A 106598-nucleotide genomic window follows, 5' to 3' on the forward strand; every position below is an offset into this window, starting at 1 on the left:
GGAGGGCCCTCACCTCCCACGCCCTCCGGGCGCGGGCCCCTCCTCTCCCGGAGGGAGAGGGGTAAGAGGCGTTGGAGTTTTTTCTGGAAAGCTCCCAAAAAACTCCAACGGCGCTCCAAGGGTAGGGGTTAGTCGAGTTCGATGAATTCGAACTGGCGTTCGTCATTATAGCGTTTGCTGTAGATGCCGTATTCGGTGATGCGGCCCTGGATGACGAGACCGTTGCTGCGGCGTTGGATGCCGGTGAGTTGGACTTTGGTGTCGAGGTCTACCTGGCGGCTGGTGTGTTCGAGGATTTCCTGCGCGCGGGCCGCGTCAACCGGCCAGAAGAAGGCGCTGGCCATATTGTCAAGTTGCAGGCTGACCTGTTCCTTGCCGCCGAAGGTCACCTGATTGCCTGGCGAAAAGGCGGTGAGATAGTAGCCGCCGCGGCCGCTGTCATACTGGCTGAGCTGGGAGCTCAGGCGGATCTGCAGGACGCCGACGCCTTCGGTGGAGGCGTAGATGTCTGCCAGGCGTGCAGTTTCGGCCTCCAGCTTGGCAGCCTTGCTGAATTCGTCCGCATATTTGACTTCGTAGACCTCGCCGGCCCAGGCGGCGAGCGGGGGCTCGCGGTCTGTCAGACGGTAGGCCAGCAGGGTCATCTGGAAATCATCGGGATAGGCGAGCGTGGCTGTGCCGAAGGGGCTGGCGGCAGGGGCGGCAGCGGCTTTCTGCTTCTCCTTGCCCTTGTCCTTGGTGTCTTCCTTAGGCGCCCAGGCGGGCTTGGTGGAGGGCGCCTCGGCTTCGGCGGCGGAAGCGGGGGAGCTGGCGGCGCCAGCCTCCCCGCCCTCCGCGCCGGAACTTCCGGCCGGGCCCCCACAGCCTGCGAGCAGGAGAACGCCGGCCAGAGCCGCCAGCGCTGCAATGCGGAAATCTCTCATCGGTGTCACGCTCCGCCTCAGAGGTCGATCTTGGTGTTCTGAGCTTTCTCAAGCTCTTCACTGCGGCGTTTGGATTCGATCTGGGAAAGCTCGTTCTGGAACTGCTCGCCATATTCATAGAGGGCGGTCTGATCGAACATGCCGACGCTGAGTTCTTCCACGACATCCGGATTGGAGCGGAAGGTGCGCACGAGCGCGGTGACCGACATGCCGCAGCCGCTGGTCCAGGACTGGCGTTCCTGACCGCGGCCGTTGACGCCATTGGCGCACTGGTCGCGCATCGGATGGGCTTCGCTGAGGATGTTGCCTTCAGAGTCAGTCACCCAGGAATAGATGTTCATATAGCCGAAATAGTTCGCGTCCCGGCCTTCATAGCGCTGGTAGGGGCCGTATTTCTCCGTGAGGGCGGCCAGGACGGCGGCCTTGGCGGGCATTTCGCCTTCCTTCCAGGTCTGCGTGCGCCAGACGCCGTGGACTTTCTGGTTGCCGGGCACGCCGGGGGTGGCGAGGGTGATCTTCTCGGCGATGAAATCCCACTGGCGATTGCCCGCGCCGCATTTCTGCATCGCGTCATAGGAGCCGTAGCTGCACTCCTTGTTCTCGCCGCTCTGGGCAATGATCATCTGCTTTTCGAGACGCAGGGTGCCGGTGTTGAGACCGCGCGTGTTGAAGAACTCGTTCTCATAGGTGACGAGGCCGTCTGGCAGCTGGCAGGCGATGGCGTTTTCAGCTTCGGCGAAGGTCATGCCGAGCTTGAAGCCGGCGATGTCCGGGCCGGTGAGATCCTTGTTGATCTTGGCCGGGCATTTGGCTTTCTTTGCCTTGCCGCTGTCAGAGGATGTGGCGGCGGGTGCGTTGATGTCGCCCTGGCCGTCATACCCGTTCTCGTCATAGCCGCCTGATGCCTCGCCGCCGCCCCCGCAAGCGGCAAGGAGAAGGGCGGAGGAAACCGCCAGAGCGAGGCCGAGCTTTCCGAATTTCATGACTGTAGTGCCTTTCAAACGACCGCCCGGCTTCTGGCCGGGAGGGGAACCTTGAGATTCGTTTGAAATCTGGGGCTCTCGCGGGCATTAATCTTCACGGCAGCATCACGGAATTCTAACGCCGTGTTGTTGCGCCTGGATTTATTAGATTTTTTAGACGGCGTGCGGGGTGGCGCGCGGGGCTGATGATGGACGAGATCAAGAGTGAAGAGGCCACCCTCTACCGCTACCGGTTTGGCGCGGCGGAGTTTGACGAGGCGAGTTTCGAGCTGCGCGTGGGCGGGCTCGTCGTGGAGTTGGAGCGGCGTCCACTTGAGGTGCTGAGCCTGCTGCTGCGCCATGCCGGCGAAGTGGTGACTAAGGAGGAATTGCTCGAGACGGTCTGGCAGGGGCGGATCACGGTCGAGAATGTGCTGGCCAATGCCATTGCCAAGCTGCGCAAGGGGCTGGGTGAGATACTTTCCGGACAAATCCGGACACAGGCGCGCATCGGCTACCGGTTTACCGGGCAGGTGGAGCGGGTGGCGGCCGGGCGGCGGCTGGTCAACCGGCTGGACCTGAAAGCCGGGCAGCCGGTGCCCGAGCGGAGCCATTTCACGCTGAAGGAACAGCTTTCGGGCACGCGGGGCAGCGAGGTGTGGCTGGCGCGGCACGAGAAGACCGGCGAGCTGCGCGTCTACAAGTTCAGCCCGGATGGGGCGCGGCTGGCTTCGCTGAAGCGGGAAGCGACGCTGGCGCGCGTGCTGCGCGAGAGCCTGGGCGAGCGGGACGATATTGCCCGCGTGATCGACTGGAATTTCGAGACGCCGCCCTTCTTCCTGGAATGCGAATATGGCGGGGAGACCCTGCTGGCCTGGGCGGAGACGGGCGGGCGCCTGGCGGCGATGCCGGCGGGGGAGCGGCTGGGGCTGGCGCTGCAGGCGATCGATGTGGTGGCCGCCGCGCATGAGGCGGGCGTGCTGCACAAGGATCTGAAGCCCGCGAACTTTCTGGTGGCGCCGCGCAAGGGCGGCGGCTGGCAGGTGCGCGTGGCCGATTTCGGCGCGGGCGGGCTGGTCGAGCAGGGGCGGCTGGAAGACCTTGGCATCACGCCGATGGGCATGACGATCGGGGAGGGTGGATCTGGAAGTTCGAGCCTGGGTACGCCGCTCTATATCGCGCCGGAGATCATTGACGGGCAGGCACCCTCGGCGCGGTGTGATGTCTATGCGCTGGGGGTGATGCTGTATCAGATCCTGGCCGGGAACATGAAGAAGCCGCTGGCGACGGGCTGGGAACAGGACATTGATGACCCGCTGCTGCGGGAGGATATTGCCGAGGCGACGCATGGCGATCCGCTGCGCCGGATTGCCTCGGCCGGGGAATTGGCAGCGCGGCTGCGGGCGCTGGACGCGCGGCGGGGCGCGCGGGCCCGGGAAGAGGCGCGGGCGGCAGAAGCCGAAGCGGCGCGCGCAGAGCTGGAGCGTGTGAAGACGCGGCGGCCCTGGGTGACGGCGACTTTTGCGGCGCTGATGGTGGGGTTTGCGGCGAGCGTCTGGCTTTACGTGCAGGCGGAGAGCGCGCGGGGGGTGGCCGAAGCCGAAGCGGCGCGGGCGGCGGCGACGGGCGGGTTCCTGCGCGACCTGCTGGTGAATGCCGACCCCTACCGGCCGGGCGGGGCAAGCGATGTGACCGTGCGCGAGGCCCTCGACAAGGCGGCGGGGGCGATCCCGGAGCGGTTTGCCAATGATCCGGCCACCGAAGCCGCCATCCAGGAAACGGCAGGGGAGATTTACACGAGCCTTGCCGCGTATGAAGCGGCCGCGGAGCGTAAGGGCCGGGCGGCGGACCTCTTCACGCAGCTTTATGGGCCGGGAGATGTGCGTACACTGATTGCGCGCTACCGGCAGGCTGAGGCGCTGGCGAATGGCTCAAAGCTGGAGGCGGCGGGCGAGATACTCGGCGCGGCCGACGGGCTGGCCGGTCCAATGCTGGCGGACAATCCGAAGCTGGCCTTTGCGGCGGCGCAGACGCGGGGGCGGTATTATCTGGTGCAGGCGGATATGGAACGCTCCGCGCCGCTGCTGGAAGAAGCTGTGCGGCTGTTGCCGGAAGCTGCGCCGGAGGACGCGGAGGCCGCTTACCGGCTGAAGATGGACCTGTCGCAGATATACAGCCGGGTGAGCCGCCATGAGGACGCGATTGCTCTGCTCTCGGAGCTTCAATCACCCAGCTATGCCGAGGCGGGCGTGAGCGCGGCAGCGCGGGCGCGGGCGACGATGTATTATGGCGCCTCGCTGTTCTATGCGGCGCAGTATGACGAGGCCGAGCCGGTGCTGATCGATGCGATCCGTCAGCTGACGGAGGTGTTCGGGGCAGAGGCATCGCAGGTGGTGGAGGCGCAGAACTCTCTGGCGAACCTTTATGCGACCTCCGGCAACTGGGAGCCGGCGCTGCCATTGGTGACCGAGGTGCGCGAGAAGATGTGCGCGCTGCATGGGGAGGGCCACCTCACCTGCCTGATGACGATGGGCAATGAGGCGGTGTTCCAGTGGTTCCTGGGAGACGCGGAAGGGGCGGCGGCGAACCTTGTGCCCGTGGTTGATACCTTCCGCGCGCAGTTGGGGGCGGGCTCTCCGGCGGTGCATGTGATGGCGTATTATCTGGCGATGGCGCGGCTGGAGCTTGGCCAGGCAAGCGAGGCGATGGCACTGGCAGAGGGGCTGGACGCGGGCAAGCTGTCGGCGGGCAGCCCTGGCGAGGGATGGGATGCCCGCGTTGAGGGCCTGAAGGGGATGGTGCTGATCCGGCAGGGCAACTGCGCGGCAGGGCGGGCGATGCTGGCCCCGGCAGTGGATGCGATGAAGGCGGGTGGGATGCAGCCGTGGATATTGGAGGACTATCAGGCGGCGCTGGACGCGGCGCCGTGTCGGGGGTGAGGCTGGGGTTGTGTCATCCCGGCCAAGGCCGCGCCGCGGCCGCAGCGCCGGGACCTTCTGCCGGATTTTCATCAGCCTCCAGATGGTCCCGGATCACCGCTGCGCGGTGTCCGGGATGACACGGAAACTAATGTCATCCGATGTCGGATATCCCGGACTTTGCGAATTTGAGGATCGCGCTGGTGAGCCGGGCAAGGTCTTCTTCGCTGATGCCGTAGGCTGGGGTGAGGTAGACGGTGCGGCCGAGGGGGCGGATGAAGGTGCCCTGATCGATGAACCATTTACGGGCAGCCTCCAGCGGGAAGGCTTCTGCCATCTCCACGGCAGCAACCGCGCCGAGGATGCGGACATCGGCCACGCTGTCGATCTCCTTTGCCGGGGCGAGGGCGGAGGTGAGCGAAGTTTCGAGTTTCTTCACGCGCTTGATGAGGCTGCCATCGGCAAAGAGGTCCAGCCCCGCATTGGCCACGGCGCAGGCGAGGGCGTGGCCGGTATAGGTGGGGCCGTGCATCAGGGCGTGATCGGGATTTTCCGAATGGAAGGCGGCGTAGACCTTTGCCGAGGCGATGGTGGCCGCGAGCGGCGTGATGCCGCCGGTGATGGCCTTGCCGAGGCACATGATGTCCGGCGTGACGCCGGCGCGGTTGGCCGCGAACATTTCGCCGGTGCGGCCGAAGCCTGTGAAAATCTCGTCAAAGATCAGCAGCACGCCGGCCTGATCACAGAGGCGGCGGAGGGTTTTCAGCACCTGGGGGCTGTGCATCCGCATGCCGCCCGCGCCCTGGATCAGCGGCTCGATCAGGATGGCGGCGATTTTCTTGTCGGTGGCCAGCAGGGTTTCGAGGGCACGGATCTGGTCGCGCGTTTCGGGCAGGGCGACGACATATTGTTCGGCCAGCGCGCCACGGAACATGTGGTGCATGCCCTCATCGGGATCGCAGACCGACATCGTGGCCAGCGTATCGCCATGATAGCCCCCGAGGAAGGAGACGAATTTCGTGCGCTGTTCGCCGGTGCGGTTACGGAAATACTGGATGGCCGTCTTCATGGCGACTTCGACGGCGACAGAGCCGGATTCGGTGAAGAAGACGCGGGAAAGATCGCCCGGTGTGAGCGCGGCAAGGCGGCTGGCGAGACGGTAGGCCGGCTCATGCGCGAGGCCGCCGAGCATGATGTGGGGCATCTTCGCCATCTGGGCGCGGGCAGCGTCCAGCAACTCGGCGCGGTTATAGCCGTGAACGCTGGTCCACCAGCTGCCGACGCCATCGACCAGCTCGCGCCCATCGGCGAGGTAAAGCCGGGCGCCTTCCGTCCGGGAAATCGCAACCGGTGCGGGCAGGGTGCGCATCTGGGCGTAGGGCAGCCAGATATGCTCCAGCCCCTCGGAGAACCAGTCTTTCGGGTCAGCCATCTTCAGCGCTCCTAAACGGTCCGTTGCTGCGGGTATTCGCCCCTTGGCAGGGCCCGCGTGCATCCCCTAGGACAGGCGCGGCAGAACGGCCAGAGGATTGTAAGCGCGATGACATCTTTTGAACGGCTGAAAGCCTATGCGGAGCAGAAGCTGGCCCAGTTGGAGGCCAGCGGACAACGCCGGAGCCTCACGGAAACAGCGCGCGAAGCGGGCGGACGGGCCGTGCGGGCCGGGAGCCATGTGATTTCTTTCTGCGACAATGATTACCTGTCCCTCTCCCACGATCCGCGCGTGATGCAGGCGGCGGCCGATGCTGCGCTGCGCCATGGCGCGGGCAGCGGCGCGTCGCGGCTGATTACCGGGAATCACCCGCTCAACAGCGCGCTGGAGGCGCGGCTGGCGGCGCTGAAAGACACCGAAGGGGCGCGCGTGTTCGGATCGGGCTTTCTGGCCAATCTGGGGACCATTCCCGCGCTGGTGGGCAAGGGGGACACCATCGTCATGGATGAGCTGGCCCATGCCTGCATGCATGGCGGGGCGCGGCTTTCGGGCGCGGAGATGCGCCTCTTCCGGCATAATGACGTGGCCGATGCGGCGCGCCTTCTGGAAGGGGCACCGGGGCAGGCGCTGCTGCTGACCGAGACGGTGTTTTCGATGGATGGGGATGTGGCGCCCTTATCTGAGCTTGGCGCCCTGGCAGAGCGCACCGGCGCCTGGCTGATGACCGATGACGCGCATGGGCTGGGCATCACGAAACAGGACAATCCGGCGCAGATCCAGATGGGCACCCTGTCAAAGGCGGTGGGCGGGTATGGCGGCTATGTCTGCGGGCCTGCCGCGCTGATGGACCTGCTGACCAGCCGGGCGCGCAGCTTTGTGTATACGACCGGCCTGCCGCCGTCGGTGCTGGCAGCGGCCATCACCTCGCTGGATATCATCCAGGCAGAACCCGAGCGGACGGCCAAGGCGATTAGACATGCGGCGCTGTTCTGCGAGCTTATGGGGCTGCCTGCGCCTTCGAGCGTGATCGTGCCGATCATCATCGGGCCGGAGGCAGAAGCGATGCGGGTGTCTGCTGCTCTCCTGGAGCGGGGATACCTTGTGACGGCCATACGCCCGCCAACCGTGCCCGCGGGGACGGCGCGGCTCAGGGTAACCTTTGCCACGGGGCATGAGGAGGCCGACGTTCGTGCGTTTGCCGGCGCGCTGAGAGACATCATGGAGCAGGCATGCGCGGTTACTTTGTAACGGCCACCGGCACGGATATCGGCAAGACATATATCAGTGCCCGCCTGATCGAGGCTTGGCGGAGGCGAGGTTTTGTCACCCAGGCGACAAAACCTCTGATGAGCGGCTTTACCGAAGACGCGCTGGAACAGTCTGATGCCGGACGATTACTGCTGGCTATGGGGCAGGCGGTGACGCCCGCATCCGTTTCCGAAATCTGCCTGCACCGGCTGGCGCCGCCGCTGGCGCCGAATGTGGCTATGCGGCAGGCGGGAATAGCGCAGAACTACAATGAAATCCGGGGCTTCGTTGAGCGCCGGCTGGCGGCGGGCGCGGATGTGCATCTGGTGGAGGGCGCTGGCGGGGTGATGTCGCCCCTGACCGATGATACGCTGCAGATCGACCTGATGGCCGACCTGCAACTGAAAGTTATTCTGGTCACGGCGCCCTATCTCGGCTCCATCAGCCATACGCTGACGGCGATTGATGCGCTGCACGCACGCGGACTGGAGATAGCCGCGCTGGTGGTTTCGCAACCCTTCGTTTCCGGAGGGGAACCCGGCGTTTTCATTGAGGAGGTGTGCCGGTTCAGAACATTGCCCATGGTGGGGGTTCCCCACGGACAAGACGCAAAATCTCTGGATCTGTTGCTGCTGCAACAGGATGCGGGACTTTAGAGTCGCTTTTCGTTTGAGCTTTTACTCTTCGTGCATATAGTATTACGTAGATTCCCTGGGTGACCAAGCTGGTTGCCCGGATCACTTGGGGCGAAATTTCACACTCATCCGGAGACAATCCGATGGCGGACCAAATGCCCGAGGGGCGCGAACGAAGGACCCAGAAAGACCGCAGCGAAAGCATGCAGCGGCGGGTTTTGGATGCAACGCTAAGATGTATAGGGGAACGGGGCTATATCGGGGTTTCCCTGCAGGACATTGCCGATGCGGCTGGGGTTTCGAGGGGGGCAATTACCCATCACTATTCCAGCAAGATCGAGCTGACTTCATCCGCCATCCAACATTTTGTGCAATGGCGGCATGAAAAGGTCTACAGCGCCTTTGAAGGCAAGGGGGATCTCGATCTGCGCGCGCGTCTCGATGTGCTGTGGGGGGAGTTTCAGGAGATTTTTCCGATCACCTTCGAGCTGATCGTGGCGCTGCGGTCGGACAAGGAATTGCTGGCGCTGTACAAACGGTCTTCGAAAACGCGGATCGAGGAGATCGTTACAGGGTATGATGATTTCTTCCCGGAGCTGTCCGGCATGAAGGTGCCCGGCGTGTTGATCGCCGTGATGGCAGCCTTCTATCGCGGCGCCTATATCGAGATGGTTTCCAGGGAACCGGGCTATATCGACGAGATGAAGCGGGTGTTCCAGGACATGCTGATGAAGTATCTGGGGCTGGACGATCCGCCGTCTGGCCCGGCAGCCTAGTCGAAGGGATTGTCCCCGTAGACGGTCTTGCCGGCGCGCCGGTACACATCGCCGGTGACACGGCCGCAGATGGACAGGGCAGTGAGGGCGTACATCAGCGTGCATTTGAAGAAATCGTCCGGAGACGGACGCCAGCGGACCGGGCCAAAGGTGATCGCGGGCACGCGGTGCATGTTGAAGACGTTATGGTCGCGCCACATGCTGGAATAGACCGGTTTGGCAATTTCGACGGGCTGGTTGAGGACAGCCTGGACAGCGCCATCGACACCGGCAATGAGCGGCGCGACTTCGGTGTCGTCGGCTTCATAACCATGGCTGACATTGACGGGCTCGATCTCGAATTCCAGGCCTGGCAGGGCGCGCATGACCGCTTCCAGCTCGTGCAGGACCTGGGCGGCTTTCTGTTTTGGCGTGAGGTCGCAGCTGACATAGATGGCGGCGACTTCGGTGCCGCCGCTATGGGGGAAGCCGGCCTGGACGCAGCTGATGGTCGCCTTGGGGATAGAGGTGCCGCCTTTGGCGCGGTAGACGTTGTTGGCTTCGTAGTCTAGCGACCAGGCGTGGAGCGCCTCGATCACCGGGCCGAGCTTGTAGATCGAGCTGGGATGATCAGCGGTGGCCTTGGGCGCCTTCAAAAGCGGACGGAATATTGATTGGCCATAGATGCGAATGCGGAACATCGCGCCGCCGCAACCGAGCCAGGTGACGCCGAAATCGGTGCCTTCGGCGGCGATGGCGAAATCAGGCGCGACGCCGCCATGATGGAACATGTAATGCGCGCCGATTTCCTTGCCCATGCGGTCGATGCCGCCATGCTCCTCGATGGGTTCGGGGCCGCATTCGCCAGGGCAGGCGGTGAGATACATGCGGCCGGCGAGTTCGTAACCGGCTTTTTTCAGCGCCTTGGCGGCCATCAGCATGCAGGACATCGGCCCGCGATCATTGGCGACGGCATAGCCATAGAACTTGCCATCTTCGAGCCAGCATTCGCGCCATTCGCGGTTTTTCGTGCTTTCGGGGCGGCGCGTCTTGGCGAGAATGACGGGATCGGCAGGCTCGCTCTCGGTATCGAGATGGGCCGTGAACAGAAGGTTTTTGCCGGGGCCATTGCCGCCATAGCTGCCGATAACATTCTGGCGGTGCGGCACGGCGCCCACGCTGAGCGGGCGGAAGCCCTCGCGTTCCATCCACTCATGGACAAAGGCGGAGGCTTCCGCTTCGCCGGTTGACGGGCTGTAGATGTTCGACAGGTCGAGGATGAGTTTCGTCAATTCCTCAATGTCGATGGCATCGGCGATGGCTTTTGCATCTTCCGGGGCGATCCCGGCGCCAAGCGCCATGTCCAGCAATCCGTCAGCCATGGGGTTTCCCTCTCCCTTGTTCTGTTATCTGATTATACGGGTTCGTGGCTTGTGGCCGGGAAACGCTGGCGCAGTTTTGGCAGGATGCCGCCGAACATTTCCAGGCCCGTCTTGTAGTCCGGGAAGATCAGCATCACACCGTCAAGATCGCAGGTCTCGATATAGTGCTCGATCTTCTCGCGGCAGGTCTCCGGAGAGCCGGCGACCGTGTGGTTCTGGCTGGCGCCCATCTTGCGGGCGGCGGCGGCGAGGCTGTCTGGTGCCAGGCCCCAGCTTTTCATCTGGGCCATGATGGCGCCGAGATCCTTGCCATCCTCGAAGCGTTGCAGCATTGCCTCGGCCTTCGCGTCGCTGTCGTCATGGATGACGGTGCACATCGAGCAGACGCGAATGGTCTTCCCCTTCTCGGCGGCGATTTCGCGGGCGCGCTTGCTGAAGCCCCGGCGTTCCTCAATGCTGCGCCCACCAATGAAGCAGGCATCGGCATGGGTGGTGGAGAAGTCAAACCCGCGATCGGACTGGCCGGCGGCGATCAGATCCGGGCGCGGCTTTGACAAGGGTTTTGGATCGGACTGGCAGTCTTCCATATCGAAGAAGCGGCCCTTGAAGGTGACGCTGGGCTCGCTCCAGAGGCGCTTGATGATGGTGATCCATTCTTCCGTAAGCTGATAACGGTCGCCATGGGTGAGGCTGTCATCCCAAGCGCCCATCTGGGAGAACTCTTCGCGGTAAGCCCCGGCGACGATGTTAAGGCCCGCGCGGCCATTGGAGATATGGTCCAGCGTGGTGACCATCTTAGCGACAACGCCGGGATTGGAAAGCAGGGCGTGCATGGTGGCCCAGACCTTCACATTCTTTGTCACCTCGGCGAGGCCCGCCATCATGGTCATCGATTCCATCGACGTGGCCCAATGGTTGGTCTCGCCGCCGAAGCCGCGGAACTTGGACATCGACATGATGAAATCCAGGCCGATACGGTCTGCAATGATCGCGGCTTCGCGGTTAGTCTGGTAGAGGCCGTCAAGCGGGGGCGCGTTCTTCGAGATGATCCAGCCGCCATTGGCGATGGGCAGAAAAACGCCGAAGAGTTTATGATTGGGCAACATGGTCTTGGGGCTCCACGTATTGGATTTCAGGCGGTTCTTTCGGCGATGGCCGGAGTATCGAGGGCAGGGCTGGCGCTGGCAGCTTCAGGTGTTTCGCCGCGCTTCGGAGCGCGCATCATCACCACGGCCACCCAGACGATGGCCGCCACGGCAGAGAGGATCAGGAACATCAGGATGAAGTTGCCCGTCAGATCACGGATGACACCGCCAATCGTCGGCCCGAGGGCGGACGCGGCGCCAACGAGGCACATGGAAGAGAAGAGTTCCAGATTATGCCGCTGGCCGAAATAGTTCATCATCAGCACGGTGCAGGAAAGGGCGGTGAGGCCAAAGCCGATGCCGGTGCCGATAGCGTAGATCAGCAGGATGGAGTGGGAGTTCGAAGTGGCGAGGACGGCGCAGCCGATGGAGGTGGCGGCGAGCGACACGATCATCAGATAACGCGGGTCAACCCGTTCGCCCAGGAAGCCGCCGCCGATGCGCGTGAGCACGGCGATGAAGGCTTCCAGGCTGAGCATGGCGCCGGCGGTTTCATTCGAGACGCCGCGCTCCACGAGATGGCCGACCGAGAGGCTGGTGACGGTGACCAGGGCCATCAGGTTTGCGAAATAGGCGGCCACGAGGATCATGTATTGCGGGGTGCGCATGGCTTCCTTCACGCCCCAGTCAACCGGGGTGATGTAGACGCGCGAAGGCTTTGCGGCAGCGGCGGTTTCGCAGGTGGTGCCAGGGGTAGGGGCTGGCTCGATCTTTGTCTCGATGGCGGGCTCTGTCAGCTCTCGCTCCGCAGGCTGAGCAAAGCGTTTGTCGAGGCCGATGATGAACGCGCCGGCGATGCCCGTGGCGAGGAGGAGGAGGGACTGGTAAACCCAATAATCGCGCCAAACCTGCCCTTCGACCGAGAGTACGGCCATCACCATCCACGGGCCAAAGACGTTACCGAAGCCGCCGATGGTGAAATAAAGGCCGAGGGCGGTGGAACGGTTCTTGAAGTGGCGGCTGATGACGAAGGTGGACGGGATGGTGCCCAGCATCTGGTAGGCGACGCCGCAGATGGCCGCGGCGATGAAATATTGCAGCAGGCTGTTGACGGAACTCATCGTGTAGAGACCGAGCGCCATGAGCAGGGCGCCGCAAATCAGCGCGAGACGGACCCCAAACTTGCGGATCAGCAGGGTGGGCAGGAGGGAGGAGCCGCCACACGCGGCGCCCAGGATGGTGAAGCCGAGGCCGGCCTGGGACCAGCTCCACTCAAGTTCTGACACCATATGGGGCAGGACGATGCCCAGGGAGGAGAAGGTGGCGGCGCTGATCAACAGGTCCAGCGTACTGAGTGTTGCCAGATGGCCCCCTGCCAGAGGAGACACGGAGCGGACGGATTTAAAGATTCCGGAAGTCAGCATCTGTCTCTCTCTTGCTCTTCAATTCTTTGTAACGGGGGCTGCGTTGCAGATCGCGGGCCAGCAGATCAAAATCTGACATTTCAGGCAAAATGTCAGAAACTGCGTCAGTTATGGTTCAGGTTGCCTATCAATTGACCATTGGGCGGGCATGGCTGGATTTCCGGGTCAGGCCGCGCCCGGCCGGGCGCCGGGGCTGCGTGTGAAGAGGAAGATGGCAGCGCCTGTGAGCAGCGCGGCAATGAGGCCGGAGAGGGCAAGCGGCAGGCGGTATCCCATCCCGTCCAGCACCGCGCCGGTGGCCAGCGCGCCGAGCGCCGGGGCGCCGCGCATCAGCGCGCCCCACAGGCTGAGCACGCGGCCGGAGACAGCTTCGTCCGTATCCAGAACCATCACGAGCTGGGAGGTCGCCGCGCTGATGCACATGAAGAAGCCGAGGATGGTGGCCGCCAGCGTGGCCGAGAGGATGCCCGGCGTGGCCGAAAAGGCGACGAGGGAGAAGCAGGCGGCGAGCGATGACCAGAAGAACATCATGGCGGGCCGGGCGGGGGCATTCAGCGTGACGATGACGGCGCCGATAACCGCCCCGGCGCCGACGCCCATGATGAGATAGGAATAATCCTGCACATTGCCGCCAAATAGCCGGTCTGCGAAGGCGGGCATCAGTTCGTAAACCGGGCGGACGAGGAAGGCGGTAGCCGCGAAGATCAGAAGAACAGGTGTGACCACGCTGTGGCTGGAGGCGGCGTTCAGGCCGGCCCAGAGCTGGCGGAGGAAGGGCTCGCGCTGGGCGGGCGCGGCGCTGGCGGCGTGCAGTTTCCGCAGGCTGAGAACAGTCGCGATCATCACGAGGGAGACGGCGGCATTGATCCAGAAGATCGAGGCGGGGCCGGGCCAGATGACCAGCGGGCCGGCGAGCGCCGGGCCGAGGAAGCGGGTGACGTTGACGGAGATGGCGGTCATCGACATGCCGGTGGGCAGGCAGTCGCGCGGGGTGGCGTCTCGCAGCAGCAAGGTGCGCGCCGATTCCTGCAGGGCAGCGGCGATGCCGCCCCCTGCCGTGAGCGCCATCAGCAGTAGCGGCGTGGAGAGGCCGAGGAAAACAACGAGGCCCGTGGCGACAGAGATGAGCAGCGCCGCCGTCTGGCAAACAAGAACGATCCGTTTGCGGTTCATCCGGTCTGCCAGTACCCCGCCGAGCGGGCCAAAGAACAGGCCGGGCAGCAGCTCTGCGCTGGCCAGCAGGCCGAGCCAGGTGGTGGAGCCTGTGAGTTCCCACATGATCCAGCCAAGCGCGATGCGTTGCATCCACTGGCTGGCCATCATGGCCGTGGAGGCGAGGAACAGGCTGCGATACGCCGTGTCGGCCATGACGCGGACGAGGGCTGCCGTGCCGGTCAGGTGGGGGCCGCCGGCTTTTTCAGGAGGGCTCATGAGCGCCCTTCGGGAACGGGTTCACGCGGATCAAGGCACCAGATGTTGCCGCGGTGATAGGCAAGTGGCGCGGCGGCCTTGTTGGAGCCGAGTTGCAACACGCGGCCGACGACGATTTCGTGATCGCCGCCCTCATGAATGGCGTGAACGCGGCAATCAAACCAGGCGACCGACTCTGTCAGCACCGGCGCGCCGGTGGTTGCGGGGGCGTGGGCGACCCCCTGGAAGCGATCTTCCGCGCTCTTGGAGGAGAAGCGGCGGACCACATCCATATGCGGTTTGGAAAGAATGTTGACGGCGAAGAAGCCAGCGCTGCGGATTGCTTCGAGCGAGCGGCTCGACCGGTCGAGGCAGACGAGCAGCAGGGGCGGGGATTGCGAGACGGCGGAGAAGGCGTTGACGGCGGTGCCGGCGATCTGATCACCGCTGAGCGTGGTGACGACGGTGACGCCGGTGAGGAAGCCGCCCATGGCTTCGCGCCAGAGGCCTGCATCAATGGGGTGGGTCATGTGCCGTCTCCTCTCAGCCGAACGGGTTGTCGCCATAGACGGGCTTGGCCCGCGTTGCTTCTGCCTCGCTGCCGGCCTTGCCGCAAAGGGCGAGGGCGGTGAGGGCGTAGATCAGTGCGCTTTTGGCCAGATCGTCCGGGGTCGGACGCCAGCGTTTGAAGCCGGTAGTGATGGCGGGCACGCGGTTCATGTTGAAGACGTTGTGGTCTCGCCACATGCTGGAATAGACGGGCGCGGCGCGCTCGACCGGTTTTCCCAGCGTAAGGCGTGTGGCGGCATCGACTGCGCTGACCAGCGGGGCAACCTTTCCGGCATCGGCCTCAAAGCCATGACGGACGACGACGGGCTCCACATCAAACTCCCCGATCCCTGCTTCGCGCAGGAATTTTTCGAGGCTGCGGTGAACTGCGCCAATTTCCTGATTGGGCGCGAGGCCGACTTCCAGATAGAGCGCGCAGACTTCCGTGCCCGCACCAAAGGCATGAGGCACGCCGCCGCGCACGGCAGAGATCTGCGCTTTGGGATAGGCAGAGCCGCCGGGCGTGTCGTAGCGGCTTCCGGCTTCGAATTTCAGGCTCCAGTCCAGGATCGGCTGGATGGCGGCGCCCATACGGTAGATGGGGTTTGGGTGCTGGGCGGCCAGTTTGGGTGAGTTGAGGAGGGGTGTGAAGACGGCCTCGCCATAGAGGCGTATACGGAAGACAGAATAGCCGCAGCCGACCCAGGTGAGGCCATAGTCGCAGCCCTCGGCAGCGATGGCGTAATCTGGCGAAACGCCGCCATGATTGAAGACATAGTGCGTGCCGATGTCCTTGCCCATGAAATCAATGCCGCGGGCCTCTTCGATGGGCTCGGGACCGATTTCGCCGGGGGAGGCGGTGAGATAGAGGCGGCCGGCAAGATCAAAGCCGCATTGCTTCAATGCCTTGGCGGCGAAGAGGAAGCAGGTCATCGGCCCCCGATCATTGGCGATGGGGAAGCCGTGGAAGGCGCCGTCTTCCAGCCAGCATTCGTTCCATTCGCGCACTTCGAGGGTTTCCGGGCGGAATTTGTAGGCGTCTTCATCCGGGTTCCAGGTGGGGCTTTCGGTGTCGAGGTGAGCCGTATAGAGAAGGCTTTTGCCATCGCCCTTGCCGCCATAGGTGGCGATGATGTTCGGTCGCTCCGGCGTGGCGCCGACCTTGCGGGGGCGGAAGCCCTCTTTGGTGAGCCACTGATAGACATATTCGGCTGCCTGGGCCTCGCCCCGCGCGGGGCTGGGGATATTGCCCAATTCGAGGGCAACCTTTGTCATTTCTTCCTTGTCGATGGCGGCGGCGAGCGCGGCGGCGTCCTCTTCCGTGACGGTATAGTTCGCCTCGGGCAAATTCTTGAACACGTTACTCATTGGGATACTTTCTTGTTTTTATTCAGCCCAGGCGGCGCAAATCTCGTCTGTGGAGACCAGCGTGGCGCAGTTGAGCGCCAGCGATTGCAACGCGCTTTCATGGATGCCGGGATCATAGGCCGCGCAGGCGTCGGTTGGCACATAAACCAGATAATCGAGATGGAAGGCATCGCGGACAGTGCAATCGACGCAGCATTCAGTGGTCAGGCCACAGACGATCAACGTGTCGATGCCGCGCGCACGCAAGGCGGCGTCAAGGCTGGTGCCGAAAAAGCCGCTATAGCGCAGCTTCCAGATGACGGTTTCGTCTGGCTGAGGCGTCGGGCCGACAAAGGCGGAGCCCGGCTCTCCGGCGCGGCAGATGGCACCGCCCCGGTCTTCGCCGTCGCGCCGGCGGCGCCATTCGCCCCAAACGGGCGAGTCGGTGGCGGGCGTGGTGGCAAGGCCCACAAAGATCACCGGGGTGCCTGCGGCGCGGGCAGCGTCAACCAGCCGCGTGGCCGTGGCCACGGCAGGGGCGGCGACGCTCATATCCAGCCCGGCCTTGCCCAGTACGCCTTCCGGCGAGGCAAAATCGACCTGGATATCGACCACGATAACCGCAGCCCGCTCGGGCGCGATCCATCCGGCGAGGGTATCAGGATAGGCGGGTTTCGGCTTCACTGGCATTCCTCATTGCAGACACTCCCTTTCATTCTCCTCTGCCGAGTACCGGTCCTGCAAGCCCAGCGGGAGGGCATGGGGAAGGCAGCAGGACCGGTCCCCGGCGGGGAGCTTTTTTCCGTTCTCAGAACTTCTTCTTAAAGGTGACGCGATATTCCGTGCCGCGGCCGGGCAGGACCGCCATATCAGAATAGGTGTCTGTCACCGGCTGGAAGTAGAGCTCATCGAACAGGTTGTCGACGTTGAAGGCGATCTCATAATCCTGGAAGGTGTAGAAAGCAGAGACGTTCACGGTTTCATAAGCGGGCAGGATCACCGGATTGGCGAGCTTGCCGGCGGTTTCCGAGACACTCGTGATACCGCCCGTTACGCCGAACTGGCCCCATTCATAGGCGTCTGACACATAGGAACCAAACAGGCTGACGACGGTTTGCGGCACAAGGCGGAACTCATAGTCGCCTGGCTGGCCGACGGGCGACGTGGCGAGATTGTAGACGGCATAGGCGGCGCCATAGCCATCAATGGGGTTCAGGCCCGTTGCCCAGACCGGGATATAGCCGAAGCTGGCATCAGGGCCTTTAACGGTTGTTTTCTGAGTGTTGCCTGCGAAGGTGAAGGAGAGGTTGTCAGTGGCAAGCCAGCGGGCCTCCAGCTCGACGCCCTTTGCCTCGGTGGCGACGACGTTATCGAACATCGAAAGGCGTGTGCGGGATTGTTCATAGCCGGCAAGGCTGCCCACCAGCGTTCCGCCGAGAAGTTCGAACTTTATACCGGCTTCGGTAAGCTCGGAGTCGGAGATCCACTGATCGCCGCTGATCAGGCCGGGGGTAATGTCGCCAGCCTGGCCGATTTCGAGGGCGGCGGTTTCGGCATAGGTGACATAGGGGAAGAGGCCAAACGGCGTATTGAAGCTGAGGCTGGCACTGTAGCTGAATTCTTCCTGTGACGCATCGAATTCGATGTTGGCCGGACAGTAGCAGAGGCCGCCAGTATCGATGGAGGTGGCATCATACCAGTCATAGCGCCCGCCCAGCAGCAGGTTCACATATTTGCCGAAGCTGATGTCTGTCAGGCCGAAGATGCTCGTGTCGGTCCAGCTCGAGTCGACGGTCATGTCCCAGCCGATCCCGATATTGCCGGGCTCCACCGAGAACGGATCATCCATGGTGTCGGCGGCTGTGGCGCCATAGATGATGTCGCGGCGATCAAGCGAGATGTAGCCGGAGTTGTAGGTTTCCTTCTTGATGGCATCCTGGCGGCGGTATCCGAAGCCGACCTTGTTGGTGGAGCGGATGAAGCTGTCTTCGGTGCCGGTGGAGAAGTCGTAGCTGACGCGGCCCTCGGTGGCCCAGGCATCGTAGTCTGCCGGAAAGCCGTAGCTGACGAAGCGCTGGTTTTCCATGTCGTCATAGAACAGCTCGACATTCAGCGCGCTCTCGCCGATTTCCTGTTTGGCCTTGAAATAGAGCGTGTTGGTGGTCGTCTTGGAGAAGTCTGCATCCGAGATGAAAACCGTACGGGGGCTGAGTTTTGCGGTGCCGACGCCTTCGGTGAGCTGGAAGCGCGGATTGACGGAAGGCGTAAAGCCGAAATAGCCGACGACGAAGCTGCCACCGGCCTCGTTGGGCGTGATGCGGCCGTTTCCATCGGTATCAACGACGGCGGTGTTGCGGCCGGTGATGTAGGTCTGGTTGTCGATCAGGTCCTGGGTGACGCGGTTCCAGCCGGGCGTCTGCACGTACCCGTCCGAGTCAAAATACTGGCCGCTCATGGTGATGGTGAGCGTGTCGGTAACATCATATTCGCCTGACAGCTGGATCATCAGGTGTTCTGGCGAAATTCCCCTGTAGTAGGAGTCTGAGTCTTCATATTCGACATAACCGTAGACCCCGCCCCGATCGCCGATGGGGATGCCGACCTGGCCGTTGGTGTTGAACTTGCCATAGGAGCCGACGGTGACTTCAGCCTGGCCGGTCACTTCATCGCTGCCGCTGGCGCGGCCGGTTTTGGGGATGACGTTGATGAGGCCGCCGACCTTGCCGGGGCCGAATGCGGGGGTTGGCGGACCACGGACGATATCGACCTGAGAGGCAGCGCCCAGAAGCGTAGGATAGGTGCCCCGGTTCTCGATCCGCTTGAAGCCGTTGAAGTAGCTTTCCGCCAGCGTGCCGCGGGCGTTCACAGCGCCTTTGACGCCGTAATAGCTGCCGGTGAAGGTGCCCGGCGCGATGGCGATCAGGTCGTCAACTTCTTCAATGCCGTAGCGTTCCAGTGTGAGATCGCTGACCAGCGTTGCTGAGCGCGGCGTTTCGAGGAGGGACTTGCCCATGCCAAAGACGCTTTCGCTGTTGGACTTTTCCAGAAGGCCCACGCGGTCGCTGACGACGACAATAGTGTCGAGTACGGCGGTTTCATCAGCCGTATCCTCCGTGGCCGGAGCAGGGCCGTCTTCAGCCCAGGCACTGTTGGCAAGGGCAATGGCTGTCAGAACGCTTGTCAGATAATACAGTGCTCGCATGTCTTGGACCCCTCATAGGCTGCGGCGGGTTGGCTATGAGGTCAGTTCAGGGCGGTGGGGCCAGAAAAACAGCGCCATCTGATATTTGAACTAACATTTCAGTTAACATGTTCAAATTATCAGCAGGTCTGCTGCGCGGCCGCCCAGCAATCGTGCGGTGCAGCAATTTGCGGGGGCTGGGTTTCCGGCAAAGCACAAGGCTGGCGGTGCCGCGCTGGCCCGCAAAAGCCCCCCTCCGGAAACATACTTATAAAGAGCCACCCTCTGCGCACGGCAAAAGCGCTTCCTTCGATTGGATAAGAATCAAATAAATGGCTGCCCGAAACCTGTGCGGTTCTGGCGGGCGGGCGCCTGACATTGCGAAAGGATCAGTCGGCGGTCTTGGAGCCCATCACCACCAGCATGGCTTTCATCGCGGCGGGGCCATCGCCCTTGGCAATCGCCTTGGCCGCGATGCGGTGGTTGGAGATGTCTTCCAGCCGGTCTTCATCGGGGCGGGTCGTCATCGAATAATACCAGTAGCGCGCCGCCTTGTTGTGAAGGTTGATGACAATCCGGGCGAGGCTGAGATTGTGGCTGGCGATGGCGACGGCGCGGTGGAATTTCTGGTCCATGGCGATGATGGCGCGGAAATCCCGGCGCTTGGCAGCGGCTTCTGCGCCATCGAAGGCGGTGAGGATTTCGTCGATTTCGGCGCGGGTGGCGTGCTGGGCGGCGAGGAGGGCGGCCTGGGGCTCCAGCAGGCAGCGAACTTCGTATGCCTGCTGCACTTCCTGCACATCGATGGAAGCGACGATGGTGCCCGACCGGGGGCGGCGCAGCACCATGCCCTCAAGCGACAGGCGGGCAAGCGCATCACGCACACCGGCGACACCGAGATTGTATTGTTTGGCGAGCCCCAACTCGTCCAGCCGTGCGCTGGGCGGGAGGACACCCAGGATGATGTCCAGCAGGATCTGCTCGTACGCCTTCGATTTCTGAAGGTCCGGCGCCCAGTCTTCCGTGTGGCGAACGTCGCTGAAACCCTGTTGGTGAAACGGAACCATATCTTCCCTGGGCCTTGTTTTTGTTTGCGTGCCCATGTCGTTTACTCCCTTATGCCTGCGCATTATTTATGTTGGCAGGCTTTGTTATCGTGCTGGTTGTGGCAAGCCCATCTTCCAATTGAGCGGATGGGGCCCGCCTTATTCTGTGGAGATGCCTAGCTGCTGCGCACAGGCGTCGCCGGATGGCAACTTGGCGCACAGGGGGCAAAAGTCAAACATATCAGCTAACATCTCAGTGTTGCATATGGCGTGTAAGGCTTGCAGCGTGCAGCCTCATACGCCACGCGCCGGAGTGATCTGATGACGAAAAGCCCATCCAAAAAATCAAATAATTCAGGGATCAGCCGGCGCGAGGCGCTGCTGGGGCTGGGCGGCAGTTTCACGCTTCTGGGCGGATGCACCACAACGCAGAAGGTGGCTGATATTGATGCAGTGTTCACCTCCGGCGTGGCGAGCGGTGACCCTACGGCGGCGTCTGCGGTGATCTGGACGCGGGCTTACAACCCGGATGTGGCGGCGATTCCGGTGGGATTTGAGGTGGCTGAAGACGCCGGATTCAGCCGGATAGTGCGCAAGGGAACGGGGCTGGCGACCACAGCGCGGGATTACACGCTGAAGGTGGACATCGAATCGCTGGCGCCCGGCAGCAGGTATTTTTACCGCTTCTGGGCGGGACAGGCGGTGTCAGACATTGGACAATTCCGGACACTGCCGGACAAATCCGGACAGAAAGTGTGCCTGGCGGTCGCTTCCTGCGCCAATTTCGGCTCGGGTTTCTACAATGCCTACCGGACCCTCGCGGAGACACCCGGCATCGACGCCGTGATCCATCTGGGCGATTACATCTATGAGTATGGCCCTGACGGGTATGACGCCGAGACCGGCCGGATGCTGGGGCGGTTTGCTGAGCCGGCGCATGACGCGGTGACGCTGGAGGATTATCGCGCGCGTTTTGCCGCCTACCGGCGCGATCCTGACCTGCAGGCAGCCCATGCGGCGGCGGCGTTCATTACCATCTGGGACGACCATGAGACGGCCAACAACAGCTGGATGGGCGGCGCGGCCAACCACAAGGAAGACACACAAGGGAGCTGGGCAGCGCGCTGCGAGGCGGCGCTGCAGGCCTATTTCGAATGGATGCCGATGCGCGACCCCAAGCGGGGGGAAGCGGCAAGGACGCTGACCCGGACTTATGAGTTTGGCGGAATTGCCTCGCTGATCCTGATCGAGTCGCGGCTGACGGGGCGCGGCGAGGCGCTGAGCCTTGGCGGGGTGACCGACCCCGAAGCCTTCGAGGCCGGGCCGCTGGCAGACCCTGCGCGCACCATGCTTGGGGCGCCGCAGGAAGCCTGGCTGGACGGGGAGTTGACGCGCTCGGCCGCGGCGGGCACCGCCTGGCAGGTGCTGGGCAACCAGACCGTGATGGCGCCGATGCGCACGCCGGATTACACCGCGCTTCTGCCGGAGGACATTCTGGACGGCGTGCGCCAGAAGGGCGGCTATTCGGCCCGCTGGGTAGAGCGCTCGAAGCTGGGCCTGCCGGTAAACCTCGATTCCTGGGACGGGTATCCGGCGGCGCGGGAGCGGCTGCTCTCCTCGGCCATCGCGGCGCAGGCCAATCTGGTGGTGCTGTCGGGTGACAGCCACATGTTCTGGGCGAGCGACCTTTACCGGCAGAGCGATGAGAGGTTTGCGGGCGTGGAATTTGCCACGGGCAGCATCACCTCGCCCGGCGGATATGAGAACATCACAAGTGATCCGCGCATCTTCGAGATAGCGGCGAGCGCCATTCCAGAGAAAAACCGGGGCGTGCGCTTTGCCAATGTGAAGGACAAGGGGTTTGTCTTGCTGACGCTGACACGGGAGGCAGCGCAGGCGGAATATATCGGGATGAGCACGGTGCGTTCGCGCGATTATGAGGCGCGCACGCTGGTGGTGGCGAAGGCTGCGCGCGGGCCGGATGGGCGCGGGCGAGAACTGACACTTTCTGCAGGCTGAAGACAGAGACGCATCCGGGCAAAAAAGAACCGGCCGCAGCGGTGTGAAGCCGCGGCCGGTTTACAGGAAGAAACCCCGTTAGAAGCGGTAGGTCAGCGCCGCGCCATAGGTGCGCGGCTTGCTGCCATAGCGCACGACGACGTTGGCGTTCGTCGTGACCTGCTGGGTGTAATACTCATCCGTGAGGTTCTGCCCCCAGATGGAGAACTCCCAGGTATCGTTCAGCGTGTAGAGGCCGATCGAACCGTTCAGGACGCCATAGGAGTCGATGTCATACAGCGGATCATCCGGATCGCCGGCAGTAGAGTCGCTCTGCCAGCGGCCGCTGAGTGAACCGCGCACGCCGTAGCGATCCGTAACCGGACGGTCGTATAGGAGGGCGAGGCTGAGGCTGGTTTCCGGGCTGTAGAGGAAGGGATCGCCCGCGCGGCTGGTGGGCAGGCCGAAGCTGTCGGAGGTGTCGAATTCCTTGATCTCAGTCTGCAGCAGCGTGACACCGCCCATGGCGGTGAGGTTTTCGTTGATCAGCCAGGTAAGCTCGGTTTCGAAACCATAAGCCTCCGATTTGGGCACGTTCTGAAGGCGCGAGAGGGCGCGGTAGATCGGGTCCGGGAAGAAGGAGGCGACCTGCTTGTCTTCATAATCATAGAAGAAGAACGAGCTGTTGGACTGAAGGCGCTGGTTGAAGAACTGGGCCTTCATGCCGACTTCATAGGCCAGCAGGCCTTCCTGGGTGGCCGGTGCGTTCTGTTCGGATTTGGAAGCGGCGTTCACCGGGGTGGAGGCCGATTTGTAGCCCTGGGTCACCGAGGCAAACAGCAGCATGTTGTCACGCGGGGTCCAGTTACCGACGATCCGCCAACTGACGTTGTCTTCCTTGGTGCTGGAGGTGACCGGGCCAAAAGTGTTGGTGGCAACGTCATAGGTGTTGCAGCCATTCTCCAGCAGGGCTGGCGGGGGCGCCGACAGGCCATAGATGCCGGTGAAGAACACGCGGTTGAAGACGTTGACGTTGGGCTGCATGGAGCCGTTCACGTCTGCCGAGCAGCCGGTATAGTTCTGCTTGTCTTCGGTGTAACGCAGACCCGTGGTGAGCGAGAATTCCGGCGAGATTTCCCAGTCGATATTGGCGAAGATGCTCTGCGTGGTCGTCTCGAAGTCACCGCTGTCGCGATAGGTCTGGAATGAGTTCAGCAGTTCGGCGGCTGTATAGGGCAGACCGGTTTCCGGATCGCGGTTCACGAAGGCAACCAGCGGGCCGACGGTGGCGGGGTCAAAGCCAAGGGCTGCAGGGTTGACGGTGAGGAGATAGGCCGCTGTCGAAATGAAATTCGAGTTGGCGTTATCGCGCAGCATCGTGCGGTTCGTATCGAGGGTTTCATCCTTGCCGTAATAGGCGCCGACGAGCCAGTTGATGCGATCGGTCTGGCCCTCCAGGCGCAGTTCCTGGCTGAACGACTTGATCTCGCCGTCAATGTCCTGATTCAGGATCTGATAGGGCGCGCCGGAGAAATCGAGGATCGCCTCACGCTCCAGCTTGTTATAGCCGGTGAGCGACACGAGCGTCAGATCGTTGTCGAAGGTGTAGTTGATGCCGGCCCGGAAGGCATGGAAGGTTGAGTCTTCCTTGTTGTCGTCCGTCATGCCCGGAACGCCGCCAATCGTCTGAGAGCGGACGTTGTAAGGCACCCAGTCAGCATCCTTCGAGCTGCTGGGGCGGTTGTTCTGGAGGAAGGCAATGAGGCCCGGGGCGTTGAAGCCGGAGGTCGAGGACGGGCCGCTCGTACCCGGAACGATGAAGGTCGGGTCGGTGCTGGGGGTGAGGCCGATGCCTTGTGCGGCAATCGTGTCGGACTTGTTAATCCAGCCGTTATAGCTGAGGTTCACGTCCAGCTTGTCCGTTGGCTGAAGGGCGAGGGCGGCACGGAAGCCGAGCTTGTCGACCGTGCCGCGGTCTTCATCCGGACGGGACATCGAGCGCTGCCAGCCCTTGTCGCTGTTCTCGCTGCGGATGGCGAAGCGGGCCTGGACCGTTTCGGAGATCGGCAGGTTGACCATGCCTTCGAGGTTCCAGGTATCGTAATTGCCGACTTCGGCCTTCGCCATGGCCTGGAATTCTTCTACCGGCTTGTTGGTGACGACGTTGATGAGGCCGGCAGTGGTGTTGCGTCCGAACAGGGTGCCTTGCGGGCCTTTGAGGACTTCGACGCGGGAGACGTCAAACACCGGGCCGGAGTTCATGAACGGGTAGGGGTAGGCAACCTCGTCGACATAGGTGCCGACGGTGGAGGTGGCCGAGAGGTTGATCGTGTTGAAGCCGATGCCGCGCAGCGTGTAGGTCGGCACGCCCTGATAGGACTGGGACACCGAGAAGCCGGGCACGACGGTGGTGAGGTCTTCTACCGAATTGATGTTGAGCTGGTTCAGCGTGTCTTCGCTGAAGGCCTGGATGGCCATCGGAACGTCCTGGGCGGACTCTTCGCGGCGGGTGGCGGTGACCGTGATGGAGCCGAGCTTCAGGTCAGAGTCAGAGTTTGCCGGCTGGGCTGCGGCTGGCGGCGTGGCCTCCGGCGTGGCTTCCTGGGCAAGGGCGGGCGCCGACAGGGTGATCGCCAGCGCCGAGGCACCGCCGAATACAATTCGACTAAAGGGTTTTTGACGTTTCATGGATTTCCTCCGCAACGTCTGCTCTGGGAGGGCGGCAGACTTCTGTAATGCTGCACGGTTCCCGTAAGGTTGGACGGGATACAAGCTATCGAAAGTGATAGTGTGGCATGGACCTCACACTCGCCTGAGGGGCGTGTGGGCCGTCCCCCCTGTTCCGGGGGGAGACGGAAAAGCGCGCATCGGCTGGTGGGGGAGCGGTTTACATCCGCAGCAGGGCAGCCTCTATGGAACAGGTGGGAAGAGGGGGGCGTCCAGGCATGAGGGTGCAGGATCTGAATACGCCGCTGGTGCGGTTTGCCGTGCCCGCACTGCTGGTGGTGGGGGTGACGGCGATGATGGCGCTGGCCGTGCTGCAGCCGGCAAGCGGGCCGACCGGCATTGTGGGGACTTGGCGCTCTCCGTTGGAGGTGGGCGCGGGCGCGTGGATTTCGCTGCTGGTGGGGTTTGGCGCGTGCCTGGTGTCGGCCTGGGTGTGGGCGCTGAAGCCGGTTGACCCGGCGGCGATCCTGTTTGCGGTGAGCGGGCTGACGACGCTGATGTTCTCAGCGGCGGCGGTTGTCTGGCTGTTTGCCATGCCGCTGAGCGAGGGGGGCTATCTGCTGGCGGGGATCATCAACTGTATCGGGGCTTCCGGCTTTGGCATCGTGATGATGTGCCTGTTCATGATCTATCCGGTGAAGCTGCCGGGCTGGCGCTGGATGATGGCGGCCACTGTGCTGGGCTTTGGCGGGGTGACGTATTGGGTGATGTTCGGGCCGTCGCCGGATTTCATGCTGGTGCATCCCATTACCTTCTGGGAGATGGTGGGCATCTTCGTGCTGGTGGGCTGGCAGATCTTTGCGACCCGGGATGACCCGGTGCAGCGTTCGATTGCCTTGTGGCTGGGCGCGGCGGTGGTGTTGGGCGCGGGCGGGTTTATCTCGACGGTGGCGTTTCCGCATACGTTCGGGTTTACGCCGTTGCTGGACGAGAATGTCGCCTTTGGCTTTTTCCTGCTGATCTATGTGGCGCTGACGGTGGGCCTGATGCGGTTCCGCGTGTTCGGGCTGGGCGGCTGGGCGTTCCAGTTGATGTTCCACTTCCTGGCGGCGCTGGCGGTGCTGGTGTTGGATATGGCGCTCATCGGCATCCTTTCCTTCGAGCCGGGGGCAGCGTTCTCCGTGGCGTTGCTAGCGGCGGCGGCGGTGTATCTGCCGATGCGCAGCCTAGCATGGCGCAAGCTGACGGGGCAGGCGCGCCCGGACGAGGCCGAACTTTTTCGCGCGGTGATCGACATTGCCCTGCGCCCGAGCGGGGAGGAGCGGGCCGGGCGGTGGCGCAAACTGATGCGAGATATTTTCGGGCCGCTGGAGGTGAAGCCGGTGGAAGCGGCCGCGGCGCGCGTGCGGGTAGAGGATGAGGGCACGCTGATGGTGTTGCCCGGGGTGGCCGACTCCCCGCCGCTCAGCCTGCGGTACAAGAATGGCGGGCGCGGGCTCTATTCGCCCAAGGATGTGACCTTGGCGGCGCAGATCGTGAAGCTGATGCGCTATGCCGAGGAGAACCGGGACGCCTATGACCGGGGCGTTTCGGAGGAGCGGGCGCGGATTGCGCGGGACATTCACGACAATATCGGGGCGCAGCTTCTCCGCGCGCTGCACTCACGCGAGACGGGGCGGAAGGACGCGATGATCCGCGAGACGCTGACCGATATTCGCGATGTGATTAACAATGCGCAGGGGGCTGAAGCGCCGATGGAGGATGTGCTGGCTGACCTTAGGGCGGAGACGGCAGACCGGCTGGACCCGCATGGCATCGCCCTTGGCTGGACGCTGCAGGCTGCGCCGGGCGCGCTGCTTTCGCGGCAGAAGGTTCATGCCTTGCGGGCGCTGATCCGCGAGGCGGTGAGCAACACGATCAAGCATGCCGGGGCGCGCCGTGTGGAGGTGACCATCCGTCTGGGGAACGATTGGCTGGAACTGAAGGTGGCCGATGATGGCAAGGGCTTGCCGGCGCAGAAGGCCTCGCTGGGCAATGGTCTGGGTAACATGAAGATCCGTGTCGAGAGATTTGGCGGCGAGATGGCGCTGGAGAGCGAGGCGGGTACGAGCCTGTTGGCGCGCATCCCCGTGTTCGAGATGGCGGCGGAGTAGACTCAGGTCCGGTCTGTCGTGAGGCCCATGCGGGTGGCGTGCCAGGAGGCTTCGGCGCGGGAAGAAATGCCAAGCTTGCGGTAGATGCCCTTGATGTAGCTGGCGACAGTATTCTCGCTGAGGTCCAGCGCGCGGGCGACTTCGCCATTGCGCATGCCGCGCCCGATCAGGGCGAGCACGTCGCGCTCGCGGGCGGTGAGATCATCATCCGGGGCGGCGGGGCCGGTGAGGCGGAAATGATCCATGATGCGCCGCGCGATCGATGGGGAAAGCGCGGGAACACCATCCGCAATCTGACGAAGCTGGCGCACCAGCGTATCCTGCGGCTGGTCTTTCAGGAGATAGCCGTTTGCCCCGGCAGACAGCGCGCCGACAATCCAGGCGTCATCCCCCATCACAGTGGTGACTACGCAGATCGTCTCGGGGGTTTCCTGCTTCACCTTGCGCAGCACATCGAGACCGGAACCATCGGGCAGGCCCAGATCCAGCATGGCAAGGTCAAACCTTGCGCCGGTGGCTGCGGTGAGGCCGCCGCGCACGCTGCCTTCCTCATGCAGGACGCAACCGGGAAACGCCTCACGCGCGATCTCGCAAAGCCAGGCGCGGGTTTCCGCGACATCTTCAAGGATCAGGAGGCTTTTCACGGTTTGGGCCTTTCCTCGCCGTCTGTGATATACATTCCATTATCGGGCTTAGAGAAGATGATGTCATCTTATCTTCAATACCCTGTCTTGCCGACCCACCGGAACAGGGGGGAGGACACTTCCCGCCAAAACGTGGCATTTCCCGTCACAGGATAACAGGGTGACCGAAATAATGATCGATGCGGAGGAAAATAGCCGGCTGGGGCATCTGTTCCGGCCGAACCCCTTCAGCCACGATCGTGCCTACTGGCTGGATGGGCATATGCTACATTGGCGCAGCGGGGTTGAACGCGGCCGGATGAGCCTGAGCGAGGTGACCCGTGTGCAGGTGATCCTGCCGCCCGCCAGGTATGGAACGGCGCGTTGCATCATCCGCACGGCAGAGGGCACGCTGCACCGTTTTTCGGATGATTACTGGTTTGGCTGGAACAGGGTGGAGCGTCATCGTTGGGGTGTCCGCGAACATCGGCGCGCGAGCTTTCTGGGGCTGGTGGCGGCGCTGACAAGGCGGGCGCGGAAGGCGAACCCGGCTGTGACGCTAAGATTTGGGCCGGGCCGGGGCCACCCGTTTGTACCGGAGGAACTGGATCAGGCGCGCGGTTTCGTGGAGGTCACCCCCGAACAGGGGGAAGACGGAAAATCCGGCGCGGCCTAGAGTTTAGCTGGTCCACAGGTCCGGGGGGACGCACGTGGCCCAAGTTGACGCCTGCTTCTGATGACACTTCTTCTGCGGGGCTGATGGGGTGCCTCTCTCGCTTCCTTGGCTCCGCAGATTTTTCCCGCCACCGGGTGTTGGATAGGGGCGCGTCAGTTCAGCGCGCCGGGGCTGTTTCCGTTTCCCTGATTTGACGCGAACGCCGGGCTTTGAGAGACAGGCTCCATGCGCGGCATGGGGTTTCTCTCGGGCGGATTGCGGGCACTGGCAGGGATGCTGCTGGTGTTGGCCGTGGCTGTGCGGGTGGCTGTGCCGGCGGGATATATGCTGGCGGAGGACGCCTCCGGGCAGATTCGGATCGAGCTTTGCACGGAGCAGGGTGTGATCAGCCGCGCGCTGGACCTGGCGACCGGAAACTATGTGGAGCCGGGCGAGGGCACTCCCTCTGATGACGCGCCGAAAATGCTGAAAGGCTGTGTTTTTGCAGCTGGCGCGCAGATTGCCGTGCCCGCGCCGGGCATGCCGGACCTGCAGCAGCTGCGGGTGATCCGTGAGGCGGGGCTGCACCATCCTGTGGCGTTTGAACTGGCGAGCGAGCTGGCAGCGCCGCCGCCTTATCCGACCGGGCCGCCGGTTCTGTCTCTGAGCTGATCCGCTGTTGCGCGCCTTTCGGAGGCCGCGCGGCGAGACCATGAGCGCGCCCGCGCGCGGCCTGACTTCAGAGACGAACCAAGTGAAAACTGAAATGAAAACAAAGCGACCGGCGATGGCGCGGACGCTGCATCGCCAGATTGGCTGGGTGGCGGCATTTGTGGCGATGGCCTGGGCGCTGACCGGCTTTCTGCATCCTGTGATGAGCTGGACGGCGCCGCGCCCGGCGGTGCAGGCACCCCCACATGGCGGTCAGATCCGGACACTGCCGGACATTCCCGGACAGTTTCTGGACAAATCCGGACAGATCCGGACAGTTCAGGTAAGGCTGGTGACCATTGGCGGGCGCCCTTATTGGATGTCGACCGACCTTTCGATGCCGCGCAAGACGGTGGCCGATGCCCTCACCGGAGAGGCAGCGCCGGAGGCCGAAGAGGCCCATGCGATTGCGCTGGCCCGGCACTATGCCGCGTTGCCGGAGGCGGCGGTCCGGTCTGTGGACATCATCGAGCGGTTCAATACCGAGTATCCGCAGATCAACCGGTTGCTGCCGGTGTGGCGCGTGGCGTTTGAGACGCCCGAGGGGCTGGCGGTGTATGTGGACACCGGGGCCGACCGGCTGGCGGCGGTGACCGATGGGCGGCGGCGGGCCCTGCTCTGCGTGTTCCAGAATGTGCATACGCTGAAGTTCCTGGGCTTTGCCGAGCCGTTGCGTGTGGCCTTACTGGCGGGGCTGATCCTCTCAGTGATTGCGACGAGCCTGATCGGGGCGGCGCTGCTGCTCAAGGCGAAGGGGCGGGGCCTGCGCAAGGCGCATACGCTGGCGGCCTGGGCGGCGCTGCCGTTCATCCTGACGTTCACAGTGTCCGGGATGTTCCATCTGTTCGTGACGATGGGGCCGGGTCAGGAGCTGCCTCCGCCGGGCGTGTTCACGCTGGCAGACCTTGAGCCGCCGAGGCCAGGGCCGGGATCACTCTACGGGCTGACGGCGACGGCGGGGCCGGATGGCAAGCCGCTCTGGCGGATCGAGACGGGCGGGGGCATTGCGTATCAGGGCGAGGTGGCAGGCTATACTGACGCAGACCGGGCGCGGGCGATTGCCGGGGCCGGGCCGGAGGCGGCGGTATCTCTGGTGACGCGGTTTGGCCGGGAGTACAGCTTTGCCAACAAGCGGTTGCCCGTGATGCGCGTTGAGGGCTCGGAGGGGCCGGTATTTGTGGATGTGCGTGAGGGGCTGATTGCGGCGGCGCCGCGCAAGAGCGCGCTGCAGAAGGCCGAGGGCTGGAGCTTTGACGTGCTGCACAAATGGGAATTCCTGCGGCCCATCGGGACGCGGAACCGGGACTATCTGCTGATGACCACTGTGGGGGTGATCTTCCTGACGGCGGCGCTGGGGCTGGCGATCCAGTTGCGGCGGCGGCGGCGGAAGCAGCCGCGCAGTTAATTTTGCTTGCTTGCCTCTGGGTCATCTAGGGCCGATTACGTATTCACCTGCCTTCCTCCCAGGGCAAGATTTGCACGTAGTTTGATGGCCCCGCGGCAAATGGACGGGGCCCAGGGAGGAATGCATGGCGGATACGGCGGCAGTCAAAGAACGCAAACCCAAGGCAAAGACCGAACACTTCGATGTGCTGATCGTCGGCGCGGGGATTTCCGGCGTCGGGGCGGCGTATCATCTGAAAACGCAGATGCCGAAGAAGAAGTTCGTGGTACTGGAGGCGTATGAGACCTTTGGCGGCACCTGGCATATGCACCGCTATCCCGGCATTCGTTCGGACTCGGATCTTTATACATTCGGATATCGGTTCAAGCCCTGGGTGGGCCCGCCGATTGCGAGCCGGGAAGAGATCCTCAGATACATGCAGGAAGTGATCGAAGAGAACGATCTTGCCCAGCATATCCGCTATCGTCACAAGATCCGGTCAGCGAGCTGGTCCAACGCGAAGAAGAAGTGGACGGTGAAGGCGGAAAACCTTGAGACCGGGGATGTGCTGACCTTCACGGCGAACTTCCTGTGGATGTGCCAGGGCTATTACAATCATGCGCAGGGCTATACGCCCGAATGGCCGGGGATGGCCGATTTCAAGGGACAGATCATTCACCCGCAGACCTGGCCGGACGACCTGGACCTGACGGGCAAGAAGGTGATCTGCATCGGCTCTGGCGCAACGGCGGCGACCGTGGTGCCGGCGATTGCCGGCCAGTGTGAGCATGTGACGCTGTTGCAGCGTTCGCCTACCTATTTCATCCCGGCACGGAATGAAAACCTGCTTGCCGACGAGCTGCGGATGCTGGGTGTGGACGAGGCGTGGATCCATGAGATCGTGCGCCGGAAATACAATCACGATCAGGCCGAGTTTACCCGCCGCTCCTTCGAGGATGCTGAGGCGCTGCGCCAGGAATTGCTGGACGGGGTGAAGGCGTGCCTGCCGGAAGGGTTCGACATGAGCCATTTCACCCCGGCCTACCGGCCGTGGCAGCAACGCATCGCGTTTGTTCCGGAGGCGGACCTTTTCGAGGGCATCAAGGCGGGCAAGGCGAGCGTGGTGACCGATCATATCGGCCGGTTCACAGAGAAAGGCATCCTGCTGAAATCCGGCACGGAACTGGAAGCTGATGTGATCATCACGGCGACGGGGTTTGATCTATCCGTTCTGGGCAACATTCCGTTCGAGGTGGACGGCAAGCCGGTGAACTGGTCTGACACGATCACCTATCGGGGCATGATGTTTACCGGCGTGCCCAATCTTGTGTGGGTGTTCGGTTATTTCCGGGCCAGCTGGACGCTGCGGGTGGACATGATGGGCGATCTCGTCTGCCGCCTCCTGAAGCATATGGACGAGAAAAAGGCGAAGCAGGTGGAGGTGGCCCTGCGGCCGCAGGACCATAATATGGAAATCCTTCCCTGGATCGACGGTGACAACTTCAACCCCGGCTATCTGACCCGCTCCATGCATCTGATGCCCAAGCGCGGCACGGCGCGCGAGTGGCAGCACACACAGGACTATTGGCGCGAGAAAGACGAGTTCCCCAAGATCGACCTCGACGGGGAAGAATTCCGTTACAGTTGAGGCCTGTATGAGCGCCTGCTCTTGCCGGGGAACACCAACCCCGGCATGACAGGCGCACATGACCGATACCAGCGCCCCTATCCAGCAGGAGTCTGACGGGCTTGATCCCGTGCTGCTCAAGGATCTCATCGATGCCATCGATGAGCGCGATACGCGCTGGCTGTCGCGCACCCTCAAGCGGATGCACCCGGCGGACGCCGCAGACGCGCTGGAAACGCTGCCCTATGACACGTTTGAGGACGCCGTTGGCCTGCTCGGCGAGGATCTGCCGTCTGAAATCCTGATCGAGCTGCGCGATGCGTACCGCGAAGGCGCGGTGGACGTGCTGCCTGATGAGGCCGTGGCGCAGGCGCTGGACGAACTCGATTCCGATGACGCCACGACGATCCTTGAAGACCTTGAGGATGACCGCCGCGAGCGTATTTTGGAAGACCTCGCCCCGGTGGACCGGGCCGAGTTGGAACGCAGCCTGGCCTATGAAGAGGATTCGGCCGGCCGCCTGATGCAGACGGAATTCGTGGCAGTGCCCGAATTCTGGACGGTGGGCGAAACCATCGACCATGCGCGCGGGCGCGGCGAGGAACTGCCGGAGACGTTCTACGAGATCTATGTGATCGACCCGGCGCACCGGCTGCTTGGGATTGTGCAGCTTTCGGCGCTGCTGCGCCAGCCGCGCGACAAGGCGCTGGAAGACATCATGGAAGACCCCATGACGACCCTGACGCCGGACCTTGACCAGGAAGAGGTGGCGTTCCGCTTCCAGAAATACTCCCTTGCCTCGGCGCCGGTGACTGACAGTGCCGGGCGGCTGGTGGGGATGATCACGGTCGACGATATGGTCGATGTTATCCAGGAAGAGCATTCTGAAGACCTGCTGGCGTTGTCGAACGTGTCGTCGGCGGACGCCTCAGACACTGTGTTCGAGACGGTGAAGGCGCGCGTGCCGTGGCTGGGGGTGAACCTCATCACGGCGTTTGTCGCGTCGGGCATCATCTCGATGTTCGAGGGCGCGATTGAGCAGATCGTGGCGCTGGCGATCCTGATGCCGGTGGTGGCGGCGCTGGGCGGGAATGCCGGGAGCCAGGGGCTGGCCGTGGCCGTGCGCGCGATTGCGACGCGGGAACTTGACGGCGATGCAGCGCGCCGGGCGGTGCTGCGCGAAACGCTGGCGGGGCTGATCAACGGGCTGATCATCGGCGTGGGCGTCGGGGCGGCGGCGCTCTTGTGGTTCCAGGATGTGGCGCTGGCCGTTGTGATTGCGATCGCGATGCTGGGCACATTCATCTGGGCGGGGATGTCGGGAATCCTTGTGCCGCTGACGCTGAAACGCCTTGGCGCAGACCCGGCGGTGGCCTCATCCGTATTCGTTCTGACCCTGACCGATGTGATGGCTTTCTTCAGCTTCCTCGGTCTTGCCAGTATCGTCCTGTTGTAAATTGGCCATAATCACGTCGAATCTCACCTTTCAGGCGAAAAGGCGCGCCTTTTGCAGGGCGTCCCTGTAGGCATTTTGCCAGTTGTACCAGAATGGGAGCAACGGACTTTGGGTGGTCCGCTTCGCACATCTGCCAAGGGACTCGAGCTTATCAAGGGCTTCGAGGGCTTCCGGCCGCGCGCCAGCCGGCTGCCGGATGGGCGATGGATTGTGGGCTATGGGCATACACGCACGGCGCGGCCGGGCCTGGCGGTGAGCCCGAGGGATGCCGAACTGGTGCTGGTGCATTCCGATCTCCCGCCCATCGAGCAGCTGATCCAGGACGAAGTGCTCGCCCCCCTGACCCAGAATGAATTTGATGCGCTGGTCTCCTTTGCCTGGAATATCGGGCCGGGCGCGTTCCAGTCTTCCAGCGTCCTGTCGAACCTCAATGAGGGCGACCGGCTGGCAGCGGCGTCCGACATGTGGCTGTGGCGCCGGGGACGGGTGAGCGGCGAGGTGAAGATCATCGATGCGCTGGTGCGCCGGCGGGCGGCGGAGATTTCGCTGTTCCTGACACATCCTTCTGGGCCAGCCGCTGTGCCGGGCGCGCTGATCCGGCCGATACCTGAAGATGGCGGGCAGCCTTTCCCGCAGCCGCCGGAACGGGCCGTGATCATCGAGGCGCGGGCAGAGGATGAGCGTCCCACGGTGCGGTCGCGCGGGGGGGATAGCGGGCCGCAGGCCGCCGCGCGGGCGGTGAGTGAACGGATTGCGCGGATACTGGGCGAGAGCCCGCCGCCGCCGCCATCGCGGCCGGCGAGGCCGCTGGAGCCGGGCGAAGAAGGCCCCAGCGTTGAAGATATTACCCGCGCCATCGCCGATCTGGCGGGGCCGGCGGAGGATGAGCCCCTGCCGCAGCCGCCGGGCGTGGTCAAAGGCCCCCCCGATGGCATCGAACGCCGGCGCGCGGCGCGGCCTGCACCGGTTGCGTCTGTGCCGGAAGCAACAATCAGCGCAGCCCCTGAGCCCCCGCAACCGCCGGTGCCTGAAGCGCCGCTGCCGCCGGCAGAGGGCGTTATCGTGGACGATCTGGCGCCTGTGGAAATCGACCAGAATGGCATCCAGCGGGCGCTGGAAGAGAATGGAGGCGGCCAGCGCCTGACGGGCGCTGAGGCGCTGGGCCGGTGGGTGCCATATGCGCTGCTGTCGGGCCTCGGGCTGGTGAGCCTGGTTCTGGGCGTGCGCGAGCTGGTGGATGTGGCGGCGGAGCCGGCGCTGTATGAAGGGGAGACCTGGCTGGGGCCGCTTCTCTCGCTCGGCGGGGGCTTCTTGTTCGTGGTGGCGACCTATTATCTCTACCGGGCGATGACGCAGGACGACTGAGCCGGTGACAGGCGGGCAGGCCCTTGCTAGGAAAGGGCCATGCTGACGAACACATATCCCACACTTAACTTCGATCTCGGTGAAACTGCGGACATGATCCGCGAGACCGTGAAAAACTTTGCCCAGAACGAAATCGCGCCACGCGCCGCCGAAATTGACCGGACGGACGTGTTCCCGCGCGATCTGTTGCCGAAGATGGGGGAGCTTGGCCTCCTCGGCATCACGGTGGAAGAGGAGTGGGGCGGCACGGGGCTCGGATACCTTGAGCATGTGGTGGCGATGGAGGAAATCTCCCGCGCATCCGCTTCTGTGGGCCTGTCCTATGGGGCGCACTCAAACCTCTGCGTCAACCAAATCCGCCGCTGGGGCAATGACAGCCAGAAGGCGCGCTACCTGCCGAAGCTGATCTCCGGCGAGCATCTGGGCAGCCTGGCAATGAGCGAGAGCGGGGCGGGCTCGGATGTGGTTTCGATGAAGCTGCGCGCCGACAAGAAGGGTGATCGCTATGTGCTGAACGGCACCAAGATGTGGATCACTAATGCTCCGGATGCGGATACTCTGGTGGTGTATGCCAAGACTGATCCGGGCGGCGGCTCTAAGGGTATCACCGCCTTCCTGATCGAGCGGGGCTTCAAGGGGTTTTCCGTGGCGCAGAAGCTGGACAAGCTGGGCATGCGCGGATCGGAAACCGGGGAGCTGGTGTTTGAAGATTGCGAAGTGCCCGAAGAGAATGTGATGGGGCCGGTGGGCGCGGGCGCGCGCATCCTGATGAGCGGGCTCGATTATGAGCGCGCGGTGCTCTCGGCCGGGCCGACGGGCATCATGCAGGCATGCCTGGACGTGGTGATCCCCTACATTCATGACCGCAAACAGTTTGGCCAATCCATCGGCGAATTCCAGCTGGTGCAGGGCAAGCTGGCGGACATGTATGTGCAGATGAATGCGGCGAAGGCATACGTCTATGCGGTCGCCAAGGCGTGCGACCGGGGCGAGACGGCGCGCAAGGATGCGGCCGGCGCCATTCTGTATGCGGCCGAAACGGCGACGAAATTGGCGCTCGATGCGATCCAGCTGCTGGGCGGGAACGGCTATATCAACGAATATCCGACCGGCCGCCTGCTGCGCGATGCCAAACTCTATGAGATCGGCGCGGGCACCAGCGAGATCCGCCGCTGGCTGATCGGGCGGGAGTTGTTTGCGGAGACGGCGTAAGGATTGCTGACGGGCCATGCGCGTTGAGGAGATTGCCGGGCGGCGTGTGCTTTTCTTCGCGGAGGAGGGCCGCCTTCTGGCATCGCCAGGAGACGCGACTTATTTCATTTCCGATATATGGCCGCAGAACGCGGACATGGCGGCCATTCCGCTTTCCCGCCTCGGGCCGGATTTCCTGAAGCTCAGTACACGGCTTGCCGGGGAAGCGATTCAGAAGTTCGTCAATTACGGCATCCCGCTTGCGATCCTCGGTGACGTGACCCAGCCTGCAGCACAGAGCGGCGCGCTGCGGGACTTCATCTATGAGTCCAACAAGGGGAGGGCAGTCTGGTTCCTGCCAGACGAGGATGCGTTGCGGGAACGGTTGACGGGCAGCGCGCCATGAGACGGGGGGTGACGGTCTTCGGGTTGCTGGCTGCCATTCTGGTTGTGCTGATAGGCGTGGCGCTGACGCTGGCGCGAACCGAGGCAATGGTGCGCGCGGAGGCATTGGCGGGGCAGAGCGAGGTGGCGCGCACGCCGCACGGCCTTGTTGAATATGCCATCCGGGGCGAGGGGCCGCCGGTTCTGGTGATCCATGGCGCAGGCGGTGGGTTTGATCAGGGGCTGCTGCTGGCAGAGGCCGTGGGCGGGCCGGGGCGGCGCTGGATTTCCGTGTCGCGGTTTGGATATCTGCGCAGTCCGTTACCGGAGAATGCTTCGACTGCGGCGCAGGCCGATGCGCTGGCAGACCTGCTGACAGAGTTGGAGATTGAGCGGGTAGACGTGCTGGCGATGTCGGGCGGGGCGCCGCCGGCCCTGCAACTGGCGGCGCAGCATCCGGAAAGGGTGAGTGCGATGGTGCTGCTGTCGCCGGCGCCGTTTACGCCCTTTGGCGGGGATGTGGAGGGGCGGCCTGTTCCGGCGGCTGTCTATACGGCGATTGCGGGCAGCGATGTTGGCTTCTGGCTGATGAAGCGGCTGGCGCCGGGGACGCTACGATCTGCCTTTGATGCGCGGCCGGAATTGCTGGAGGCGGCGGAAGATATTGATTTTGTGGACCGGCTGGTTGAGGGGTTTCAGCCCGCTTCCGGAAGGCTGGCGGGGTTGCGCAACGAAATTGCTGCCGTCGATCCGCAGGCGGAGTATGACCTGGAAACGATCCGCGCGCCGGTGCTGGTCGTCCACGCGGCAGACGACCGGCTCAACCCTGTTGCCATCAGCGAGACGATTGCGGCGCGGATCAGCAATGCAGAATTTATCCGCTACAATACCGGTGGGCATCTGCTGCTCGGCCATCATGATGACTTGCGGGAGGCGATCCCGGAGTTTCTGGCAGCACCCTGAGGCCTTATTTGTATTTATCCGGATTGGCGGCGATGAGCTCTTCCAGTTTGGGCTGGCCCTGGACGAGGCCCTTGGTGAGCTGGGCGGTGATCAGGCCACCGAGGAAGAGAGGCGCGCTGGCCTTGCCGGACCAGCGCATTTCGCAGCCGCCTTCGACGGGCACGACACGGTAATCTTCAACGGCGGCGGAGACCGGCAGGGTGGATCGCTCGAAGCGGAAGGCCATGCGGCGGCCTTCTTCCCAGGCGAAGAAGGTTTCTTCTACTTTCTGTTCGCCGATCTCGACCGTGCGGGTGGTGCCCGGCCCCCAGGGTTTGGGGCTGGTCCAGGTGACCTTGGTGATGGGCAGCCACTGGGTCCAGGTCTCGGCATCAAGCAGCGCGTTCCACACCATCTCCGGCGGGAAGGGATAGCGGTGCACGGCGCCACCCTGTTTGGCGGTGGCGAGGTAGTCCTCGCCGACGGATTTATGAACTTTCAGCGGCTTGGCCATGGCTTGCTCTCCCCGAGACACCGGAAGCGGTGGTTCTTCAGGGAGAGTATAGGCGCGCTGGTCTGGCCGTCTACGGACGGGTGGGCCTTTTGTGGGGCTCACGCCGCGTCAGGCCGCAGCGTCAGCCCGCCGCCAGCAGAGCCTCTGTTTCCTCCGCCGGGACGGAAAGGATCTGGCTGATGACGGTGATCATCGTGCGCTCCTCAATGGGCTTGGAGACATAGCCGTCAAAGCCCTTGGCGAGGTATTTCTCCCGGTCTCCATGCATCGAGTCTGCGGTCAGCGCGATGACCGGGACAAGGCGATTGAGGCTGCCCGACGTGCGCAGCCGCTTGAAGGCTTCGTCGCCATCAAGGCCCGGCATGTGAATGTCCATCAGCACGATGTCGAAGGTTTCGCGGTTCATGATTTCGAGGGCTTCGTTGCCATCGCAGGCTTCGCGGATGACGATGCCATAGTATTCAAGGAAGGAACGGGCGACGCGGCGGTTGATGCCGTTATCGTCCACCACCAGCGCGCGGCAGCCGGTAAGGCCGGTTCGGGGCGTGCGCACGGGCATGTGCACCATGTTGGTGGTGTCGCCCACGCTCATGGTAGAGGGCTGGGCTATGAATTTCAGTGTAAAGATGGACCCGCGGCCAGCCTGGCTGACGGCAGTAACATCACCGCCCATCATTCGGGCAAGGCGCCGGGTGATCGACAGGCCAAGGCCCGTGCCGCCGAACTTGCGGGTGGTGGAGCCATCTTCCTGAGCAAAGCTTTCGAAGATGCGATCCAGCTTGTCCGCCGCGATACCGACACCGGTATCGGAGACGTGGATGACGACGCGGTGGGTGCCGTTTTCCTGCGGCTCGGAAGTGACCACGATCATCACTTCGCCCTGGCTGGTGAACTTGATGGCGTTGGAAACGAGATTGCCGACGCATTGGCGCACGCGCACCGGATCGAAGATCAGGCGGGAAGGCACACTGGGATCCACAAACAGGCGGATGTTGATGCCCTTTTCCTGGGCGGCAGCTTCATGCAGCTTGAACAGACCACTGAGCTTATGGCGCAGGTCACCCGGCACGGGGGAAAGGTCCATCCGGCCGGCTTCGATCTTCGACAGGTCGAGAATGTCGTTCAGGAGCACCATCAACGTATTGCCGCTGTCGAGGATGACGCCGACCTGTTCGCCCTGCGTCTCCGTCAGCTTGCTATGGGCAAGCACCTGCGCCATGCCCAGTACGCCGTTCAGAGGTGTACGGATTTCATGGCTCATATTGGCCAGGAATTCCGATTTGAGGCGCGTGGCCTGTTCGGCGCGGTTGAGAGCGTCCCGCAGTTCATGGGCCTTGCGGCGCTCCTCGCGTACATCACGGATATAGGTGATGAAGACCATCTCATCTTCGTTGCCCCAGAGGGCGCTGGATGTGGAGGCCTGGACACGGATCTTCTCGCCGCCCTGCGTGAAGGCTTCGGCGTCGGACACATGGCGGATCAGCATGCCGCTTTCGATGTCGGAGACAACCTTGTTGCCGAGGGATTTCTCTGGCTGGAAGGTTTTCACACCGAACAGGATGCCGACATCCTTGCCGAGCAGTTCTTCTTCCGAATAGCCGAGCAGTTCGCAGATGGCGTGGTTGACATAGTGGATGCGGCTCACCCGGTCGGTGATGACGATGCCGTGGATGGCATGATCGCAGGCGGCACGGGCAAGCTCGAAGCGTTTCTGGGCCGCGTCGCGCTCCTCGGCGAGTTCGGTAACCTCATGAGAGCAGGCGAGGGCGCCATTTTCCGTCGGTGTGATGACGGTTTTCATCACCTTGCCGAGCATCTTTGCGGCGCGGCCCTGGCCGGTCATGTAGGTGATTGGCTCGCCGGTCTCGATCACCTTGATGACGTTCTTCGTCATCTCCGATTCCCGATAGGCGGGGTCGAACTCGAAGACACGCATACCGACGACACTGCCGCCGCCCGGCAGGATCGACTCGTTCATCAAACGGTTGGCGTCGATCCATTGAAGATCAATGATCGCGCCATTTTCGTCACGCACCGGAGCAATTTCACAAACGACAACTGGCAGCAGGTCAAACAGACGTGCATCCATCGAGCGAATCCTTAAAGCCATCTATTTCTTTTTAAGGAAACATCTGCCTACAAGCTTAACGGAGCGTTGATATTTCACGCTTTTGGGGCGCGGCCTTCGCTTAGGAAGGGCAGCAGAGGCTGAGAATCTCGTGGCCCTTCAGGACATCCATTGCTGCCTTATAGCCGGCTTCCACGGAGGCCTCATAAGCTTTCCAGTCTCGCAGTTCGATGTCGGGCAGTTCCGGCAGAATCAGAATGTCGGCCTTGTCGCGCGGGGTGAGGCGGTCGTCCCGGATGGTGGCGGCGCGCATCAACAAGCCGGCGATCGGCGGCGGAGACGAGAAGCCGCGCTTGAACACCCATTGCCAGAAATTTTCGGGATGGACGAATTCCTCCCGGCTCAGACCGTCGCGGATGGCCGAAACATCTGAGCCGATGATGAAGCCCTGATGCAGTTCCCGCATCGATTCGACGGGGAAATTGTCGAGTACGGCGCCGTCGACGAGGATGTCTTCCCCTTCGACGAAGGGCGGCAGGATGCCCGGCAGAGAGATCGTGGCCCGCAGGGCAGTGCGCAGGAGGCCGCAGCGATGCAGCTTGGCCTGGCCATCGGTGAGGTTGGTGGAAAGGGCGAAGAAGGGGATATGCAGGTCGCCGATGTCAATCTCGCCAAAGTGTTCCTGCAGGCGCTGGTTGACGCGCTTGCCTTTCACCATGCCGACCACCGGCAGGGTATAGTCACCCAGGGGATTGGTCTCGACGAAGGCCTTGCGGATACGCCGGTCGATTTCCTCGTCACTCCAGCCGATGGCGACACAGGCGGCAACAACCGCGCCCATGGAAGCGCCCCCAGCAAAGTCTACCGGGATGCCCAGTTCACGGATGGCGCGAATGGCGCCGATATGGCTGTAGGCGCGCGCGCCGCCGCCAGAGAGGACGAGGCCGACAGACCGCCCGGTCATCACCCGCGCAAGTCGCATCGCGTCGGCGCCATTGTCGCCCTGCCAGTGGAAGAGGCGCTTGGCGCCAGCCGCCTGCAGCCATTCCTGCGGACGGGAGGCGCGGCGTTCTGCGCCCGGATGGATCAGGACAACGTCAATGAGTTTGAGGCGCTGGGCGGGCGAGGTCTCTTCCGGCATCAGCGGCGTGGACGGGCGCGCATCGGAGCGGGCGAGCACCCAGATCCGGTCTGCCTGGCGCGTTGACAGGCGGAACCAGGGCGTATCGCCGATGGCGGCCGTCAGGATGACGGCATCATATTCGGCTTCGAGTTGGTCGAAGAAAGCGGCGGGCTTTTCGCTCCCCTCTGTCTCCTCAACGATGATGGCCCGCTTGCCGAAGCGGGCGAGGGCAGATTTCAGCGCCCGGGCGCGCAGGCTAAGGTCGATGGTGGGGGACGTGGAGAGGAGGGTGTAGACCTTGGGCGCGGCTTCGCCGGTGCGTTGATCCCCCCTGCCAAGACGGCGCAGGATGATCCGGATCATGCCTTCCAGCAGTTCGGGCTCTGACTTGACCAGCAGCTTCCAGCCCGCCCGTGACAGGGCGATGACCTCGGAATCGCGCAAGGCATAGACTGAGCCCGAATGAGGTCTGTCCTGTCCTTCACCCTCTGTATTGCTGCCGACGCCGCCGAGGAAAAGGGCCATCTCGCCCACAGGTTCACCGGGGCGGATATGGCCCACGAACTCGCCCTTGGCGCCGAAGGCACCCAGCGCGCCCGACAGCACGAAATAGATGGAATCAGCCGGTTCGCCTGCCAGGAACAGCGGCTGGCCGGCGGGAAGGGCAAACCAGCGGGCCTCCTTGCCGGCGGAGCGCATAGCCCGCTGGGAGACGTCCTTCAGGAGAGGGATCGTCTTCAGATCGGGGGTGATTTCCTTGCGTAGGAGGCCGAACATGCCAGTGTTACCTGAACTCTCGAGAGGGCAGCTGCAAGACCTCTAGCACAAAAGAGTTTACCAACGGGTGACAGCCCGAAGCGGGGCGGTTAATCCTGCCGCAACGAAAAGTAAGGGAGGGCCCATGCCGGTCCTGAAATCTGCGCTGGATGTTTCCGGCGCCAAATTCGCTGCAAATCGCGCGGCCATGGAAAAGCTTGTGGCGGAGCTGCGCGCAAAGACGGCAGAGGCTGCCCTGGGCGGCCCGGAAGACAGCCGCAGGCGCCACACAGAACGCGGCAAGTTGCTGCCCCGCGAGCGGGTGGAGCGGCTGATCGATCCGGGCAGCGCGTTCCTGGAGGTTGGCGCGCTGGCAGCCAATGGCATGTATGATGGCGAGGCGCCGGGCGCTGGCTTGATCACCGGCGTGGGCCGGGTGGAAGGGCGGGAATGCCTGATCGTCTGCAATGATGCGACCGTGAAGGGCGGGGCCTATTTCCCGATCACCGTGAAGAAGCACCTGCGGGCGCAGGAAGTGGCGATGGAAAACCATTTGCCGTGTATCTACCTTGTGGACAGCGGCGGAGCGAACCTGCCCCACCAGTCTGAAGTGTTTCCTGACCGCGAGCATTTCGGCCGCATCTTCTACAATCAGGCGCAGATGAGCGCGAAGGGCATTCCGCAGATTGCCGCCGTGATGGGAAGCTGTACGGCGGGCGGGGCTTACGTGCCCGCCATGAGCGACGAAACGGTGATTGTGCGCAAGCAGGGGACGATCTTTCTGGGCGGGCCGCCACTGGTGAAGGCGGCGACGGGCGAGGAGATTTCGGCGGAGGATCTGGGCGGGGCGGATGTGCATGCCCGCCGCTCGGGCGTGGCGGACCACTATGCCGCGCATGATGCCCATGCTCTGTCCATCGTGCGCTCGATCGTCCGTACGCTGGCAAAGCCGAAGCCGCAGCCATTTGAAATTCAGGCGCTGGCAGAGCCGCTTTATGATCCGCGCGAGATGCATGGGCTGGTGCCGCAGGATGTGCGCGAGCCTTATGATGCGCGTGAAGTGATTGCGCGCACGGTGGACGGATCAGAATTCCACGAGTTCAAGAAGCTCTATGGCGAAACGCTGGTCTGTGGCTTTGCACATATCTATGGGATGCCGGTGGCGATCCTGGCCAATAACGGCATCCTCTTCTCCGAAAGCGCGCAGAAGGCGGCGCATTTCATCGAGCTGGCCGATCAGCGGCGCATTCCGCTCGTCTTCCTGCAGAACATCACCGGCTTCATGGTCGGCTCGAAATACGAGGCCGGCGGGATTGCCAAGGATGGCGCGAAGATGGTGACGGCGGTGGCCACGGCCAGCGTGCCGAAATTCACCGTGGTGACTGGCGGCAGCTTTGGCGCGGGCAATTACGGCATGTGCGGGCGTGCCTATTCTCCACGTTTCCTCTTCATGTGGCCGAACGCGCGCATTTCCGTGATGGGCGGCGAGCAGGCGGCGAGCGTTCTGGCGACCGTTAAGCGCGACGGCATCGAGCGGCGCGGCGGCCAATGGAGCGCGGAAGAGGAGAACAGCTTCAAGCAGCCGATCCGGGATCTCTACGAGACCGAAGGCAATCCATATTTCTCCACCGCGCGGCTGTGGGATGATGGCATCATCGACCCTGCCGACACGCGGCGCGTGCTGGGGCTGGCGCTATCGGCCAGCCTCAACGCGCCGTTTGGGGAGCGTGGATTTGGTGTGTTCCGGATGTAAGCGATCCCCTCGCCGCAAATCTGCGGGAGGGGCGCTTGTGAAGGTCAGGCATGCCCGGCCGGTTTAAAGCTGGACATGCTTGCTCTTGCCGAGGTCTGGCTGCTCGTCCTTGATGTTGGCTTTGGCGACTTCGAAGAATACGCCGAGCGCAGATTTGTCCGATGCCCAGAGGGCAGCATCATGCGGCACGAATTTCAGCATCATGAGTTTGGGATCTTCGGTGCCGCCCGGATACCATGCATCGACTACCGGTCCCCAGAATTTCTCGACGGTGGATTTGTCATGATGCGGAGCAAGTTCGCCGCGCACACAGGCCTGGTAGTCCTTGTCGATGTGGCACATATGAACCATGCCGGGCGATTTCAGGACGGTTTGACCAAGCTCGCTGGTTTTGTCGGAATAGAAGTAGATGATGCCGGCCTCTTCATCCACCTGGGGCGCCATCGGCTGCATATGCTGATCATGATCGGGCGAGCCCAGCATGACGCACCGGCTGCCCTTGATTTCTTCCAACAGCTGGCGTTGCGGGTTCTGTTCAAATTTTTTCAGATTGGCCATATCGCTCTCCTTGGGATGTCCCTGCCCAACGCGGAGCGGGCGTGCATGTTCCCCCTCAGCGTGCTAGGGCATCTCGGATGCTGGGGTCCGAAAAGCTGTATAAGGACACCTACCTATCAACCTGAGCGGATTTTGCGGGTAGCGCTTGTCTCCAGAGGAGGCGCAGTCATGACCCAGACTATCTGCATCATCGACGGACATCCTGATCCCGATCCCGCCCGGCTCTGCCGCGCGCTGGCGGCATCCTATGCCGAGGGCGCCATTTCGGCGGGATATGAGGTCAGCCGGATCAACGTCTGGGAACTGAAGATCCCGCATCTGGAAAGGAATGAGGATTTCCTCACCCCACCCTCTGAGCCGATCCTGAGCGAGCGGGAGAAAATCACCGCGGCTGATCATATCGTTATCCTCTTTCCGCTCTGGCTGGGCGGGATGCCGTCAAAGCTGCGCGCCTTCTTCGAGCAGGCGGCGCGGGGCGGGTTCTTCGTGGCAGATCCGGAGAAAGCAGGTAACTGGCCGCGCCAGATGATGGCGGGCAAGTCAGCGCGTGTGGTTATCACCATGGGGATGCCGGGATCGGTTTACCATGTGCTCATGGATGCGGGCAGCCTGAAAGCGCTTGAGCGCGGGATTCTGGGCCTTTCCGGTTTCCGCCCGGTCCGTCATACGATCTTGGGCGGGGCTGGTGATGTCTCGTCCGAGCGATTTCATGCCTGGAAAAGCCAGATGTGGGAACTCGGCCATTCTGCAGCTTAGGCTGCAGAGGCGTTAAGCCTGCCATAAAATAGCCTTCAGACTGACAGGCTTTTAACGGATCGATGTTCCCGTTCATGCGTCCTTCATGCAAGGCGCCGGCCAACCCGGTGCCAGTCAAAGGAGTGAAACACATGATCCGCGTAACCCTGATTTCCGCCGCCGCTCTTGTTGGTGCCATGGGCGCCTATGCTGATGAAAAGGCGACGTTTGCCGACGTTGATACCAATGCCGATGGCGTGATCAGCGCTTCGGAGTTCATCGCGCACAAGACCGCTGACGGCAAACATACAGAGGTGGAAGCTGCCGCGAAGTTTGAAGAAGCTGCCGGCATGGACGGCCAGATCACCGAAGCCGACTGGGAAGCCATGAAGGCTGAGCGCAAGGCCGACAAAGCCGACACCACGGGCGATACCAACTGGTAACCCCGACCCGGTCTGAAGATCTCATCCGTCTCGATCTTCAGATATGGCATGACCTTTCCGCGTCATGACAGGGCCTGTCTCCTCTGGGAGGCAGGCCTGTGCGGCGTGGATGGACTGGATTCCCCTGAGAATGGACCGGCCCCTCACAGCAGGCACTAGACATTTCCTCTGGGGTGAAGTCGATGGGGGCAAGCGGCTTCTTGCGCCGCAAACGCTGCGTAAGAGTGTGCCACCCCATGCCCGAGACGGCGAATCGATTTGATTTCATCCGGCTGGCTTTCGCCGCGGGCGTGTTTGTCTATCACGGCGTCGCGATCGGTGCGCCGGCGCCCTTCGGGCCGCTGGAAAATTCGCTTTCGCACATGGCCGAGCTATCGATCCAAGGCTTCTTCATTGTCTCTGGTCTGTTGGTTGCGGGCTCTTTTCAGCGCGCATCGGGGCTTCTGGATTATGCCGGCAAACGGGTCCGCCGCCTGTATCCGGCCTATGCGGCGGTCATCCTAGTGCCAGCGGCGATCAGCCTTGCCCTGATGCAGGATGTCCAGGCGGTTGCCAGCTATCTGGGGGCCAATCTGGTGTTCCTGAATTTTCTCTCGCCCACGCTTCCTGGGCTCTTTGAGGGCAACCGCTTTCCGGAAGTGAACGGCGCGCTGTGGACACTGAAGATCGAGGTGATGTTCTATATCGCCCTGCCGATCATCCTCCTTGTGCTGAAGAGGTTCGGGGCGTTCTGGTGGGTTCTGATCCTTGCGATTTATGCGGCCGGGGAGGCCTGGGCGTATTTCGTGCCGCGCCTGATGCAGGGCAGCTATGGCGCGGAACTGGGGCGCCAGTTGCCGGGTCAGATGGCCTTTTTCGCCATGGGTATTGCGCTTTGGAAAGCGTCGCCCGGCATACAGCGGCGCTGGGCGGCGCTGGCGCTATGCGGCACGGCGCTGCTGGGGGCGAGTTTTCTCTATCCGTTTCTGGAGCCGCTGAGAGCCTTCGCGCTGGCCGGGGTCATCGGCGCGGTTGCCTGGGCGCCCGGGCCAAAGCTCAATGTGGCGCGCTATGGTGATGTCAGCTATGGGCTCTACATCACGCACTTTCCGATCCTGCAGGCGCTCGCCGCAGCCGGGCTGGCCACCAGCCTGGGGCTTGCCGCTTACCTTGCCGTTGCGACAGCGCTGACCCTCGCCGCCAGCTTCGCGCTGTGGCACCTTGTCGAGAAGCCCGCCTTGCGCCCGTCCAGTCACTATCGCAGGGTGGCCATAGATAGTTGAAACAGGGAAATCCCAATGCGTGACTCAGAATATGATCTGATCCGGTTTGAAGCCACAGAAGAGGGGCTTGCGGTCGTTACGCTGAACCGGCCTGACGTGCATAATGCCTTCAATGCCGAGTTGATCGCCGAGTTGACGGACGTGTTCACGATGATTTCGGAACAGCCGACCATTCGCATGATGATCCTGCGCGGTGAGGGGCCTTCATTTTCTGCGGGCGCAGACCTCAACTGGATGAAGCGCGCGGCGCTGCATTCGCGTGACGACAATGAGACGGATGCCTTGCGCCTGGCCGAGATGCTGCGGCGCCTCTATGAGATGCCGCAGATGACACTGGCGCTGGTGCATGGCGCGGCGATGGGCGGGGGCGCGGGTCTTGTGGCGGCGTGCGATGTGGCGATTGCCAAAGCGGGCACGCAGTTCCGCTTCTCGGAAGTGCGCCTGGGGCTCACCCCCGCCACCATCAGCCCCTTTGTGGTGCAGGCCATCGGCCCGCGCTGGGCGAAGGCGCTGTTTGTGACGGCGGATGGTTTCGATGCGGCGTATGCGGAGAAAATCGGCCTGGTGCATTATGTGGCCGAGGATGACGTGAAGATGGGCGAGCTTCAGGAGCATATCGCCCGGCTGGTATTCTCGGCGGCGCCCGGCGCTGTGGCCGATGCCAAGCAGCTGGTCGTGGATGTGACGGGCATGGAAATCGACAATGCTCTCATGCACACTACCGCCAAGCGGATCGCGGCTCGCCGTGTCTCCGAAGAGGGGAAGGAGGGCATTGCTGCTTTCCTCGAAAAGCGCGCGCCCTCCTGGAAGAGCTGATGGGCGCCCTCGTCAGTCGGGGGAGAGGTCTACATCGAGGCCGAAATTGCCCAAGGTGACCTCAAGCGCCGTGACCGGATTGACCCCGGTTAGTGCTTCTATCTGCCCTCGGAATATGTACGCCAATAGAGCGAACATAATGATGTAGACAATAAACTGCATCAGCGATTTCAGAATGAAAGCGCCTGCGCTGCCGATAACGAGGCCGATGGCGCCCATGATCAGCGCGCCCTGTACGGGCGAAATGCCGTCCGTAACGAGGCCCTGATTATAGCCGAGATAGGCGCCGATGCCGCCGCCGATGACGCCTGCCAGGCTGGCAAGCCCGGTTCCGGAATTATAGGCCATGGGGTCCCCCTTGGTTTCAGACCGGTTAAGCATTACGCGATTGCGCGGGCCTCACAAAGCCTGAAATTTACCGCCGTCCGGTGCCCTCGTGGCCATGTTGCCGCCCCGGTTTACCGTGAAGGGAAACAGTCATGATCCCAGATGGAAACGTTTCCCATGCCGCCCGGCTTCGCGCCCGCCTCCGCGCCGCGCGGGAGGGGCTGCGCGCGCGATATGTGAAGGGGCCATGGAGCCTTAGCGTATTCGAGTTTGTCAGTTTCGGTATCAAACAGGCCTGGGCCTGTCTGTTCGGCGGGGCAATGCTGGGGTTGCTGCTGCTGACACATTTTTTCTATCCGGAGGGAGCGGCGCTTTCCCGATACGACTTTCTGGTAATTGCCGCGGTGGCCCTGCAGGCGGGGCTTTTGCTCAGCGGGCTGGAAACCTGGGAAGAGGCGCGGGTGATCTTCGTGTTCCATGTGGTGGGCACGGTCATGGAGCTGTTCAAGACGGGCGCCGGCAGCTGGATCTATCCGGAGGAGAGCTTCTTGAGGATCGGCGCCGTGCCGCTGTTTTCCGGTTTCATGTATGCGGCGGTCGGTTCCTATCTCGCCCGCGTGTGGCGGATCTTCGAGTTCCGCTTCACACGGTTTCCCCCGCTCTGGCTGCAGGGCCTGCTGGCGCTGGCGATCTATGTGAACTTCTTTGCCCATCACTGGACCGTGGACATCCGGTACGGCCTCTTCGCTGCCACCGCGCTGATCTACCTGCGCACGACCGTCTGGTTCCGTCCGGATGCAATCCACAGGCCGATGCCGCTGCTGATCGGCTTTTTCCTGGTGGCAGTGTTTATCTGGTTTGCGGAGAACCTTGGAACATTTGCGCGGGCCTGGGCCTATCCGGGGCAAGAAAATGGCTGGGAAATGGTGTCTTTATCGAAGCTCGGATCATGGTATCTGCTGATGATCATCAGTTTCGTCCTGGTTGCCAGCGTGCACCGGGGCCGGGGAGGCCAGACCAGTGACCATAACCAAGCTTCTCGTCGCTAACCGGGGCGAGATTGCCGCCCGCATTTTCCGCACCTGCCGGGAACTCGGCATCGAGACCGTGGCCGTCTATTCCGAGGCGGACCGCGCCGCCAAACATGTGCGCGAGGCCGATGAGGCTGTCTGCATCGGCCCGGCACCTGCGCCCGAGAGCTATCTGCGTATGGAAGCGATCATCGCTGCCGCGAAGGAGGCGGGCGCTGACGCGGTCCATCCCGGCTATGGCTTCCTCTCCGAAAACGCCGCCTTTGCCGAGGCTGTGGTGGCGGCTGGGTTGATCTGGGTCGGCCCGCCTGCCTCCGCCATTCGCGCGATGGGACCAAAGGACGAGGCCAAGCGCATTGCCGAGGAGGCGGGCGTGCCCGTGCTGCCCGGCTATCGCGGAGAGGCGCAGGACATTGCCACGCTGAAGAAGGCGGCCGCGAAGATCGGCTATCCGCTGCTCATCAAGGCGGTCGCAGGAGGCGGCGGGCGCGGCATCCGGCAGGTGTCCAAAGAGGCCGAGCTGGACGCTGAACTCGTCAGCGCCGTGCGGGAGGCGGAAAGCGCCTTTGGCGATGGCCGCGTCATGCTGGAGAAGCTGGTTCTGCAGCCGCGCCATATCGAAGTGCAGGTGTTTGGCGATGCCCACGGCAATGTCGTTCACCTGTTCGAGCGGGACTGCTCGCTGCAACGCCGCCGCCAGAAGGTGCTGGAAGAGGCGCCTGCGCCGGGTATGCCGGAAGACGTGCGCGAGGCAATGACGGAGGCATCCGTGAAGCTTGCCAGGGCCGTCGGTTATCAAGGGGCCGGTACGGTGGAATTCATCGTGGACGGATCAAAGCCTCTGGCGATGGACACATTCTGGTTCCTGGAAATGAACACGCGGCTTCAGGTGGAGCATCCGGTTACCGAGATGGTGACTGGGCAGGATCTGGTGGAATGGCAGTTGATCGTCGCTTCGGGTGGCACGCTGCCGCTGGCGCAGGACGAGATTGCGCTGAATGGCCATGCCATAGAGGCGCGCATCTGCGCGGAAGACCCCGCCGAAGGTTTCCGCCCCGGCGCGGGCGTGATCCTGGAGTTCGGATTGCTGGATGAGCCCGATGGCGAGATCATCCGCTGGGACACCGGCTTTGAAACCGGTGACCGTGTGCCCTCAAATTACGACTCCATGATTGCCAAGCTGATCGTCTACGGAGATCACCGGGACGAGGCGCTGGAGCGCCTGACCGATACGCTGGCGCATACGCAGCTGGCGGGGGTGCCGTCGAACGCCGGTTTCCTGCGCCGCTGCGCTATGTCGGATGCGTTTCAGGCCGGTGCGCATCATGTGAACTGGATCGGCGAGAATATGGATGCTCTGACGACCGCGCCGCCGGAGCACCTGGAGGCTTCGCTGAACGCGGTAGCGAGCCTTGTGCTGGATGAGGCGCCGGGCCTTTCCCCTTGGTCGATCAATGACGGTTTCCGCCTGAACGCCGCGCCGCGCCGCACCATTGTCCTGGCGGCCGATGGCGAGGCGGAGATGGTGGAGGCGGGCATTCCGATGCCGGAGGATGTGCCATTTCCTCTGGTGACGGATCTTTCTCCGCGCCGGTATGCCGTTACCTGCGGGGGCGACACGTTTCTGGTGACGATCCCCGAATACAGCGCCGATGCCGACGCAGCGCTGGGCGGCAATGCCGTGAAGGCGCCGATGCCCGGCAAGGTGCTGACCATCACGGCGAAAGCAGGCGAAGCGGTGACGCGCGGAGACACGCTGGCCGTTCTGGAAGCCATGAAGATGGAACACGCCCTCGCCGCGCCGCGCGATGGTGTGATCGAAGCGGTGCATGCAGGAGCCGGCCAGCAGGTGGCCGAGGGCGACCTGCTGGTGTCGCTGGTGGAAGAGTAAGGTTCAGCTCAGTTCCAGCCCTTCTAGCTCGCCGCGCTCCCGCCAGGCCTTCAGGATACGGAAATAGGCGTTGGGGCCTTCGCCGTAGGAGTTGTTCTGCGCGGCCCGGTCGCTCGGCTTACCTTCATTATTGTAGTACCCCGGCGTGCATTCTTCGAGGAATTGCTGGCGCATGACGGCCTTCTCGATGATCTGCTGCACCCAGGCGGCTTCGCCTTCGGGGCTCGCCTCGAAAGTGCCGGCCTGACGGGCTGAGACTTCGGAGAGGATGTGGGCGATCTGCTCGGCCTGCTCGTCCAGCAGGTGGGGATAGTTGGCTGTGAAGCCCGCCTGGCCTGACCCCATCAGGAACATGTTGGGGAAGTTATTGACCGCAAGGCCATGCAGGCTGCGCATACCGTCAGCCCAGTGATCTTTCAGGTGCACGCCGCCCTTGCCGACAGGATCATACCCCGCGCGGCGAGTGTAGTCCGTACCTACTTCAAAGCCGGTGGCGTAGACGAGGCAATCGACCTTGTATTCGATACCATCGACAATGATCGAATCCTCCGTGATCCGCTCAACACCCTGGCCACCGGTGTCTACAAGCGTCACGTTCGGACGGTTGAAGGAATTGAGATACGCATCATGGAAGCAGGGGCGTTTGCAGAACTGGCGATACCAGGGCTTCAGCTTGGCGGCGGTTTCCGGGTCTTTGATCACCTCGTCGACGCGGGCGCGCACCTGTTCCATCTTCTTGAAGTCTGCCAGTTCGGCGAGTTCTGCCAGACGCGCCGGCGAGAGTCCCTTCTTGTCACCGGAGCTGGCAATGAAGAGGATGTTGCGGATAATGTCCGTCCACCCATCCTGCACCAAGTCTTCGGGCTCATAGCCGCCTGAAACCAGCGTGTTGAAATTCTCCATGCGGCGGCGCTGCCAGCCGGGCTGGAGACTTTTGGCCCAATCCGGATCGGTGGCGCGGTCATTGCGCACATCAATGGAAGAAGGCGTGCGCTGGAAGACGTAAAGGTGTTTGGCGCCTTCGGCGAGATGGGGCACGCATTGCACGGCGGTGGCCCCGGTGCCGATGATGCCGACCACTTTGTCCTTTAGCTTCGTCAGACCGCCGGTGCTGTCTCCGCCCGTGTACTGATAATCCCAGCGGCTGGTGTGAAAGCTGTGCCCCTTAAAGCTTTCAACGCCTGGAATGCCGGGCAGCTTCGGCCGGTTCAGCGGGCCGTTGGACATGATGACGAACTGGGCCGTGAAGCGATCATCCCGGTCTGTCTCGACGATCCAGACGCGGCGGGCTTCATCCCATTTCATGCCAGTGATGCCGGTGCCGAGGAGGGCGTTTTCATAGAGATTGAAATGCCTGGCGATGCGGGCGGAATGTTCGAGGATTTCCGGTGCCTTGGTGTACTTCTCCTTCGGCATGTAGCCGGTTTCTTCCAGCAGCGGCAGGTAGATATAGCTCTCGATATCGCAGGCAGCGCCGGGATAGCGGTTCCAATACCATGTGCCGCCGAAGTCTCCGCCTTTCTCGATCATGCGGATGTCCTTGAAGCCCGCCTTGCGCAGGCGGGCGGCGGAGAGCAGGCCGCCAAAGCCGCCGCCGATCACGGCAACCTCCACATGATCTGTCACCGGCGCGCGGGCTATGCGCTCCGTATACGGGTCTTCCAGATAGTGGGCGAACTGGCCGGCAACATTCACATATTGCTCGTTGCCATCCTTGCGCAGGCGCTTGTCACGTTCGGCGCGGTAGCGGGCGCGCAGCTGGTTGGGGTCAAATCCCAGATCAAGGGCGGCGTCGTCGGCCATGTGTCGTTCCTCCCAGGTACGGATGCGGGGTCTCTGCCCGTCATTTCTCGTCCGATGAGGAAACCTAACCGCGATTTTCAGCCGCTAACAGCCGTCACCCTGCGTCAGCCGCCAAGGCCCGACAACGCACGGATAACCACGTAAGCCAGGATACCGGCGCCAATGAACAGCCAGACGTTACTGCCAGGATAGCTATCCTTGATTTTTTCGGGCGCGGGGCGGTTCAGCAGCCGGTCGAATTCCCGCTGCTTGCGCACTTCGTAAGGCGCTTCATGCCATTCGACGCCTTCGCGCACCCGGCGCAGCCAGGCGTTCATGTGCCGCTCGGCCGGGTGGCTGGAAGGTTGGCGCACCCAGCCGAACTGGGCGTCGAGATCGTCAAAGAGGCGCAGGGTCAGCCAAGGGGGTAGTTGTACATCTCCTGACTGTGCGTAGTAGCCGGTTGCATGGCAGAGATAGTTGCGCACCTGCCATTGCAGGGCGCGGTATTCATCGATGCCTTCCAGGTCCGGCGAGTTGAAGAGTGCATCGAGATCGGCGCGGGAGGGCGGACCCCAGGGAGAGATCAGTGCCTCGTGCAGCTTCTGCATGGCCGCGTCGATGCGCAGGTCAAAATCGGAGGGGGTGTAGGCTTCTGCGTCCTCGTCTTCTTCCAAATCCGCGTCGGCGTCTTGGGGTGACGGGGCGGCGCGGGTGACCGTATCTACCGCCTGTTCTGTCAGCTTCCCGATTTGTCTGCCCTCTGACGGAGCAGAGCTGGCCTCCGGTTCAGCTTCTGCTGCCTCGTCATCCTCTTCATACTCTTCGGGATATTCCGCCCGCCACCGCGCCTCCTGCCGCGCGCGTTCGAAAGCTTCGCGCAGGGCCATGAACGCTGTGCGGTTATCTTCGGGCCGGGTGACCTTCAGGCGCTCCGCATAGGCCTTGCGGATGTCGGCTTCGGTGGCGGTTTTCCGGTCGAGGCCGAGCAGGGTGAAGGGGTCAGAAGACATCCTCGCCCTCGACGCGGCTCAGGATTTCTTCGATCTGGGTGCGGGCGTCCTGGATCTGGCGCTTGTCATGGGTGTGCAACACCGCCTCGAACTGGGCGAGGATATGGCCGATCTCCTGGCGCAGCTCGCCGAGGCTGTTTTCATAGGCCGCGCGCAGGCGGGCGATGATAGCGGCGTTTTCCTGCTCGTCGCGCGGGTGAATCTTCAGGGCGGCGAGTTCCTTGAGGCGTTTGTCGATTTCGGCGCGGGTCATCGTGCCGGGGGTGCCTTCGATCACGAGGCGGAGGGTCTTCTTCGTGGCCACCGGTGTGGCCTCCACCTCCAGGACGCCGGAAGTGTCGTAGGTATAGCGCACCTCCACCGTCTTGTCGGCCTTCAGGTCTGCCGGCAGGGGTACGCGCAGCTGGCCGATGCGCACATTATCGCGAACGAAGGGGCTTTCGCCCTGATAGATCATCAGGTTGATCTCGCGCTGGTGCTGTTCCAGCGGGCTGATTTCATTGGCGCGGCTGGCGGGCACCACCGTATTGCGCTCGATCAGCGGCGAGAAATGGCCCGCCTCCCACTGGTTTGGCCCGAGCGGCACGGAGACTTCGTAGCCGAGCGTGAAGGGGCAAACGTCTGTCATCACCACATCGTCCAGCGCGGCATGGCGGCTGGCGAGACCGGCCTGGACCGCTGCGCCGAGGGCGACGACATGATCGGGATCGATCGAGTGTTCCGGGAAGCGTTTGAACAGGCGGGTGATCAGCCCGCGCACGGCCTGCATGCGGGTAGCGCCGCCCACGGTGATGATGCGGTGCAGGTCGTCTGCCCGGAGGCTCGCGTCAGAAATGGCGCGCTGGATGGGCATGCGCAGGCGTTTTAGAAGTTCGTCGGTGATCTCGTCAAACTTCTCCCGCGTGATGGAGACGGGGCGGGCCTCGCCCTTGATCACATATTCGCCAGTGGCTTCGGCTTTTTCCGAGAGTTGGTGCTTCAGCCGGTTGGCGAGGGCGCGCAGGCGGGCACCTTCCTCACGGCTGACATCCTTGGGCTGGAGGCCGAGCTGGTGGCCGAGTTCTGTGGCCAGCGCGTCGGTGAAATCCTCCCCGCCGAGAAAGGCGTCACCTGCCGAGGCGCGCACTTCCATCACGCCGGAGAACATCTCCAGGATCGAGACATCGAACGTGCCCCCGCCGAGATCGACGACGAGAAAAGTGGATTCGGCGTCGCGGTCCTGCAGCCCATAGGCGAGGGCGGCGGCGGTTGGCTCGTTGACGAGGCGGTTGACCTTCAGCCCGGCAAATTCGGCGGCGGTGATGGTGGCTTTGCGCTGGATGTCGTTGAAATACGCAGGCACAGAGATCACCGCTTCTTCCACCTTGCGGCCAAGATGGGCTTCGGCATCTGCCCGCAGGCTGCCAAGAACCAGGGCGGAAAGCTCCTCTGGGCGGAAGGACTTCTTGCCCAGCTTCACCTCGTGATTGGTGCCCATATAGCGTTTGAAGCGGGCGGTGGTTAGGTCTGGGTGGGTCAGCAGCCGGTCACGGGCGGCGCGGCCCACAAGCATGGCACCATCATCGCCATAGCCTACGGCAGACGGCGTCATCACCTCGCCCAGCGCATTGGGAACCAGCTTTGGCCCATCAGCCTCGAATACCGCCACAAGCGAATTGGTTGTGCCAAGGTCGATGCCAATGATGGCCTTGTTGGACATGTGGTCTTGCCCCCGCGGGTATGCCTTCTGCACCCTTAGCGCGTCCGCACGCTCAGTCCAGCCGTCCTTTCACCCAGTGCCATGCCTCTGTTACAAAACTGCCCTATGCCGAGAGGAACATGCACAAGAAGGAGGCCGCCCGATGGCGATGATGGACGACAGCGAAAACAAGACCGTAAACCCGCGCATTGCCGCAGGTGTGGCCACCATTGGTGATGTGATCGGCCAGCGGCTGTCTCGGCGCGGCTTTCTGGGCGGACTGGGCGCGGTATCTGGCCTGGCGCTGGCCGGATGCACAACCGGGCGGGCGCCGCTGGCAGAAGCCGGGACGGGCGCCGGCAGCACGGCAGAGCCTGCATTCCGCTTTGTGGAAGTGGCGCGGGGGATGGACGAGACCCATCATGTGGCAGAGGGCTACCGTGCGGATGTGCTGATCCGCTGGGGCGATCCGCTGTTTGCTGACAGTCCTGCCTTTGATCCGATGAACCAGACCCCCGAAGCGCAACGCCGCCAGTTTGGATACAATAACGACTTCATCGGTGTTGTGCCTCTTGAGGCCGATGCGGCGGGGCAGGAGCGGGCGCTGCTCTGCGTCAATCACGAATACACGTCCACCAATCTGATGTTGCCGGGCGTTACCGCGGGCTATCCCGCGTCGATGACGAAGGCGCTTTCCGAGATCGAGATGGCGGCGCATGGCGGCACGATCCTGGAAGTGCGCAAGGAAGCGGGCGAGTGGAAGCCGGTCGTTGGTTCGCCCTATAACCGGCGGATTACGGCAGATACGACGCCGATGCAGGTTACGGGGCCTGCGGCGGGCAGCCCGCGTCTTCAGACGGCGGATGATCCTGGCGGCACGCTGGTTTCCGGTACGATGAACAATTGCGCTGGCGGCATTACGCCATGGGGCACTTATCTGATGGCGGAAGAAAACTTCAACGGCAATTTCCTTGGCGAATTGCCCGAGGGCCACCGGGAAGCGGAGAACCACAAGCGTTATGGTGTGCCGTCTGGCTGGTATCAGTGGGGCCGGTTCTTTGACCGCTATGATGTGAGCAAGGAGCCGAATGAGCCCAACCGTTTCGGCTGGATTGTCGAGGTGGACCCGATGGACCCTACGTCTGTCCCGAAGAAGCGCACTGCGCTTGGCCGCGTAAAACATGAGGGCGCCGAAAGCGTGGTGGCGCCGGATGGCCGCGTTGTGGTTTATACCGGCGACGATCAGCGGTTTGACTATGTCTACAAGTTTGTGACAAAAGGGACGTTCGCGGCCGGTGACCGGGCGGCGAACATGAACCTTCTGGACGAAGGCACGCTGTATGTCGCGCGGTTTGATGCCGATGGGACGGTGGCATGGCTGCCGCTGGTCTATGGAACCGGTCCGCTGACTAAGGAAAATGGTTTTGCCTCGCAGGCGGATGTTCTGATCGAAACGCGCCGGGCCGGCGATCTGCTGGGCGCCACGCCGATGGACCGTCCTGAGGACGTTGAGCCCAACGCCAAGACGGGTCGCGTCTACGTCATGCTGACCAACAATGATCGCCGCACGGAGGCGCAGGTGGACGCCGCCAACCCGCGCGCTTCAAACCGGTTTGGCCATATCATCGAGATCATCGAGCCGGAGGGGGATTTCACTTCTGAAACCTCGCGCTGGGAAATTCTGGTGCGCTGCGGCGACCCCTCGATTGCGCAGGTTGGCGCGCTCTGGAACCCTCTGACTACGGAGAATGGATGGTTTGCCAGCCCGGACAATTGCGCCATTGATCCGCAGGGGCGCTTGTGGGTTTCCACTGATGGCAACGAGAATTCCGGCGCGGCGGATGGCCTCTGGGCGCTGGAAACGCACGGCGAGGGGCGCGGCACAGGGCGGCATTTCTTCCGCTGTCCCGCGGGCGCGGAAATGTGCGGCCCCCGTTTCAACGAGACAGGCGAAGCCCTGTTCCTGGCGGTTCAGCATCCGGGGGATACCGAAGGGGCAAGCTTTGAGGCGCCGGGCACGCGGTGGCCGGACTTCCAGCCTGCCATGCCGCCGCGCCCAAGCGTGGTCGTCGTAACGAAACAGGGCGGCGGCCTGATCGGGGGATAAGGCCGCGCGTCTGTGCCTCCGTTTCAGCGCCGCAGCAGCACGCGGTGGCCGCCTTCGCGCGTCAGCTCGAGGGCGCCATCGGCGGTGATGCGCCAGGCCATTTCGCCCTGCAGGGCGGCGGTGAACTTCGTTTCCTGATTGTTCAGCGCCGGGGCGAGACAGGCACGGCGCGTCATCGCCAGCGGCGAGAAGGTGAGGTGGGTGCCGGTCGCGGCGTAGCTGCCGCTGAGGCTGTTGCAGCCGGTAGAGCCGGAAACCTTGCCGTCTTCGGTAAATGTCAGCGTAAGGACTGTGTTGTCGATCACCCCGCCACGGTTGAGGTCTTCAACCGTCCAGGTGCCGCCGCCGAGTGTCGCGGGGTCGCCCTCAACGACGTCGCCCTCCGCCGGAAGCGGACGGGCAGTGAAGGAGACGCCATCTCCGCCCCGGAGGATGAGATTGCCCAGGCTGTCGATCCTGCCTTCGGTCTTGCCGGAGAGGATTTTGCCGAAAGCGGATTCCTGTTCCATCACGCCGTCTGCCATGCAGGCCATCTTGGTCATGCCGACGCCGGAGAAGGCTAGCTCTGCGCCCGCCTGGGTATAGCCGCCGAAGAAGCGGTTGCAGCCCGTGGTGCCGTTGATCTTGCCATCAGCCTCGAAATTGATCTGCGGCTCGCTGCCGGCAACGACGGTGGTGCCGCCCATTGTTTCGACCTGCCAGCGGGTGCCGGCCAATGGTTTGAGGCCGGAGGGAGTGAGTTCTATCTCCGTGCCGTTCTGACCGGTGAGAATGACTTTGCCATCGGCGCCGGGGGCAAAGGTAGCTGTGCCCTTGAAGGCGGCATAGAGGGCCCCTTCCTGCGCGCCAGCCCTCGGATCAAGACAGGCCATCATGGTGGAGATGAGGTCTCCAAAGGTTACCTTGCCGTCTGTTTCGCCGAAGCTGCCGCCATAGGTGTTGCAGCCGCCAAAGCCGCTAACGCGGCCATCTTCACCGAACTTGACGGTTATCGGGCGCTGGCCGGAGACTGGCTGGCCGCCAATTGCGGATACGCGGTAATCTTTGCCGGCCAGTTTCAGCATGGCGGGCGCTTCAGGGGGCGGGGCGGCAGGCGCGGGCGCGACCTTGACCATCACCAGTGTGCCGGCATCCACGACGCCGCTGGTGACTTCGACCCGGTGGACGGTATCGGTGGTCCAAAGGAGGGCACCATCCGGACCGGTGACTGTGGCGCGCAGCGTATAGGTGAGGCGCGGGTCGAGCGCTTCATTGAGGCGCAGGGTGAATTTTTTCGGCACGCCGCCATCGTCCAGGCTGTCAGACCAGTCTGCCAGAGAAATGGCCGGAGCGTCGGCGCGGGAGGTATCTGACAGTTCCACCTTCAGGACAGACCCCTTCGGCGCGGCCATCCGCTCGCGATAGGTGGCAGAACCCTTCACAGTCAGCACGGCGGCCTCCTCTTGCGGCGACAGGGCCGTAGGCGGCGTCTGACAGGCGCTGAGAATGGGCGCGGCCGAGATGAGAAAGAGCGGGATAAGCGCCGCCTTGTAGAATTTTCCATATGCCATTCAGGCCTCCCTTCATATCAACTTGCCGGCTATCCGGATCGGCTTGTGCCTGCCGCTGCGGCAGATTCCCCGAAGGGATGGCATCAGCAAGGCGGCATTATGGCGAGCCTGATGCCATCTTACTCTACGACACGTCCGGCGGGATGCGGAAGGCCGTTTCCATGCCGGTGGAAGCTGCTACTCTCCCCGCTGAGGGTAACAGACTGGCGCATACTGGGGAGGTATCGCCGATGAAGACAAAAAGCACGATCGACCTGCAGCGGGGCCGATGGTTTTCGGCTTTGCCGGAGGCGTTGCAGGAAGAGATTCTGCAAAACGCGACGCGGCAGAAACTGCGGCGGGGCAAGCATGTGTTTCGGCAGGGAGACCCGCCCAGTGGCATCTACGGCCTGGTGGGCGGGGAGGCCCAGATCATCGGCACAACGCTGGCCGGGCTCGACATCCTGGTGGCGGTTTACCGGCCGGGCGACTGGACCGGCTTTCTCGCCTGCGTGGATGAGGGGCCCTACACCTTTTCCGTGATAGCCAGCCAGCCTTGCGAGGTAATGCATCTGCCGCTCGCGGCCGTGAGGCGGCTGTTCCTGTCAGACGCAGAGAACTTTCGCCGCTTCGTCTTGCCGGAGATGGCCTCGATCCGGGCGATCTATTCGCAGGTGGTGGAAAGCCTTGCCTTTACGCCGCTGCAGCGGCTGGCGCGGCGTCTGATCGATCTGACGAGCGAGCCGCATGGCGGGCGGGCGACCTCCTCCTTCATCAGCCCGGTAACGCAGGATCAGATTGCCCTGTCGATCATGGCGTCGCGCCAGTGGACCAATCGTCTTCTGCAGCATCTGGAACAGGCGGACGTGATCCGCATTTCCCGCAGCCGGATTGATATTCTCGACCGCGCGCGGCTCAGCCAGCTTGCGACACATGGGGAGAGCGGGTTCACGCTGGCCGAGACCGCGCCGGGGCAGGCCTCGCTGGTTTGAGCCGGCGAGGCCTGGGGCCGGAGGGTCAGTGCGCGTCGGTGATTTCGGAGATTTCGCCGAGGGTTTGGTCACCGCAGGTGATGGTGACGCGGCTATAGCTGCTGCCGGCGAGCGGGCCGGTATAGTGAACTTCCTCGGTGGCGATGGCCATCGTGGCGGGCTCTGTGGGCGCGACTGGAATGAGCTTCAGATTGAGGGCGGGGGTCATCGAGCGGTCCATCGGGCCGACTTCCCAATTGAAGGTGTATCCCCCTGATCTGACATCAACTTTTCCGATGACATGCACTGTCGGCGAGGCGTCGGGGCCGGGCATCCGGTCGATCCAGGCTTCCCAGTCGCGGGAGTCCAGCACGGCGCATTCTTCGGCCGGAGCAGCTTCGGGCGCCGGGGCCGTTCCGGGGTGACGGACATCTCTTCTTCAGCTGCCTGAACAGGCGGAGGCTCTGCGGCTGGGGGCTGGTCGGCAGGGGGCGCGCAGGCGGCGAGAATAATTCCGCTGGCCGCAGCCAAGGCTAGGAGGCGGAGGCTGGTCATGTGATTTCCCTTTTGTTTCAGGCTTCCCAGGATAGCCTTACTTGCGCGGGTAACGTGTCATTTTGAGGACAGTTCCGGACACTTACGGACAAATCCGGCAAGCCCTGCGCCAGCAGGGGCCGTCACCGCGTCACGGTTTTCTTTTTAAGCCCGCCGGCGGCCGGAAGCGAATAGAGCGTGCCATCTTCGCCGATATCGACCTTGCCGGAATAGACCGCGCCGGTGCCCTTCAGGAAGACAGGGTAGAGCAGCTTTGACGGCAGGGGCGGGACGATATGGTAAATCACCAGACGCTCTACCCCGGCGGTCTCTGCGGCGCGGGCGGCGTCCACCGGCGAAGCATGATAGTCCAGAATGTCACCAAACACCTTTGACAGCGGGGCGGCGCCAGCCTCGCCGGCCGCCTTCGACATGGCGGCGACCATTTCCGGGTTCAGCGCTTCATGGAAGAGGATATCGGCGCCTTCGGCGACGCTGACGAGATTGTCCGAATACACCGTATCGCCGCTGATGACAGCAGAGCGGCCTTTGTAATCGATGCGGAAGCCATAGGCCGGCTCGACCGGGGAATGGTTGACCAGGAAGGCAGTGATCTGAAGATCGCCCTCATCCAGCAACACGGCGCGGGCGCCGGGGCCGGCGGGCAGATCGATCACCTCCGGGGCAAGGCCATAACCGGCGGGGTTGGCAACAGCGGGACCATGATGGGCCATGCGGTAGGTGCTGTCGATACGGTAGGCGGCGTTGAAGCCATCGGTGATTTCGGCAACGCCAATGGGGCCAGCGACGGGCAGCGGCGTGGACCGGCTGCCGCCCACCCAGGCGCCGACCATGAGTTCGCCAAGGCCGTCAAAATGGTCCGAGTGCAGATGACTTAGATAAAGTTTTTCGGTACGGCCTGTGGGAAAACCCATGCGCGTGAGCCGGCGGATGGAGCCGCCGCCAACATCGAAAATGAAGGCGCGATCACCCGCCAGAACGCCGATACAGGGACCTGCCCGGGCAGGATCCGGCAGGGGGGAACCGCTGCCGCAGAGATAGAGATGAAGGCCATCGGGCAGGAGGGCGGAAGGATCTTTCCCGACATTTTCAGCGACGGCGCGGCGGAAGACCGCTTCGCCAATCTGGACCGCGAAAACCTGCCGCGCCGCCAGCAGCGCCAAGACACTGACGGCCAATGCGATAGCCGCCCATTTCACGATCCGCATATGCCCCTCCCACGGGTGGTTTTTGTGGGGAGGTTGGAGCATATGACATTATTCGTGTCAATTGTTTTGAGCGGGCGTTGGGCCAGACTGGAGGGACAGTTCCCCCGCGCGCAGCGGCGCAGGGGGATTAACCGGGCCGTTTACTGGCAGACCTTCGCGCTGGTGTTGCTGCCGCTCATGGTGCAGTGGGCGTAGCGGTATTTCTGCTTGGTTTCAGCGGAGATCTGCGAGGCGCTTTTCATTGCCGGGGGCGAGAAAGAGGGGCTGCTGGAAGTGTAGGTGGGGGCGCTGGAGCCGTAGAGCTGGCGCCAGCGGGCGTCAGCCATTCCGGGCTCATTCGTGCCGGTGCCGAAGGTCCCTTCCAGGCCCGTGCCGCGGGCGGCCATCTCCGCGTCAGCGGCGGCGCGAGCTGGGCCGGACTGGAACCAGAGGGCCGCGGCGTAGAGATCATGGGTGGCGACCTGATCCATGCGGCCGGCCGCCTTGGCGGCGAGGATGGCTTTCTCAGCGAGGTTTTTCGACCGGGCAGAGTTGATGGCAGCATAGACGGCATCGCCATAGCGGCCTTCGGCCAGGGGCGTGTCGATCATCGCGTTGAGGGCGGCCATCTTTGCTTCATATTCGGCCAGCTCGCGGTTGTAGGTTTCCCATTCCGTTGCGCGGTCGCAGGACTCTGCGTGGCCCTTGTTACAGGCGCGGCGCAGATAGGTGGAGCCGATTTCGTATTCCTCGATGTCGAGATAGACGCCGGCGACATTGCGGCAATCGCCGCCGCTGTTCTGCTCATCACAGCGGATCATGGAATAGGTGAGGCCCTTCTGCGCGTCGAAGGTGGCCGCGTCGGGGTCGGCATAGACCCGGGCGGCGACGCTGCAGGCCATCTCGTCGTGATACTTGTCGCAGGTGCGCTCGGCGAACCAGCCGGCGTTCGCCATGTTGATCATCGACGGATATTTGCCCTCGCTGCCGTCCCAGCCCCAGTAGAGTCCCCAGAAGCAGGGGCCGCGCACGCCAGCTTCGCAGCCAGCCTTGGCGGTGGCGATGGCCTTTCCGAAATCATGAGCGGGAGAGGTGGTGCTGAGGCGGTGGCCGATGCTCTTGTCGCACCCATCGACATGACCCATGGCGCAGGCGCGTTCCATGTATTCGACGCCTTTGACAACATCCTTGGGCACGTTGCCATCACCATTGGTGTAGAAATAGCCGGTGGTGGTGCAGCCATCGGGGATGCCCATGTCGCAGGATTTCAGGAAGAAGCTGGCAGCTATCTGCTTGTCTTCCGGGGCGCCGATGCCCTGGGCGTATTCGGCGCCGGTGTAGAAGCAGGCCTCTGCGTCACCGGCGTTGCAGGCGGGCTCAGATTCGGTCTGGGCGCTGGCGGGGGAGGCGAAGATGGCGATGGTGGCCGCAGCGGCGGCGAGGGCGAGGATGCGCATGAGGCAGGCTCCCTGTATGAGTGCGGGATAGGCGTGCCTTGGGTGTTAGGGAGGTTTTCTGGACGGGGGCACCCCCGGTTCCGGGGGGAGCTGGCCGCAGGGATCAGGTGCGGAAGGATTTGCGGCCGAAATAGGCGCTGCCAGGGGGCGGCGGCGGGGGCGGGCTGGTGGAGTCCGTCTCGGTTTCTTCTTGCGTCCCGGTTTCGGTATCGTCCGTCAGCCGCACAGCGCCAGCGCCCCAGGCGTCTTTTTTCTCTTCCGGCTCTTCTACCGGGGCCTCTTCACCCTGGGCTTGGGCGGTTTCTTCCGGAGCGGCTGTTTCGACTTCCAGGGTTTCCACAGGCTCGGGTTCGGCCTCAGGCTCTGCCAGCTTCACCGCAGCCAGCAGCTTGCGCACATGCGCGGCAGCGGCCGAGGCGGTGGAGACTTCAAAGTCCGGCACGCGCTTATCGAGGCGGCGAGCAAGCTGGCGGGCCTGATGGTGGGTGAGGGATTTGAGCTGGACGTTGAATGCCTCGTCCCCAATAGCGGCGCGCACCTGGGCAAGGCTTTCCGGCGTCTGGCCGGCCGAAAGCAGCAGCTTCTTGGCGATCATGCCGGCGGCGGCGGCCCAGTCCTTGTCAGAGACACCGAGCGTTTCCTGAAGGCGGAGAAGGGCGTTGACTGCCTGGATGCCGGACACCTCGCCGTCTGCGGTCATGCAACTTTCTCCCGGACTTCGGCGAGAAGCTGTTCGATGATCTGGAGGGCTTCACCCGACCATTTGGCCTGCAGCGTCGGCTCCGGCCCCAGTTCGATGGGGTTGGAGGCAAAGCCGGGCTTCATCGGGATCACGGTCTTGAACATCGCAAATTCGGTTTCCGCCGCAGTGGACGCTTCCCGCATCGCGCCGAGCACGACCTGCTGATGGGAGGAGCCATCATAGCGGGTGGCCAGGACAACCGGGAGCGTTTCGATATCCCGGTTACGCAGATTCTTCATGATGTCGCCAGTGAAGAGGTCGAGGCCCAGGGTGGACATGAAATCCGGGATTGTCGGCACGATGATCAGATGGCTGGCCGCCAGGACGGTTTCCGTCATCACCGAGATGCCAGGCGGGCAATCGAAGAGGATGACATCATACTGCGCCTTCAGGAGGTTCAGATCATCCCGCAGGCGCTTGCCGACCTGATTCTGCAGGGCCTCCATGGCATAGCCCTTGGCGGTCAGCTCGAAGATCAACTCGCGCTCTGTCTTGCGCAGGCGCGGTGAGGAGGGGATGAGATCCAGCGGCAAGGGCTTGCCCTTGAAGGTGACGTCGCTGGCGTCCGTGATGATGAATTCACCCAGACGGCGCTGCTCGTTCGCGAAGAAGTTTTCCAGCAGCCAGTCAGAGATGGTCATATAGTCGTTGATGGCCTCGAACAGGTGTTCGTCGCCATTATTGCCGAAGATCAGCAGCGAGGCATTGGCCTGGGTGTCTAGGTCAATCACCAGGGTGCGCATACCCGAGGCTGCGAAGGCCTCCGCGAGGCTGACGCAGGTGGTGGTTTTGCCGACACCGCCTTTGGAATTGGCGATCGAAATGACGCGGGCAGACATTTTGCGTTTCTGTTCCTGTCTCAGCTCAGAGCCCCCGGCTCTTGCCAGATTTGGGGGGACAAGGCCACCCGCTATCCCCGCTTTTGAACACCGCCCCCGAATAAAAAATCGTCAATGATTCAGAGGGCAGCGCGCTGTGCCTGCAGAAAGTTGTGCCGGTCAATCCGGCAGGGGGCTGCGTGCGCCGAAAATCGGGACTGTCGGAACAAGCCGGCAGTGACCTGAGGAGCGGACCTTTGAACTGGAATTGGCCATTCGCAAAATCAAGGCAGGAGCTGAAATCGGCGGGCCATCTTGAATGGCCGCTGGTGGCGCTGAGCGAGCCGCGCGCAGCAAGCTGGGGCAGCCGGGAGGCCGGCGCGTTGACGCGAGACGGATACCTCAAGAATGCGGTGGCCTATCGCTGTGTACGCATGGTGGCCGAGGCGGCGGCGTCCATTCCGCTGAAATCTGGCCATGAGGGTGTGGCGCGTCTGATGCGTCAGCCGATGCCGGAAGCGGCAACCGCTGGCTTTCTGGAAGCCGTGTATACGGAGCTTCTGTTGACGGGGAACGCGTTTGTCGAGGCTGTGCGCCTGCCGGGAGAGACCGCTGTGGCGGCGCTGTTTCCCATCCGCACGGGCCGGGTGCGCCCGGTGAAAGATGCTGCCGGCTGGGTGGAGGCCTGGGCCGTGAAGGGACAGGGTCGGGAACGGCGCGTGGGACGCGAGGCGAGCGGCTGGTGCCCGATGATGCAGGTGAAGCTGTATAATCCGGCTGACGAGGCGATGGGTTTGCCACCGCTGGCCGCCGCGCGCCGGGCGCTGGATCTGCACAATGCGGGGGCAGACTGGGCAAAGGCCCTGATCGACAATGCCGCCAAGCCTTCGGGCGCGCTGGTGTACGGCGGGGGCGGGCGAATTCCGGCTGACCAGTTTGACCGGCTGAAAGAGGAACTGGCGCAGAGCTTTTCCGGGGCGGGCAATGCCGGGCGGCCGATGCTGCTGGAGGGTGGCCTGCAATGGCAGGCGCTGTCGCTTTCCCCTGCCGAAATGGATTTTCAGGAAACGCGGGCGATGGCGGCGCGGGAGATTGCACTGGCGCTTGGCGTCCCTCCGATGCTGTTGGGGATTCCCGGGGACAATACGTATGCGAATTATCGCGAGGCGAATGCGGCCTTCTGGCGGATGACCGTTCTGCCTTTGGCGCAGCGCTTTGCCGGGGCGCTTTCCTGCTGGCTGGACGAACCGTTTGGCGAGGATGTGGAGGTGCGGCTGGATCTGGAGGCTGTACCGGCGCTGGCAGGCGAGCGGGAGGCGCTGTGGGCGCGGATCAGCGCTGCGGATTTCCTGAGCCTTGAGGAGAAGCGCATGCTGGCGGGCGTCGCGCCATGAAGATCCAGGGGAAGGTGACGATTGCGCTGGTGCTGGCCGTGGCCCTGCACGCAGCGGGTGTGATGTTCTGGGCCGGGGCGGCGGCGGAGCGGATTTCGGCGCTGGAAGCCAGCGCGGCGACGGCGCGGCCGGTGGCCGAGCGGCTGGCGCGGATGGAAGCGGAGATGGCCGCCGTACGGGCACAGCTCGACCGTATGGAAGCCCGGATGGAGGCTCAGAATGCGCGCTGAGCCGATCTTGATCGAGGGCTATGCCAGCCTGTTTGGGCAGGTGGATTCGGGCGGAGATATTGTGCGCGCCGGGGCGTTCGCGCGCAGCCTGCGCCGGGGCGGGAGCCTGGCGATGCTGATCCAGCACCGTGACGGGGCGAGCGCCGGACGGTGGACGCGGATCATCGAGGATGGGCGCGGGCTGTTCGTGCGCGGACTGGTGGAGGCGCCGGGCGCGCTGGCGCTGGTGGGGGGAGGCCTGAGCGGGCTTTCCATCGGATTTCGCCCAGCGCGTTGGAGCCCGCGCCCCGGGGGCGGGCGGGAGCTGATCGAGGTGGACCTCGTGGAGATTTCACTGGTGCGCACGCCCATGCTGAGCGGCGCCAGATTTTCAGTTCAGGGACGAAGCCTGAGGCAGGCGGCGTGAGAAATATGGTCAACAAAGGAGACGACATGACCAGGGAAACCAAGATGGTGAAGGCGGAGACGGCCGAAATGATGGCTGTATTCGAAGCCTACCGGCAGGCGAACGACGCGCGCCTGGCCGAGATCGAGAAGAAAGGCGCGGCTGATCCGCTCTCGGATGAGAAACTGGCGCGGATTGACCGGCGGCTGGAGGCCCTCAGCCTGAAGATGGCGCGGCCCGATGCTGGCGGCGGCGCAGACCCGGCAGAAGATGAGCACCGCGAGGGCTGGATGCGCTATCTGCGCACAGGCGACGATAGCGCGATTGCCGGCCGGGAGCTGAAATCGCTCAACACCGGCACGGGCAGCGAGGGCGGGCATGTGGCGCCGCCGGAGCTGGACCGGCTGATCGAGGCGCGCCTGATGGCGGCGAGCCCCATGCGCCAGATTGCGACCGTGCGGCAGACGTCGGCCGGCGTTTACAAGAAGCCGGTGGGCCTGGGCGCGGCGGCGCAATGGGTGGGCGAGGAGGCCGCGCGGCCGCAGACGGCTGTGACTGGCCTCGACCTTCTGGAGTTTCCGGCGGGTGAACTTTACGCCATGCCGGCGGCCACGCAGGCGCTGCTGGAAGATGCGTATGCCGACATTGATGCCTGGCTGGCCGACGAGGTGGAGATTGCGTTTGCGGCGCAGGAGTCTGCGGCTTTCGTCAGTGGCAATGGCGTGGCCAAGCCGAAGGGGTTTCTCGATTACACGATTGTGGCTGAGAGCAGCCACAGCTGGGGCCAGATCGGCTCTGTGCCGGGGGACTTCACAGAAGCAGACGCGGCCGATCAACTGATCGACCTGATCTACGCGCCCAAGAGCCAGTTCCGGGCCAATGGCCGGTTCGTCATGAACCGGCGCACGGTGTCCGCCGTCCGTAAGCTGAAGGATGGCGATGGACGTTATCTCTGGCAACCGGGCAGCGGCGGCGAGGCGGCCACCGTGATGGGCTATCCGGTCACCGAGATGGAAGACATGCCCGACATTGGCGAGGGCAATGCCGCCATCGCGTTTGGCGACTTCAAACGTTTCTACCTGATCGCAGACCGCCAGGGCGCGCGTGTGTTGCGGGATCCGTTTTCAGCCAAACCCTACGTGCTGTTCTACACGACGAAACGTGTGGGCGGCGGTGTGCAGAACTTCGATGCGGTCAAAGTGATGACCTTCTGAGGTCTTGCTCGCGGCGGAGCTCTGGATTGCTCGGATGCTGTTCCGGGCTCCGCCCCGGGCATCCTGCGCCTCCGCTTTGCTCGCGTGGGGGCGCGCGTGAAATGTTGTTTCTAACCAAGGAGAAATGGAATGTTTGAATCTGTGATTGTCGCTATCATCCGCCAGGCAGCGCTGTTGACGAAACCGCAGCAGGAGGAGTTCACCACCAAGGCGGCCGAGGCCGTGGCGGCGCTGGTCAAAGGTACCAATACCGCCATCGACAATGAGTTGCTGAAACAGGTGGGCCTGCCGATGGGCGGGCAGGTGATCACCAAGCTGCAGGCGCTGATCTAAGCGCCGGCCGGGGCCGCCTGCAGGGCGCAGGCGGCCCAATTTTCTCTACAAGGATTAATCAGATGTCGGACCTGACGGTGATAACGCCGCCAGCAGGAGAGCCTGTGTCTCTCGATGCGGCGAAGGAATTTCTGCGCCTGGGAACAGACGCGGAGGACGGGCTCGTGGCGCGCCTTATCGCTTCGGCGCGGGCGCAGATTGAGGCGGCGAGCGGGCTGGCGCTGGTGACGCGGACATTGCGGCGAACCTGGCGGCGCTGGCCCTGGACGATTGCTGCAGGCGGCGCGCGGCTGCGGCCGGGGCCTGTGGGGGCGCTGGTATCCGTGACGCGGATTGATGGCGCGGGCGCAGAAGAGACGCTGACCGGGCGGTTTGATATCTGCGGCGGTAAGCTGCGGCTGAAGGCTGGGGAGGCGTTGCCGGGGATCGCGGTGGGCGGGCGCGTGGAGGTGGTGTTTCAAGCAGGCTTTGGCGCGCCGGGCGAAGTTCCAGAAGATCTTCAGCATGCGGTGAAGCTTCATGTTCAGGCAACTTACTTGCGCGGATCTGAGCGCCCGCTTTCGGGCGTGCCAGAGGACGTTCAGGCGATCCTTGATGCGCGGCGGGAGTGGGCGATATGAGTGGGGACGTGGCAGTGCAGGCCGCGCTGATGGCGGCGCTGCGCGGGGACGCAGGCGTGCAGGCGATTTTCGGCGAAAGCGCGCGCATATATGATGACGAAACAGAGGCGCCGGCCTTTCCTTTTGCCCGGCTGGAGCGGCACGAATGCCGCCCTCTGGGCGCGAGCGGGGGCGAGGCAAGCGAGCATGTGATCACGCTGGCGGTGCTCTCCCGCTATGGCGGATTGCGCGAGGCGAAGGGGGCGCTGGCGGCACTGCGCGCGGCGTTTGAGGGCGCGGACTGGAGCGGGGCGGGGCGGCACATTGTTCTGGCCTACACCACCTATTCCGACGTGATCCGCCAGTTCGACCGGAGGGCATTTCGCGGAGTTATCCGTTTCCGGATCATTTCAGAAGAGGAGGCCGCGTGATGGCGGGGCAGAGGGGCAGGGACATCCTGCTGAAGATCAGCGATGGCGCCGGGGTATTCGTGACCGTGGCGGGCGTGCGCGCGAGCCGGATTGAACTCAATGCCGGAATGGTGGACGCGACGGGGATGGATTCGCCCGATGCCTGGCGGGAACTGATCGCGGGCGCGGGCACCAAGATGGCGCGCGTGACCGGGCGGGGCGTGTTTCGCGACGCGGCATCGGACGCGCGGATGCGTGCAGTGTTTTTTGGCGGGGAGGCACCGGTCTGGCAGCTGGTGTTGCCGCATTTTGGCGTTCTGCAGGGCGCGTTCCAGATCAGCCAGCTTTCTTGGAGCGGGACGCATGAGGGGGAGGCAGAGTTTTCCGTGACGCTGGAGAGCGCCGGGGCGATGAACTTTGAGGCAATACCATGAACGTAGCGCGCGGAGAGACGAAGCTGACCGTTGACGGACGAACCCGGCGTGTCTGCCTGACGCTGGGAGCGCTGGCGGAGATCGAAAGCGCGCTTGGGTGCCGGACGATGGCAGAGTTGGAACTGCGGATGCGGGCGCTGTCTGCGGCAGATCTCATAATCGTGATTGCGGCGTTGCTGCGCGGGGGCGGGGAGGCGGAGACGGCAGAGCAGATCAGTGAGGCGGATGTGGCGCCGGGCGAGGCGGCGCGCGCAGTGGCCGAGACGTTCCGCCTGGGGCTGGCGGGCTGATGCTGCCCTGGGCCGAGATGCTGCGGGCGGCACTGGCGCTGGGGATCGGGCCGGAGGCGTTCTGGCGGCTGAGCGTGCGGGAATGGCGGTGGCTGAGCCGGGGCGGGGGCGCGCCTTCGCGCGGCGAACTGAGGGCGATGATGGCGGAACATCCGGATACGGGAGAGCAGAGATGAACGAGTTTGAACGGGAACTGGGCGTGGCGGGTGACGCCTTGCGGGCCTTGAGCGACGGGCCAGGACGGGAGGCCGCCGAGGCGCTGGGCGCGGCGTTTGATGGCGCGGGACAGCGGATCGAGGCAGCCCTTGGCCAGGCCGCGCGGAGCGGGGAACTGGACTTCCGGCGCATGGCAGACGGCATCCTGCGGGAGTTGGCGCGCGTAGCGGCAGAGGCGGTGATCCTGCGCGGGCAGGGCGGAAGTGGCGGCGTGAATGCGACGTTCAACTTTGCGCCGGGAACGGAGGATGCAAGCGCAGCCGGGAGCGCGGCAGGCGTGGCCGCAGTGTTGGCGCGGATGGTTCAGGCGGGAGGGCGGTTCTCATGAGTTTGGCTCTATTTCATGAAGTGAGTCTGCCCATCCCGCTGGCGCTGGCAGCAAATGGCGGGCCGGAGCGGCGCGTGGAGACGGTAACGCTGGCGGGTGGGCAGGAGGCCCGCAATGCAACCTGGGCCGGATCGCGGCGGCGCTGGGATATTGGGAGCGCGGCGGCGCGGGTGGAGACGCTGCACGCGCTGATTGCTTTCTTTGAAGCACGGGGCGGGCGGCTGCACGGGTTTCGCTTTCGGGACATGTTGGATGACCGGTCTGGCGCTCTGGGGACGGAGGTTTCACCCGTCGATCAGGCAATTGGCGTAGGCGATGGGGCCGAACGTGAATTCGCGCTGGTGAAGCACTATGGAGGGTGGGCGCGGCGAATATGGAAGCCTGTGGCGGGCAGCGTGCGTGTCGCGGTGGACGGGGCTGAAGGCGGGTTTGCCTTGGATGCGGCGACTGGCCTTGTGACACTGGCGGAGGCGCCGGCAGCAGGGGCGGTGGTGACGGCGGGGTTCCGGTTTGACTGTCCTGTGCGCTTCGACACGGACCGGCTGGATGTGACGCTGGAAGGATTTGGCGCCGGGCGGGCGATCCGTGTGCCGCTGGTCGAAATTATCGGGTGAAACGATGCGGGAGATAAGCGAAGGATATGCGGCGCGGCTGGAAAGCGGAGTCACGGCGACGTGTCTCTGCTGGGAGATTGCGCGGGGCGACGGGTTTGTGCTGCGCCTGACCGAGCATGATGGGCCGCTGGTGGCGGCGGGGGAAACCTATCTGCCGGGCGCGGGGCTGGAAGGGGCGGAATTTGTGCAGACTTCCAGCCTGGCGCCGGGGCGGGCGGCGGCGCGCGGGGCGCTTTCCCATGATGCGATCACGGAGGAAGACCTGGAGGCGGGCCTCTGGGACGGCGCGCGTGTGGATGTGTGGCGGGTGGACTGGCAGGCGCCGGAACACCGGGTGCATGTTTGGGCCGGGCGGCTTTCCGAAGTGCGGCGCGGGGCGCTGGGGTTTGAGGCACAGCTGGTGTCGCTGAAGGCGGATCTGGAGCGGCCTCTGGGCCGGCTTTATGCGCGCCGGTGTGACGCGGTGCTGGGGGATGCGCGCTGCGGCGTGGATGTAGGCGCGTTTCCGGGGGTGGCGTGTGATCACCGGTTTGAGACCTGCCGGAGCGTGTTCGGCAATGCGGAGAACTTTCGGGGTTTTCCACATCTTCCGGGGACGGATTTCGTATTGGCTGGCCCTGCGGCGGCGGGGAATGATGGAGGCAAGCGATGAAGCGGGCAGAGATTGTGGCAGCGGCGCGAGGATGGATCGGCACGCCTTACCGTCATCAAGCGAGCCTGAAGGGAGCGGGGTGTGACTGTCTGGGGCTTGTGCGCGGCGTATGGCGGGAACTGCTGGGGCCCGAACCTGAGGCACCCCCACCCTATACGCCTGATTGGGCCGAGGCGCTGGGGCGGGAGACGTTGCTGGAGGCGGCGCGGCGGCAGCTTCACGAGATTGCGCCCAGCGCGGCGCGCCCGGGCGACGTTCTGATCTTCCGTATGGGAATGGGCGTACCGGCCAAGCATTGCGCGATCTTGAGCGGAGAGGGGCGCATCCTGCATGCCTATTGGGGGCGGGCGGTGGTGGAGACGAGGCTGACGGATTGGTGGGCGCGCCGGGTGGCGGGGGCGTTTTCTTTTCCGGGACTGGAGGACTGAACATGGCGCAGATTGCATTTGCGGAGATTGGCGCGGCCGTCGGCACGCGGCTGCTCCCGGCGGGGCTGAACGTGGCGGGGCGGGCGATTTCGGGCGCGGCGATTGGCCGGGCGGCCGGCGCGATGGCGGGGCGCGCCCTCAGCAATTATTTGGCAGGGCCGGCCGAAGGGCCGCGCCTCAAGGCGCTGCATGTGATGGAGGCCAGCGAAGGGGCAGGGGTGCCTTCCGTCTACGGCCGGACGCGGGTTTCCGGGCAGCTGATCTGGGCGGCGCGGTTCCGCGAGCGGCGCACGACGCGGAGCGTTGGCGGCAAGGGTGGGCCGAAGGTCAATGAGTACAGCTATTCTGTAAGCTTTGCGGTGGCGATCGGTGAGGGGCCGGGCGTGCGCGTGATGAGGGCCTGGGCGAATGGTGAGGCGTTTGATCTCTCCGGCGTAACCCATCGCCTTTATAATGGCAGCGAGGCGCAGGTCCCCGATCCACTGATCGAGATGATCGAGGGGGCGGCGTCAGCCTATCGCGGGACGGCGTATATCGTGTTCGAGGATTTGCCGTTGGACGCATTTGGCAACCGCCTGCCGCAGCTGTCTTTCGAGATAGTTCGTGTGCCGCCTGGTGAGACGGGCCCGGGGCTGCGAGATAGTGTGACAGGGGTGAACATTATTCCGGCGTCGGGTGAATTTGTGTATGCAACCGAGATTGTGCGGGAACAGCTTTCGCCGGGGCGGGAGCGGGCAATCAATGCCAATTCGGGAGAGGCGCGGGCGGATTTCCTCGTCTCGCTGGACCAGATGCGCGAGGGGCTTCCGCGCGTGAGCCATGTGGCGCTGACGGTGGGGTGGTTTGGATCGAGCGTTGTGGCAGGCGGCTGTGTGATCCGGCCAGGCGTGGAGACGCGCGCGCGGGTGACCGTGCCGCAGGCCTGGAGCGTGGCGGGCGAAGGGCGCGCGGACGCTTACCTTGTTTCGCAGGACGAAGCGGGGAACGCCAATTATGGCGGGACGCCTTCGGATGCTTCTGTCGTGCAGGCAATCCGTGAACTGAAGGCGCGGGGGTATGCTGTGACGCTAACGCCGTTTCTGATGATGGATGCGCCGGGATTTCCCTGGCGGGGGCGCATTGGTGTTTCCGAAGACGGGACGGCGGCGGCGCGGGCGGAGATTGAGGCATTTGTGAACGGGGCGGCAGGGTATCGGCGGTTTATCCTGCATCATGCGGCGCTGGCGGCGCAGGCGGGCGGAGTTGAGGCGTTTCTTGTGGGCAGCGAGATGCGCGGACTGACCCGCGTGCGCGATGAGGCGGGCGCATTTCCGTTTGTGAAGGCGCTATGCGATCTGGCCGCAGAGGTGAAGGAACTGCTGCCCTCTGCAAAGGTTTCCTATGCGGCGGACTGGACGGAGTATGGCGCATATGTGCCTAGCGACGGGAGCGGAGATGTGCTGTTTCCGCTGGACGCGCTGTGGGCGCATCCGGCGATCGATTTTGTGGGGATAGACTGGTATCCGCCGCTGGGCGACTGGCGTGCAGGCGATGCCCATCTGGACGTATTGGCTGGCTTTGGCGCGGCGGACGACCAGGCCTATCTGGCGAGCCAGATTGAGGGCGCAGAGGGGTATGACTGGTATTATGCCGATGAGACGGCGCGGGCGGCGCAGGTGCGCACACCGATTGTTGACACCGCGCATGGGGAAGACTGGATATTCCGGGTAAAGGATTTGAGCGGGTGGCAGGGAAACCTGCATTATCCGAGGCCGGAGGGTATTCGCGCGAGCGTGCCGACAGGCTGGATGCCGGGGATGAAGCCCGTTCGACTGTCTGAAATCGGCTTTGCGGCGGTGGACAAGGGCGGGAATGCGCCGAATGTATTTTATGATCCCAAGAGCAGCGAAAGCGCGCTGCCGCCCTTCTCCACCGGCGAGCGGGATGACGTGTTTCAAAAGCGGGCGCTGGGCGTGGCGCTGGCGCATTTTGAGGCGAGCCCAATTGTGGAAGCGGCGCATGTATGGGCGTGGGATGCGCGGCCTTACCCCGCCTGGCCGATGCGCGGGGACATCTGGGGCGACGGCGAAAACTGGGCGCGGGGGCACTGGCTGAACGGACGTGAGGGGCTTACCACGCTGGCGGCGGTAGTGAGCGACATCTGCGCGCGGGGGGGCGTGGCGGCGGATGTGCGGGGGCTGGACGGGGTGATCGAAGGCTATGGCCTGGACGGCGTGCATTCAGTGCGCGCGGCGCTCGAGCCGCTTAGAGCCGCGTTCGGGTTTGAGGTGATTGAGCGGCCGGAGGGGTTGGTGTTTCATATGGGTGACGGCGTGTCGGCGGAGCTTTCCGGCGCGGCGCTGGCTGAGCCCGGCCTGATGGCAACGCGGCAACTTATGGACAAGGCGCCCGAGCGGCTGCGCCTGGCGTATATTGATCCGGACAGGGAGTATCAGCCGGGCATTGCCGAAGCGCGGCGGGGGACGGGCGACGCCCGGTTGGTGACTGATGTGGCGTTGCCTCTGGTGCTGTCAGCAGGGCGGGCGGAAGCTGTGGCAGCGGCCCTACTGGCCCAGGCCGCACGGGAAGAGACGGCGGAGATTGTCTTGCCACTGGCCGGGCTGGCGTTGGAGCCGGGCGATACGCTGCGCGTGGATGGCGGGCCGGTATGGCGGGTGATGGAAGCCCGGGAGGAAGGCGCGCGGCGGGCGCTGGCGCTTGTGCGCGAGACGGCGCGGGTTGTGGCTGCGCGCGATGGTGGGACAGCGGTGGCGCCCACGCCCGCGCCGGTATTTGCAGGCATCGACCTGGTAGTGATCGATGCGCCGTCTCTGCCCGGAGCAACGCAGGCGGGGCCGCTGGTGGCGGCATATGCGAGCCCATGGCCGGGGGACGTGGCCGTGCTGGCGGGGCCGGCAGCAGATGGCCTCAGCGAGCGGGCGCGGCTGGCGCGCCCGGCGGTGATCGGGCGGCTGACTTCGCCGGTGGCCCCAGGCCCTGTGGGGCGGTGGGACCGGGCGAACGTGATCGAGATGGAAGCACCCGATGGGAAGTTTGCCTCGGCGAGCAAAGCAGCTGTCTTGGCAGGGGTAAATGCGGCGGTGCTGGAGACGGCGGCGGGGTGGGAGCTGGTGCAGTTTCAGGGCGCGGAGCTGGTGGCGCCGGAGCGCTGGCGGCTAAGCGGGCTGCTGCGGGGGCAGGGCGGGCGGCCGAGCGGGGCGGCGGAAACGGGCGCGCGTCTGGTGTTGCTGGATGATGCGGTGGCGCGGGCCAGCGTATCTGGGCTGGAGGCGGGGCTGGCGCTGCTGTGGCGGGCGGCGGGGCTGGGCGAGGCGGCAGAAGCCGTGTTCGAGGACCGGGCGGGCCTGCCCTGGGCGCCCGTAGGGCTGGCCGCGCCGCCCGGACTTGTGCGCTGGGCAAGGCGGGGGCGGGATGTGCCGGACAATTGGGATCTGCCCGACCCTGCACGGACGGTAACTTACGCCATGGAAGCAGACTTCGGGGCTGGTTTCGGGGGGCGCACGGAAACGGCGCTGACCGAGGCAGCGTGGCCTGCAGGCGCCCTCGCCTTACGCATTGCCGAAACAGGGACAGACGGACGCATCGGGGAATGGCTTTCAATCCCGGCCGGATCATCATACCTGTAAGCGCTGGAACAGTTCTAGCGTTTGGAAGGAGCCCTCAGTGGCGCTTGATCCTTACAAGGTGCTCGGTGTGCCCCGGACGGCCACCGAGGCCGAGATCAAGAAAGCATACCGCGCCAAGGCCAAGGCGCTGCACCCTGATTTGCACCCCAATGACGAGAAGAAAGCGGAGGAGTTCAAACAGGCCTCCGCCGCTTTCGCTATTCTCGGCGACAAGGAGCAGAAGGCAAAGTTTGACCGGGGTGAGATCGACGGGGACGGAAATCCGCGCGGCTTTGCCGGCGGTGGGCCAGGCGCGGGCGAAGGATTTCCCGGCGGGGGCGGTTTCCGCTGGGAATCGCGCGGCGGCGGTGCGCAGGGCGATCCGTTTGAGGACATTCTTTCCGGCATGTTTGGCGGCGGGGGGCGGCGGCGCAATCCCGGCCCGATCAAGGGGCGCGATGTGCGCTACCGTGTGGAGATCAGCTTCGAGGATGCCGTGACCGGCGCGCGGCGGCGCATGACGATGGCCGATGGCAGCGCGCTCGACGTGAATATTCCGCCCGGCATCACGACCGGGCAGGTGCTGCGCCTGAAAAGCCAGGGACAGCCTTCGCCCGCTGACGGCCCGCCCGGCGACGCGCTGCTGGAGGTGGAAGTAGCGGGCAGCCCGGTCTGGACCCGGGATGGCAACAATCTGCGCATGAGCGTGCCGGTGGACCTGAAAAAGGCCGTGCTGGGCGGAAATGTGGATGTGAAGACGCCTTCGGGTACGGTCTCGCTGAAGGTGCCGGCCGGATCGAACACCGGCGCGCAGCTGCGCCTGAAGGGCAAGGGCGTGCAGGTGAGCCCGCCGGGAGACCTTTATGTGCGCCTGGAAATCGTGCTGGCAGACCCCAAGGATGAGGGGCTGAAGCGCTGGGCCGAGGGCCGGTAGGTCTGCTCGACTTCCCTGCTTGGCGGGCGTACGCTTTCCTCAGGCTTCTCTGGGGAGGGACATATGCCGGAATCCGGACTCATGGCGGGCGACAACTGGCTTGCCGTACTGGTGGCGGCGGCGGCGATTTATGCCGTCGGCTTTCTGATCTACGGGATGTTCTTTTCGGGGCTCTGGCTGAAGCTCTCTGGCTTTAGCCGGGAGCAGCTGAAGCCGCACATGTGGAAGATGGCGATTTCGCCGGTGATGCCGATTCTCACGGCGATTGGTCTTGCCATCCTGTTCAAGCTGGCGCGGGTGGACAATCTGGCGATCGGGGTGGTGCTTGCATTCCAGATCTGGTTCTTCATCGCCATGCCTGTGCGGCTCTATGCCTTTGTTTACAGTCCGGAAAAAATTGGACTTTTGCTGATGGATGGTATCCATCTGCTGCTTGGTTTCCTGGTGGCCGGGGCGTTTATCGGAGGCTGGCGGTAAGGTGACTGTCGCTGAACTTTATCATTCACTTCATGTTCAGAGCTGGCGCGTCATAGGGGGCAGCATGAAACGCATTCTGACGATATTTGCCCTCTCGGCTCTGACGGTTGCCCCCGGCGCTCTGGCGCAGCAGGGCGGCAATCCCTGGGCGAACCAGTTTTCCCCCGGACAGGCCCGTGAGGCCGTGCGCGAGGGCAAAACGGTGCCGCTGAGCAAGATATTCCAGCAGCTGAAACGCGAATATGGCGGTTATCAGCTGGGCGCGGAGCTTTACTCCCGCGACGACGGCACCACTTTCTATGAAATCGACTGGATGACGGAAGACGGCCGCAAGGCGCATTTCACCGTGGACGCGCAGAGCGGCTCGGTGATGAACCGCCGCGGCGGTTGAAACGTTTGAAGGACTTGCTGGAGAAGACACATGCGTATCCTGGTTGTTGAAGACGATGCAGACCTCCGCCGGCAGCTGGCCGATGTGCTCTCGCAGTCCGGCTATGCCGTAGACCTGGCCGCAGACGGCGAAGACGGCCAGTTCCTGGGCGAGACAGAGCCTTATGACGCGGTGGTACTGGATCTCGGCTTGCCGAAGATCGACGGGGTGAGCGTGCTGAAAAGCTGGCGCAAGGAGGGCAAGACCTTCCCCGTGCTGATCCTCACCGCGCGCGACCAGTGGAGCGAGAAGGTGTCCGGCTTTGATGCCGGGGCCGATGATTACCTTACCAAGCCCTTCATCACCGAGGAATTGCTGGCACGCCTCCGCGCGCTGCTGCGCCGGGCGGCTGGCCATTCGGCCGCGACGATCGAATGCGGCAAGCTGATGGTGGATACCCGCGCGGCGCGCGCAACGGTGAATGGTGAGCCGATCAAGCTGACGGCGCATGAATACCGCGTGCTGTCTTACCTGATGCACCATCAGGGCCGCGTGGTACCGCGCACGGAGCTGGTCGAGCATATTTATGATCAGGATTTCGACCGCGACTCCAACACGATCGAGGTGTTCATCGGGCGCCTGCGCCGGAAGATCGGCCAGGACCGTATCCAGACCGAACGTGGCCTTGGCTATCGCCTGATCGTGCCTGAGGACGAAGCGCGCGTTGCAGGTTGACGCCGAACGCGGCTAGAGCTCGCTGATGAGTGAGGTCTCCGCCCCCAAACGCAGCCTGATTGACCGCTGGTCCAGCGTTTCGCTGGCCCGGCGCGTCATGATTGCGGCGCTTGTCTGGGGGCTTCTGGTGCTGATCGGGGGCGCCGTGGCGCTCTCAGCCATTTACCGGGCGCAGACGCTTTCCCTGATCGAGGACGATCTGGAGCAGACGCTGGTGACGCTCTCCCGGGAGCTGACGCGGGAAGATGCGTTCCTTGCCGATGGCCGGGTGACTGACACCAACCGAAACTTCTTCTCGAACGATTCCCGTTTCCAGACGCAGTATTCCGGGCATTACTGGGCTGTGGTGGGGCTGACACCGGACGGCGAGATTGCCGGTGATTTCCGCTCACGCAGCCTGTGGGATGAGGCTGTTCCGGTGACACCGGAACTGATCGCCCGCGCGGTGGAACTGCCAGGCGTCGCGCAGTATGCGAACTATCCGGGGCCGCTGGAGCAGGTGTCGCGCGTCGGGGCGATGGCGATCTTCGTGGAGAACCGCGCCACCCCGCTGGTGCTGATTGCGGCGGCCGACCGCACTCCCAACGATGCCGCCGCGACGCGCTTCCGCGACATGTTGCTGGTGACCATGATTGCCTTGTTTGGCGGCGTGTTCGCGGCGATGGTGGTGGCTGTGCGCTATTCGCTGAACCCTCTGCACAAGCTTGAAACGGATGTGGCGAAGGTGCGCGAAGGGGAGGCGGTGAAGTTGGCGGGAGATTATCCGGCGGAAGTCCGTCCGCTGACGGAGGAACTTAACAAGCTGATCGAGCACAACCGCGAAGTGGTGGAGCGGGCACGCACGCATGTGGGCAATCTGGCGCATGCGCTGAAGACCCCGCTCGCGGTGCTGCGCAATGAGGCCAAGGGCGGATCGCAGCTGGACGATGTTGTACGCCGGCAGGCCGAGGCGATGCAGACCAATGTGGAGCATTACCTGAAGCGCGCCCGCATGGCGGCGCGGGCCGAAGCGATTGGCGCACGGACGGATGTGCGCCCCGTGCTGGATGGCCTCGCGCGAATGCTGAACCGGCTGTTCGATGCGCGCGGAATTGAAGTGACCGTTACTGGCGCGGAGACCGCGATCTTCCGGGGCGAGCAGCAGGATTTCGAGGAAATGGCCGGCAACCTGATGGAAAATGCCTGCAAATGGGCGGCCAGTGAAGTTCTGGTGACCCTCAGCGACAGCGGCCGCGAACTGGTGATCACGGTGGAGGATGACGGGCCGGGCCTCACGCCTGAGCAGCGCGCGGGCGCCATGAAGCGCGGGGTGCGGCTAGATGAAACAACCCCGGGGACTGGGCTTGGTCTCTCGATTGTTACAGAATTGGCTGAGCTGCATAAGGGCAGCTTCGAACTCGGCGATGCTGCGCTTGGCGGCCTCAAGGCAACCCTCAGATTTCCCAGGCCATGAAACCTCTGAATCTCATCATTCTCGGCGGTTGTCTTGCCCTTGGCGTGGGCGGCTATCTGCTGATCGGCAGGCCGGGTATGGCGGACCAGCCGATGGCGGCGCGTCAGGCGGCGCTGGCAGAGAAGGTGCGGGTGGACCCGCAATCGCTGACCGAAGGCGAAATGCTTTCCCGGCTGGAACAGGCGGTGATCGACAAGCCGGACGATCCGCAGCCGCATTACTTCATCGGTGAGATGCTGCGCACGCAAGGGCGGGCGGAAGATGCGGTGCGGGCGTATCAGTCGGCCCTGCGGCGGGATCAGGACTTTGTGCCGGCGCTGATCGGGCTGGCCGATGTGCTGACGCAACTGGCCGAGGGCGCCATCGGGCCGGATGCCACGCGGCTTTATGCGCGGGCCTATCAGCTGGACGAAACCCAAGTGAGCGCCGGCATGCGCGCGGCCATGGGCGCGGCGCAGGCAGGCGATCAGGAAAAGGCCGAGCAGGCCATGCGCTATATCTATTCGCGCCTGCCGGAGGATGATCCGCGGCGAGAGCGCTTCCGGCCGATGATCGAGGCGATCGGCCAGGACGCCCCGGCGGAGCCGGAATAGACGCTGCACCCGCCACGCAGGTCAGCCGCTGGCTTCAGTCACAGGCTGATCATGTTCTTGTCCTGGCCCATCTTGATGATCCCGCGTAGCGAGAATTCGCCCGTCGCCAGCTCTTCAGCGGCCGGCGGCGTATCGATGACGCTTTCGTTTGTGAACTTGGCGAGATTCCAGAAGGTTTCCGCGACGATCGTGCTGCCAACGGGGCCAAGATGCTCCCCATCCGGACCATCCAGGTCGCCCGCCTCCGCAAGGATATAATACCAGAGCGGGGTCCGGTCCAGGAAACCAGCATCGGTGAATCTTTTCTTCAGGTCTATCGGCGCGGACTCCAGCAATGCTGTGTGTCCAAGGGGTTGAACGCCGATATGCCGAGCGACGGCTTGGCCTGTCGGCAGGTTGAGAAGATACCCGCGCAAAAGGTTTCGGGTTGCCAGTTTCCCCATCAGCGTCGTGAATGGCATGCCCTGAAAATCTCTCAGACGTCCGAGTTCCGGCGTGAGCCTTGTATCTATCCGGCGGGCAGGATTCTGCGAGGCGGGCTCTGCATCTGTCGAGAAGAAGCGGTGCCATTCGATAGGCCAGTTGTCTGGCAGCGTTTCAAATTCCTCATTGGGTCCGTTCCCCGGTTGAATGTCTCCGGAAAGGGCCGTGAAGGTGAAGAAGAAATTGAAGGTGGCGGAAACCGGCTCGGAAGGTGGAACGCCGAAAACGGAATTGTGGCGATACACAGCGCGGATCATCGAGTGGCCGAAGCGGTATGCGGCGACAGAAAACTCCAGAGGAATGATCAACTCGTCAGCACTCTCTGCCTTCCAGAATTTTGGGCCATTTTTGAGAACATTTGAAACAATCCCGGGATCGCAGACACGCGGCAGGAAATCGTGCAGAACCGCCCACTGATACCTGCGGCTGAGGGCGGACTTAGCCTCTTCAAAGCTCAGCCCCCGGTCAATCAGCGCGTTATGAGACCGCAGGAAGGCGACATGAAGTTGCGCCACAAGAAGATTTTCGTCATTTCGCGGATCGCCTATCAGCGCCTGGCGGTCTTCTTCCTGTTGCTTTGGTGTAACAGGGTTAGGGATCAGAGGGCGCCTGGGTAAATCGTGAAACCTGTCAGCGACATCAATTGGAAGAAAGTTCGATGGAGCCAGTTCGGATAGCGTGAAGCGGCCGTCGGTAGCGATGGTCTGTTTTGCAAGTCCCTCATACAGGCTGTCGAGATCCAGAGGGGCCGTTCGTTGATTGAATACCAGCCTGGCAATATCGCCGATGGGGACCGGTGACAGGGCGGCGGCTTCCAGCGGGTCATGCATGTTGGGCGGGATCAGCGACGCATCAAACACAGTCTTGGTGATGTCGTGATCTATGAACTGACCGAAATACGTATACGCGGCCGGGATGGAGCTTTCTGTTTGAGAAGAGTCCTCTGCCATGGCGCCTCCCAACCACAACAAGTCGTCTACGGTCTTTTTGGATACTGGCAGCAGATTTTCCGGATCAGTCAGCAATTGCGGGAACATATGGCCGACCGTGGGCGCTGGCTGGCCCATCTTCAGTAGGCGGAAATGTGATTTTACCTGTTGTTGTGTAGGCTGTTCTCCATGGTATCGCGCGCGCATCTCGTCCCCCTCAGAACATTACGAACCCAAAATGATTATCTCTTAAATTGAATGCAGTGTCTACCTATAGGGCTATCTTCCGTGGAAATATTGTTTTGGGCGTTCGCTACAGACCGCTGCATCTGCCGCACTCCCCAATCGGGGCGGGGCAGCTTATAAACTCTGTCATGCGTGCACGGACCCGACGGCTCTATACTTTTGGCATTGCCGCCATTCTCATTCTTGCGGCGGCGGCGCTGGCGTTCTTTGCGCTGCGCGAGAACGCAAACCTTTTCTACACCCCTGAAATTCTTGCGGAAAAGGGGCTCCCGCAAGAGGGGCGCGAGGTGAAAGTCGGTGGCTGGGTCGAGCCCGGATCGCTGAGCTATGCCGATGGCGGGGCGACGATGCGCTTCACGGTTATCGACAACAGCCCGAACACGATCACGGTCAGCTTTACCGGCGTGGCGCCAGACCTCTTCCGCGAGGGGCAGGGCGTGGTGGCAACCGGCCGGTTTACGCCCGAGGGCGAGTTCACCGCGCGCCAGCTGCTGGCCAAGCATGACGAGAATTACCAGCCGCGCGAGCTGAAGCCGCTCGAGGCGGGCGGATGATCGAACTCGGCCATTTTGCGGCCTTCCTGGCGCTGGGATTTTCTTTGGCGCAGGCGGTATTCGGCCTGAAGGGCGAGCGGCGTTTGGCCGGGCTGGCCGCCGTGGCCGGCTTCGGCGTAATGGCGCTGTCTTTCCTGATTCTGGTCTTTGCTTTTATGCGCTCGGATTTCTCTGTGGCGCTGGTTGCCAACAATTCCCACACGCTGAAGCCGATGATCTACAAGATCGCCGGGGCGTGGGGAAACCATGAAGGCTCGATGGCGCTGTGGTGTCTGGTCACCATCGGCTTTGGCGCGATCGCCGCCGCCACGATGCGCACGGGCCGGGAACTGTTCGAGGCGCGCGCGCTTGGCGTGCAGGGGATGCTGGCGGTCGGCTCGCTGGCGTATCTGCTGTTTGCGTCCTCGCCCTTCCTGCGGCTGGACCCGGCGCCGTTTCAGGGCGCGGGGCTGAACCCGCTGTTGCAAGACCCCGCGCTCGCGCTGCACCCGCCGATGCTCTACCTTGGCTATGTCGGCTATTCCTTCGTGTTCGCGCTGGCAGCGGCGGGCCTGATGGAAGGGCGGATTGACCGGGTGTGGGCGAAGGAAGCGCGCATCTGGTCTCTGGCAGCCTTCGCGCCGCTGACGCTTGGCATCGCGCTCGGCTCCTACTGGGCGTATTACGAACTCGGCTGGGGCGGCTGGTGGTTCTGGGATCCCGTGGAGAACGCTTCGCTGATGCCCTGGCTGATCGGGGCGGCGCTGCTTCACTCGGTGATCGTGACCGAGAAGCGTGAGAGCTTTGCAGCCTGGACGGCGCTGCTGGCCGTTCTGGCATTCCTGTTCTCGATCCTTGGCGCGTTCCTTGTGCGCTCCGGCGTGTTGACCTCCGTACATGCGTTTGCGGTCGATCCTGAGCGCGGCACGCTGCTGCTTCTGGGGCTGCTGGCTTATGGCGGCTTTGCGCTCGGCCTCTTTGCGATGCGGGCGCCCTCGCTGACGGGGGGCAAGCCGTGGCAGCTGTTCAGCCGCGAAGGCGCGTTGATGGCGAACAATGTGGTGTTGATCGTCGCAACACTGACGGTTCTGCTGGGCACGCTGTTCCCGCTGATCGCCGAAGCGTTTGGGCGGACGATTTCGGTGGGCGAGCCCTATTTCAATCTGACTTTCGTGCCGATCCTCGTGCTGATCCTGATCCTCCTGCCAGTGGTTCAGGCGTGGGCCTGGGGTAAGGCGGACCTGAAGACCTGGACCCGCTGGGCGATGGGCGGGGCGGCGCTGACCGCGGTGTTCCTGCTGCTGGGCGTGGGCGTGATGAGCATTCCGCTGGGCGCGGCGTTTGGTGTGGCGGTGGGCGTGTGGCTGGTGTTTGGCGGCGTCTGGGAAATGAAGCGGCGGGCGATGACGCTTGGCCGCGTGTTCAAGATGCCGGCGCGCGTCTGGGCGATGACGCTGGCGCATGTGGGCCTCGGCCTGTTCGTGATCGGCGCGGTGATCGAAACCAGCGGACGCTATGAGGCGACGCTGGCGCTGGCCGAGGGCGGCACGGGCACGGTGGCGGGGTGGGAAATCACGCTCAAGGAAGTGCGCGCGATCGAGGGGCCGAACTGGTATGCCGACAAGGCCGTGCTGACCGCGCGCAAGGGCGGGTCGAGCGCCGAGCTGCTGCCGATGAAGCGCTTCTATCCGGCCGCGATGATGCCGACGACGGAAACCGCGATCCACAAGACCGGCACAGGCGATCTCTATGTGGCGCTGGGCGAGCAGCGCGAAGTGGAGGGGCAGGCGCGGTGGGTCTTCCGGGTCTATTACAACCCGATGGTGGACCTTCTGTATTTTGGCGTCGTGCTGATCGGCCTTGGCGGGCTGCTGGCAATGTGGCCGGAGAAGCGCGCGATCAAGCCCGCGGCAAGCGAAGCGTAGCCTTCAGGCCGGGCTGTTCCGGCGGCCCGCTTCCGCTGTCGAGGATCAACTCACCCCGGTGCAGCTCTGCCACCGATTCTACCAGCGCGAGGCCGAGGCCGGAGCCGGGCTGCGTGCGCGCAGAATCGAGACGGTGGAAACGCTGGGTGACCTTGTCGCGCTCTTCCAGCGGGATACCGGGGCCGGAATCGATGACCGTCAGGTCGATCTTGCCCTCGGGTGTCCGGCTGGCGGAGAAGCTGATGCTGCCGCCTTCGGGGGTGTATTTCACCGCATTGTCGAGCAGGTTGGCGAGGGCCTGGCCGATCAGGTCCTTGTCGCCAAGGATGACGAGGTTCTTCGCGATCTGGCTTTTGAAGGAGAGGTTGGCTTCCTCACAGGCGGGGTCGAACAGTTCGGCAAGTTCTTCTGCCAGGGCGCTGAGGTCCATCCGGGCGAGGGTGCCCTCAGAGCCGGCATCGAGACGGGCAAGCCGCAGGATGGCGTTGAACGTATCGAGCACACGGTCAACTTCCTGAAGCGTGGTGCCCAGGGTTTCGTTTGCCGCTTCCTCTGACAGCGGCTGGCTGAGGGATATTTCGAGGCGGTTGCGCAGGCGCGTGAGGGGCGAGCGCAGGTCGTGCGCGATGGCGTTGCCGGTGTGGCGGGAGGATTCCACCAGCTTCTGGATCTGGTCGAGCATGGCGTTGAGGCGCTGCGCCAGGCGGTCAAACTCGTCGCCTGTGCCGCGCACGGGCATGCGCCGGCCAAGCTCGCCGCCCATCACCGCTTCGGTGGTCTTGGCGAGTTCATCGGCGCGCTTGGCCGCGCCGCGGGAGATCAGCAGGCCGCCGGCCAGTGACAGGATCAGGGCGATGGGCAGGGCAACGTAGACCGCGTTGCGGATGCGGCCGACGATGACCGTCTGCTGGGCGGTGTCGAAGGCGACCATAAGCGCGCCACCATTGTCGCGCAGGCGCACGATACGGCCCGCTGCCGGGCGCAGGGCGGTCGTGCCATCGGCCTGGGGAAGTTCGAAATCGAAGTAGACTGTCTTCATGCCGGCGGCGGGTGGCTCCGCAGGCAGGCGGGGGAAATGCCCGGCGATCTTCCGGCCCGACGAGTCCTCCAGATAGTAGAAGAACTGTGAGCCCGAGAGGGTCATCCGCTCGAACACCGACTGGCTGAGACGCTCCATGCCCCCGGTATAATAAGCGTTGGCAAGCTGTTCGAATTCCACCGTGATGCGATTTTCGGACTCGGCACGGATATAGTAAACCGTTGAATAATATAGATAAACAAGCAGCGCGCCGGAAAAGGCCGCGATGATGGCCGAATAGAGGATGGTCAGCTTGAAAGTGGTGGTGCGCACGAAGGCCGGCATGGCCTTCTTGATCTGCGCCATGAAGGGCAGGCTGGACCAGGCCTTGCCCAGACCCCGCCAGCCGGCGCGTATGCCTTTGCCTATAATCCGCAGGGGGCGCAGAATCTGCGCCCGGTCAGGCACCCTGAGGGCCAGCCATGCGGGAAGTTGGAGCGGCGTTTTCATGGCGCGTTAGGTGCCAGCGCCGCTCCAAAAGGTCTAGCCCTGGCTCTGCAGCCGGTAGCCAGCGCCGCGAACGGTCTGGAGCAGCGGTTCGGCGAACTCCTTGTCGATCTTGGCGCGCAGGCGGGAGATGTGAACATCGATGACGTTGGTTTGGGGGTCGAAATTATAGTCCCACACCTTTTCGAGAAGCATGGTGCGCGTCACCACCTGCCCGGCATGGCGCATCAGATATTCCAGCAGGCGGAACTCGCGGGGCTGAAGGTCGATCTTCTTGCCCGCGCGGGTGACCTTGCGGGTGAGGAGGTTCATTTCCAGGTCGCCGGCCTTCAGCACAGTCACCGGCGGCTCGGCACTGGTCTGGCGGCGGCCGAGGGCTTCGACACGGGCTGCCAGCTCTGCCGGGGCAAACGGCTTGGCGAGGTAGTCCTCAGCGCCGGCCCGCAGGCCCTGCACCTTGTTCTGAACATCGCCCAGCGCGGAGAGGAAGAGGGCCGGCGTGGTGCCGCCGGCTGCGCGGAATTCCTGCAGCAGGGTCAGCCCGTCCTTCTCCGGAAGCATCCGGTCCACGATCAGGGCGTCGAACTCCGACGCTCTGGCCCGCGCAAGACCGGAGGCGCCATCGGCGACGCGCTCCACCTTGTGCCCGGCATCGGCGAGCACCTTTTCGATGAAGCTCGCCATTTCATTGTCGTCCTCGATGACGAGGACTTTCAGCGATGCTGTGGATTCAGTCTCGACCATGCTGGTCTCCATCAACGTCATGTTGGCTCCTTCAGCCTGCCGGCAAATCTACAGTACTATAAGTTGTCGCCTGCCCGGCGCGGACGGCCAGGAGAATCTTCGAGCGATTTGCCCCGCGCGCTTCCCTCACGACCTGTTCGAAGGCTTCAACGGTCGGTACGGGCTGGCCGTTGGCTTCCAGAATGACCAGGTCTTTCATGAAGCCCGCCTTGGCGAACACGCCGTCAGGCGTCACTTCTGTAATCACGAGGCCGGTGTCGCTTGGGCGAAGGCCGAGACGCTGACGCATTTCACTCGTCATCGGAACCATCCGGACACCGAAATCGTCAAGGAAAGTGCCCGGTACCGCAGACGACTGTTCACCGCGATCTGCATTTGGCGAGGACGGGTTGTTGACGCTTGCATTCGGATCATCCGGACGTTCACCCACGGTCACGTCCACCGTCTGACGTTTGCCATTCCGGATGATTTCGAACTTGTTCGAGGTGTTGGCGATAAGGCGGCCAACGATCCGTGTGGTGGAGGTCGCGTCCGTCACCTTCTGGCCGTTGACGGACAGAATGATGTCATTCCGCAGCAGGCCGGCTTTCTCTGCCGGGCTGCCCGCCGTCACATCGGCGATCAGAGAGCCTTTGGTGTCTGCGATGCCGAGAGCCTCAGCAAATTCAGGGGTCAGGTCACCGATCTGAACGCCAAGCCAGCCGCGCGAAACACGGCCATTCTTGATCAGCGTATCGGTCACTTCCTGGGCAAGTTCTGCCGGGATGGCAAAGCCGATACCGACCGAGCCGCCGGTGGGCGAAAGGATTTGAGAGTTCACGCCGATCACATTGCCCTTCAGGTCAAAGGTCGGCCCGCCGGAGTTCCCCCGGTTGATGGGGGCGTCGATCTGGATAAAGTCCGTGTACGGGCTGCTGGCCCCAAGCTCGCGGCCATCGGCCGAGAGGATACCTGCGGTGGCCGTGCCGCCGAGGCCAAAGGGGTTGCCCAGCGCGACGACCCAGTCGCCCTTGCGGACTTCCTTGGAGCTGCCGAATTTCACGAAGGGGTATTTGCCTTTTTCCTTCACGCGCAGGACGGCGAGATCCGTCTGGCGATCAGTGCCGACGAGTTCGGCTTCCAGTTCCTTGCCGTCAGAGGTGACGATCTGGATCTGGGTGGCGCGGTCGATGACATGGTGGTTGGTGACGACAAGGCCGTCTTCGGAAATGAAGAAGCCTGAGCCGAGCGAGCGCGATTCGCGCTGGCGGGGTGTTTCCTGCGGGGTGGGGCGTTGCTGGAAGAATTCTTCCAGGCCGGGCACGCCGCGGAACTGCTCAAGGAAGCCTTCCATGTCCTGAAGGCGTCCGACATCCTGAGTGGCAATCACGTTAACGCTGACGACCGCCGGTTCTACTTTCTCAATCAGGTCCGCGAAGCTCAGCGGCGCCCCAGGGGGCGCTTGAATGGCAATGGGCTGAGCGCCGGCTTCGGGCGCGATAAGTTTCGGTACCGAGATCGCGCCCCCCATGATTGCAGCTCCGAAGGCAGCAGCTATGAGTGCCTGGGCCGAAATCCCGAATTTGCGCATCTATCTCTCCAGATCGCTGTTTTTGCGCCAGTATCAGCGCAAGACCAAAACATAAACATGCCACACCCAGAGTGGGCATTAAAAGACAGTTAGGTGTAATCACGGCAGGTTGAAGGCTATCGGCCGGATAAAAAGACGGCCCGGCGGATGCTTTTCAGACGTCTTCGGCTTCTACTTCGCCGGATTTCCGCTTCGCATTCATGGCGAGGACGATGCCGATTCCCACCCCGGCGCCCAGGAGGATGAAGGGAAAGCTCCATAGCAGCCAGCTAGCCAGATCCCGTGCCGGGGGGCGAAACAGCACGAATTCACCATAACGGCTGACAAACCAGTCCCGGATCTCTGCGTCGGTGGCGCCTTCAGCGACCATTTCGCGGATACGGTCGCGCATATCCTCGGCAATGGGGGCAGAGGATTGGGAAACCGGCTCATTCTCGCACGCCACGCAGCGCACTTCCCGCATCAGCGCCTGCGCGCGCATTTCTTCGGCCGGATCTTCCAGCGGCGCGCTGGCAGCAAAGGCAATCAGAACGGAGGCGAGCAGGGCTTTCATGACAGGAGGAGCCTAGCAGACCGGAGCCTGGCGGGGAAAGGCGCAGTGATGTCTCAGGCGGAGCCTCGCTGAGCGGGCTCAGATCACCCCGTCCCGGCGCAGCACCGCCTCCTCGGATTCATGCGAGATGTAAGCGAGGATCTGCGGCTTGCCGGCGATTTTCACCATGTAGGTAATATCGAACAGGGAGGTGACGTTGCCGGCCCTGGCCTTGGCGAAGGCCATCTTCCAGCGCGCCCGCGCCATGTAATGCAGGGGGGCGACTTCTTCGGCCGAGACGATTTCCACATCAAGTGCCTGCAACCCCAGTTGCTGTTGTAGCATGGTGTGGCGCTCCACCAGCGCCTTGCGATACTGGTCGTCGACCTTCCAGGCTACAAAGGTATCCGGTGAGGTTTCGATATAGGTCGGCGCGTAGGAGGCCGCGATGGTCTCTATATCGCCCTCCCGAGTTGCCTTGGCATACTGCTGAAAGAAGCGTCGAAGCGTCTCTTCGCGAGTTTCGGCCATCGGGTGGCGCTCCGTATTTTTGTGGGGTCCCCATAGCAAGGCTTTGCTACGGTTCTGCGTCCGGGATGTAATAAGTCCAAGACGCATGACCCCGCGAAAGGTTGCGAACGGGTTTGTCGCCGCAGTGCGCCTCAGCTAAGTCATTGGCTATGCTCACGATCCGTCCGATTCAGTCCACCCCCGCAGCGGCCCTGGCGGCAGCGGCAGACTATGCGCCCTATCTCCGCCGCCTGGCCGATCGAGGCGCTGGCCTGGACTTCACCGCCGCGCTGAAAGCGGCAACCACCCTGCCTAGGGATATGCCTGTGGCCGAGGTGATGACGGCGCTGCGCCAGGCAAAGGCTTCGGCCCACCTGTCACTGGCAGCAGCAGACCTTGCCGGCACCATGGATGTGATGGAGGTAACACGTCACCTTACGGAGTTTGCCGGGGCAAGCCTTGAAGCGGCGCTGCAGTCGGCGCTGGCGGCGCGCGGGCTAAACTCTGAAGGCATCTTCGTCATTGCGCTGGGCAAGATGGGCGCGTTCGAGCTCAATTATTCAAGCGATATTGATGTTTGCGCCTTTTACGAGCGCAGCCGGTTTGATGGCGGCGACCGGGATCCCGGCGACGCCGCCCAGCGCGTGATCCGCGAGATGGTGCGGATCATGGAGGAGACCACCGGCGCCGGCTATGTGTTCCGCACCGATCTGCGCCTGCGCCCGGACCCCAGCTCCACGCCGGTGGCCGTGTCCACCGATATGGCGGACGTCTACTATGAAAGCCAGGGCCAGAACTGGGAGCGGATGGTCTGGATCAAGGGCCGGCCCACGGCGGGGGATATTCCGGCGGCGGAGCGTTTCCAGGCGCGGCTTGAGCCCTATGTCTGGCGGCGCAATCTGGACTATTGGGCCATTGGCGACATCCAGGCCATCAAGCGGATGATCAACACCAAGGTCGGCGATGACGGGTTTGCCTCTGTTTCTCCCGATGTGAAGCTCTCGCCCGGCGGTATCCGCGAGATCGAGTTCTTCGTGCAGACCCAGCAGCTGATCCTCGGCGGGCGCGAACCGGCACTGCGGGACAATTCAACGCTCGGCGCGATGGAAGCCTTGCGCGCGGCGGGGGTGGTTTCCGACAAGACAGCGGCGGAGCTGACGACCGCCTACCGGGCGCTGCGCAATGTCGAGCACCGCATCCAGATGCGGCAGGACGAGCAGACCCATACCGTTCCGGCAGACCCAGCCGAGCGCGAAGCGGTCGCCTGGCTCTGCGGCTATGGCAACCTGGCGGACTTCGACCGCGATCTTCTGGAAACCCGGCGCATCGTGCAGTCCGCCTATGACGCCTTGTTCGCCCAGGAAGACCGCGCTGCAGAAAGCCATGGCCTGGGGAATCTGGTCTTCACCGGCGTGGATGATGATCCGGGTACGGTAAAAACACTGAGCGATCTGGGCTTCTCCGATCCTTCCTCTGCCATTGATACCATCCGCAACTGGCACCGGGGCCGCGTGCCTGCGACGCGCACGGGCCGCGGCCGGGAACTCCTCACCTCTATCTTGCCGGGTATGCTGAAAGCCATGGGCGCCACCGGTGAGCCGGATGAGGCGTTTCGCTGGTTTTCGCGCTTCTTCGAGGGGCTGTCTTCGGGCGTGCAGACGCTGTCGATGCTGCTCGCGCGGCCGGATCTTCTGGATGATCTCGTCTCCACACTCGCGCTGGCGCCGCGTCTTGCGCAGATCCTTGCCCGGCGGCCAGACCTTCTGGAGGCCCTGGTGTCGAACGCTGTTCCGCGTGCTCCCGAACTGTCTCCCTCGGTGAGTTTCGATGCGGCGATGGATGCGTGGCGCCGGTATCACCGGGAGCAGAGTTTCCTGATCGGCCACCGGCTGCTGCACGGTCTGTTGCCGACGGACCAGGCAGCCGAAGCCTGGACCAGCCTTGCCGATGAGACCATCCGTCAGATGGCGGCTGCTGCAGAGGCCGAAACCACTCGCCGAAATGGCGCGGTGCCGGGCCGCTGGGCGGTGTTTGCGATGGGCAAGCTCGGCGGGGGTGAACTTACGGCAGGCTCTGATCTCGACATCATCCTGATCTATGATTCGCAGGCGGATGATGCGCAGACCTGGTTCACGCGGCTCACCCAGCGCCTGATAACTGCGCTCACCGCGCCCACAGCAGAAGGCGCGCTTTACGAAGTGGACATGCGGCTTCGCCCCTCTGGCCGCGCTGGCCCTGTCGCCGTCAGCCTGCCTGCCTTCCGCCATTATCAGAATGAAGAGGCGTGGACCTGGGAACATATGGCGCTGACGCGGATGCGGTTTGTGTCCGGGGATGCCACCCTGGGCAGCGAAGTGCTGGGCATCGCTGCCGATGCGATCTCCGCCCGCGCCCGCAGCGACCGCCGCAAGGCGATCCCCGGCGATGTCGCTGACATGCGCGCCACGCTTTACCGTGAAAAGCCGGGCAGGGGGCTCTGGGATCTGAAGACGGCTGAGGGCGGCCTCATCGATATCGAGTTCATGGCGCAGAAGGAAATGTTGCTCCGTGCCCGTTCTGACCTTATCCGTCCGGCAACGGCGCTGGCCCTCTCTGGGCTGGCAGAGGCGGATGAAAGTGAACGTCCGGCCGAGGCGGAAGACTGGTATTTCCTGCGCGCGGCCTTGCATCTGCTCTCTTCACTGCAGCAGATCCAGCGTCTGGCGCTGGGGGATGTGGAGGCGGAAGGCGCAGCTATTCCCGAGGGCCTGAAAAACCGTTTCTGCCGCGCTGCGGCCGAGGAAGACGGGTTTGACGTGCTGGAAGACCGTCTCCGGGAGGTAAAAAAGCGCGTACATTCAATGGCGCGTGAAAAACTGCAGCTGAAAACGACGGAATCCTGACGGCCCCCCGTTTCATTGTCGCTGGGAGATGAAACTGGAGACCAGAGATGAAACGTTCGACACTCGCGTTTGCAAGCATTGCCGCAATTGCGCTCGCCATGCCGCTCGCCGCTCAGGCCGGCCCCGGCAAGGGGCATCGCGGCCATGCTGACCATCTGATGCAGATGGATGCCAACGCTGACGGAAACATTACCCGAGCTGAGGCAGAAGCCTCCCTCGCGGCCCGCTTCGCCGAAATTGATGCCAATTCAGACGGCTTTGTCACCCAGGATGAGATGAAAGCTCATCACGAGGCAAAGCGCGCTGAAATGAAGGCGAACTGGGAAGCCGATAAGGCTGACCGTCCCCCCGAAGGCAAGCCGCCCCGCGAGGGCAAGCCTCCCCGTGAGGGCAAGATGAAAGGCGACAAAGACCCCGCCAAGGCCGCTGAATGGCAAGCCAAGCGGACTGAAAAAGCCGCTGAACACTGGGCTGCCATGGATACCGATGGCGATGGCCGCCTGAGCGCTGCCGAATTCACCGCCGAGCACATCAAGTTCTTCGACAAGCTGGATGCCAACAATGATGGCACCATCACGAAGGCGGAACTTGATGCGGCCAAGGCCAACATGAAGGAGCGTCGCGGCGAATGGCGCGACAAGAAGAAAGCCCCAGCTGGCGAATAAGGTCTGAAATGGGAACGGGCCGGAGCATCCTTGAGACAATCAAATCACCCCCCCTGCGATTGTCTATCGGGACTCCGGCCCGGACTCAGTTAAACATCCCGCCGTGGCGTTTACATCGGACCTCGACCAGATCATGCGCGCCGCGGCCGGAGACGCTGCGGCCATTCGTGCGCTCGTCAATCGCTACAGCCCCGGCGTGCTGTCGCTTGCAGCACGGATGCTGGGCGATACTGCAGAGGCCGAAGACGTGACCCAGGAGACCTTCATCCGCGCCTGGAAAGCGCTTCCCACCTGGGAACCGCGCGCAAAATTCTCCACCTGGCTGCACCGGGTGGCGCTGAACCTCTGCTATGACCGCCTGCGTAAGCGGCGGGAGCTGTTGCCGGATGAACTGCCTGACCGCGCCGATACGGCGCTTGGGCCGCAGGACAGACTCGACCAGACCCAGCGGGTAAAGGCCGTCGAGGCCGCCATTGCCCGCCTGCCCGAACGCCAGTCTGCTGCCTTGACCTTGTGTGCGCTGCAGGGACACTCGCAGAGTGAAGCAGCGGAGATTATGGATGTCAGCGTAGAGGCCCTGGAAAGCCTGCTGGCGCGCGCGCGGCGGACGCTGCGTGCAGAATTGCTCGAAGGAAGGAATGCCTCATGACCCACAGCATGACAGATGACCGCCTGATCGAGCTGATCGAAATCTGGGGCGCAGAGCCTGCCTTCTGGCCGGAGGCCGAACGCCCCGCTGGCCAGGCCCTGCTGCGTACCCATCCCGAGCGCTTTGCCGGCGCCCTGGCGGAGGCACGCGCCCTCGACCTGATGCTGGAAGCCCTGCCGGAACCAGAGATGCCGCGCGCATTGACCGAAGCAATTGTTGCCGCCGCGCCGCGTCCGAAAGCGGCGCGGGGAAATATTCAGAAATGGTTTGGCCTCAAAACTCCTTGGGCGCCGGCAAGCGGCTTTGCGGCTGCCGCGCTTGGCCTGTTCATGGGGCTGACGGTCGCGCCGGTGGCAAGCGCGGACGATGAAATGACTGTAGAGGTGCAGGAACTTGTCGTATCAGCCCTTGGCTTTGATACGGCAAACTATGCTGTGGAGGACGTGGAATGAGCGGAGTGCCTAACTGGCTGGCCCCGGCGGCGCTGGGCGTTTCCCTTCTCGTGAACCTGGCGCTGGGCGGCTATGTTGCCGGCCAGCATCTGCGCCCTGAACCTCCCAAGTCGCAGGGAGGCGAAGGCCGCCCCGTATTCGAGCGTCCCGATGGTATTCCTGACATCTCCCGCGATGATCGCCGGGAAGTGCGCGCGCTGATGCGGCGCGGGTTTGAATCCTCCCAGGCCGAACTGGCCGCGCGCCGGGAGGCGGAGAAGCGCTTTGCAGAGGTTCTGGCCGCCGATCCGTTTGACCGCGCGGCGGCTGAAGTGGCCCTGCGGGAGCTGCGCGATGCCGATGTGATGCTCCGTGACCGGATTGGTCTTGAAGTGCTGGGGGGTATCAGCGAGCTGTCTCCGGAACAGCGCGCCTGGGTCGCGTGGATATTGTCCGGGCCGAAGGAAAGCAACCACGGCAAGCACAAGCGAAAAGACAAGGACGACCCGCCACCGCCGCCCAACGACGCCCCACCGCCACCGCCGCCGCGCTAGTCTTTTGACTTGTGGGCGAGCCGCGCAGCGTTGGCTTCCCAGTTCTGCCCATCAAACGGAACGACTGTCACTTTCAAGTCCATCCAATCGTCCAGCGCCCGCCAGGTGATGGCAAAGCCATCCGGGTTGGAGCGCGGAATGTAGAAACTCTTGATGCCGCAGGTCTTGCAGAAGAGGTGTTTCGCCGTGCCGGTATTGAAGGTGTACTGGCTGAGATTATCCTTGCCCTGAAGAAGCCGGAACCGGCTTCCGGGCACGATGACATGAATATTCCCACTCATCGCACACATGGTGCAATTGCAGTCTTCCACCTCGAAGGCGTCAGGAAGTTCCACCTCAAACCGCACGGCACGGCAATGGCAGCCACCCGGGTGCCATTTGCGCTTCTGCTCTGTCAGCCGGCCCAGACCGGCGGTTTCCTGTGTGCCCATGGCGCGGCGCGCTCCAACTGTCCTGCCAGCGACAGCAGCAGGTCTTCGCGGCCATAGCGCGCGCCGAACATCATGCCAATAGGCAGGCCGGCTGGCGCTGTGGCGGTAGGTTTGGTCCAGTGCAACGGCACAGACATGGCCGGGCAGCCGGTCTGGTTGAACAATGCGCAATGGGGCGCAAAGCCAGCCACCGCCGTGCCCATGGCGGCAGGGTCTGCCGTCAGTGCCATCGTGCCCAGCAGGTCTGGCGCGCGGTGGAGGGTTGGGGAAAGCGTCAGATCAAACTGGCCTGCATCGAGGAAGTGCTCATAGATGATGGCCGCCGTGATGAAGGCGTTGTTTGCCTTGGCGAGTTCCACCATCGGCACCGTCCGCCCGAGGCGGACCATCGAGGCCGTTATCGGCTCGAGTTCCTCATCCGCCACGGGAGATCCCCGCGCGATGCCTCGCTCCTCCACCAACGCGGCGATATTCGCCGAGATCGTGAACAGCCCGGCCTTCGCCAGCGCTTCTCCATCGATCATGGGGGCGGCCTCCACTACGATATGGCCAAGGCTTTCGAGCAGCTTCACCGTGTTTGCGAGCCCTTCGGCGGCGTCGGCATCCGGCCTCGTGCCATTCGGCGCCACGGGCCAGAACGCGATGCGCAAGGGGCGGGGATCGCGCTCAAGTTCGGAGAGGTAGGCGAGGGCCGGGGCAGGCGCGCCGTAGCGGCTGCCGGTTTCGGGGCCGTGGGTCAGGTCAAGCAGCGCGGCAGTGTCGCGCACTGTGCGGCTGACGACGCCGACCGTGGAGAGGCCATTCCAGCCTTCGGTTTTGGCAGGCCCCATTGGCATCCGGCCGCGAGACGCCTTCAGGCCGAAGACGCCGCAGCAGGCTGCCGGGATACGGATTGATCCGCCGCCATCGCTGGCATGGGCAACCGGCAATACCCCCGCCGCGACCGCTGCCGCCGCGCCGCCGGAGGAGCCGCCCGTCGTGCGCGTCGTATCCCAGGGATTTCGGGATTGTCCGTAGAGGGTCGATTCTGTTGTCAGCGTCAGTCCGAATTCCGGGGTGGTGGTCGCACCGAAGAAGACAAGGCCCGCCTTGCGGAAACGCTCCACCAGTGTGGAATCCCGGCTGGCAACATTGCCCTTGAAGGCGCGGCTGCCGGAGGTGACCGGCGCGCCTTTCACCTCAACGCCCAGATCCTTCACCACAAAGGGCACGCCCGCATAAGGCCCTTCAATGCCGCCCGCCTCAATCTGCTCGCGAGCCAGATCGGGATAAAGCGCGGCGAAGCAATTGATTTGGGTCTGGACAGACTCGGCGCGCGCGACGGCCGTGTCCAGAAGATTTTCGGGCGATACTTGCCGAGTCCTGACGAGCTCGGCCAACCCGAGGCCATCATACTCCGAAAATGCTTTCATGCCCGCTATCTCCCTGATTTATTTATAATGATTATAATGTCAGCGCCAATCTACGGGATTGTAGGGTTCCTGCAAACGGAAGGGGGGCTGGCGAGCTGAAAAAAAGAATGGTATTGCACCGCAGCATCAGCCGAAGGGCGGCGAAAGCCGCAGCGGTGCTGAACAAGGAACGGATAGACTGACCAGGCGCGCAGCGCCGTAGTTGCCCAACCCCTCCCTCCACATTCATAAGGTTTCATCATGCGCGTTCCGCGAATGATCGGGGCCATCCGCAAGTTTCTTGCGGTTGCCTCTCTGCACGCCCATCGCTTCATGCGGCGGCTTCATCCGGCAAAGCTGATTTTTGCCGGCTATGCGTTTTACATGGCGTTTGGCTGGGTTATTCTATGTCTGCCCGTTTCCCAGTCAGTCCACGTTGCGCCGCTGGACAATCTCTTCACGGCAGTCTCTGCTGTATCCACAACAGGGCTTGTGACCGTCGATCCGGGCACTTCCTATACGTTCCTGGGTGAACTGGTGATCCTGCTGCTGATCCAGGCAGGGGGTATCGGATACATGACGCTCGGCTCGTTCGTCATGATGGCAACAGCGCAGCACCTCTCGCCTCTGCGTGAACGCCTCGCCCGCACTGCCTTCACATTGCCTGAGGACGTCAGTGTCGGGAGCTTCATCCGGACGGTCGTGATCTACACGCTGATTGTCGAGTTGATAGGGGCTTGTCTGCTCTACGTCCAGTTTGCAGCAAGCGGTGTCGACAACGCTGTATGGAGTTCCATCTTCCACTCCGTTTCCGCCTTCTGTACCGCTGGCTTCAGTCTCAATCCCAACAGCCTGGAAAATTTCCGGGGCGATGTGGGGGTTAATGCGACCATTTCAGCGCTGTCAATACTTGGCGCCATGGGTTTCCTCATCGCCTGGGATGTCTGGCGGGGGCTGACGCGCCGCAGCTTCGTGTTCAGCTTTACCAGCAAGGTGATCCTGAAGCTGACGGGGGCCTTTCTGCTTGTCGGTACAGCCATTATCTTCGTAACGGAGCCGGGAATCGCAGCGCTCCCATCCGGCGAACGGCTGCTCGCTTCCTTCTTTCAAACCATGACGGCCACAACAACGGTCGGCTTCAACACTCATCCGATCAGTACACTGACGCCCGCTGTAATCGTGCTGCTCTTTTTCCTCATGGCCATTGGCGCCTCGCCTTCAGGCACAGGGGGCGGTCTCAAGACCACGACTTTTGCGGCAATGATCGGGCTTGTGCGCTCAACAGTGCGCCGGCGCCCGGAGATTACCTTTTTCAATCGCGTGATTGCGCCTGCGCGGCTGCAACTGGCAATGGCGTCATCAGCCTACTTTGTGATGCTGATGACGCCTGCCTTCTTCATTCTCTGTCTCACAGAACCCGGCAAGGATTTCGAGGCCTTGCTGTTTGAGGCGATCTCCGCCATCGGCACGGTTGGCCTGTCCATGGGCATCACTGGCTCGCTGAGCGATCTTGGAAAGCTCACCGTTATCCTTCTGATGTTTGCAGGCCGCGTTGGAATTCTCACCTTCGGTATCGCGCTTGCTTCGAAGGATGAAGAGGCCGGAAAGCGGGAGCAGGAGGATCTCCTTGTCTGATCCTGCCTAGTCATCTTCCTCGAGCTTGGCGTCCATTTCCTCGTCGGACCAGCCGAAATGATGGCCAAGCTCATGAATGAAAACATGGCTCACAAGCTCTTCGACCGTCACGTCACCCCGGGCGGCCCATTCAAACAGGATCGGCAGGCGGTAGAGATAGATAATCGGTCTGTATTCGGAGGGGTTTGTAACGCTTTCAATGGTCAGCGGTACGCCAACATAGAGACCGGTCAGTTCCAGCGCGTCTTCGATGCCCATCTCGTCAAGCGTTTCATTTTCGGCATAATCCATGACGATGATGCGCACATCGCCGGCCGCCTTGCGCATGAAATCGGGCAGGTCGGCGAAGCATTTTTCTGCCGTCAGATACATTTCGTCGAGGCTGGGCGCGATGGCCGTCAGCGCGCTCATGCGAGCGTTACGGCCGTGCCGGAGACGGCCACCATCATCATCGAGCCGCCCTGGCCGATGACGCTGTAATCGAACTTGACGCCGACAATAGCGTCCGCGCCGAGGCGGGTTGCCTCTTCGATCATCTCGGCCAACGCGCCGTCGCGCGTTTCGCGCAGGGTGCTCTCATAGGCGTTGGACCGCCCACCCACGAGGTTGGTAAAGCCCGCCAGAATATCCTTGCCGAGATGCGCCCCAATCACGACCTCCCCGCACACGACGCCCTTGTATTCCCGGATATCCCGGCCCTGAACCGTGTGTGTGGTGGTGAGGATCATGGTTGTCTCTCCGTTGAGGGCTACTCCGCCGCTGTCCGCGCCGGGCCATCTTCGCCCAGCAGAAGCTCCAGCATCCGGATGGCGCTGTCGGCGATCACGGTGCCCGGAGGGAAGATCGCCGCGGCGCCGGCGGTGCGCAGGGCATCGAAATCCTGTGGCGGGATAACGCCGCCCACAATGATCTGGGCATTGGCCGCGCCTTCATTGCCAAGGGCGCGTTTGAGTTCCGGTACCAGCGTCAGATGGCCCGCCGCCAGTGAGGAAGCGGCCACGATGTCCACCCCCGCCTTGCGCGCGTCGCGCGCGGCTTCTTCCGGCGTCTGGAAGAGGGGGCCGATCTCGACTTCCCAGCCAAGGTCCATCAGCGCGGAGGCGACAACCTTCTGTCCACGGTCATGTCCGTCCTGGCCCATCTTGGCGATGTAGATTTTCGGCTTGCGGCCGGTTCTCTTGACGAAGGCGGCCGCGAGCCCCTCCGCTTCGCTGGCCTTGTCCGTTCCCTTCACGCCGCTGCCATAGACGCCCTTGATGGAGCGGATGACGGCCTGGTGGCGGCCCTGGCTGCGCTCGACGGCTTCGGAGATCTCGCCCACAGTGGCCTTGGCGCGGGCTGCATCCACGGCCAAGGCGAGCAGGTTGCCCTTCGTGCCGGCAGCGGCCTCGGCAATGGCGTCCAGCTTGGCGGTGACTTCGGCTTCATTGCGCTCGGATTTGAGGCGCGCCAGCTTTTCCAGCTGCATCCGGCGCACAGCCGCGTTGTCAACCTTCAGCACCGGGACATCTTCTTCTTCGTCCAGCAGGAATTTGTTGACGCCCACGACGGTCTGCGTGCCGCTGTCGATGCGCGCCTGGGTGTTGGCGGCGGCCTCTTCAATGCGCAGTTTCGGCAGGCCTTCTTCGATGGCTTTCGCCATGCCGCCCATCGCTTCAACTTCCTCGATATGCTTCAGCGCCTTGGCCGCAAGATCATGCGTCAGCCGCTCGACATAGTAGGAACCGCCGAACAGGTCGATGGACTGGCAGGCGCCCGCTTCCTGCTGCAGCAGGATCTGCGTATTGCGCGCGATGCGGGCGGAGAAGTCTGTCGGCAGGGCAAGCGCTTCGTCGAAGCTGTTGGTGTGCAGGCTCTGCGTCTGCCCGCCAGCGGCCGCGATGGCCTCCAGGCAGGTGCGAATGACGTTGTTGTAAACGTCCTGCGCCGTCAGGCTCCAGCCGGAGGTTTGCGAGTGTGTCCGCAGGCTGAGGGATTTGTCAGACTTCGGATTGAAGTTCTCCTTCACAAGCTTTGCCCAGATGAGGCGCGCGGCCCGCATCTTGGCAACTTCCATGAAGGTGTTCATGCCAATTGCCCAGAAGAAGGAAAGGCGCGGCGCAAAGGCGTCCACATCCAGCCCGGCGGCGACGCCTGCGCGGATATATTCGATGCCATCGGCGAGCGTATAGGCAAGCTCAAGGTCTGCCGTCGCGCCCGCTTCCTGCATGTGATAGCCGGAAATCGAGATCGAGTTGAACTTCGGCATCTTCTCCGAGGTGAAGGCGAAAATGTCCGAAATGATCCGCATCGAGGGCTTGGGCGGATAGATATAGGTGTTCCGTACCATGAACTCTTTCAGAATATCGTTCTGAATAGTCCCGGCGAGTTTTTCCGGCGGCACGCCCTGTTCCTCGGCGGCGACAATGTATAGCGCAAGGATCGGCAGAACCGCGCCGTTCATCGTCATGGATACCGACATCTGATCCAGCGGAATGCCGGAGAACAGTGTGCGCATGTCGAGGATAGAGTCGATGGCCACACCCGCCATGCCCACATCGCCCGTCACGCGCGGGTGGTCGGAATCATAGCCCCGGTGGGTGGCCAGGTCGAATGCAACAGAAAGGCCCTTCTGGCCGGCGGCCAGGTTGCGGCGATAGAAGGCGTTGGAATCTTCGGCCGTGGAAAATCCCGCATACTGACGGATCGTCCAGGGCTGGTTGGTATACATCGTAGGGTAGGGGCCCCGGCCAAAGGGCGTGAGGCCCGGATAATCGTCCAGGAAATCCATTCCCGCGCGGTCTGCAGCGGTGTAGGCGGATTGAACCGCGATCCCTTCAGGTGTCTCCCAGGCTTCGCCGAGTTCCGGCTTTCCGGCTTTGGTGCCCGGCGTGCCGAGATCGAGTTTGGTGAAATCGGGGAACTTGGTCATTTGGACACTCCCAGCTCGGCATGAGCAAGCTGGAGCGCGTGGAGCACGTCACAGCCTGCGAAAATGTTGAGGTCGATGCCGGGCGCTTCGGCTTTCCCGGCGAGCCAGACGCTTTGCGCGCCGGCTTTCTTCAGGGCATCTGCAGCTTCCGCTGCGCCGGTTTCATAGGCCTTGTCCGTGCCGCAGATCACCGCGAGGCGGCAGCCCGAAGCCTTGAACGCGGCGGCGAGTTCGGCCGCCTCGCGCGGGGGCACAACGGCCTCCTTCGGCGCGATGCCGCCCGCCGCCAGCATGTTCCGCGCAAAGTCCGCACGCGGCGTAAATTCGGCCAGCGCGCCGAGCGTCGCGATAAATACTTCCGGTCGCTTGGGTGCGCGCGCGGCCGCGTCACGCAGAGCCTCGAAGGCGGCCGCCAGGCGGATAGGCGCGAGTGCTTCGGCGGCGGCGTCCGTCCCGCTGGCCAGCGGCCCTTTGACGAGCGCCTTCAGGCCCGCATCGGATACGCCATCCCGTGCGCGGGGCGTATCCACATCGGCAACCGGCGCGGCGATCTCGTCCAGCAGCGGATATTCCGAAACGCCCGTCAGCGGGATCTTGCGGCGGGCAATATCCTTGGCGCGGGCATCGCGCACCGCTTTCACGCGGGCCTGGAAAGCGCCGGAAACGAGCGAGGCGCCATAGCCCCCCTCGCTTTCGATCTTCTGGAATTCTGCCCAGGCTGCTTCGGCGAGGTCACCGGCCAGCGTCTCGGTGAACCAGGCCCCGCCGGTCGGGTCTGCGACGCGGCCAAGCTGGCTTTCTTCCATGGCGATGATCTGGGTGTTGCGCGCAATCCGGCGGCCGAGTTCTTCGGGCCGGCCAAGGGCTTCGTTGAACGCGCGCGAGGTAACGATGTCGGCTCCGCCCGCAGCGCCTCCAAACACAGCGGAAGTGACGCGCAGCATGTTCGTCCACGGATCATACTTTGTCAGCATCCGCGCCGAGCTGACGCCCTGGAGGCGCATCGGCGCCGGCGGCAGGCCGAGCGCCTCAAGGCAGCGCGCCCAGAGCCGGCGCGCCGCGCGCAGCTTGGCGATGCCGATACCGTAATTTGCGTCCAGCGCGACTGCAAAGCTCATCCGGCGGGAGAGCGCGGCGATGTCTGCCTTCCCATCCAGGCGGCGCAGCGTGTCGATGGCCGAAGCGATCAGCGCGCCCAGTTCCTGCGCTTCAGAGCCGCCCGCTTCATGCACGCTGGTTGCGTCAATGCGGATAAGGCCCGCTTTGGGGAATTTCTGGCCAAGCGGCGCGATGACGGCGGCCATCCGCTCAAACGCCGCCTCCAGCCCGCCCGAGAGTTTGCCGGAACGGGCCAGCGCGCCGAGCGGGTCCATGTTGAAATCGATAGCGAGGTCTGCCGCGTTTTCCTGTTTCTCAGCCCAGAGGGCGAGCAGGGCAGAGGCCGTCACGCCCGAGGCGTTGAGATGGCTGAGCGCCACGCCGGCATAGTCTGCGCGCACCCCGGCGAGGGCGGTCTCAAAGTCTTCCAGCGTGGTGATCTGAACGCCCTGCTGGCCGGTGCAGTCGAGCGCGATCTCCACCGAGGAAACGCCGCGCTCAAGGTCGCGCAGGATCTCGGCATTGGTTTCCTCTGCCGAGGGGTGCGTGAAAAGCTGGCGGATGTCCCAGGGGCGCCACTTGTCGGGCGCAGCGGTCGGCCCGCGCAGATAGGGTGCCTCGCCGGGAACGCCCAGCGGGTCGGTCGCGGCAGCAAAGTCGCTTTCGCGATAGAGCGCCTTGATGCCGATACCGTCGGCGGTCTTGCGGGTGAGCGTATCGGCGCTCTTGCCCTTGAGCGCCTTTTCAACGGCGCTCAGCCATTCGGCTTCGGTGGCTGCGGGAAATGCGGAACTGAAGGGGAGAATATCATCGGCCATGCTGCCGGTTTAGGGCAATCCGGGCTGGCTTGTGAACTGCTTCCTTAAGGGTATGTGACCTTCATTCCTGCATGGGCCTTCTGCATGGCAGCAATCCCGGGAAGGACAGCGGCAGGCAACGCCGATTTCCACAGGTGGCCGGGGCCAGGTTGGCCGATTGTAATATTTCGGGGCTTGACCCTCTCCGCGCAAAATGCAAATGAGAATTAGTCGCAAGACGGAGATCGAGACCATGCTCAAGGCGTCGCCATTCTACCGCTCCTCCAGCGTTTCCTCCCATGCCGAGGTGCAACCGGCACAGCTTTGCGGCCAACCCGCAAATGATCATGGTCCCGGTCTCTTTCTCGACGCCCTGATCGCTGATGGCGATCCGGATGACCTGATTTCCCTCCTGCACCGGCAGGCGGCCTGGCGGGGCCTCCTGTCGCACGGCCACCCACCCTCTCACGGGTAGCCAAACTTCCGCGTAGTTCTGCTGGTGGATGTCTGCTTTCGTCGCTGACAGCATATCCACACCCTTCCGGTGCGTGGGAAGGGGCAGGCTCCGGTGCGGGCAGGGAAACTCAGGTCTGCTCTTTCTGTATCTGTAGAGCTGCTGAGCTCCGCCTTGACCACTCCTGACCCGAAAGGGCCGGGGGTGGCTTTTTGCCAGGTGCCAGCAATCCAGAGGGGCTGCGAATCGCCAGCGCCCTGAACAAGCGTTAAGCTGAGTGCGTCAAACGCATGTGATTTGACCCTGAAAATTGTATCTCATATCGGATTGATATAGAAATTCGGGCATGGGGAGCGGATTTTTACAGCCGGAAATCAAGGCCTTGCCGGCCTTCCTCAAGGTCATGCTTGCCGCGCCCCTCCGCCCATATAAGTTCCGTCGCAGAACTGTTCTGGGAGAAAACAACCGATGGCCGTGCCGCCTATTTTCAACAAGATGCGCCTGCCGGTGATCGCATCGCCGCTCTTCATCATTTCCGGGCCAGAACTGGTCATCGCCCAGTGCAAGGCCGGCATCGTCGGCAGCTTCCCGGCGCTGAATGCGCGGCCCGGCCCTGTGCTGCATGAATGGCTGGACCAGATCACCAATGAACTGGGCGAGCACAATATCAAGCATCCGGACCGCCCGGCCGCGCCCTTCGCGGTCAACCAGATCGTCCACAAGACCAACAACCGCCTCGATCACGACATGGAAGCCTGCGTCAAATACAAGGTGCCCTTCGTGATCACCTCGCTGGGCGCGCGCCAGGATGTGAACGATGCCATCCATTCCTATGGCGGCATCGTGATGCATGATGTGATCGACACGCGCTTTGCGAAGAAGGCGTTGGAAAAGGGCGCCGATGGCCTCATCGCCGTCTGCACCGGTGCCGGTGGCCATGCCGGCGTGCTCTCTCCCTTCGCGCTGATTCAGGAAATCCGCGAATTCTTTGATGGCCCGCTGGCGCTGTCGGGCTCCATCGCAAATGGCGGAGCCATTGCCGCTGCCCTCGCGATGGGCGCAGACTTTGCCTATATGGGCTCGGCCTTCATCGCCTGCGACGAAGCCAACGCGATGGAAGGCTACAAGGATGCTATCGTGAATTATGGCGCTGAAGACATCGTCTATTCAAACCTCTTCACCGGCGTGCATGGCAACTACCTGCGCCCGTCCATCGTGGCGGCTGGGCTGGATCCGGACAATCTGCCGGAAAGCGACCCCTCCAAGATGAATTTCGGTTCCGGCGGCAATACCGAGGCCAAGGCCTGGAAAGACATCTGGGGCTGTGGCCAGGGCATTGGCGCGGTGAAAAAGCGTGGTCCTGTCAGCGATTATGTCGACCAGTTGGAGCGCGAGTATAACGACGCCCGCGCGGCGCTGGCCAAGGGCCTCGCTTTCTCGCGCGCTCCGTCCGTGCCCGCCGAGTAAGCGGCGCCTCACCCCTCTGAAAACACCAGCGCCCTGTCATTCCTATGGCAGGGCGCGTTTCTTTCCGGACAAATCCGGGACAGGCTCGGACAAGATCTCCGCCGCGCCGCTGGGGTACAGCGCCGGCCCTGTCCAACACGCTTCCTGCGACGGTCACAGGAAATCGGCCCCTTCGAATTCGCCGGGGTAAGGCGCGGGGGCACACTTCGCCCCATGTTATACGCATCTTACAGAGACGTTTCGCGCGCCAACTGGCGCTGGCCCCACTTCACCCCTCAGGAGCTTGCCTGCCGCTGTGGCGGGCGCGGCTGCCGGGGCGCTTACTGGCATGACGCTGAGTTCCTCGATGCGCTCGAAGCCCTGCGCGCGGAAATGGGCCGTCCCCTGAAGATCAATTCGGGCCATCGCTGCGCCATCTGGAATGCGGTGGTCGGCGGCGTGCCGAATTCCCAGCACCGGCGCATTGCGGTGGACATAGCGTTTCAGAAGCATGACCGGCGCGCACTGGTGGCGGCGGCAGAGCGCCTCGGCTTCACCGGCATCGGCATTGCCAAAACCTTCATTCATCTTGACCGGCGGGAGACGCCCGCGCGGTGGACCTATCCGGGGGCGGAGGACCTGTCATGAGCGACATTATCGGCCTTGCCGCCAGCGCAGCGGGTGGCGGCGTCTTCGGCCTCGTGGGCACAATCATCGGCCGCGTGGCGGGCCTGATCGAGCGGCGGCAGGACAACACCCAGGAACGCGCCCGCTGGGCTCATGACGCAGCCATGCAGGAGGCGCGCATGCGCGAGCTGGCAGCGGCAACAGAAGCGCAGATCAAGCTCGCCGACGCCGCCGGCGCCTGGCGCGGCCTCGCCGCCTCCATGGAGGCGGAAGCCGCCATCGGAGACAGCTATCGCTGGGTGAACGCCGTCCGAGCGCTGACCCGGCCGCTACTCACCCTGCTGCTCTGGATCATCACCGGCCTCGTCTATCTCGGCGCCAGCGCCGAAGCCCGCATGGGCATCGTCGAAACCGCCACCTTCGCAGCGACCGCGGCCACGCTCTGGTGGTTTGGGGACCGGGGGCAGAAGGGGCGGTGAGGGGGGTCTGGAAGAGGCGGAACGATGGTAGCGCCTTCGACCCACCTGCCTGCACTCACTATATCGTGATCAAATGGAACGCAGCTTGCCGACGGTTTGGCCCTGCTTGGGTCATATTATTTCAATAAAAAAGGGGGCAACATGAAAAAATCATCTAAAGCGCGATTCAGGGTAGAAACGTGGTGTGGAACGTGTACCGTTTGTTTTCTGGATGGAGGGGACGTTTCATGAAAAACGATAACGATGGAACGTTTTCTTTACTGGACCATTCTTATTTTCATAGATACACGCCTCGCAATCTGCAGGGGATGACGACCCTAGGAGTGCTTAATGTTCTTTGAGCTTATCTCGCGGGTACCCATGTCTTGGGAAAAGGAATGATGAAATGATCACAGTATTCTTCGAGGGGCTCGCATCTTCTTTCAGCGGTTATCCGTTCCGTTTATTCGTGTATCGGTCCTACAATGCCGACCGGGAAGCTCGCATGATCGACGCAATGAAGGTTGCGAGAGATGTGCGAGTGGCATACAGCAGTTCAATTCCGGAAGTTAATGTTTCATTAACGCTTACAGAGACTGCGCATGGACGAGATAGAGAGATCGCCTGAGCACTCCGACGCCTCTGCGGGCAACGGAGCGGTAGTTCCGCCTGTGCACAATCCGGAGGCTCCTCAACCACCTCGTCAGGTAGTTGCTAAAAGAGCCAACGTCAGCGCAAATCAAGTAGTTCTCTCAACCTCACCTCTCCCCTCCATTTCTGAAATGGAGTGGATGAAAGAAAACTGTCCTGATTTTTGACCCAGCCCCCTGATCCGGGCCGTTTAATTGGAGACTCTGTTCGCCTTTCTTTCTGGTTGGGGGTGGGTGGTCAAGGCCCGCTGAGCGGAGC

The 106598-nt window shown here is 63.3% G+C and carries 98 protein-coding genes; 58 read left to right on the forward strand and 40 right to left on the reverse strand.

The window, feature by feature from the left end; translation table 11 throughout:
- Positions 1-128 precede the first annotated feature (128 nt).
- A complete protein-coding gene (locus ACQKI2_RS14350; RefSeq protein WP_427380289.1) occupies positions 129-923 on the reverse strand; it encodes a hypothetical protein in 795 nt (264 codons plus the stop codon).
- Between the two features lie 17 nt (positions 924-940).
- The gene (locus tag ACQKI2_RS14355; RefSeq protein WP_427380290.1) at positions 941-1906 is read right to left on the reverse strand and encodes a hypothetical protein; all 966 of its coding nucleotides are present in this window, start codon (positions 1904-1906) and stop codon (positions 941-943) included.
- Between the two features lie 185 nt (positions 1907-2091).
- Here ACQKI2_RS14355 and ACQKI2_RS14360 point away from each other — a divergent pair, with 185 nt between their 5' ends.
- Complete coding sequence (locus ACQKI2_RS14360) at positions 2092-4824, forward strand: protein kinase domain-containing protein (protein WP_427380291.1); 2733 nt, start codon at positions 2092-2094, stop codon at positions 4822-4824.
- A 133-nt stretch (positions 4825-4957) separates the two neighbouring features.
- On the opposite strand, the gene ACQKI2_RS14365 is transcribed toward ACQKI2_RS14360, so the two are convergent.
- Positions 4958-6235 (reverse strand): adenosylmethionine--8-amino-7-oxononanoate transaminase, encoded by a 1278-nt coding sequence (locus ACQKI2_RS14365; RefSeq protein WP_427380292.1) that lies wholly within the window; start codon positions 6233-6235, stop codon positions 4958-4960.
- Positions 6236-6343: 108 nt separating this feature from the next.
- On the opposite strand from ACQKI2_RS14365, the gene ACQKI2_RS14370 reads away from it, so the two are divergent.
- From ACQKI2_RS14370 to ACQKI2_RS14380, 3 genes are all read left to right on the forward strand, one after another.
- Positions 6344-7483, forward strand: a complete 1140-nt coding sequence (locus ACQKI2_RS14370) for an aminotransferase class I/II-fold pyridoxal phosphate-dependent enzyme (protein WP_427380293.1) — start codon at positions 6344-6346, stop codon at positions 7481-7483.
- Positions 7465-8139: a dethiobiotin synthase gene (gene bioD, locus ACQKI2_RS14375; RefSeq protein ID WP_427380294.1), complete on the forward strand. Its 675-nt coding sequence runs from the start codon at positions 7465-7467 to the stop codon at positions 8137-8139. Before ACQKI2_RS14370 ends, bioD begins: the two co-directional genes overlap by 19 nt.
- 122 nt (positions 8140-8261) lie before the next feature.
- Positions 8262-8894: a TetR/AcrR family transcriptional regulator gene (locus ACQKI2_RS14380; RefSeq protein WP_427380295.1), complete on the forward strand. Its 633-nt coding sequence runs from the start codon at positions 8262-8264 to the stop codon at positions 8892-8894.
- Here ACQKI2_RS14380 and ACQKI2_RS14385 read toward each other — a convergent pair.
- The 9 genes from ACQKI2_RS14385 to ACQKI2_RS14425 form a co-directional block, all read right to left on the reverse strand.
- The gene (locus ACQKI2_RS14385) at positions 8891-10255 is read right to left on the reverse strand and encodes a M20 family metallopeptidase (protein WP_427380296.1); all 1365 of its coding nucleotides are present in this window, start codon (positions 10253-10255) and stop codon (positions 8891-8893) included. The two genes, ACQKI2_RS14380 and ACQKI2_RS14385, sit on opposite strands and share 4 nt — an antisense overlap.
- 32 nt (positions 10256-10287) lie before the next feature.
- On the reverse strand, positions 10288-11361 hold the full coding sequence (locus ACQKI2_RS14390; protein WP_427380297.1) for an LLM class flavin-dependent oxidoreductase: 1074 nt from the start codon (positions 11359-11361) through the stop codon (positions 10288-10290).
- A 26-nt stretch (positions 11362-11387) separates the two neighbouring features.
- The gene (locus ACQKI2_RS14395; protein ID WP_427380298.1) at positions 11388-12764 is read right to left on the reverse strand and encodes a CynX/NimT family MFS transporter; all 1377 of its coding nucleotides are present in this window, start codon (positions 12762-12764) and stop codon (positions 11388-11390) included.
- A gap of 165 nt (positions 12765-12929) precedes the next feature.
- Positions 12930-14195 carry an MFS transporter gene (locus tag ACQKI2_RS14400; RefSeq protein WP_427380299.1) on the reverse strand — a complete coding sequence of 422 codons (1266 nt, stop codon included), beginning with the start codon at positions 14193-14195 and terminating at the stop codon, positions 12930-12932.
- A complete protein-coding gene (locus tag ACQKI2_RS14405) occupies positions 14192-14704 on the reverse strand; it encodes a flavin reductase family protein (protein ID WP_051612437.1) in 513 nt (170 codons plus the stop codon). Before ACQKI2_RS14405 ends, ACQKI2_RS14400 begins: the two co-directional genes overlap by 4 nt.
- Positions 14705-14717: 13 nt before the next feature.
- Complete coding sequence (locus tag ACQKI2_RS14410) at positions 14718-16091, reverse strand: peptidase M20 (RefSeq protein ID WP_427380300.1); 1374 nt, start codon at positions 16089-16091, stop codon at positions 14718-14720.
- Between the two features lie 18 nt (positions 16092-16109).
- The gene (locus ACQKI2_RS14415) at positions 16110-16760 is read right to left on the reverse strand and encodes a cysteine hydrolase family protein (protein ID WP_427380301.1); all 651 of its coding nucleotides are present in this window, start codon (positions 16758-16760) and stop codon (positions 16110-16112) included.
- 118 nt (positions 16761-16878) lie between these two features.
- Entirely contained in the window at positions 16879-19272 is a 2394-nt protein-coding gene (locus tag ACQKI2_RS14420; protein ID WP_427380302.1) for a TonB-dependent siderophore receptor, read from the reverse strand.
- Between the two features lie 368 nt (positions 19273-19640).
- A complete protein-coding gene (locus ACQKI2_RS14425; RefSeq protein WP_035596840.1) occupies positions 19641-20354 on the reverse strand; it encodes a GntR family transcriptional regulator in 714 nt (237 codons plus the stop codon).
- A 264-nt stretch (positions 20355-20618) separates the two neighbouring features.
- Between ACQKI2_RS14425 and ACQKI2_RS14430 the strand changes: the two genes are divergently transcribed.
- Entirely contained in the window at positions 20619-22316 is a 1698-nt protein-coding gene (locus ACQKI2_RS14430) for an alkaline phosphatase D family protein (protein WP_427380303.1), read from the forward strand.
- Between the two features lie 78 nt (positions 22317-22394).
- Here ACQKI2_RS14430 and ACQKI2_RS14435 read toward each other — a convergent pair whose 3' ends face one another.
- The gene (locus ACQKI2_RS14435; RefSeq protein WP_427380304.1) at positions 22395-24983 is read right to left on the reverse strand and encodes a TonB-dependent receptor; all 2589 of its coding nucleotides are present in this window, start codon (positions 24981-24983) and stop codon (positions 22395-22397) included.
- A gap of 257 nt (positions 24984-25240) precedes the next feature.
- On the opposite strand from ACQKI2_RS14435, the gene ACQKI2_RS14440 reads away from it, so the two are divergent.
- Positions 25241-27115: a sensor histidine kinase gene (locus ACQKI2_RS14440; protein ID WP_427380305.1), complete on the forward strand. Its 1875-nt coding sequence runs from the start codon at positions 25241-25243 to the stop codon at positions 27113-27115.
- Positions 27116-27117: 2 nt separating this feature from the next.
- Here ACQKI2_RS14440 and ACQKI2_RS14445 read toward each other — a convergent pair whose 3' ends face one another.
- Positions 27118-27759 carry a LuxR C-terminal-related transcriptional regulator gene (locus ACQKI2_RS14445; RefSeq protein WP_427380306.1) on the reverse strand — a complete coding sequence of 214 codons (642 nt, stop codon included), beginning with the start codon at positions 27757-27759 and terminating at the stop codon, positions 27118-27120.
- A gap of 160 nt (positions 27760-27919) precedes the next feature.
- Between ACQKI2_RS14445 and ACQKI2_RS14450 the strand changes: the two genes are divergently transcribed.
- From ACQKI2_RS14450 to ACQKI2_RS14490, 9 genes are all read left to right on the forward strand, one after another.
- Entirely contained in the window at positions 27920-28414 is a 495-nt protein-coding gene (locus ACQKI2_RS14450) for a hypothetical protein (RefSeq protein ID WP_427380307.1), read from the forward strand.
- Positions 28415-28639: 225 nt separating this feature from the next.
- The gene (locus ACQKI2_RS14455; protein ID WP_427380308.1) at positions 28640-29065 is read left to right on the forward strand and encodes a hypothetical protein; all 426 of its coding nucleotides are present in this window, start codon (positions 28640-28642) and stop codon (positions 29063-29065) included.
- Between the two features lie 94 nt (positions 29066-29159).
- Positions 29160-30509, forward strand: a complete 1350-nt coding sequence (locus ACQKI2_RS14460; protein ID WP_427380310.1) for a hypothetical protein — start codon at positions 29160-29162, stop codon at positions 30507-30509.
- Positions 30510-30633: 124 nt separating this feature from the next.
- The gene (locus ACQKI2_RS14465; RefSeq protein ID WP_427380311.1) at positions 30634-32136 is read left to right on the forward strand and encodes a flavin-containing monooxygenase; all 1503 of its coding nucleotides are present in this window, start codon (positions 30634-30636) and stop codon (positions 32134-32136) included.
- Between the two features lie 58 nt (positions 32137-32194).
- Complete coding sequence (mgtE, locus tag ACQKI2_RS14470) at positions 32195-33571, forward strand: magnesium transporter (protein WP_427380312.1); 1377 nt, start codon at positions 32195-32197, stop codon at positions 33569-33571.
- Between the two features lie 108 nt (positions 33572-33679).
- Positions 33680-34936, forward strand: coding sequence for a lysozyme (locus tag ACQKI2_RS14475; RefSeq protein ID WP_427380313.1), 1257 nt, complete (start codon positions 33680-33682; stop codon positions 34934-34936).
- 39 nt (positions 34937-34975) lie between these two features.
- Positions 34976-36148 (forward strand): isovaleryl-CoA dehydrogenase, encoded by a 1173-nt coding sequence (locus ACQKI2_RS14480; RefSeq protein ID WP_427380314.1) that lies wholly within the window; start codon positions 34976-34978, stop codon positions 36146-36148.
- A 16-nt stretch (positions 36149-36164) separates the two neighbouring features.
- Positions 36165-36533: a DUF4180 domain-containing protein gene (locus ACQKI2_RS14485; protein WP_427380315.1), complete on the forward strand. Its 369-nt coding sequence runs from the start codon at positions 36165-36167 to the stop codon at positions 36531-36533.
- Positions 36530-37474 carry an alpha/beta fold hydrolase gene (locus ACQKI2_RS14490; protein ID WP_427380316.1) on the forward strand — a complete coding sequence of 315 codons (945 nt, stop codon included), beginning with the start codon at positions 36530-36532 and terminating at the stop codon, positions 37472-37474. Before ACQKI2_RS14485 ends, ACQKI2_RS14490 begins: the two co-directional genes overlap by 4 nt.
- 4 nt (positions 37475-37478) lie before the next feature.
- Here the strand turns inward: ACQKI2_RS14490 and ACQKI2_RS14495 are convergent, their stop codons facing one another.
- The 3 genes from ACQKI2_RS14495 to ACQKI2_RS14505 all read right to left on the reverse strand — a co-directional run bounded on the left by ACQKI2_RS14495 (position 37479) and on the right by ACQKI2_RS14505 (position 41935).
- Complete coding sequence (locus ACQKI2_RS14495) at positions 37479-37967, reverse strand: SRPBCC family protein (protein ID WP_427380317.1); 489 nt, start codon at positions 37965-37967, stop codon at positions 37479-37481.
- Positions 37968-38088: 121 nt separating this feature from the next.
- Complete coding sequence (locus tag ACQKI2_RS14500) at positions 38089-40056, reverse strand: ATP-binding protein (protein ID WP_427380318.1); 1968 nt, start codon at positions 40054-40056, stop codon at positions 38089-38091.
- 100 nt (positions 40057-40156) lie between these two features.
- A complete protein-coding gene (locus ACQKI2_RS14505) occupies positions 40157-41935 on the reverse strand; it encodes a patatin-like phospholipase family protein (protein WP_427380319.1) in 1779 nt (592 codons plus the stop codon).
- A gap of 124 nt (positions 41936-42059) precedes the next feature.
- Between ACQKI2_RS14505 and ACQKI2_RS14510 the strand changes: the two genes are divergently transcribed.
- Positions 42060-43667: a carboxyl transferase domain-containing protein gene (locus ACQKI2_RS14510; protein ID WP_427380320.1), complete on the forward strand. Its 1608-nt coding sequence runs from the start codon at positions 42060-42062 to the stop codon at positions 43665-43667.
- Between the two features lie 63 nt (positions 43668-43730).
- On the opposite strand, the gene ACQKI2_RS14515 is transcribed toward ACQKI2_RS14510, so the two are convergent.
- On the reverse strand, positions 43731-44225 hold the full coding sequence (locus tag ACQKI2_RS14515) for a pyridoxamine 5'-phosphate oxidase family protein (protein WP_427380321.1): 495 nt from the start codon (positions 44223-44225) through the stop codon (positions 43731-43733).
- A 168-nt stretch (positions 44226-44393) separates the two neighbouring features.
- Between ACQKI2_RS14515 and ACQKI2_RS14520 the strand changes: the two genes are divergently transcribed.
- The 4 genes from ACQKI2_RS14520 (at position 44394) to ACQKI2_RS14535 (ending at position 47481) form a co-directional block, all read left to right on the forward strand.
- Positions 44394-44981 (forward strand): NAD(P)H-dependent oxidoreductase, encoded by a 588-nt coding sequence (locus tag ACQKI2_RS14520; protein ID WP_427380322.1) that lies wholly within the window; start codon positions 44394-44396, stop codon positions 44979-44981.
- A 131-nt stretch (positions 44982-45112) separates the two neighbouring features.
- Complete coding sequence (locus tag ACQKI2_RS14525) at positions 45113-45403, forward strand: hypothetical protein (RefSeq protein WP_427380323.1); 291 nt, start codon at positions 45113-45115, stop codon at positions 45401-45403.
- A 236-nt stretch (positions 45404-45639) separates the two neighbouring features.
- Entirely contained in the window at positions 45640-46665 is a 1026-nt protein-coding gene (locus ACQKI2_RS14530; protein WP_427380324.1) for an acyltransferase family protein, read from the forward strand.
- Between the two features lie 15 nt (positions 46666-46680).
- Positions 46681-47481, forward strand: coding sequence for an enoyl-CoA hydratase-related protein (locus tag ACQKI2_RS14535; RefSeq protein WP_427380325.1), 801 nt, complete (start codon positions 46681-46683; stop codon positions 47479-47481).
- Between the two features lie 12 nt (positions 47482-47493).
- Here the strand turns inward: ACQKI2_RS14535 and ACQKI2_RS14540 are convergent, their stop codons facing one another.
- Positions 47494-47829: a hypothetical protein gene (locus ACQKI2_RS14540; protein ID WP_427380326.1), complete on the reverse strand. Its 336-nt coding sequence runs from the start codon at positions 47827-47829 to the stop codon at positions 47494-47496.
- Between the two features lie 131 nt (positions 47830-47960).
- Between ACQKI2_RS14540 and ACQKI2_RS14545 the strand changes: the two genes are divergently transcribed.
- On the forward strand, positions 47961-48857 hold the full coding sequence (locus ACQKI2_RS14545) for a DUF817 domain-containing protein (RefSeq protein WP_427380327.1): 897 nt from the start codon (positions 47961-47963) through the stop codon (positions 48855-48857).
- Positions 48829-50730 carry an acetyl/propionyl/methylcrotonyl-CoA carboxylase subunit alpha gene (locus ACQKI2_RS14550; RefSeq protein WP_427380328.1) on the forward strand — a complete coding sequence of 634 codons (1902 nt, stop codon included), beginning with the start codon at positions 48829-48831 and terminating at the stop codon, positions 50728-50730. Before ACQKI2_RS14545 ends, ACQKI2_RS14550 begins: the two co-directional genes overlap by 29 nt.
- A 3-nt stretch (positions 50731-50733) precedes the next feature.
- On the opposite strand, the gene ACQKI2_RS14555 is transcribed toward ACQKI2_RS14550, so the two are convergent.
- The 3 genes from ACQKI2_RS14555 to ACQKI2_RS14565 all read right to left on the reverse strand — a co-directional run bounded on the left by ACQKI2_RS14555 (position 50734) and on the right by ACQKI2_RS14565 (position 55224).
- The gene (locus ACQKI2_RS14555) at positions 50734-52533 is read right to left on the reverse strand and encodes a flavin-containing monooxygenase (protein WP_427380329.1); all 1800 of its coding nucleotides are present in this window, start codon (positions 52531-52533) and stop codon (positions 50734-50736) included.
- Between the two features lie 104 nt (positions 52534-52637).
- The gene (locus tag ACQKI2_RS14560; protein ID WP_427380330.1) at positions 52638-53525 is read right to left on the reverse strand and encodes a hypothetical protein; all 888 of its coding nucleotides are present in this window, start codon (positions 53523-53525) and stop codon (positions 52638-52640) included.
- A complete protein-coding gene (locus tag ACQKI2_RS14565) occupies positions 53515-55224 on the reverse strand; it encodes an Hsp70 family protein (RefSeq protein ID WP_427380331.1) in 1710 nt (569 codons plus the stop codon). Before ACQKI2_RS14565 ends, ACQKI2_RS14560 begins: the two co-directional genes overlap by 11 nt.
- 142 nt (positions 55225-55366) lie before the next feature.
- On the opposite strand from ACQKI2_RS14565, the gene ACQKI2_RS14570 reads away from it, so the two are divergent.
- Positions 55367-57310: a PhoX family protein gene (locus tag ACQKI2_RS14570; protein WP_427380332.1), complete on the forward strand. Its 1944-nt coding sequence runs from the start codon at positions 55367-55369 to the stop codon at positions 57308-57310.
- A gap of 23 nt (positions 57311-57333) precedes the next feature.
- Here the strand turns inward: ACQKI2_RS14570 and ACQKI2_RS14575 are convergent, their stop codons facing one another.
- The gene (locus ACQKI2_RS14575; RefSeq protein ID WP_427380333.1) at positions 57334-58860 is read right to left on the reverse strand and encodes an META domain-containing protein; all 1527 of its coding nucleotides are present in this window, start codon (positions 58858-58860) and stop codon (positions 57334-57336) included.
- Positions 58861-59090: 230 nt separating this feature from the next.
- Here ACQKI2_RS14575 and ACQKI2_RS14580 point away from each other — a divergent pair, with 230 nt between their 5' ends.
- Positions 59091-59831 (forward strand): Crp/Fnr family transcriptional regulator, encoded by a 741-nt coding sequence (locus ACQKI2_RS14580; protein ID WP_427380334.1) that lies wholly within the window; start codon positions 59091-59093, stop codon positions 59829-59831.
- Between the two features lie 25 nt (positions 59832-59856).
- Here ACQKI2_RS14580 and ACQKI2_RS14585 read toward each other — a convergent pair whose 3' ends face one another.
- The 5 genes from ACQKI2_RS14585 to ACQKI2_RS14605 all read right to left on the reverse strand — a co-directional run bounded on the left by ACQKI2_RS14585 (position 59857) and on the right by ACQKI2_RS14605 (position 64590).
- Positions 59857-60183: a hypothetical protein gene (locus ACQKI2_RS14585; protein WP_427380335.1), complete on the reverse strand. Its 327-nt coding sequence runs from the start codon at positions 60181-60183 to the stop codon at positions 59857-59859.
- Positions 60184-60487: 304 nt separating this feature from the next.
- Positions 60488-61573, reverse strand: coding sequence for an MBL fold metallo-hydrolase (locus tag ACQKI2_RS14590; protein WP_427380336.1), 1086 nt, complete (start codon positions 61571-61573; stop codon positions 60488-60490).
- Positions 61574-61713: 140 nt separating this feature from the next.
- A complete protein-coding gene (locus tag ACQKI2_RS14595; RefSeq protein ID WP_427380337.1) occupies positions 61714-63009 on the reverse strand; it encodes a tetratricopeptide repeat protein in 1296 nt (431 codons plus the stop codon).
- Positions 63010-63112: 103 nt separating this feature from the next.
- Positions 63113-63709 (reverse strand): hypothetical protein, encoded by a 597-nt coding sequence (locus ACQKI2_RS14600; RefSeq protein ID WP_427380338.1) that lies wholly within the window; start codon positions 63707-63709, stop codon positions 63113-63115.
- Positions 63706-64590 (reverse strand): ParA family protein, encoded by an 885-nt coding sequence (locus ACQKI2_RS14605; protein ID WP_051612446.1) that lies wholly within the window; start codon positions 64588-64590, stop codon positions 63706-63708. Before ACQKI2_RS14605 ends, ACQKI2_RS14600 begins: the two co-directional genes overlap by 4 nt.
- Before the next feature lie 236 nt (positions 64591-64826).
- Here ACQKI2_RS14605 and ACQKI2_RS14610 point away from each other — a divergent pair, with 236 nt between their 5' ends.
- The 21 genes from ACQKI2_RS14610 (at position 64827) to ACQKI2_RS14710 (ending at position 80263) form a co-directional block, all read left to right on the forward strand.
- A complete protein-coding gene (locus tag ACQKI2_RS14610) occupies positions 64827-65963 on the forward strand; it encodes a phage portal protein (protein WP_427380339.1) in 1137 nt (378 codons plus the stop codon).
- Positions 65960-66193, forward strand: coding sequence for a hypothetical protein (locus ACQKI2_RS14615; protein WP_427380340.1), 234 nt, complete (start codon positions 65960-65962; stop codon positions 66191-66193). Before ACQKI2_RS14610 ends, ACQKI2_RS14615 begins: the two co-directional genes overlap by 4 nt.
- Positions 66183-66599 (forward strand): HK97 family phage prohead protease, encoded by a 417-nt coding sequence (locus ACQKI2_RS14620; protein ID WP_427380341.1) that lies wholly within the window; start codon positions 66183-66185, stop codon positions 66597-66599. The genes ACQKI2_RS14615 and ACQKI2_RS14620 overlap by 11 nt, the downstream gene beginning before the upstream one ends.
- A 26-nt stretch (positions 66600-66625) precedes the next feature.
- The gene (locus ACQKI2_RS14625; protein WP_427380342.1) at positions 66626-67792 is read left to right on the forward strand and encodes a phage major capsid protein; all 1167 of its coding nucleotides are present in this window, start codon (positions 66626-66628) and stop codon (positions 67790-67792) included.
- 129 nt (positions 67793-67921) lie between these two features.
- The gene (locus ACQKI2_RS14630) at positions 67922-68125 is read left to right on the forward strand and encodes a hypothetical protein (RefSeq protein WP_427380343.1); all 204 of its coding nucleotides are present in this window, start codon (positions 67922-67924) and stop codon (positions 68123-68125) included.
- A gap of 62 nt (positions 68126-68187) precedes the next feature.
- Positions 68188-68745, forward strand: a complete 558-nt coding sequence (locus tag ACQKI2_RS14635; RefSeq protein ID WP_427380344.1) for a head-tail connector protein — start codon at positions 68188-68190, stop codon at positions 68743-68745.
- A complete protein-coding gene (locus tag ACQKI2_RS14640; protein ID WP_427380345.1) occupies positions 68742-69155 on the forward strand; it encodes a DUF3168 domain-containing protein in 414 nt (137 codons plus the stop codon). The genes ACQKI2_RS14635 and ACQKI2_RS14640 overlap by 4 nt, the downstream gene beginning before the upstream one ends.
- Positions 69155-69568 (forward strand): phage major tail protein, TP901-1 family, encoded by a 414-nt coding sequence (locus tag ACQKI2_RS14645; protein WP_427380346.1) that lies wholly within the window; start codon positions 69155-69157, stop codon positions 69566-69568. Before ACQKI2_RS14640 ends, ACQKI2_RS14645 begins: the two co-directional genes overlap by 1 nt.
- A complete protein-coding gene (locus ACQKI2_RS14650; protein WP_427380347.1) occupies positions 69565-69858 on the forward strand; it encodes a GTA-gp10 family protein in 294 nt (97 codons plus the stop codon). Before ACQKI2_RS14645 ends, ACQKI2_RS14650 begins: the two co-directional genes overlap by 4 nt.
- Positions 69858-70034, forward strand: coding sequence for a phage tail assembly chaperone (locus tag ACQKI2_RS14655; RefSeq protein WP_427380348.1), 177 nt, complete (start codon positions 69858-69860; stop codon positions 70032-70034). Before ACQKI2_RS14650 ends, ACQKI2_RS14655 begins: the two co-directional genes overlap by 1 nt.
- On the forward strand, positions 70031-70402 hold the full coding sequence (locus ACQKI2_RS14660; protein ID WP_427380349.1) for a phage tail tape measure C-terminal domain-containing protein: 372 nt from the start codon (positions 70031-70033) through the stop codon (positions 70400-70402). Before ACQKI2_RS14655 ends, ACQKI2_RS14660 begins: the two co-directional genes overlap by 4 nt.
- Positions 70399-71016 (forward strand): phage distal tail protein, Rcc01695 family, encoded by a 618-nt coding sequence (locus ACQKI2_RS14665; protein ID WP_427380350.1) that lies wholly within the window; start codon positions 70399-70401, stop codon positions 71014-71016. Before ACQKI2_RS14660 ends, ACQKI2_RS14665 begins: the two co-directional genes overlap by 4 nt.
- 4 nt (positions 71017-71020) lie before the next feature.
- A complete protein-coding gene (locus ACQKI2_RS14670) occupies positions 71021-71668 on the forward strand; it encodes a DUF2163 domain-containing protein (RefSeq protein WP_427380351.1) in 648 nt (215 codons plus the stop codon).
- Positions 71665-72096, forward strand: coding sequence for an NlpC/P60 family protein (locus ACQKI2_RS14675; RefSeq protein WP_427380352.1), 432 nt, complete (start codon positions 71665-71667; stop codon positions 72094-72096). The genes ACQKI2_RS14670 and ACQKI2_RS14675 overlap by 4 nt, the downstream gene beginning before the upstream one ends.
- A 2-nt stretch (positions 72097-72098) precedes the next feature.
- A complete protein-coding gene (locus ACQKI2_RS14680) occupies positions 72099-75722 on the forward strand; it encodes a baseplate multidomain protein megatron (RefSeq protein WP_427380353.1) in 3624 nt (1207 codons plus the stop codon).
- A 37-nt stretch (positions 75723-75759) separates the two neighbouring features.
- Positions 75760-76635 carry a DnaJ C-terminal domain-containing protein gene (locus ACQKI2_RS14685; protein WP_427380354.1) on the forward strand — a complete coding sequence of 292 codons (876 nt, stop codon included), beginning with the start codon at positions 75760-75762 and terminating at the stop codon, positions 76633-76635.
- Positions 76636-76716: 81 nt separating this feature from the next.
- Positions 76717-77112: a DUF1761 domain-containing protein gene (locus tag ACQKI2_RS14690; RefSeq protein WP_427380355.1), complete on the forward strand. Its 396-nt coding sequence runs from the start codon at positions 76717-76719 to the stop codon at positions 77110-77112.
- Between the two features lie 64 nt (positions 77113-77176).
- Positions 77177-77503 carry a PepSY domain-containing protein gene (locus ACQKI2_RS14695; RefSeq protein WP_427380356.1) on the forward strand — a complete coding sequence of 109 codons (327 nt, stop codon included), beginning with the start codon at positions 77177-77179 and terminating at the stop codon, positions 77501-77503.
- Between the two features lie 30 nt (positions 77504-77533).
- Positions 77534-78217 (forward strand): response regulator transcription factor, encoded by a 684-nt coding sequence (locus ACQKI2_RS14700; protein WP_011646324.1) that lies wholly within the window; start codon positions 77534-77536, stop codon positions 78215-78217.
- Between the two features lie 25 nt (positions 78218-78242).
- Complete coding sequence (locus tag ACQKI2_RS14705; protein WP_427380357.1) at positions 78243-79670, forward strand: ATP-binding protein; 1428 nt, start codon at positions 78243-78245, stop codon at positions 79668-79670.
- Complete coding sequence (locus ACQKI2_RS14710; RefSeq protein ID WP_427380358.1) at positions 79667-80263, forward strand: tetratricopeptide repeat protein; 597 nt, start codon at positions 79667-79669, stop codon at positions 80261-80263. Before ACQKI2_RS14705 ends, ACQKI2_RS14710 begins: the two co-directional genes overlap by 4 nt.
- Positions 80264-80301: 38 nt before the next feature.
- On the opposite strand, the gene ACQKI2_RS14715 is transcribed toward ACQKI2_RS14710, so the two are convergent.
- A complete protein-coding gene (locus ACQKI2_RS14715; protein ID WP_427380359.1) occupies positions 80302-81882 on the reverse strand; it encodes a peroxidase family protein in 1581 nt (526 codons plus the stop codon).
- 167 nt (positions 81883-82049) lie between these two features.
- On the opposite strand from ACQKI2_RS14715, the gene ACQKI2_RS14720 reads away from it, so the two are divergent.
- Positions 82050-82475, forward strand: a complete 426-nt coding sequence (locus tag ACQKI2_RS14720; RefSeq protein ID WP_427380360.1) for a cytochrome c maturation protein CcmE — start codon at positions 82050-82052, stop codon at positions 82473-82475.
- Positions 82472-84379, forward strand: coding sequence for a heme lyase CcmF/NrfE family subunit (locus ACQKI2_RS14725; RefSeq protein ID WP_427380361.1), 1908 nt, complete (start codon positions 82472-82474; stop codon positions 84377-84379). Before ACQKI2_RS14720 ends, ACQKI2_RS14725 begins: the two co-directional genes overlap by 4 nt.
- Here ACQKI2_RS14725 and ACQKI2_RS14730 read toward each other — a convergent pair.
- The 5 genes from ACQKI2_RS14730 to ACQKI2_RS14750 all read right to left on the reverse strand — a co-directional run bounded on the left by ACQKI2_RS14730 (position 84354) and on the right by ACQKI2_RS14750 (position 89281).
- Positions 84354-85907, reverse strand: a complete 1554-nt coding sequence (locus ACQKI2_RS14730; protein ID WP_427380362.1) for a sensor histidine kinase — start codon at positions 85905-85907, stop codon at positions 84354-84356. The genes ACQKI2_RS14725 and ACQKI2_RS14730 overlap by 26 nt on opposite strands.
- Before the next feature lie 33 nt (positions 85908-85940).
- Positions 85941-86669: a response regulator transcription factor gene (locus ACQKI2_RS14735; RefSeq protein ID WP_290920383.1), complete on the reverse strand. Its 729-nt coding sequence runs from the start codon at positions 86667-86669 to the stop codon at positions 85941-85943.
- 10 nt (positions 86670-86679) lie between these two features.
- On the reverse strand, positions 86680-88218 hold the full coding sequence (locus ACQKI2_RS14740; protein WP_427380363.1) for a Do family serine endopeptidase: 1539 nt from the start codon (positions 88216-88218) through the stop codon (positions 86680-86682).
- Positions 88219-88372: 154 nt separating this feature from the next.
- Positions 88373-88771 (reverse strand): cytochrome c-type biogenesis protein, encoded by a 399-nt coding sequence (locus ACQKI2_RS14745; RefSeq protein ID WP_427380364.1) that lies wholly within the window; start codon positions 88769-88771, stop codon positions 88373-88375.
- A 78-nt stretch (positions 88772-88849) separates the two neighbouring features.
- Complete coding sequence (locus ACQKI2_RS14750) at positions 88850-89281, reverse strand: hypothetical protein (RefSeq protein ID WP_427380365.1); 432 nt, start codon at positions 89279-89281, stop codon at positions 88850-88852.
- A 149-nt stretch (positions 89282-89430) separates the two neighbouring features.
- Between ACQKI2_RS14750 and ACQKI2_RS14755 the strand changes: the two genes are divergently transcribed.
- The 5 genes from ACQKI2_RS14755 to ACQKI2_RS14775 all read left to right on the forward strand — a co-directional run bounded on the left by ACQKI2_RS14755 (position 89431) and on the right by ACQKI2_RS14775 (position 94441).
- Positions 89431-92142 carry a bifunctional [glutamine synthetase] adenylyltransferase/[glutamine synthetase]-adenylyl-L-tyrosine phosphorylase gene (locus ACQKI2_RS14755; protein ID WP_427380366.1) on the forward strand — a complete coding sequence of 904 codons (2712 nt, stop codon included), beginning with the start codon at positions 89431-89433 and terminating at the stop codon, positions 92140-92142.
- 47 nt (positions 92143-92189) lie between these two features.
- The gene (locus tag ACQKI2_RS14760; protein ID WP_427380367.1) at positions 92190-92807 is read left to right on the forward strand and encodes a hypothetical protein; all 618 of its coding nucleotides are present in this window, start codon (positions 92190-92192) and stop codon (positions 92805-92807) included.
- Between the two features lie 103 nt (positions 92808-92910).
- Positions 92911-93456 (forward strand): RNA polymerase sigma factor, encoded by a 546-nt coding sequence (locus ACQKI2_RS14765; RefSeq protein ID WP_427380368.1) that lies wholly within the window; start codon positions 92911-92913, stop codon positions 93454-93456.
- A complete protein-coding gene (locus ACQKI2_RS14770) occupies positions 93453-93908 on the forward strand; it encodes a hypothetical protein (RefSeq protein ID WP_427380369.1) in 456 nt (151 codons plus the stop codon). Before ACQKI2_RS14765 ends, ACQKI2_RS14770 begins: the two co-directional genes overlap by 4 nt.
- A complete protein-coding gene (locus ACQKI2_RS14775; RefSeq protein WP_427380370.1) occupies positions 93905-94441 on the forward strand; it encodes a periplasmic heavy metal sensor in 537 nt (178 codons plus the stop codon). Before ACQKI2_RS14770 ends, ACQKI2_RS14775 begins: the two co-directional genes overlap by 4 nt.
- On the opposite strand, the gene ACQKI2_RS14780 is transcribed toward ACQKI2_RS14775, so the two are convergent.
- Positions 94438-94872 (reverse strand): GFA family protein, encoded by a 435-nt coding sequence (locus tag ACQKI2_RS14780; protein ID WP_427380371.1) that lies wholly within the window; start codon positions 94870-94872, stop codon positions 94438-94440. The two genes, ACQKI2_RS14775 and ACQKI2_RS14780, sit on opposite strands and share 4 nt — an antisense overlap.
- Positions 94836-96284 (reverse strand): amidase, encoded by a 1449-nt coding sequence (locus ACQKI2_RS14785; RefSeq protein WP_427380372.1) that lies wholly within the window; start codon positions 96282-96284, stop codon positions 94836-94838. Before ACQKI2_RS14785 ends, ACQKI2_RS14780 begins: the two co-directional genes overlap by 37 nt.
- A 240-nt stretch (positions 96285-96524) precedes the next feature.
- Between ACQKI2_RS14785 and ACQKI2_RS14790 the strand changes: the two genes are divergently transcribed.
- Positions 96525-97898 carry a TrkH family potassium uptake protein gene (locus ACQKI2_RS14790; protein ID WP_427380373.1) on the forward strand — a complete coding sequence of 458 codons (1374 nt, stop codon included), beginning with the start codon at positions 96525-96527 and terminating at the stop codon, positions 97896-97898.
- A gap of 6 nt (positions 97899-97904) precedes the next feature.
- On the opposite strand, the gene ACQKI2_RS14795 is transcribed toward ACQKI2_RS14790, so the two are convergent.
- From ACQKI2_RS14795 to ACQKI2_RS14810, 4 genes are read right to left on the reverse strand one after another with little or no spacing between them, the layout of a single operon-like run.
- On the reverse strand, positions 97905-98309 hold the full coding sequence (locus tag ACQKI2_RS14795; RefSeq protein ID WP_427380374.1) for a metallopeptidase family protein: 405 nt from the start codon (positions 98307-98309) through the stop codon (positions 97905-97907).
- Positions 98306-98626 carry a YbjQ family protein gene (locus ACQKI2_RS14800; protein WP_427380375.1) on the reverse strand — a complete coding sequence of 107 codons (321 nt, stop codon included), beginning with the start codon at positions 98624-98626 and terminating at the stop codon, positions 98306-98308. The genes ACQKI2_RS14795 and ACQKI2_RS14800 overlap by 4 nt, the downstream gene beginning before the upstream one ends.
- 20 nt (positions 98627-98646) lie before the next feature.
- Positions 98647-100809 carry a methylmalonyl-CoA mutase gene (gene scpA, locus ACQKI2_RS14805; protein WP_427380376.1) on the reverse strand — a complete coding sequence of 721 codons (2163 nt, stop codon included), beginning with the start codon at positions 100807-100809 and terminating at the stop codon, positions 98647-98649.
- A complete protein-coding gene (locus ACQKI2_RS14810) occupies positions 100806-102725 on the reverse strand; it encodes a methylmalonyl-CoA mutase family protein (protein WP_427380377.1) in 1920 nt (639 codons plus the stop codon). Before ACQKI2_RS14810 ends, scpA begins: the two co-directional genes overlap by 4 nt.
- Before the next feature lie 199 nt (positions 102726-102924).
- Here ACQKI2_RS14810 and ACQKI2_RS14815 point away from each other — a divergent pair, with 199 nt between their 5' ends.
- The 5 genes from ACQKI2_RS14815 to ACQKI2_RS14835 all read left to right on the forward strand — a co-directional run bounded on the left by ACQKI2_RS14815 (position 102925) and on the right by ACQKI2_RS14835 (position 106317).
- Positions 102925-103179, forward strand: a complete 255-nt coding sequence (locus ACQKI2_RS14815; protein WP_427380378.1) for a hypothetical protein — start codon at positions 102925-102927, stop codon at positions 103177-103179.
- A gap of 447 nt (positions 103180-103626) precedes the next feature.
- Positions 103627-104625 (forward strand): NAD(P)H-dependent flavin oxidoreductase, encoded by a 999-nt coding sequence (locus ACQKI2_RS14820; RefSeq protein ID WP_427380379.1) that lies wholly within the window; start codon positions 103627-103629, stop codon positions 104623-104625.
- 213 nt (positions 104626-104838) lie between these two features.
- The gene (locus ACQKI2_RS14825) at positions 104839-105252 is read left to right on the forward strand and encodes a D-Ala-D-Ala carboxypeptidase family metallohydrolase (protein WP_427380380.1); all 414 of its coding nucleotides are present in this window, start codon (positions 104839-104841) and stop codon (positions 105250-105252) included.
- Positions 105249-105710 (forward strand): hypothetical protein, encoded by a 462-nt coding sequence (locus ACQKI2_RS14830; RefSeq protein ID WP_427380381.1) that lies wholly within the window; start codon positions 105249-105251, stop codon positions 105708-105710. The genes ACQKI2_RS14825 and ACQKI2_RS14830 overlap by 4 nt, the downstream gene beginning before the upstream one ends.
- 385 nt (positions 105711-106095) lie before the next feature.
- Positions 106096-106317: a hypothetical protein gene (locus ACQKI2_RS14835; RefSeq protein ID WP_427380382.1), complete on the forward strand. Its 222-nt coding sequence runs from the start codon at positions 106096-106098 to the stop codon at positions 106315-106317.
- Positions 106318-106598 lie beyond the last annotated feature (281 nt).

Origin of the sequence: Hyphomonas sp. NPDC076881 (assembly GCF_050269995.1) — a bacterium.
GTDB lineage: Bacteria > Pseudomonadota > Alphaproteobacteria > Caulobacterales > Hyphomonadaceae > Hyphomonas.

Coding starts and splice junctions, on each gene's coding strand:
- ACQKI2_RS14355 (WP_427380290.1), bottom strand. CDS start 1,906: ATGAAATTCGGAAAGCTCGGCCTCGCTCTGGCGGTTTCCTCCGCCCTT.
- ACQKI2_RS14750 (WP_427380365.1), bottom strand. CDS start 89,281: ATGGCCGAAACTCGCGAAGAGACGCTTCGACGCTTCTTTCAGCAGTAT.
- ACQKI2_RS14810 (WP_427380377.1), bottom strand. CDS start 102,725: ATGGCCGATGATATTCTCCCCTTCAGTTCCGCATTTCCCGCAGCCACC.
- ACQKI2_RS14705 (WP_427380357.1), top strand. CDS start 78,243: ATGAGTGAGGTCTCCGCCCCCAAACGCAGCCTGATTGACCGCTGGTCC.
- ACQKI2_RS14565 (WP_427380331.1), bottom strand. CDS start 55,224: ATGTCCAACAAGGCCATCATTGGCATCGACCTTGGCACAACCAATTCG.
- ACQKI2_RS14835 (WP_427380382.1), top strand. CDS start 106,096: ATGATCACAGTATTCTTCGAGGGGCTCGCATCTTCTTTCAGCGGTTAT.
- ACQKI2_RS14420 (WP_427380302.1), bottom strand. CDS start 19,272: ATGCGAGCACTGTATTATCTGACAAGCGTTCTGACAGCCATTGCCCTT.
- ACQKI2_RS14505 (WP_427380319.1), bottom strand. CDS start 41,935: ATGTTCGGCCTCCTACGCAAGGAAATCACCCCCGATCTGAAGACGATC.
- ACQKI2_RS14640 (WP_427380345.1), top strand. CDS start 68,742: ATGAGTGGGGACGTGGCAGTGCAGGCCGCGCTGATGGCGGCGCTGCGC.
- ACQKI2_RS14620 (WP_427380341.1), top strand. CDS start 66,183: ATGCGCGCTGAGCCGATCTTGATCGAGGGCTATGCCAGCCTGTTTGGG.
- ACQKI2_RS14630 (WP_427380343.1), top strand. CDS start 67,922: ATGTTTGAATCTGTGATTGTCGCTATCATCCGCCAGGCAGCGCTGTTG.
- ACQKI2_RS14385 (WP_427380296.1), bottom strand. CDS start 10,255: ATGGCTGACGGATTGCTGGACATGGCGCTTGGCGCCGGGATCGCCCCG.
- ACQKI2_RS14595 (WP_427380337.1), bottom strand. CDS start 63,009: ATGCGCATCCTCGCCCTCGCCGCCGCTGCGGCCACCATCGCCATCTTC.
- ACQKI2_RS14755 (WP_427380366.1), top strand. CDS start 89,431: ATGCTCACGATCCGTCCGATTCAGTCCACCCCCGCAGCGGCCCTGGCG.
- ACQKI2_RS14580 (WP_427380334.1), top strand. CDS start 59,091: ATGAAGACAAAAAGCACGATCGACCTGCAGCGGGGCCGATGGTTTTCG.
- ACQKI2_RS14365 (WP_427380292.1), bottom strand. CDS start 6,235: ATGGCTGACCCGAAAGACTGGTTCTCCGAGGGGCTGGAGCATATCTGG.
- ACQKI2_RS14715 (WP_427380359.1), bottom strand. CDS start 81,882: ATGCGCGCGCGATACCATGGAGAACAGCCTACACAACAACAGGTAAAA.
- ACQKI2_RS14360 (WP_427380291.1), top strand. CDS start 2,092: ATGATGGACGAGATCAAGAGTGAAGAGGCCACCCTCTACCGCTACCGG.
- ACQKI2_RS14795 (WP_427380374.1), bottom strand. CDS start 98,309: ATGAGCGCGCTGACGGCCATCGCGCCCAGCCTCGACGAAATGTATCTG.
- bioD (WP_427380294.1), top strand. CDS start 7,465: ATGCGCGGTTACTTTGTAACGGCCACCGGCACGGATATCGGCAAGACA.
- ACQKI2_RS14395 (WP_427380298.1), bottom strand. CDS start 12,764: ATGCTGACTTCCGGAATCTTTAAATCCGTCCGCTCCGTGTCTCCTCTG.
- ACQKI2_RS14775 (WP_427380370.1), top strand. CDS start 93,905: ATGAGCGGAGTGCCTAACTGGCTGGCCCCGGCGGCGCTGGGCGTTTCC.
- ACQKI2_RS14525 (WP_427380323.1), top strand. CDS start 45,113: ATGATCCGCGTAACCCTGATTTCCGCCGCCGCTCTTGTTGGTGCCATG.
- ACQKI2_RS14410 (WP_427380300.1), bottom strand. CDS start 16,091: ATGAGTAACGTGTTCAAGAATTTGCCCGAGGCGAACTATACCGTCACG.
- ACQKI2_RS14440 (WP_427380305.1), top strand. CDS start 25,241: ATGAGGGTGCAGGATCTGAATACGCCGCTGGTGCGGTTTGCCGTGCCC.
- ACQKI2_RS14800 (WP_427380375.1), bottom strand. CDS start 98,626: ATGATCCTCACCACCACACACACGGTTCAGGGCCGGGATATCCGGGAA.
- ACQKI2_RS14745 (WP_427380364.1), bottom strand. CDS start 88,771: ATGAAAGCCCTGCTCGCCTCCGTTCTGATTGCCTTTGCTGCCAGCGCG.
- ACQKI2_RS14635 (WP_427380344.1), top strand. CDS start 68,188: ATGTCGGACCTGACGGTGATAACGCCGCCAGCAGGAGAGCCTGTGTCT.
- ACQKI2_RS14625 (WP_427380342.1), top strand. CDS start 66,626: ATGACCAGGGAAACCAAGATGGTGAAGGCGGAGACGGCCGAAATGATG.
- mgtE (WP_427380312.1), top strand. CDS start 32,195: ATGACCGATACCAGCGCCCCTATCCAGCAGGAGTCTGACGGGCTTGAT.
- ACQKI2_RS14520 (WP_427380322.1), top strand. CDS start 44,394: ATGACCCAGACTATCTGCATCATCGACGGACATCCTGATCCCGATCCC.
- ACQKI2_RS14665 (WP_427380350.1), top strand. CDS start 70,399: ATGAGTTTGGCTCTATTTCATGAAGTGAGTCTGCCCATCCCGCTGGCG.
- ACQKI2_RS14430 (WP_427380303.1), top strand. CDS start 20,619: ATGACGAAAAGCCCATCCAAAAAATCAAATAATTCAGGGATCAGCCGG.
- ACQKI2_RS14455 (WP_427380308.1), top strand. CDS start 28,640: ATGCGCGGCATGGGGTTTCTCTCGGGCGGATTGCGGGCACTGGCAGGG.
- ACQKI2_RS14380 (WP_427380295.1), top strand. CDS start 8,262: ATGGCGGACCAAATGCCCGAGGGGCGCGAACGAAGGACCCAGAAAGAC.
- ACQKI2_RS14760 (WP_427380367.1), top strand. CDS start 92,190: ATGAAACGTTCGACACTCGCGTTTGCAAGCATTGCCGCAATTGCGCTC.
- ACQKI2_RS14820 (WP_427380379.1), top strand. CDS start 103,627: ATGGCCGTGCCGCCTATTTTCAACAAGATGCGCCTGCCGGTGATCGCA.
- ACQKI2_RS14405 (WP_051612437.1), bottom strand. CDS start 14,704: ATGACCCACCCCATTGATGCAGGCCTCTGGCGCGAAGCCATGGGCGGC.
- ACQKI2_RS14735 (WP_290920383.1), bottom strand. CDS start 86,669: ATGACGTTGATGGAGACCAGCATGGTCGAGACTGAATCCACAGCATCG.
- ACQKI2_RS14490 (WP_427380316.1), top strand. CDS start 36,530: ATGAGACGGGGGGTGACGGTCTTCGGGTTGCTGGCTGCCATTCTGGTT.
- ACQKI2_RS14510 (WP_427380320.1), top strand. CDS start 42,060: ATGCCGGTCCTGAAATCTGCGCTGGATGTTTCCGGCGCCAAATTCGCT.
- ACQKI2_RS14530 (WP_427380324.1), top strand. CDS start 45,640: ATGCCCGAGACGGCGAATCGATTTGATTTCATCCGGCTGGCTTTCGCC.
- ACQKI2_RS14700 (WP_011646324.1), top strand. CDS start 77,534: ATGCGTATCCTGGTTGTTGAAGACGATGCAGACCTCCGCCGGCAGCTG.
- ACQKI2_RS14720 (WP_427380360.1), top strand. CDS start 82,050: ATGCGTGCACGGACCCGACGGCTCTATACTTTTGGCATTGCCGCCATT.
- ACQKI2_RS14400 (WP_427380299.1), bottom strand. CDS start 14,195: ATGAGCCCTCCTGAAAAAGCCGGCGGCCCCCACCTGACCGGCACGGCA.
- ACQKI2_RS14660 (WP_427380349.1), top strand. CDS start 70,031: ATGAACGAGTTTGAACGGGAACTGGGCGTGGCGGGTGACGCCTTGCGG.
- ACQKI2_RS14575 (WP_427380333.1), bottom strand. CDS start 58,860: ATGGCATATGGAAAATTCTACAAGGCGGCGCTTATCCCGCTCTTTCTC.
- ACQKI2_RS14740 (WP_427380363.1), bottom strand. CDS start 88,218: ATGCGCAAATTCGGGATTTCGGCCCAGGCACTCATAGCTGCTGCCTTC.
- ACQKI2_RS14650 (WP_427380347.1), top strand. CDS start 69,565: ATGAACGTAGCGCGCGGAGAGACGAAGCTGACCGTTGACGGACGAACC.
- ACQKI2_RS14605 (WP_051612446.1), bottom strand. CDS start 64,590: ATGTCTGCCCGCGTCATTTCGATCGCCAATTCCAAAGGCGGTGTCGGC.
- ACQKI2_RS14435 (WP_427380304.1), bottom strand. CDS start 24,983: ATGAAACGTCAAAAACCCTTTAGTCGAATTGTATTCGGCGGTGCCTCG.
- ACQKI2_RS14695 (WP_427380356.1), top strand. CDS start 77,177: ATGAAACGCATTCTGACGATATTTGCCCTCTCGGCTCTGACGGTTGCC.
- ACQKI2_RS14780 (WP_427380371.1), bottom strand. CDS start 94,872: ATGGGCACACAGGAAACCGCCGGTCTGGGCCGGCTGACAGAGCAGAAG.
- ACQKI2_RS14785 (WP_427380372.1), bottom strand. CDS start 96,284: ATGAAAGCATTTTCGGAGTATGATGGCCTCGGGTTGGCCGAGCTCGTC.
- ACQKI2_RS14425 (WP_035596840.1), bottom strand. CDS start 20,354: ATGGGCACGCAAACAAAAACAAGGCCCAGGGAAGATATGGTTCCGTTT.
- ACQKI2_RS14560 (WP_427380330.1), bottom strand. CDS start 53,525: ATGTCTTCTGACCCCTTCACCCTGCTCGGCCTCGACCGGAAAACCGCC.
- ACQKI2_RS14515 (WP_427380321.1), bottom strand. CDS start 44,225: ATGGCCAATCTGAAAAAATTTGAACAGAACCCGCAACGCCAGCTGTTG.
- ACQKI2_RS14570 (WP_427380332.1), top strand. CDS start 55,367: ATGGCGATGATGGACGACAGCGAAAACAAGACCGTAAACCCGCGCATT.
- ACQKI2_RS14830 (WP_427380381.1), top strand. CDS start 105,249: ATGAGCGACATTATCGGCCTTGCCGCCAGCGCAGCGGGTGGCGGCGTC.
- ACQKI2_RS14370 (WP_427380293.1), top strand. CDS start 6,344: ATGACATCTTTTGAACGGCTGAAAGCCTATGCGGAGCAGAAGCTGGCC.
- ACQKI2_RS14770 (WP_427380369.1), top strand. CDS start 93,453: ATGACCCACAGCATGACAGATGACCGCCTGATCGAGCTGATCGAAATC.
- ACQKI2_RS14535 (WP_427380325.1), top strand. CDS start 46,681: ATGCGTGACTCAGAATATGATCTGATCCGGTTTGAAGCCACAGAAGAG.
- ACQKI2_RS14590 (WP_427380336.1), bottom strand. CDS start 61,573: ATGCGGATCGTGAAATGGGCGGCTATCGCATTGGCCGTCAGTGTCTTG.
- ACQKI2_RS14690 (WP_427380355.1), top strand. CDS start 76,717: ATGGCGGGCGACAACTGGCTTGCCGTACTGGTGGCGGCGGCGGCGATT.
- ACQKI2_RS14790 (WP_427380373.1), top strand. CDS start 96,525: ATGCGCGTTCCGCGAATGATCGGGGCCATCCGCAAGTTTCTTGCGGTT.
- ACQKI2_RS14655 (WP_427380348.1), top strand. CDS start 69,858: ATGCTGCCCTGGGCCGAGATGCTGCGGGCGGCACTGGCGCTGGGGATC.
- ACQKI2_RS14825 (WP_427380380.1), top strand. CDS start 104,839: ATGTTATACGCATCTTACAGAGACGTTTCGCGCGCCAACTGGCGCTGG.
- ACQKI2_RS14615 (WP_427380340.1), top strand. CDS start 65,960: ATGAAGATCCAGGGGAAGGTGACGATTGCGCTGGTGCTGGCCGTGGCC.
- ACQKI2_RS14725 (WP_427380361.1), top strand. CDS start 82,472: ATGATCGAACTCGGCCATTTTGCGGCCTTCCTGGCGCTGGGATTTTCT.
- ACQKI2_RS14540 (WP_427380326.1), bottom strand. CDS start 47,829: ATGGCCTATAATTCCGGAACCGGGCTTGCCAGCCTGGCAGGCGTCATC.
- ACQKI2_RS14670 (WP_427380351.1), top strand. CDS start 71,021: ATGCGGGAGATAAGCGAAGGATATGCGGCGCGGCTGGAAAGCGGAGTC.
- ACQKI2_RS14680 (WP_427380353.1), top strand. CDS start 72,099: ATGGCGCAGATTGCATTTGCGGAGATTGGCGCGGCCGTCGGCACGCGG.
- ACQKI2_RS14555 (WP_427380329.1), bottom strand. CDS start 52,533: ATGGCCGACGACGCCGCCCTTGATCTGGGATTTGACCCCAACCAGCTG.
- ACQKI2_RS14675 (WP_427380352.1), top strand. CDS start 71,665: ATGAAGCGGGCAGAGATTGTGGCAGCGGCGCGAGGATGGATCGGCACG.
- ACQKI2_RS14645 (WP_427380346.1), top strand. CDS start 69,155: ATGGCGGGGCAGAGGGGCAGGGACATCCTGCTGAAGATCAGCGATGGC.
- scpA (WP_427380376.1), bottom strand. CDS start 100,809: ATGACCAAGTTCCCCGATTTCACCAAACTCGATCTCGGCACGCCGGGC.
- ACQKI2_RS14350 (WP_427380289.1), bottom strand. CDS start 923: ATGAGAGATTTCCGCATTGCAGCGCTGGCGGCTCTGGCCGGCGTTCTC.
- ACQKI2_RS14415 (WP_427380301.1), bottom strand. CDS start 16,760: ATGCCAGTGAAGCCGAAACCCGCCTATCCTGATACCCTCGCCGGATGG.
- ACQKI2_RS14495 (WP_427380317.1), bottom strand. CDS start 37,967: ATGGCCAAGCCGCTGAAAGTTCATAAATCCGTCGGCGAGGACTACCTC.
- ACQKI2_RS14500 (WP_427380318.1), bottom strand. CDS start 40,056: ATGGATGCACGTCTGTTTGACCTGCTGCCAGTTGTCGTTTGTGAAATT.
- ACQKI2_RS14460 (WP_427380310.1), top strand. CDS start 29,160: ATGAAAACAAAGCGACCGGCGATGGCGCGGACGCTGCATCGCCAGATT.
- ACQKI2_RS14600 (WP_427380338.1), bottom strand. CDS start 63,709: ATGACCGCAGACGGCGAGGTGTCCGGCATCCAGGCAGTCAACGCCCTT.
- ACQKI2_RS14545 (WP_427380327.1), top strand. CDS start 47,961: ATGATCCCAGATGGAAACGTTTCCCATGCCGCCCGGCTTCGCGCCCGC.
- ACQKI2_RS14730 (WP_427380362.1), bottom strand. CDS start 85,907: ATGAAAACGCCGCTCCAACTTCCCGCATGGCTGGCCCTCAGGGTGCCT.
- ACQKI2_RS14390 (WP_427380297.1), bottom strand. CDS start 11,361: ATGTTGCCCAATCATAAACTCTTCGGCGTTTTTCTGCCCATCGCCAAT.
- ACQKI2_RS14465 (WP_427380311.1), top strand. CDS start 30,634: ATGGCGGATACGGCGGCAGTCAAAGAACGCAAACCCAAGGCAAAGACC.
- ACQKI2_RS14815 (WP_427380378.1), top strand. CDS start 102,925: ATGAGAATTAGTCGCAAGACGGAGATCGAGACCATGCTCAAGGCGTCG.
- ACQKI2_RS14710 (WP_427380358.1), top strand. CDS start 79,667: ATGAAACCTCTGAATCTCATCATTCTCGGCGGTTGTCTTGCCCTTGGC.
- ACQKI2_RS14480 (WP_427380314.1), top strand. CDS start 34,976: ATGCTGACGAACACATATCCCACACTTAACTTCGATCTCGGTGAAACT.
- ACQKI2_RS14485 (WP_427380315.1), top strand. CDS start 36,165: ATGCGCGTTGAGGAGATTGCCGGGCGGCGTGTGCTTTTCTTCGCGGAG.